The sequence below is a fragment of the Paraburkholderia sp. J11-2 genome, from assembly GCF_905220185.1.
Taxonomy (GTDB): Bacteria; Pseudomonadota; Gammaproteobacteria; order Burkholderiales; family Burkholderiaceae; genus Paraburkholderia.
In genome coordinates this window covers 112921-228263 of the sequence record NZ_CAJMYY010000011.1, presented here as the reverse complement: position 1 = coordinate 228263, position 115343 = coordinate 112921, and the positions used below count along the sequence as shown (strand labels likewise).

90 protein-coding genes and 1 pseudogene are annotated in these 115343 nt (G+C 60.4%); 64 read left to right on the top strand and 27 right to left on the bottom strand.

From position 1 onward, the window contains the following. Positions 1–23 precede the first annotated feature (23 nt). From U5A57_RS17775 to U5A57_RS17740, 8 genes are all read right to left on the bottom strand, one after another. Complete coding sequence (locus U5A57_RS17775) at positions 24–1685, bottom strand: hypothetical protein (protein ID WP_321912940.1); 1662 nt, start codon at positions 1683–1685, stop codon at positions 24–26. Positions 1686–1762: 77 nt separating this feature from the next. Then, positions 1763–2188: a GtrA family protein gene (locus U5A57_RS17770; protein ID WP_321912939.1), complete on the bottom strand. Its 426-nt coding sequence runs from the start codon at positions 2186–2188 to the stop codon at positions 1763–1765. Further along, positions 2185–3468 carry an NAD(P)/FAD-dependent oxidoreductase gene (locus U5A57_RS17765; RefSeq protein WP_321912938.1) on the bottom strand — a complete coding sequence of 428 codons (1284 nt, stop codon included), beginning with the start codon at positions 3466–3468 and terminating at the stop codon, positions 2185–2187. The genes U5A57_RS17770 and U5A57_RS17765 overlap by 4 nt, the downstream gene beginning before the upstream one ends. Before the next feature lie 6 nt (positions 3469–3474). After that, positions 3475–4413, bottom strand: coding sequence for an NAD-dependent epimerase/dehydratase family protein (locus tag U5A57_RS17760; RefSeq protein WP_321912937.1), 939 nt, complete (start codon positions 4411–4413; stop codon positions 3475–3477). Between the two features lie 52 nt (positions 4414–4465). Then, positions 4466–5206 (bottom strand): SDR family oxidoreductase, encoded by a 741-nt coding sequence (locus U5A57_RS17755; RefSeq protein ID WP_321912935.1) that lies wholly within the window; start codon positions 5204–5206, stop codon positions 4466–4468. Then, positions 5203–6519, bottom strand: coding sequence for an FAD-binding oxidoreductase (locus U5A57_RS17750; protein ID WP_321912933.1), 1317 nt, complete (start codon positions 6517–6519; stop codon positions 5203–5205). The genes U5A57_RS17755 and U5A57_RS17750 overlap by 4 nt, the downstream gene beginning before the upstream one ends. 3 nt (positions 6520–6522) lie before the next feature. After that, positions 6523–7947 (bottom strand): UbiA family prenyltransferase, encoded by a 1425-nt coding sequence (locus tag U5A57_RS17745; RefSeq protein WP_321913010.1) that lies wholly within the window; start codon positions 7945–7947, stop codon positions 6523–6525. Between the two features lie 220 nt (positions 7948–8167). Continuing rightward, entirely contained in the window at positions 8168–9886 is a 1719-nt protein-coding gene (locus tag U5A57_RS17740) for a hypothetical protein (RefSeq protein WP_321912931.1), read from the bottom strand. Positions 9887–10212: 326 nt separating this feature from the next. Between U5A57_RS17740 and U5A57_RS17735 the strand changes: the two genes are divergently transcribed. Genes U5A57_RS17735 through U5A57_RS17720 form a run of 4 tightly spaced genes read left to right on the top strand, consistent with a single transcriptional unit; the run spans position 10213 to position 14921 of the window. Further along, the gene (locus U5A57_RS17735) at positions 10213–11034 is read left to right on the top strand and encodes a glycosyltransferase family 2 protein (RefSeq protein WP_321912929.1); all 822 of its coding nucleotides are present in this window, start codon (positions 10213–10215) and stop codon (positions 11032–11034) included. Next, the gene (locus U5A57_RS17730) at positions 11031–12011 is read left to right on the top strand and encodes an NAD-dependent epimerase/dehydratase family protein (protein WP_321912927.1); all 981 of its coding nucleotides are present in this window, start codon (positions 11031–11033) and stop codon (positions 12009–12011) included. The genes U5A57_RS17735 and U5A57_RS17730 overlap by 4 nt, the downstream gene beginning before the upstream one ends. Before the next feature lie 2 nt (positions 12012–12013). Beyond that, positions 12014–13051 carry a glycosyltransferase family 4 protein gene (locus U5A57_RS17725; protein ID WP_321913009.1) on the top strand — a complete coding sequence of 346 codons (1038 nt, stop codon included), beginning with the start codon at positions 12014–12016 and terminating at the stop codon, positions 13049–13051. Next, positions 13038–14921, top strand: coding sequence for a nucleoside-diphosphate sugar epimerase/dehydratase (locus U5A57_RS17720; protein ID WP_321912925.1), 1884 nt, complete (start codon positions 13038–13040; stop codon positions 14919–14921). Before U5A57_RS17725 ends, U5A57_RS17720 begins: the two co-directional genes overlap by 14 nt. A 31-nt stretch (positions 14922–14952) precedes the next feature. Here U5A57_RS17720 and U5A57_RS17715 read toward each other — a convergent pair whose 3' ends face one another. Next, the gene (locus U5A57_RS17715; protein WP_321912923.1) at positions 14953–16245 is read right to left on the bottom strand and encodes a hypothetical protein; all 1293 of its coding nucleotides are present in this window, start codon (positions 16243–16245) and stop codon (positions 14953–14955) included. A gap of 5 nt (positions 16246–16250) precedes the next feature. Further along, on the bottom strand, positions 16251–16802 hold the full coding sequence (gene cysC / locus U5A57_RS17710; RefSeq protein WP_321912921.1) for an adenylyl-sulfate kinase: 552 nt from the start codon (positions 16800–16802) through the stop codon (positions 16251–16253). Between the two features lie 549 nt (positions 16803–17351). On the opposite strand from cysC, the gene U5A57_RS17705 reads away from it, so the two are divergent. Beyond that, positions 17352–18350, top strand: a complete 999-nt coding sequence (locus U5A57_RS17705; RefSeq protein WP_321912919.1) for a glycosyltransferase — start codon at positions 17352–17354, stop codon at positions 18348–18350. Positions 18351–18981: 631 nt separating this feature from the next. Here U5A57_RS17705 and galE read toward each other — a convergent pair. Continuing rightward, a complete protein-coding gene (galE, locus tag U5A57_RS17700; RefSeq protein WP_321912917.1) occupies positions 18982–20013 on the bottom strand; it encodes a UDP-glucose 4-epimerase GalE in 1032 nt (343 codons plus the stop codon). A 32-nt stretch (positions 20014–20045) separates the two neighbouring features. Next, the gene (locus tag U5A57_RS17695; protein ID WP_321913008.1) at positions 20046–21158 is read right to left on the bottom strand and encodes a glycosyltransferase family 4 protein; all 1113 of its coding nucleotides are present in this window, start codon (positions 21156–21158) and stop codon (positions 20046–20048) included. A 1023-nt stretch (positions 21159–22181) separates the two neighbouring features. On the opposite strand from U5A57_RS17695, the gene U5A57_RS17690 reads away from it, so the two are divergent. The 28 genes from U5A57_RS17690 (at position 22182) to U5A57_RS17555 (ending at position 62897) form a co-directional block, all read left to right on the top strand. Then, on the top strand, positions 22182–23738 hold the full coding sequence (locus tag U5A57_RS17690) for a glycosyl hydrolase family 79 C-terminal domain-containing protein (RefSeq protein ID WP_321912915.1): 1557 nt from the start codon (positions 22182–22184) through the stop codon (positions 23736–23738). Between the two features lie 242 nt (positions 23739–23980). Further along, positions 23981–24331: a hypothetical protein gene (locus tag U5A57_RS17685; RefSeq protein ID WP_321912913.1), complete on the top strand. Its 351-nt coding sequence runs from the start codon at positions 23981–23983 to the stop codon at positions 24329–24331. Between the two features lie 222 nt (positions 24332–24553). Beyond that, positions 24554–24685 (top strand): hypothetical protein, encoded by a 132-nt coding sequence (locus U5A57_RS17680; protein ID WP_321912911.1) that lies wholly within the window; start codon positions 24554–24556, stop codon positions 24683–24685. Between the two features lie 989 nt (positions 24686–25674). After that, positions 25675–26460, top strand: a complete 786-nt coding sequence (locus U5A57_RS17675) for an SDR family NAD(P)-dependent oxidoreductase (RefSeq protein WP_321912909.1) — start codon at positions 25675–25677, stop codon at positions 26458–26460. Between the two features lie 31 nt (positions 26461–26491). Next, positions 26492–27994 carry an LTA synthase family protein gene (locus tag U5A57_RS17670; RefSeq protein WP_321913007.1) on the top strand — a complete coding sequence of 501 codons (1503 nt, stop codon included), beginning with the start codon at positions 26492–26494 and terminating at the stop codon, positions 27992–27994. A gap of 2 nt (positions 27995–27996) precedes the next feature. Continuing rightward, positions 27997–35649: an SDR family NAD(P)-dependent oxidoreductase gene (locus tag U5A57_RS17665; protein ID WP_321913006.1), complete on the top strand. Its 7653-nt coding sequence runs from the start codon at positions 27997–27999 to the stop codon at positions 35647–35649. Beyond that, entirely contained in the window at positions 35646–36572 is a 927-nt protein-coding gene (locus U5A57_RS17660) for a UDP-3-O-acyl N-acetylglycosamine deacetylase (protein ID WP_321913005.1), read from the top strand. The genes U5A57_RS17665 and U5A57_RS17660 overlap by 4 nt, the downstream gene beginning before the upstream one ends. Before the next feature lie 37 nt (positions 36573–36609). Continuing rightward, positions 36610–37944: an aminotransferase class I/II-fold pyridoxal phosphate-dependent enzyme gene (locus U5A57_RS17655; RefSeq protein WP_321912907.1), complete on the top strand. Its 1335-nt coding sequence runs from the start codon at positions 36610–36612 to the stop codon at positions 37942–37944. Positions 37945–37960: 16 nt separating this feature from the next. Next, a complete protein-coding gene (locus U5A57_RS17650) occupies positions 37961–39139 on the top strand; it encodes a polysaccharide biosynthesis/export family protein (protein WP_321912905.1) in 1179 nt (392 codons plus the stop codon). A 6-nt stretch (positions 39140–39145) separates the two neighbouring features. Further along, positions 39146–39961, top strand: a complete 816-nt coding sequence (locus U5A57_RS17645) for an ABC transporter permease (RefSeq protein WP_321912904.1) — start codon at positions 39146–39148, stop codon at positions 39959–39961. Beyond that, complete coding sequence (locus tag U5A57_RS17640; RefSeq protein ID WP_321912902.1) at positions 39958–40620, top strand: ABC transporter ATP-binding protein; 663 nt, start codon at positions 39958–39960, stop codon at positions 40618–40620. Before U5A57_RS17645 ends, U5A57_RS17640 begins: the two co-directional genes overlap by 4 nt. Further along, the gene (locus tag U5A57_RS17635; RefSeq protein ID WP_321912900.1) at positions 40617–41792 is read left to right on the top strand and encodes a chain-length determining protein; all 1176 of its coding nucleotides are present in this window, start codon (positions 40617–40619) and stop codon (positions 41790–41792) included. The genes U5A57_RS17640 and U5A57_RS17635 overlap by 4 nt, the downstream gene beginning before the upstream one ends. 58 nt (positions 41793–41850) lie before the next feature. After that, positions 41851–42924, top strand: a complete 1074-nt coding sequence (wecB, locus tag U5A57_RS17630; RefSeq protein ID WP_415774639.1) for a non-hydrolyzing UDP-N-acetylglucosamine 2-epimerase — start codon at positions 41851–41853, stop codon at positions 42922–42924. Then, positions 42918–44186 (top strand): UDP-N-acetyl-D-mannosamine dehydrogenase, encoded by a 1269-nt coding sequence (gene wecC / locus U5A57_RS17625; protein ID WP_321912897.1) that lies wholly within the window; start codon positions 42918–42920, stop codon positions 44184–44186. Before wecB ends, wecC begins: the two co-directional genes overlap by 7 nt. Then, entirely contained in the window at positions 44183–46291 is a 2109-nt protein-coding gene (locus tag U5A57_RS17620) for a hypothetical protein (protein ID WP_321912895.1), read from the top strand. Before wecC ends, U5A57_RS17620 begins: the two co-directional genes overlap by 4 nt. Beyond that, entirely contained in the window at positions 46272–48125 is a 1854-nt protein-coding gene (locus U5A57_RS17615; protein ID WP_321912894.1) for a BNR repeat-containing protein, read from the top strand. Before U5A57_RS17620 ends, U5A57_RS17615 begins: the two co-directional genes overlap by 20 nt. An 86-nt stretch (positions 48126–48211) precedes the next feature. Beyond that, the gene (locus U5A57_RS17610) at positions 48212–51430 is read left to right on the top strand and encodes a glycosyltransferase (RefSeq protein ID WP_321912893.1); all 3219 of its coding nucleotides are present in this window, start codon (positions 48212–48214) and stop codon (positions 51428–51430) included. A gap of 131 nt (positions 51431–51561) precedes the next feature. Continuing rightward, positions 51562–52974, top strand: a complete 1413-nt coding sequence (locus tag U5A57_RS17605) for a BNR repeat-containing protein (RefSeq protein ID WP_321912892.1) — start codon at positions 51562–51564, stop codon at positions 52972–52974. A gap of 225 nt (positions 52975–53199) precedes the next feature. Beyond that, positions 53200–54369: a nucleotide sugar dehydrogenase gene (locus U5A57_RS17600; protein ID WP_321912891.1), complete on the top strand. Its 1170-nt coding sequence runs from the start codon at positions 53200–53202 to the stop codon at positions 54367–54369. Continuing rightward, positions 54366–55478: a glycosyltransferase gene (locus U5A57_RS17595; RefSeq protein WP_321912890.1), complete on the top strand. Its 1113-nt coding sequence runs from the start codon at positions 54366–54368 to the stop codon at positions 55476–55478. Before U5A57_RS17600 ends, U5A57_RS17595 begins: the two co-directional genes overlap by 4 nt. Next, on the top strand, positions 55475–56026 hold the full coding sequence (locus U5A57_RS17590) for a hypothetical protein (protein ID WP_321912888.1): 552 nt from the start codon (positions 55475–55477) through the stop codon (positions 56024–56026). The genes U5A57_RS17595 and U5A57_RS17590 overlap by 4 nt, the downstream gene beginning before the upstream one ends. Before the next feature lie 2 nt (positions 56027–56028). Beyond that, the gene (locus U5A57_RS17585; RefSeq protein ID WP_321912886.1) at positions 56029–57003 is read left to right on the top strand and encodes a polysaccharide deacetylase; all 975 of its coding nucleotides are present in this window, start codon (positions 56029–56031) and stop codon (positions 57001–57003) included. Next, positions 57000–58313 carry a glycosyltransferase family 4 protein gene (locus tag U5A57_RS17580; RefSeq protein WP_321912884.1) on the top strand — a complete coding sequence of 438 codons (1314 nt, stop codon included), beginning with the start codon at positions 57000–57002 and terminating at the stop codon, positions 58311–58313. Before U5A57_RS17585 ends, U5A57_RS17580 begins: the two co-directional genes overlap by 4 nt. Continuing rightward, the gene (locus tag U5A57_RS17575) at positions 58265–59404 is read left to right on the top strand and encodes a glycosyltransferase family protein (protein WP_321912883.1); all 1140 of its coding nucleotides are present in this window, start codon (positions 58265–58267) and stop codon (positions 59402–59404) included. The genes U5A57_RS17580 and U5A57_RS17575 overlap by 49 nt, the downstream gene beginning before the upstream one ends. Positions 59405–59417: 13 nt before the next feature. After that, positions 59418–60890, top strand: coding sequence for a glycosyltransferase (locus U5A57_RS17570; protein ID WP_321912882.1), 1473 nt, complete (start codon positions 59418–59420; stop codon positions 60888–60890). Positions 60891–60968: 78 nt separating this feature from the next. Further along, positions 60969–61676, top strand: coding sequence for a GNAT family N-acetyltransferase (locus U5A57_RS17565; RefSeq protein WP_415774638.1), 708 nt, complete (start codon positions 60969–60971; stop codon positions 61674–61676). 109 nt (positions 61677–61785) lie between these two features. Beyond that, positions 61786–62157, top strand: a complete 372-nt coding sequence (locus U5A57_RS17560; protein WP_321912878.1) for a CidA/LrgA family protein — start codon at positions 61786–61788, stop codon at positions 62155–62157. Continuing rightward, positions 62154–62897 (top strand): LrgB family protein, encoded by a 744-nt coding sequence (locus U5A57_RS17555; protein WP_321912877.1) that lies wholly within the window; start codon positions 62154–62156, stop codon positions 62895–62897. The genes U5A57_RS17560 and U5A57_RS17555 overlap by 4 nt, the downstream gene beginning before the upstream one ends. A gap of 77 nt (positions 62898–62974) precedes the next feature. Here the strand turns inward: U5A57_RS17555 and U5A57_RS17550 are convergent, their stop codons facing one another. Then, positions 62975–64255 (bottom strand): O-antigen ligase, encoded by a 1281-nt coding sequence (locus U5A57_RS17550; protein WP_321912875.1) that lies wholly within the window; start codon positions 64253–64255, stop codon positions 62975–62977. Positions 64256–64588: 333 nt separating this feature from the next. On the opposite strand from U5A57_RS17550, the gene U5A57_RS17545 reads away from it, so the two are divergent. The 9 genes from U5A57_RS17545 (at position 64589) to U5A57_RS17505 (ending at position 74613) form a co-directional block, all read left to right on the top strand. Next, positions 64589–64960, top strand: a complete 372-nt coding sequence (locus tag U5A57_RS17545) for a CidA/LrgA family protein (RefSeq protein ID WP_321912873.1) — start codon at positions 64589–64591, stop codon at positions 64958–64960. Beyond that, positions 64957–65700: an LrgB family protein gene (locus tag U5A57_RS17540; protein WP_321912871.1), complete on the top strand. Its 744-nt coding sequence runs from the start codon at positions 64957–64959 to the stop codon at positions 65698–65700. Before U5A57_RS17545 ends, U5A57_RS17540 begins: the two co-directional genes overlap by 4 nt. Positions 65701–66987: 1287 nt before the next feature. Next, a complete protein-coding gene (locus U5A57_RS17535; RefSeq protein ID WP_321912869.1) occupies positions 66988–67491 on the top strand; it encodes a hypothetical protein in 504 nt (167 codons plus the stop codon). Then, positions 67488–67820, top strand: coding sequence for a hypothetical protein (locus U5A57_RS17530; protein ID WP_321912868.1), 333 nt, complete (start codon positions 67488–67490; stop codon positions 67818–67820). Before U5A57_RS17535 ends, U5A57_RS17530 begins: the two co-directional genes overlap by 4 nt. Before the next feature lie 35 nt (positions 67821–67855). Then, positions 67856–68083 carry a hypothetical protein gene (locus U5A57_RS17525; RefSeq protein WP_321912866.1) on the top strand — a complete coding sequence of 76 codons (228 nt, stop codon included), beginning with the start codon at positions 67856–67858 and terminating at the stop codon, positions 68081–68083. A 3158-nt stretch (positions 68084–71241) separates the two neighbouring features. Next, complete coding sequence (locus U5A57_RS17520) at positions 71242–72501, top strand: hypothetical protein (protein WP_321912865.1); 1260 nt, start codon at positions 71242–71244, stop codon at positions 72499–72501. 202 nt (positions 72502–72703) lie between these two features. Next, complete coding sequence (locus tag U5A57_RS17515) at positions 72704–73201, top strand: hypothetical protein (RefSeq protein ID WP_321912864.1); 498 nt, start codon at positions 72704–72706, stop codon at positions 73199–73201. Positions 73202–73204: 3 nt separating this feature from the next. Then, on the top strand, positions 73205–73891 hold the full coding sequence (locus tag U5A57_RS17510) for a C39 family peptidase (RefSeq protein WP_321912863.1): 687 nt from the start codon (positions 73205–73207) through the stop codon (positions 73889–73891). A 62-nt stretch (positions 73892–73953) separates the two neighbouring features. After that, positions 73954–74613: a hypothetical protein gene (locus U5A57_RS17505; RefSeq protein ID WP_321912862.1), complete on the top strand. Its 660-nt coding sequence runs from the start codon at positions 73954–73956 to the stop codon at positions 74611–74613. 45 nt (positions 74614–74658) lie between these two features. On the opposite strand, the gene U5A57_RS17500 is transcribed toward U5A57_RS17505, so the two are convergent. Continuing rightward, positions 74659–76104 carry an acetate kinase gene (locus tag U5A57_RS17500; RefSeq protein ID WP_321912860.1) on the bottom strand — a complete coding sequence of 482 codons (1446 nt, stop codon included), beginning with the start codon at positions 76102–76104 and terminating at the stop codon, positions 74659–74661. Between the two features lie 810 nt (positions 76105–76914). On the opposite strand from U5A57_RS17500, the gene U5A57_RS17495 reads away from it, so the two are divergent. Then, positions 76915–77379, top strand: a complete 465-nt coding sequence (locus tag U5A57_RS17495; RefSeq protein ID WP_321912858.1) for a hypothetical protein — start codon at positions 76915–76917, stop codon at positions 77377–77379. 314 nt (positions 77380–77693) lie between these two features. Here the strand turns inward: U5A57_RS17495 and U5A57_RS17490 are convergent, their stop codons facing one another. The 8 genes from U5A57_RS17490 to U5A57_RS17455 all read right to left on the bottom strand — a co-directional run bounded on the left by U5A57_RS17490 (position 77694) and on the right by U5A57_RS17455 (position 86516). After that, positions 77694–78383 (bottom strand): hypothetical protein, encoded by a 690-nt coding sequence (locus U5A57_RS17490; protein WP_321912857.1) that lies wholly within the window; start codon positions 78381–78383, stop codon positions 77694–77696. A gap of 225 nt (positions 78384–78608) precedes the next feature. Next, on the bottom strand, positions 78609–79412 hold the full coding sequence (locus U5A57_RS17485; RefSeq protein WP_321912856.1) for a hypothetical protein: 804 nt from the start codon (positions 79410–79412) through the stop codon (positions 78609–78611). Positions 79413–79466: 54 nt separating this feature from the next. Beyond that, positions 79467–79922 carry a hypothetical protein gene (locus tag U5A57_RS17480; RefSeq protein ID WP_321912854.1) on the bottom strand — a complete coding sequence of 152 codons (456 nt, stop codon included), beginning with the start codon at positions 79920–79922 and terminating at the stop codon, positions 79467–79469. Between the two features lie 55 nt (positions 79923–79977). Continuing rightward, positions 79978–81024, bottom strand: coding sequence for an integrase domain-containing protein (locus U5A57_RS17475; RefSeq protein WP_321912852.1), 1047 nt, complete (start codon positions 81022–81024; stop codon positions 79978–79980). A gap of 1897 nt (positions 81025–82921) precedes the next feature. After that, positions 82922–83347 (bottom strand): hypothetical protein, encoded by a 426-nt coding sequence (locus tag U5A57_RS17470; protein WP_321912850.1) that lies wholly within the window; start codon positions 83345–83347, stop codon positions 82922–82924. A 151-nt stretch (positions 83348–83498) separates the two neighbouring features. Beyond that, positions 83499–83891: a hypothetical protein gene (locus U5A57_RS17465; protein ID WP_321912848.1), complete on the bottom strand. Its 393-nt coding sequence runs from the start codon at positions 83889–83891 to the stop codon at positions 83499–83501. A 526-nt stretch (positions 83892–84417) separates the two neighbouring features. Continuing rightward, complete coding sequence (locus U5A57_RS17460) at positions 84418–85254, bottom strand: glycosyltransferase (protein ID WP_321913004.1); 837 nt, start codon at positions 85252–85254, stop codon at positions 84418–84420. Continuing rightward, positions 85254–86516 (bottom strand): oligosaccharide flippase family protein, encoded by a 1263-nt coding sequence (locus U5A57_RS17455; protein WP_321912847.1) that lies wholly within the window; start codon positions 86514–86516, stop codon positions 85254–85256. The genes U5A57_RS17460 and U5A57_RS17455 overlap by 1 nt, the downstream gene beginning before the upstream one ends. A gap of 248 nt (positions 86517–86764) precedes the next feature. Between U5A57_RS17455 and U5A57_RS17450 the strand changes: the two genes are divergently transcribed. From U5A57_RS17450 to U5A57_RS17440, 3 genes are all read left to right on the top strand, one after another. Then, complete coding sequence (locus U5A57_RS17450) at positions 86765–88159, top strand: phosphomannomutase/phosphoglucomutase (protein ID WP_321912845.1); 1395 nt, start codon at positions 86765–86767, stop codon at positions 88157–88159. Positions 88160–88459: 300 nt separating this feature from the next. Beyond that, positions 88460–89722, top strand: coding sequence for a glycosyltransferase family 87 protein (locus tag U5A57_RS17445; protein WP_415774637.1), 1263 nt, complete (start codon positions 88460–88462; stop codon positions 89720–89722). 408 nt (positions 89723–90130) lie between these two features. Beyond that, complete coding sequence (locus U5A57_RS17440; protein ID WP_321912844.1) at positions 90131–91408, top strand: glycosyltransferase family 87 protein; 1278 nt, start codon at positions 90131–90133, stop codon at positions 91406–91408. Positions 91409–91821: 413 nt separating this feature from the next. On the opposite strand, the pseudogene U5A57_RS17435 reads toward U5A57_RS17440, so the two are convergent. The 5 genes and pseudogenes from U5A57_RS17435 to U5A57_RS17415 all read right to left on the bottom strand — a co-directional run. Further along, positions 91822–91947: pseudogene (locus U5A57_RS17435) on the bottom strand (N-acetyl-gamma-glutamyl-phosphate reductase); the annotation flags it as partial. A 469-nt stretch (positions 91948–92416) separates the two neighbouring features. Next, complete coding sequence (locus tag U5A57_RS17430) at positions 92417–92650, bottom strand: superinfection immunity protein (protein WP_321913003.1); 234 nt, start codon at positions 92648–92650, stop codon at positions 92417–92419. Positions 92651–92969: 319 nt separating this feature from the next. Further along, positions 92970–94055 (bottom strand): glycosyltransferase family 2 protein, encoded by a 1086-nt coding sequence (locus tag U5A57_RS17425; RefSeq protein ID WP_321913001.1) that lies wholly within the window; start codon positions 94053–94055, stop codon positions 92970–92972. Between the two features lie 21 nt (positions 94056–94076). Next, a complete protein-coding gene (locus tag U5A57_RS17420; RefSeq protein ID WP_321912842.1) occupies positions 94077–95348 on the bottom strand; it encodes a glycosyltransferase family 87 protein in 1272 nt (423 codons plus the stop codon). A gap of 15 nt (positions 95349–95363) precedes the next feature. Beyond that, entirely contained in the window at positions 95364–96599 is a 1236-nt protein-coding gene (locus tag U5A57_RS17415; RefSeq protein ID WP_321912841.1) for a glycosyltransferase family 87 protein, read from the bottom strand. Between the two features lie 753 nt (positions 96600–97352). Between U5A57_RS17415 and U5A57_RS17410 the strand changes: the two genes are divergently transcribed. The 18 genes from U5A57_RS17410 to U5A57_RS17325 all read left to right on the top strand — a co-directional run bounded on the left by U5A57_RS17410 (position 97353) and on the right by U5A57_RS17325 (position 114835). Further along, entirely contained in the window at positions 97353–97523 is a 171-nt protein-coding gene (locus tag U5A57_RS17410; RefSeq protein WP_321912840.1) for a Flp family type IVb pilin, read from the top strand. Positions 97524–97679: 156 nt separating this feature from the next. Continuing rightward, positions 97680–97850: a Flp family type IVb pilin gene (locus U5A57_RS17405; protein ID WP_321912838.1), complete on the top strand. Its 171-nt coding sequence runs from the start codon at positions 97680–97682 to the stop codon at positions 97848–97850. A gap of 74 nt (positions 97851–97924) precedes the next feature. Next, positions 97925–98095 carry a Flp family type IVb pilin gene (locus U5A57_RS17400; RefSeq protein WP_321912836.1) on the top strand — a complete coding sequence of 57 codons (171 nt, stop codon included), beginning with the start codon at positions 97925–97927 and terminating at the stop codon, positions 98093–98095. 72 nt (positions 98096–98167) lie between these two features. Further along, positions 98168–98710, top strand: coding sequence for a prepilin peptidase (locus U5A57_RS17395; RefSeq protein WP_321912999.1), 543 nt, complete (start codon positions 98168–98170; stop codon positions 98708–98710). A gap of 83 nt (positions 98711–98793) precedes the next feature. Then, on the top strand, positions 98794–99630 hold the full coding sequence (gene cpaB, locus U5A57_RS17390; protein ID WP_321912835.1) for a Flp pilus assembly protein CpaB: 837 nt from the start codon (positions 98794–98796) through the stop codon (positions 99628–99630). Positions 99631–99735: 105 nt separating this feature from the next. Continuing rightward, positions 99736–101595, top strand: coding sequence for a pilus assembly protein N-terminal domain-containing protein (locus U5A57_RS17385; protein ID WP_415774636.1), 1860 nt, complete (start codon positions 99736–99738; stop codon positions 101593–101595). Positions 101596–101616: 21 nt separating this feature from the next. Next, positions 101617–101916 carry a hypothetical protein gene (locus U5A57_RS17380; RefSeq protein ID WP_321912833.1) on the top strand — a complete coding sequence of 100 codons (300 nt, stop codon included), beginning with the start codon at positions 101617–101619 and terminating at the stop codon, positions 101914–101916. Positions 101917–101964: 48 nt separating this feature from the next. After that, positions 101965–103173 (top strand): AAA family ATPase, encoded by a 1209-nt coding sequence (locus U5A57_RS17375; RefSeq protein ID WP_321912831.1) that lies wholly within the window; start codon positions 101965–101967, stop codon positions 103171–103173. 12 nt (positions 103174–103185) lie between these two features. Continuing rightward, entirely contained in the window at positions 103186–104577 is a 1392-nt protein-coding gene (locus U5A57_RS17370; protein WP_321912829.1) for a CpaF family protein, read from the top strand. Between the two features lie 31 nt (positions 104578–104608). Then, positions 104609–105586, top strand: coding sequence for a type II secretion system F family protein (locus U5A57_RS17365; protein ID WP_321912827.1), 978 nt, complete (start codon positions 104609–104611; stop codon positions 105584–105586). A gap of 45 nt (positions 105587–105631) precedes the next feature. After that, the gene (locus U5A57_RS17360) at positions 105632–106600 is read left to right on the top strand and encodes a type II secretion system F family protein (RefSeq protein ID WP_321912825.1); all 969 of its coding nucleotides are present in this window, start codon (positions 105632–105634) and stop codon (positions 106598–106600) included. Positions 106601–106783: 183 nt separating this feature from the next. Continuing rightward, positions 106784–107161, top strand: a complete 378-nt coding sequence (locus tag U5A57_RS17355; RefSeq protein ID WP_321912823.1) for a TadE family protein — start codon at positions 106784–106786, stop codon at positions 107159–107161. A gap of 47 nt (positions 107162–107208) precedes the next feature. Further along, positions 107209–108291 (top strand): pilus assembly protein TadG-related protein, encoded by a 1083-nt coding sequence (locus U5A57_RS17350; protein ID WP_321912821.1) that lies wholly within the window; start codon positions 107209–107211, stop codon positions 108289–108291. A 197-nt stretch (positions 108292–108488) separates the two neighbouring features. Beyond that, a complete protein-coding gene (gene waaC / locus U5A57_RS17345) occupies positions 108489–109490 on the top strand; it encodes a lipopolysaccharide heptosyltransferase I (protein ID WP_321912817.1) in 1002 nt (333 codons plus the stop codon). A gap of 527 nt (positions 109491–110017) precedes the next feature. Next, a complete protein-coding gene (gene iscB, locus U5A57_RS17340; protein ID WP_321912816.1) occupies positions 110018–111424 on the top strand; it encodes an RNA-guided endonuclease IscB in 1407 nt (468 codons plus the stop codon). Next, positions 111424–112308 carry a Kdo hydroxylase family protein gene (locus U5A57_RS17335; protein ID WP_321912997.1) on the top strand — a complete coding sequence of 295 codons (885 nt, stop codon included), beginning with the start codon at positions 111424–111426 and terminating at the stop codon, positions 112306–112308. The genes iscB and U5A57_RS17335 overlap by 1 nt, the downstream gene beginning before the upstream one ends. A gap of 109 nt (positions 112309–112417) precedes the next feature. Then, on the top strand, positions 112418–113725 hold the full coding sequence (waaA, locus tag U5A57_RS17330) for a lipid IV(A) 3-deoxy-D-manno-octulosonic acid transferase (protein WP_321912815.1): 1308 nt from the start codon (positions 112418–112420) through the stop codon (positions 113723–113725). A gap of 66 nt (positions 113726–113791) precedes the next feature. After that, positions 113792–114835: a glycosyltransferase family protein gene (locus U5A57_RS17325; protein WP_321912814.1), complete on the top strand. Its 1044-nt coding sequence runs from the start codon at positions 113792–113794 to the stop codon at positions 114833–114835. Positions 114836–115343: the final 508 nt, after the last annotated feature.

Sequence of the window (115343 nt, the reverse complement as noted above, 5' to 3'; positions counted from 1 at the left end):
CAACGCTTACATACAGAGCTCCTTCAAGGTCGGCGCAGTTTGCAAAATCTTTCATTGGCGTACACGTACGCATCCGCAGGTGACGTTCCTGCTTTCGCAAAGGCGACCCAGCCCGGCAGTTTCGGTGAGCCAGGGACGGCCTGCCTGACGTCGTCCCGCCGCATGCCGGTCACCCCATATCCGATCGTTTCACCGTCGCTGGCGGTCAGGACAATCAGTGCGTCGGATCCGGCTCGCGAGGCGGCCCAGCCACCGGCGATGATTCCTTCGCCGTCATTCTTCGCATTCTCGAACATCCCGGTACACCAGCCAGACTCGACTTTGGCCGGATCAAACTTCACCTGCCCAGCATCACGCAGCCACTGCTGACTGTAGTAGCCGATATGGTGGGTTGATGCGTAAGCCGTTCGGCTCTCAAATCGCGGGGCGCGCTCCGGATCCTGGGGAAAAATCTGCGCCGTCAGATCCTTGCGTTCCATTCCGATGCGGTTGCTCAAGACGGCGAGTTTCCAACTGTAGAGATAGCCGAAGTCGTCAAGAATTAGACGTTGCCCAAAAGCGACTCCCGTTGCCAGTGCAACGGAAATCAGCATGACGGCGCTTCGAGCAGCCCTATTGCGCAGGTAGTCAAACAGGAGCAGTGCAAGTACCCACCAGGCGATGAGCGGGCCCGTCGTGTATCGCCCGGCCACCGCACCCATGAGGCCGCCCGCCGAGCGCCCCTTTGTCACTGCGAGAGCTGAAAGCAGCACGGAGACATAGATGCAGATCAGGAACGTCCGATATGGAGTTGCTTCCTTCTTCACATAGATTCTCAGCGAGACCGCTACCGCTGCAGAGAGCGTGACCGCGCCGATCACCACGCAAATCGGAACCGAAAGTCCAACCATCGCCAAAGGGTTCGCCATGAATAGGGAGACGAATGCGCCCTTGAACAGTAGTCCATGATCAGCGCTCGCAGCCGGCAACTCCGGCGGCACGTAGCCGATGAAGTACACAGCGATCATGACTACACCTACTATGGCCGTCGTAATCTTCTCGATCAATGGGCGCCGCGCTAGTAAGGTCGCACCGAACAGCAATGCATATACGCCAAGCCCGTTTGCCATCGAGAATTCGGCGAGCGCGGCGGCAGAATAGGCCGTGACGAAGCGGATTAGAGCGGATTTCTCGAACCTGCAAAAGAGAGCACATGCGAGAATAGAGAAGAAGTAAGCCGCTACGACTTGAGTCTCGAACCCCCAGACGAGCACTTCACGCTGCACCCATGCAAAAGCGAACGCAAGGCCCAGACTGACCGACCACGCGCGTGGCACTTCCCTTGATTGTCGCGAAATCGTGAAGACAATGGCCGCCAGCGTGGTCAGAATGGTGGCAAACAGGAGGATGTGATTGCCATGGAAGAATCGGAGGTCGAGCCAGAATAGCGCCCTTGACGTCACGATCCGATGCTCCATGTGATTGGCCCACCAGTTGTGAAACCCTCCGCTTTCGAGACTCGTGATGTAGAAACCGAGATATCCGTCCCACTCATCCCAATAGGGTATCGGTGTATAAAAACGGTGGATGCCGTAGAGTGTCGAAATCGTAACAAAAGCGCCCAGGATGACGGCAATAACGGTCGCTATGCCAGATACATTGACTACTCTCCCGGAAGTCGTATTGTTGCCGATTGTCTCGTTCACCGGTTGCAGTCTCATTCCTGTGCGTTGCCTCATAGATGAAGTCAGTGCTCGCGTAGGGGTCCTCCCGCTTTGCGGCCTCAATGCCCGAAGCTAAATCTCTTGTGCCCGATATAGCTCGTGAACACCGGAACGATGACACCGATGAGGTGCGCGATATCCCGCTCGTGCCAGTTCATACCTATTGCGGGAAAAACATAGTACGCAAGCGCCACGCTCACGGCCCACGTCTGTATCACCGCCACAAGATTGACAAGCGTGAAAAACAACGCGGAGCGGTACGTCGACTGTTTGCTTTCAGTGAATACGAACGCTTTCGCGAGCACGAACGCCGTGACCATCCCTGTGATGTAAGCAACGGCGATGGCGGCCGAATAGGGTATCCACAGGTTGTAAAGGATGCGGCTCGACCAGTTTACGGCGGCCGCGAAGCCGCCAGTAAGCAGGAACATCAGGAAATTCTTCGACATGAAGCCGTTCCTGACGAGCGTTTGGGCTCGAGTCATATCATCCTCGCCATTTTGCGTGAGAGCCCAATACTCTCGGAGATGCCGCGATCCTCTGGGTAGTAGTAGGAGGTGTCTGCAACGAGCAAACCTTCCACCGGCAACTGGATCGGCGGCAGGCGATCTAGATAGCCGGGTTCGCAAATGGGCTGCGCGAAGCGATAGCGGCTCGCGCGAACGTCAATGAAGTCGTTCGGTGTGAGCGCAGGATTGATCTTCATGAGGTAGCGCTTGACCTTGTCGATGAACGCGGAGTCCGGTTCCTGATACTTAGGATGCTCGCCAGGCACATAAAACGGCACGTACACAACATGGTCGTTAAGCGGCCGCAAATTTGTGTACTCGACGATGCCGGGAATATCCATTTCCGGATCGTTCGTGTTCAGCCAGAAGTTCTCGGTTACGCGCTTCTTGAGCTTCGCGATCACGCAAACCACCGCGACGTTCTTCTTGCTGCTGAACGCCTCGAGAATATCAGTCGGCAGATCGGGCATCACGCGCGGCACATAAGGCAGCGGAATCGTGCTGATCACCTTGTCGAATGTGTGGAACTCGCCGCCTGCTTCAATGCCTTTGACCTTGCCACCTTCCATCACCACTTTCTGCGCAGGCGTGCCGAGCCGGAACTCACCGCCATGCGCCTCAATGTAGCTGCGCATGCCGTTAAGAAGCGTGTCCGATCCACCTTCGAGATAGCCAAGCTTTTCGCGGAAGAGGTCGTAGCGCGAACGCCCGATACGGCGAATGCGGCTCCAGATCCACGCCGCCGAAAGGTTGTACGCGTAGTCGTAGAACTTGTAGTCAAACAAGCGCCGCCACAGCACTTCCCACGCCTCCTCGCCAATCCAGCGCCGAATCCAGCTCGTGGCTTCGACGTGATCGAGTGGCTTCCAGTCGTTACGCTTCGTCGAGAGGAACGCATGGAGACCGTAGCGAAACTTTGCGCTCAGGCTCAGACCTTTGAATTTGAGCAGCGCCATGGGATTCCCCCAAGGCTGCACGCGCCCCTGGTAGAAGTAGCCCATTTTCGTTTCGCACCACTTCATCTTGTCTTCGAGGCCGAGTTCACGCAGCACTTCGAAAAACGCGTGATCCGAGATCGCATGAAAGTGGTAATAGCGCTCGATCGACAGCCCGCCGAAGTCGAAGCAGGCAGCCATGCCGCCCACGCGGTCATCGGCCTCGAAGATGATCGGCTTGCGTCCGTCCTTGACGAGTTGGTAGGCGGCGCCGAGACCCATCGGTCCCGCGCCGAGCACGGCGATACGTTCTGTACTCATGTGTCCTTAGAACTCCAGGGCGATGTGGCTATACGTGGGATCGTTGAACGTTTCGTCCATGGCTTTGGCGAACGGCGTAGCGCGGATGCCAAAAATGCCTTCCCAATCGATCACCTCGAACTCGTCGCCAGCGGTTAGCGCCTTGAGCTGATCGGCCGTAAACGGCGGGTTCTTGTCGAACACAGCGTAGATCTTCAGTAGCACGTAAAAGAGGCCGTATGGAATGCGTACGATTGCGCAGCGTGCACGAGTCGCGCGCTTGATCTGCCGGATGATGTCGATGTAGTCGACGCGCTCGAGCCCGCTGATATTGAACGCCTGCCCCTTGATGCGCGAATCGATGCTGCTAATGATGACGTTGCAGAAGTCGCCAACGTAGAGCGGCTGACGCATGTACTTGCCGCTGCCCGGAATCGGAAACACGGGTACGCGGTGCATGAAACGCGAGAGCCAGCCAAGGTGCTTGCGGTCGAACCAGCCGAACATCAGCGTCGGGCGCAGCACGACGCAGTTGATGCCCGATGCCACGACGATCTCTTCCTGTTCACGCTTGGTTTGCGTGTACCAGTCGTCACCGACCGAATTCACCACAGACGAGCTGATGTGCACGGTGTGGGGAATGCTGTATTGCTTGATGACGTCGAGCACGTGGCGGGTTGCCACGATGTTGTTGCGCACGAAGGGTTCTTCGGTCGGCGCACCGATCTGTGCCTGCAGCATGACAACGACGTCAGCGCCTTCGAAATATTTTGCCCACTCGCCCGGTTCTGCAAGATCCGCATAGAGCGCCGTAACGTCCGGATGAACCTGGCGCAGGACTTCGAGGTTGGCCTTTTGCTTGTCAAGCACGACGAGATTGGTGTATCCGCGCGCCTTGAGCCGGGCGACCAGATTTTGTCCGACCAAACCGGCGCCGCCAGGAAGAATGATGCGAGTCTGATTCATGCGTTAGCGATTTATTAAATGATGCTCTACGTGAATTGCCGCTTGCGCGCTCTTAAAGCGACGCCCGTTTGAACGCGAATTTCGGTACGGACCGGATGATCAGCATGATCAACGACCAGAACCAGGGCGTATAGAGAACGTCCCGGTTCTTCTCGATTGCGCGTGTAATGTCGGCGGCCACCTTGTCCGGGGTCGCAACGAGCGGGCCGGGCAGTGGCAGACCCGCAGTCATTGGCGTGGCGACGAAACCCGGCTTGATCGTGACGACGTGCCCGCCCACCTTGAAAAGACGGGCGTTCAGACCCTCGCAGAATGCCGAGAGCGCGGCCTTCGCGCTGCCGTAGAGATAATTCGACGGCCGGCCGCGATCACCTGCTACAGACGAAATGACGGCGATCGTACCATGGCGCTGTGCCTCGACCAGATTCGCGATCGGCGTGAGCAGCCCGATGATTGATGTGACATTGGTATTGAATTCGCGCATTGCCACCGCTGGGTCGGCCTGGCACTGCGCCTGATCGGGCAGCGTACCCGGCGCGACGAGCACGATATCGAGCGTGCCCAGTTCGGCCTCGCAGCGCGCCAGCATGGCCGAGTGCTGGTCGACGTCGTTGACATCGAGTTCATGGCACGTCACCGCTTTGGCGCCGCGCGCGCGGAGGTCGTCGGCGACCTGCTGCATCCGCTCCGCGCTGCGAGCGACGAGAAAAAAGCTCGCGTCCTTCGCAGCCCAGCGACGGGCACATGCCGTCGCGATGGCCGAGGTTGCGCCGATGATCAGGATATTTTTCATGTTCGTGTCGTTCGTTCCCAAAACCGTGAAAGCATTGCCGGGTCTCGAAGGGACTCCAGTTGCTGCCATTGCGGGTAAGCGGCCCGGAAATCCGAGCCGGACATGTGGGCGTCTTTCGCCGGATAGAGCCGGCCACGCGCCTCGCGCACAATTGCGTCGAGACGCGTGAAAAGCCGCGCATTCTGCGCGTCGCGCTGCGGAAAGTCGAGCGCCAGCGAGGTGCCCTCGCGCGGAAACGACAGGAGTCCCGGCGATGCGATATCGCCACAGCGCTTGAGCACGGCTAGAAAGGAGCCTGTACCGCTCGTCGCGATCGCCTCAAGGATTTCGCGGATGGCGTCGCGAGCGGCCTCGGGCGGCACGACGCACTGGTACTGCTGAAAGCCCTTGCGGCCGTAAATCCGGTTCCACTCGAGGAGGCTGTCGAGCGGGTAAAAGTAAGCATCGTAGCTAACCTTCGAGCGCCGCTCGCCGCTGCGCTGGCGGTGGTAGTACGCGCCATTGAACGCGCGCAAGGTCAGCCCATTGAAGATCGGCACGGGCAGCGTCATTGGCACCGTTCGCTTCTTGCGGCGGTCGACTTCGAGCGGTCCGCCCCTCGCGTGGTCGCCGACCATGAAGATGCCGCGCCCAAGCGTCGAACCTCGGCTCTGGCAGTCGACCCATGCCACGCTGTACTCATGCAGTGGGTCGAGGCGTTCGGAAAGCGCGAAGAATTCGTCGAGGTTCGAAAAGCGGATATTCGTCACGTCGATCAGGCTGGAGCGGATCGGCATGAGCTGGATTTCCGCCCACATGATCAGTCCCGTGAGACCGAGTCCCCCGATCGTTGCCGCGTATAAATCCGCATGCGCGTCCGGTGCGCATTCGAGCAGCGTGCCATCGCTGCGCGCCAGTCCGAAGCGGCGTACATGGCGGCCGAAAGTCCCGCGCACGTGATGGTTCTTGCCGTGGACGTCGTTGGCGATCGCGCCGCCCAGTGTCGCGTATTTGGTGCCGGGCGTGACAGGCAGCATCCAGCCGCGCGGAATAGCGACCTCGAGGATTTGCTCGAGCGTGACGCCTGGCTCCGCGCGCAACACGCCAGCCGCCCAGTCGGCCGCGATCAGGCGGTCGAGTGGCAGGGTTTGCAGCACGTGGTCCGAGGCGGCGAGGCAACTGTCGCCGTAGCTGCGACCGTTACCGAATGCGAGCGTGCTGCCGTTTGCCTCTAACACGTCGCGCCAGGTCGCTGCCGCGCGATCACGCCACGCGATTGCATGTGCCTGTTGCGGGAGGGCGGGGTAGCGGCCCCAGGACAGCACCGTATCCATCGATCAGGTCGCCGCCCAGAACACGAGACAGCAGAGCGCGAGCACTGCAAGGCTCACACGGTCGCGCGCGGCGAAGACGATTGGGTCGTCGTGCATCAGTCCACGGTGCGCAATGATCCACGTGCGGCTTACCCAGTAGAGCAGTAGCGGACACGCGAGCCAAATAATCTGTGGGTCCCGGTAGAGTTGCGCCGTGTTGCCGTCCTGGATATACATGGCGAGCACGAGCACAGAGAGATAGCCGGACGCCGTGCCCAGCGATGAGATGAGCGATAGGTCGCTCGCCAGGTAGCCGCGGCCGCGCGTTTTCGCGAGCCCGCGCGCCTGCATCGAATGAAGCTCGGCATAGCGCTTCACGAGTGCGAGGCTCAGGAAGATGAACATTGAGAACGCTAGCAGCCAGAACGTGAGGTGCGCGCCAACGGCGGCCGTTCCGGCGATGATGCGAGTCGTGTAGAGCATCGCCAGCACGACGACATCCACCATCACCTGGCGCTTGAGGTACATCGAGTAGGCGAGTGTGAGGGCGTAATAACCGAGCAGAACGGCGCCAAACCGCCATGGCAGGAAGACTGCGGTCACCACGAAAGCGCTTGCGAGCAGGACAGGAAAGAGCGCTATCCCCGAGGTGAGCGGCAGCGCGCCGGACGCGAGCGGGCGCTTGCGTTTGGTCGGATGGTGCCGGTCGTCCTCGAGATCGAGCATGTCGTTGAGCAGGTACACGCTCGACGCACAGAGTCCGAAGGCAAAAAAAGCAAGCAGCGCTGCAACGATGAGATCTACATCGGCGAGCTTGTGCGCCGCAAGCAGGGGCACGAAGATCAGCAGATTCTTCAGCCATTGATGCAGGCGCAGTGACTTCGACCAGGTCTTCAGCGCCGGTGGTCGCGATTCGATAACGCGCTCGACATTGCCGATCTTGCGCGCGGCGCGCTCGACGCCGCTAGAGGGATTCACTACATACGCGCGCGCAGCGGATTGCCAGACCGCGATGTCGTCGTGCGAATTGCCTGCGTAGTCGAAGTTCTTTTCGCCGTATTCGGCTACGAGTTTGTCGCGTTTGCGCTCTGACGAGAGGTTGATACCGTCTGCGGTCGCGAAGGTCTGCTCGAAGAGGCCCAGATGGTCGGCGATGGCATGTGCGTAGCGCTCGTGACTGGCGGTCGCCAGCACGAGGGGGCGTCCGGCTTCGCGCTCTTCCTTGAGCCAGTCGAGCACCTGTGCATCGTAGGGCAGGACAGTCACATCGACATTGGTGTTTTCGGCGAGGCCAGCCTTAAGGGCGGGCTTGCCACCGCGCGCAAGCCAAACGAGCGGTCTGTAAAACCGCAGTGGCGCGGATTTGAGGTAAGCGAATCCCGATTCGATTAGCACATCCGATCGAATCAACGTGCCATCCAGGTCAACAACGAGTGGTCTGCTGCGCATACAGTCGGCCAGTTGGCAATGTGTTTGTAGAGTGTGGTTGATTGGGCGCTCGCCTCGATCCATCCAAATCCTGCGCCGTTTTCAAGCCAGGAATTTTACCCGGAACTTGTGGTCCCGTTACAGGCATGCCGTCGATCTCATGTGCGCATGCGCCTGTCGACGACTTGCGCGGCGGTTCCCCGTTCCCTGGAGCACGGGCAGTTAAGGTGCGCAGGCGCATTCATGCAGGCGGTTGGATCTTGCCGGCGTCCAGGGACTGCGCATCGGGCATTTCGCAGTATCGACCGGAATCTAGCCTGCCAAACACCCGAATTTGCGGGGCGGCTGGGCGTTTGAAAAAGCCAGTCCAGCCGCCGTAACGATCTTTGGAGCCAGTGATCGGCGCGAGATCCGGGCGTTCTGCACCGGTGATGCCCGTACCCAGCACCTTCCCGGTGGAGTCCGCGATTACGATCGACGAGACGTATCGCTTGTTGGCCGGGTCGTAAAGCCATCCCGTGGCTGCGAACCGTTCCGGGGTCGCGGTCGCCTTTATGCTGTCAATCTTACCGATGCAGCGGGCGCTTGCGGAGACCACCTCCGGCGGCACCGCAAAGTCGCGCTGGTCCGGGGCGAAAATGGAGAGTCCCGCCGCCTGCGCGCGCGTGGCAACCGCCTGTAGCGCCGCTGGGTTGGGGTAAATCATGGCTGTATAAGGGGCGTCGTAGATGTCTGCTCGCACCGCGAGGCCTGCCACGCGTTTCGCGTACAACTCGCGATGAGTCGAGTGAAAGACCATCCGCTGCGCCACCGCGATCATGACGAGCACAAAAATGAAACCGCCGACGATCACGCGTCGCCAGTCAGGACGAGTTTCATTGAGCCAAAGAAAGGCGAGGAGCGACGCGGTCATCAGCAGTGGCCCTGTGGTGTACCGCGACAACGTTGCGGTATCGAGGCCAAAGCCAATTCGCCCGACAGCGGTGACGAATGCACTTGCACTGATGAACACGGCCATGGCTAGCAGCGCTGAGCTGACTACGGCGCGACGTCGCAGGGCAATCCAAAGCGCATAAATCAGGCTCGCGAGTACGACTGCACCCCAAAGAGCGGTCGTCGGCATGCCCAGGCAGCCCCATGTGGCCGGCGAGCCGAGATAGAGCAGGACGTAGAGCAAGACGCCAAAAGGATGGTGCACCACTGCGTCGCGCAATCCCCCGCTCGGCGAATTCGAATGCCAACCCGTGAAGTAGGTCAGCCAGATTGTTACCGTCGCTACTGCAATCACAAGTAGACGCACACGCGTTGTACGCAGGTACATTGCCTGAACGGCGAGCACTGGGGCAACGAGGACGCCGCTGACCATCGAGAACGCCGCCATGATCGCGCTACCAATGGCAAGTGCGAACCATCCGGCCGAGGACGCGGACGCCCCGCGAAGGCGGGCGCTTTCACTGAGATCGAGGGCGTCGAATGCGTAGAGTCCGAACAGATATACGGCGAACCACTGGTTCTGGAAGCCCCACGTAAAGTTCTCCGACTGCATCCAGGCGAATGCGAAGGCAAGCACGCCACCGGCGGCGATCATCCGTGACGCACGCGAATGCGTCAAATTCCGGCAGGTGATCCGATAGAGCGCGATGGCGATCAATGCCGCCAGGACAACGTTGGCGGCGAGGTCGAGCACGTTGCGCCCGCCAAGGTAGCGCATGTCCGCGAAAAAAATCAGCCGTGAAAAGAACAGGCGATGCTCGTTGTGCAGGCCGAAGAACGCCGCCCAGGGGTGCTCAAGCGCATGCAGGTAGAAACCGAGTGTCCCGTCCCATTGATCTCCGTAGGGAATCGGGGAGAAATGAAGCACAACTCCGAATAGGGTCGTCGCGAAGATCGTGGCACCGAGCGAGAATACGACCGCCGGCCAGAAAATGCGGTTTCTTGTCAGATATTTCAAATAGGACACGGCAAAGGTTTCATTTTGGTTTCCAAATTCTGGTCAACAGGTAAATCTGTAAAGGGCTCCCGGCGATCGCGCTGCGTGCCCATCTGTGCCCCTTTATTTGCAGGCCGGCCGCTACTGTACTATTCGCCCGCAGTAGCGGACAACCGTAGGGCGAGGACACGAATTCGTTTCGTATTGCCTTATCTGCGTAACAAATAGAAAAGTGGGTTGCCGAGAGCGGACATTTTCAGCAAACTAAGGGTTTTCAATCGACCCCGTTTAATCGGACGGTGCCAAATGGTGCCGAATCGTCGCGTTTCCAGATGACAGTGAGTGCGGTACCCAGCATGGATCACGGCGTGGTGTCCGTATCGGTGGTCGTCTTTCATCCAGACCAGCAACTTCTTGCCCGAACATTCGCCAGTCTTGCGCAGGCCGGCGTCGCGTTGGCGCACTCTGCGCCCGGGATGTTGATTCACCTGTATCTCGTCGACAACGGCGGCATGCCCGAAATGCGCGCTAGCCTGGCCGCACTGTCGCAAGCAGGCATCGCCTGCACGGTGATCGCCGGACACGGTAACGTCGGCTATGGGCGAGGTCACAATCTGGCGATCGAGCGGGCGTCGAGCCGTTACCACCTCGTTCTTAATCCAGACGTGGATATCGATTCCAGCGCGTTAGTCGAGGCGGTTACCTTTCTGGAGGCACATCCCGAAGCCGGCCTGCTAACGCCTGCCATCGTCGACGATGCCGGACAGCTTCAATATCTTTGCCGTCAGTATCCGACCCTTATTGATCTGTTTGTACGCGGCTTCCTGCCTCGCGCCGCTCGCCGGCCTTTCGAAGCACGCCTTGCCCGCTACGAGATGCGGGCGCAGATCAACGAGCGTGACACGATCTGGGATCCACCGATCGTGAGCGGCTGCTTCATGCTTTTCCGCACGAACGTGCTTAAAAAACTTGCGGGCTTCGATGCGCGCTATTTCCTCTACTTCGAGGACTACGATCTCAGCCTGCGAGCGCACGATGTCGCGCGTGTCGTCTACGCGCCGTCGGTGCGGGTGCTGCACCATGGCGGCGGCGCATCGCGCAAAGGGCTGGCGCACATCCGGATGTTTCTCGCGTCGGCGTTCAAGTTCTATAACCGGTTCGGGTGGAAATGGCTTTGAGCCGCGTATTGGTAACCGGTGCGAATGGTTTCGTAGGGAGAGCGCTGTGCGCGACGCTCTCGCGGCATGGCCACAACGTGACTGCGCTGGTGCGGCGCGGTAGTGTCGGCCTGGATGCAGTGCGTGAATGGCATCACGAGGCGGCGGACTTCGTGGGGCTTCAGGAGGCGTGGCTGAGTGATTTGGCCCCCGATTGCGTGGTGCATCTGGCTGCGCGGGTCCACGTGATGCGTGATGACGCCCCCGATCCCGTGGCGGCTTTCCATGCCACGAACGTCGAGGGCACGCTGCGCGTTGCTCGTGCTGCACTGGCCCGCGGTGCCCGGCGGGTTGTCTTCGTGAGCAGCATCAAGGCGGTGGCGGAAGTGGATGGTGGCGTTCCGCTGACGGAATCCGTGCCGCCCATGCCGCTCGACCCATACGGGCTCTCGAAGCGGGCTGCGGAGGAGGCGCTCTGGCGTCTGGGTGAGGAAACGGGATTGGAGGTCGTGATTGTTCGTCCGCCGCTCGTTTATGGTCCCGGAGTCGGAGCCAATTTTTTGCAGATGATGGATGTGCTTTGGCGTGGTGTGCCGCTGCCGCTCGGTTCGGTGAATGCGCGGCGCAGTCTTGTGTACACCGAGAATCTGGCCGATGCGCTCATGCATTGCATCACCGACCCGCGAGCTGCCAACGCCTGCTTTCACGTAGCAGATGCGGACGACCTTTCCGTCGCCCAGTTGCTGCGCGGCCTCGGCCGCCACCTCTCGAAGCCCGCGCGCCTGATTCCCGTCCCGACGGCGCTGCTGCGCGTCGCCGGCGTGCTGACCGGCCGCGCCGCGCAACTGGAGCGTCTGACGTCCAGCCTGCGAGTCGACGGGACGCTGATTCATGAGTGGCTCGGTTGGCAGCCGCCGTTTACGGTGGAGGAAGGGCTGGAAGCGACTGCACGTTGGTATCGTGCGACGCACGGAATTCGGGGAGACCGTACACGTTGATCATGCATTTGCCGATTTCGTCACCGTTGAGCGCTGTGTGGATCGCTTTGGCTAGCGGTGCACTGTGCGCGGCCATACTCGCGTTTCTGCTGAAGAGCGGGCTCGCCTGGCGGCTTGCGACGGACATCCCAAATGAGCGCTCGCTTCATTTGCGGCCGACACCGCGCGTCGGAGGCTGGGGCCTTGTGCCGGTCGCGGTATTGGCTATCCTGCTTCTAGCGCCTTCTCTGTGGCTGATCGCACTTGGCGCGGCATTGCTTGCCGCTGTTTCCCAGATCGACGATCGACGCGGACTTCCTGCACGCGTGCGCTTTGCTGCGCATTTCCTGGCCGTTTTGGCACTAATCGTTGTCTATCCGGCTCCGGTTCCGTGGTGGTGCCTGGTAGGCTTGGCGTTTTTGATGCTGTGGCTGGTCAACTTGTACAATTTCATGGACGGTGCCGACGGGCTTGCCGGAGGTATGGCGCTGTTCGGTTTTGGAGCTTATGCCGTCGCAGCGCTCTTCGGCCCCGCGCCGGTGCCGGAACTCGGCTGGGCGTGCGCGGCGGTCGCCGGAGCGGCGGCGGGGTTTCTGCTCTTCAATTTCCATCCGGCAAAGCTATTTTTGGGCGATGGCGGCTCGATTCCGACAGGTTTTCTCGCCGGAGCGCTAGGTTATTGGGGCTGGCGTAGCGGTGGCTGGCCGGTCTGGTTTCCGGCATTGGTGTTTTCGCCGTTCATCGCCGACGCTTCTGTCACGCTGATCCGCCGGCTTTTGCGTGGCGAGAAATTTTGGCAGGCGCATCGTGAGCATTACTATCAGCGCATGGTGCGTCTTGGGGCAGGGCACGCAGTTACGGCTTTGGCGTGGTATCTGGTAATGTTAGCCGGCACGGTACTTGCGGTATGGTCCCTGGATCGCTCCACGACGCTGCAGTGGGGGATTGTCGTGGGTTGGGCCGTCGTGCTTGCTTTGATGGGTACGGCGATTGACGCTCGCTGGCGTGCTTTCCAGTCCCTTGGACGAAAAACAGAGGTTGACGCTGATGCTCCGCAATAAAGCCTCCTGGCTCTCGTTCAGCGCCTTTCTCTTTGATATTGGCGCAGTAGCCGCTGCATGGCTAACAGCTTATTTTTTGCGCTTTAACGCGTCCGTTCCGCCCGAGTTCTGGCACGGAGCAGTGAACACGCTGATCTGGGTGCTGCCTGTCTATGCGGTGATGTTCCGCATCTTCGGCCTGTATCGCGGCATGTGGGTTTTCGCGAGCCTGCCGGATCTCATGCGTATCTCGAAAGCGATCATTTCGGCGGCGTTGATCGTCATGATCGGTTCGGTCATGCTGCAGCCCACGCCGATCATTCCGCGCTCGGTGTTGATCGTTTCACCGCTCCTCGTGTTCTTTGTCATGGGTGGTACCCGAGCGCTCTATCGCGCGACCAAGGAGTTTTATCTCTATGGCGGTCTCGTCGCGCAGGGCAAGCCCGTGATTGTCATTGGCGCGGGCGGCGCGGGTGCGAGTCTCGCGCGCGAGCTATCTCGCTCCCCTGAGTGGCGCCTCGTTGGCCTGCTGGACGACGATGCCGCGAAGCAACGGCGTGAAATCTACGGCTACAAGGTTTTGGGTCCGATCGATGACATAGCGCATTGGGCGCAAGCTTTACGTTGCGAATTCGCCATCATCGCGATTCCGTCGGCTTCGGCCGAAGTGCAGCGGCGTGTCGCCACCCAATGTGTTCGTGCAGGCGTGAAGGCCCTGATGCTGCCGTCGTTGACTGACCTCTTGCCCGGTCAGGGTTTTCTTTCGCAGGTGCGCAACATCGACCTCGAAGATCTGCTCGGTCGCGATGCAGTCAACATCGACACTCCGCATGTCGAGGCGCTGCTGAGCGGCCGGGTGGTCATGGTCACGGGTGCGGGCGGCTCGATCGGCTCCGAATTATGCCGGCAGATTCTGCGTTTCGCGCCTGGGCAACTCGTTGCTCTCGACGTGTCCGAATACGCGATGTACCGGCTCACGGAGGAAATCCGCGAACGCTTTCCCGAACTCTCCGTGGTGCCGATTGTCGGCGACGCAAAGGATGCGCTGTTGCTTGACCAGGTCATGGCACGCTACACGCCTCACATTGTCTTCCACGCTGCAGCGTACAAGCACGTACCGTTGATGGAGGAGCTCAATGCATGGCAGGCGATACGCAACAACGTGCTGGGCACATACCGCGTGGCGCGTGCGGCAATCAAGCACCAGGTGAGACATTTTGTCCTCATTTCGACCGATAAGGCAGTCAACCCGACCAACGTCATGGGCGCGAGTAAGCGCCTCGCGGAAATGGCCTGCCAGGCGCTGCAGCAGGCCAGCGAGCGCACGCAGTTCGAAACCGTGCGTTTTGGCAACGTGCTCGGCAGCGCCGGGAGCGTGATTCCGAAGTTCCAGGAGCAGATCTCGAAGGGCGGCCCAGTGACGGTCACGCATCCGGAAATTACGCGCTTCTTTATGACGATTCCTGAGGCTTCACAACTCGTGCTGCAGGCGTCGAGCATGGGGCGTGGGGGCGAAATCTTTATTCTCGACATGGGTAAGCCGGTCAAGATCGTCGATCTTGCGCGCGACCTGATTCGCCTGTATGGCTTCACCGAAGACCAGATTCGCATCGCTTTCACAGGGTTGCGACCGGGTGAGAAGCTCTACGAAGAACTGCTCGCCGACGACGAGACGACGACGCGCACTCCACATCCGAAACTGCGCATCGCGCGGGCGAGAGAGGTGCCCGACAACCTGCTCGACGAACTACTGCCCTGGCTGATGCAGCATCGTGTGCCGGGCGACGACGAGGTGCGACGGGATCTGCGTCGATGGGTTCCAGAATATCAACCGGCCACCGCGCCGACGCTGCAGAGCATAGACGCACCTGCGATTCGCGCAGCGCGATAAAGTTTGGCAATGCAAGGCGGCGTCGGCCGCCTTACGTTGAATGCAAAAAGCGCCTGCGTACCGCGCGCAGCGGAGCGGTGACACGCCAGGACGTGGAAGCCAGCACGCTGTTTAGCGTGGACACGGTTTGATCAAAATCACGCTGCTGTGCGGCGATGGCAGCTTCCATCGCGTGACAGTTTTGCTCGAGTGCTTCGATGCGCGCGTGTGCGGTTTGCCTTTCTTGTTCGAGTTCGTTGATGCGTGCATGCGCCGCTTGGCGTTCGTGCTCGCTGGATTTGACGCGCATGTGTTCCGCGTGCAGCCCTTGTTCGAGCACCGAGATGCGTGAAGCAGCTTCCGCTATGCTCCGCTCAAGGTCGGCGCCTCGCATCTCTTGGGCCCCTAAGGCACCTTCGACGTTGTCAATGCGCTGTTGTGCCTCGCGCAGCCCCTTTTCTAACTCCCAATTTTGCGCGAGCAGCGGCGCGGTGTCAGTGAGGAACGCTTCTGCCTGACTCAACTCTTCGTGGAGGTGGTGCCCGAGCTCTGGCGACGGCTCGCCTTCGAAGCTCTCAAGCGCGCTGAACAACGACTTCAGCACTTTAGGCACGTTGGCAATGTGCTCGAGGTCCGCTGCGTTGAAGCGCGTGTGCCGCAAGCCATCTTCTAGAAAATCGCGTTCGAAGGTTTCGCCTTTGGCAGGGTCTAGTGGCAGGCCGAGTTCCACAGAGAGGCGCTTCAGCGCGCCGCGCGGCGTCTCCATCATTGTGTCGTAGTTGACGAGCACCCGCGGCCGCCCAGACGTGTAACGCAGCGCCGCTACAACATGTGCTAGCCAAAGCAAATAAGATTGTTCGGCCGGAAGCGAGTCGCGTGCCGCAAGCGAGCGCGCGACGCTGATCGGATGTCGGAACGCCACGACATAAAGCACACGGGCGTCCAACTGGTCGAACACAGGTTGCCAGAATGGTAGCAGGCGGCAGATGCGCGGGTCTTTTAGCGCGAAAATACCGGTCGAGCATTTTGCACGTAGCAGTGCCAGCGCGCGCGACTTGAATTCGTCGAGGCGCGCAGCCTCGAGGCGGCCGAAGTCAGCGGCGGGCAATGTGAACCAGTCGACGCCTGCCGCTTTCATCAATTCGATGTCGAGACTCGCGACATCCATATCTTCGAAGAAGCCCTTGGGGTTGTTGCCGGCCGCAGGCGGCATGAGATTGGCGCCAAAGCTCGCACCTAGTGTCTCCAAGGCTCGTGTCGCGACGCTGGTGCCGCTTCGGTGCATGCCAAGAACGACGATTAATGTTGGGCGTCGAGGCGAGTGTTGTGAGGAGATGTTATCCATTAAGGCTATTTGTGTTCAATACGGTGCGTGCGCACCAGATAGTCGACAATCTCATCGACGCATTGATTGATTCCCACGCCCTGAGTGCGAACGACCACGTCGGGGGTGAGCGGCGGCTCGTAGGGGGCACTAATGCCCGTGAAATGCTGAATATCGCCGCGGCGGGCGCGTTTATAGAGACCTTTGGGATCACGCATTTCGCAGACTTCCAATGGCGTGTCCACGAAAACCTCGACAAAGGATGAGTCACCTGTGATTTGTCGTGCTCGTTCGCGATGTTCGGCGGCCGGAGAGATGGTCGCTGTTACAGTGACGAAGCCCGCTTGGCAAAAAAGCGAGGCAACGTGCGCAACACGCCGCAGATTTTCCGTTCGATCGGCTTCGCTGAAGCCGAGGTCGGAGTTCAGTCCGGCTCGCAACACGTCACCATCGAGCAAGAGTGATTGCAAGCCAATTCTTTGTATGCGTGCGACCAGAGCGTGCGCGATCGTTGACTTGCCCGCACCGGACACGCCGGTGAGCCAAATGACGATGCCACCCGATTTTTTTTGTTCCACTGCCTATTGCCCCACGAGACGTAATTTCGATGCGTCCAAAGGGCTATTTTAGCCGTGATGCAGCTCCTGTTATATTAACGTAATAAAGTGCAACAATATTAACCTTTCATTTCGTTACACGATGCGTCGACGGCGTTGCGCAAAGGTCCCTCAACCCTTTACTCGAACCCTCGCACCGCGCTGATTCCTTTCTTGCCACCCAACACGTCCTTTGTTCGTTACCCTAGGATATGCGTAGTACTCAGCGATGCGCGGCGCTGGCGGGCCACGATCTCATACGGAGCGATAGCCACGAAGCCAGTTTGAACGCCACACCTTTCACGCGCGTTTGTCGCGCGCGGTGCCTGGATTCCGGACAACGACCGCGCTGTGGGCAGCGAGCGTCTTGAGGAGAATCTTTGCCGGATTGACCATGTGAATGTCATGCCGCAAACTACAGTATCGTGCTGTAGGGATAAATTTATTGTCAAGATCTTTGCATCTGGATTAATTGCTTTTTTTTTATGAATTCAGGCGCTCGTTGATGAGGTTTTATTTTCAGAATAGCTTATGAGCCAACTTCCATCTGATTTCTTTCCAGAAGAATATTTACGCCTTAATCCTGACGTACGTGCGGCTGGTGTCGATGCCGCTACGCACTATATTCAATATGGCATCAAGGAGGGCAGGCAGTATAGAGCTCCGCGATATGAAAGGCAGGAGCCTCTACCAGGTGAAGCAGGATTTAGACCCCTGCCACTCATCGTCATCTCATACAATAGAGGAGAGATGCTAAGGCGCGTCATCGCCTCATACAGGCAACAAACGGTCCCCTTGGAAATCGTTGTGCATGACAACGGCAGTGATGACGTGGGGACGCTTGAAATTCTCGATGAATTGGAGGGGAGTGGGATACAGGTCTTCCGGCGCGCACGTATTTCTAATGCAGATGAGCTGAATCTCGTTAACGAAACGGTTTCTTCTATTTTTGCGCGTCGAGAACCGAGCGCGTACATTGTGAGCGACGGCGATGTGGATCTCGACCGCGCAGAATCGGGTGCTATTGCAATTTATCTCGCAATGCTAAATATGTTCAAGGACATTGAATGTGTTGGGCCAATGCTGAGAATCGACGATATTCGGAAAAATTATCCCCTTTTTGGGCGCGTGATGAATTTGCACATACGCCAGTTTTGGCATAAATATCCGGAATTTGCGCAGGTTCTCGATCGCGATGTCGCATATATTCGTGCATCAATCGATACGACGTTCGCAGTACACCGTTCGACTCAGCCATTTCGCAGGCTTAAATCGGGAATCCGAGTCTATGCACCGTTCGACGCTAAGCACCTTGACTGGTATCCGGACGAGCAATCCTGCACTGGACGCGGCGTGGTCGGCGACTACGGACGTACATCGTCCGCGGAGATATCGCATTGGTCAAACGGACAGTATATTAAAGAATTTTCCCAAGAGCCACTTGCGTACGAAATCTTTAAGGTTGTAGAGAAAACGCCATTCGGCACTTTGGAAGTGAAGACTCGTCAGATTCGAGACAATCCAAAATGAATTAGATTAAGACCACCAGCGCTAGCAAGCCGACGAAGCGAAGGCAGATTTTGGCGGCGGCAAGCGTCGAGAGCACCGAGTGGACATCGAGCAGATATTGAGGCACATGCGTCACTTGGCGAAGCGACGCAAATCAGGCGTACGTGTGCGCCGGAACTCGTCAAAGATGCTTCCGACGCTCCACGCTGTCGACAAGTTTGCTCGCGATGTCGAATATTGCGCCCCGCCAAACCGTCTGCGCAGCCTCTCGTCCAGACACGACACTGCGGGAATTGTAATCAGTGGCCGTCTGAAGACGATCGAAACATACTCGCTTGCTCCGTGTTCATGGCTGCGCTAATTGGGGGCAAATCTTGGTCGTCGGATCGATCACAATCCGACGGGCCATCTGGCCGGCGATAGCATTAAATGGCTCTAGATCATTGGATTGCTAATTATCTGATCATTATCGAGAATTCCAGCCACGAGAAAATACGTGGCACGTCGGTATGCTATTTGCCGGGCAGGTTGCTGAGGAGGGTCTCGAACAGGCAGGCTGTGGCGGTCGACCGAAATCGGGTAGTGCGGTCAAGCACTGCGATCAATAGTGAAATCGCCCAACGCTGCCCGAACTCTGCCGCCTCGCTCAGCCTTACTCGAACCCGCACGGATTCTTTTCCTGCCAACGCCAATGATCGACGCACATGCGCTCAATCCCAAATTCCGCCTTCCAACTGATGAGCTTTTCTGCCATCCCCGGATTTGCGTAGCATTCTGCGATGTCACCAGGCCGGCGCGCCACGATCTCATATGGCACCGACCGCCCCGAGGCGCGCTCAAACGCCTTGATGACTTCGAGAACGCTATATCCGCGCCCGGTGCCAAGATTCACCACAAAGCCCTCGCTGCGTACCGCGAGCGCGTCGAGCGCCTTGAGGTGGCCCTTTGCCAGATCGACCACGTGAATGTAGTCGCGCACGCCCGTGCCGTCCGGCGTCGGATAGTCGCTGCCGAATACGCGTAACTTCTCAAGCTTGCCCACGGCAACTTGCGCGACATACGGCATGAGGTTGTTCGGAATGCCTGCCGGATCTTCGCCGATCAGCCCGCTTTCATGCGCGCCCACCGGATTGAAATAGCGCAGCACGGCAATTCGCCATGAAGGATCCGAGATCTCGACATCGCGCAGAATTTGCTCCGCGATGAGTTTCGACTGACCATACGGATTCGTCGCGGAAAGCGAAAACGATTCGTCGATAGGCGAGCGCTCGGGCACGCCGTACACCGTTGCCGATGAACTGAACACGAACTGCTTGACGCCGTGCTGGCGCATCACATCGAGCACCACGAGCAGCCCGTCAACGTTGTTGCGGTAATACTCGATGGGCTTCGCCACCGACTCGCCCACGGCCTTGAGCGCCGCGAAATGGATCACGCCGGAGATGCGGTGCGCTTCGAAAACCCGCGAAATGGCGGCCGCGTCACGCACGTCGGCCTCATAGAACGCGACCGGTTTGCCAGTGATCTGCTCGACGCGCTTGAGCGATTCGCTGCGGCTGTTCACGAGATTGTCGACGGCGACCACGTCATAGCCGTCATTGAGCAGTTCGACACAGGTGTGCGAGCCGATGTAGCCCGCACCGCCGGTGACGAGGATGGTGCCCTTTGAATTCGTCGCAGTCATGCCGTGTTCATTCCCGAGAAATCAAGTTTCGATCAAAACGTCGACCCGGCAATTTCCCGGATCAGTTCCCGGTAGCGTTGTACCACAACGCGCTCGTCGAATTCTTTCTCGATTTTTTTTCGGCCACGCGTGGCCATGGCGGCGCGCTCGGCGTCACCCAGGTCGAGCATGCGCCCAAGTGCCTGCTCGAGCGAGTCCGCGTCGCGCGCCTTGCACAGCAGACCGTTCACGCCATCGGCAACGACTTCGCGGCAGCCGGGCACGTCGGTAGCCACGATCGGCCGCCCCATTGCGCTCGCCTCCATCAGCGTGCGCGGCACGCCTTCGCGATACGACGGTAGAACGACGCAATCGGCATCGGCGATATAGGGGCGCACGTCCGCTGTCTCTCCCAGGTATTCGATTACGCCCTCGCGCTCCCATGTGGCCACTTCTTCACGAGAGATGGCGCTCGGGTTGTCCACGCCGACCGGGCCGAGCAGCTGAAAGCGCGCATGGGGATAGCGTGCGCGCAGTGTGCGGGCGGCCTCGACATATTCGCCTACGCCTTTGTCCCAAAGCAGCCGGCCAATCAAAACAAACGCAAATTCCGCGCGTGCCGGTAGCGGCGTGAAGGGGAAGTCCTCAAGGTCCACGCCTTCACCGTGGAGCAGTCGGGCACGCTCGGGATGCGCGAGGAGGTTGCCGTCCCTGAAGGCGGCCTCATCGTCGCGATTGAGAAACCAGACTTCGCGCGGAAATCGGAACGCAAAGCGGTAAAGCCGTTTGGCGACCTCAGCGGCGCGGCTCTTCTGAATGAAGACGTAACCAAGGCCAGTCGTGACCGCCACGGATGGCACGCGCGCAAGCCACGCGGCGACCGAGCCGTAGATGTTGGGCTTGATCGTGTAGTGGAACACGACGTCGGGCTTGAGCGCGCGGTAGTGCTTGAAGAGTGCGAGAAGCGTGCGGAGGTCGTCGAGCGGGTTCGTGCTTTTCGAGGCCACCGGCAGTTCGATGCAGTGACAGCCCATTTGTTCGAGCGGCTCAAAGGTGCGATCGCGCGGCGCGATCACGCTGACTCGCGCGCCGCTTTGCGTCATCGCGCGCAGGAAACCGCGACGGTAGGTGTAGATCGCCCAGGCGGTATTGCAGACGAGGGTGATGTGAAGGGGCTTCGTGCGCCGGGCGGAGTAAGCCGCCGCCGCGGCGGTTTCATTCGTTCTCACGTGGATAGCTGATAGTGCTGATCTGGTTGCGGTGGGCGAACCCCCAAAAGGCTGAAGTTTACCGGGGAAAGGCAGGACATGGCATGTTTCGCCCGCAGGTAGGCCCGGCTGGCGATGTGCGAGGGCGCAAATTGACAGCGCGGACCCACGCGAGCTTTTCTCCCACAGGGGAGCTAACGGATGGTTAGAGCACAGCAAGAATCCAGATGTTCGTCGCAGATCCGCGCGGCCCGATTGGCTGCGAGGAAGGCAGTCTTCGAAACGCGATAGCATTCGACACTGTCTAGCCGGGGGTGTCAGAATCGCGGCTAAGATGAAGCTGGAGTGCGGCGAGCCGGCATGCACTTGCATCGCACACGAGCCGACGACTGTTTGAGGACGGCGACGCGTCTGCAATCGAATTGCTGTGTGTCGATTCATGTTCCGATGTCCTTGGAGACACACGCATGGCTACACGGAATGTTAACCCAACCTAAAGTAATTCCGTTTTTGGCCGTGAACGAGAAGTAGAAGAGCAAACGTTTGCGTGATGGCCGCTTGGGCGTGTTGTGTGCCAATTCAATGTCGACCCCGGTTTGTCAGGCTGGCGACCGGCCTACTGCGATTCAATGTGCATCGGAGACTCACTCGGTGGTCTCCCCTGCATTGTTGGCGTGAATCCGGCTCTCAGGGAGATTCTCAAAGCTCAGTCAAGCCTTAAACGCACCAACCGCTTGTGAAGCGTCAGCCGGCGGCTCGAGGATCACCCGCGTCGCTCAACGACCGTCTGACATTGAAAGGCGGCCAGGCAGTGAAATTCATAAGCAATGCGTATAAATGTAGAGCATAGTGTCGCGAGTACCCGCAACGACTTGACTACGACCGAAGTATCCGCTTGGCGTTGTTGACTCTGAGGGGCAATGGATGAGAACAAAAAATAGCCGACTGACGTTCGCGGACCGCAACCAGGTGCCGTCAGCAATGGACCGGCGCGAGTTCATGCGTTTAGGCGCGTGCGCGGCCGTATCGATGCTGGCCGGGTGCGGCGGTGGCAATTCGGGATCGCAAGCCGCAACAACGCCCGATCAGTCGAGCACGTTACCAGCTGGTGCTCCGATGGCGCTGAGCGTGCAACAACCCATGCCCAACACGGCGACGCTCGATGCGAGCTTTGCGAGCTTGAGCTATGAGAAAAGCCACATCAATACGCCTCCGGGCGTGTACTTCGGTCCACGCAACGCGAATCTGATTGGATTGCTCAATGCACTTGGCGCAGGCATGCTGCGCATCGGTGGCAACGCCGTAGAGCGTAATACGTGGACACCAGAGGGACCAGGGCAGACCAAAGGCCAGGTCTCTCGCATCGATGTCGCGAACTTCGCGGACTTCATCAAACAGTGCCCCAAGTGGAAAGTGATATACGGCATTAATTTTGCCGGCGCTCGCGGCTCGACGAGTTCGCCGGCGCTCGCGGCCGATGAAGCCGCGTACGTTGCGCAGCAACTCGGCAGTCAACTGTTTGCCTTCGAGATAGGCAACGAGCCCGATCAATACGGCGACAGCAGGACGCCGAATCTCAGCGGGATAACCTACGACATCTTTCTTAACGGGGGCGCCGTCGCGCAGGGCACGATTTCGGGCTGGAACCAGTTTGCGCAGGCCATCGCGAACGCGGTCAATGGAGCCGTATTCAGCGGGCCTGCCGCTTCGAGCGACACGTCCGGCTGGGCCGAATCGTTCGCTGCGAGCGAGACCGGGAAGATCGCGCTGCTGACTGAGCATTACTACATCAGCAACTTCAGCAGCGCGGCGCCGACGATTGCCGGCATGCTCAATTACCCTGATACGAGTCTCGTAGCCGAGCTGCAGAAAATGCAATCTGCCGCGCAGCAGGCCGGCGTTCCGTTTCGCATCGACGAGGCTAATTCGTACTTCAGCAGTACCCAACTCGCGGGCGTGAGCAATGTGTTTGCAAGTGCGCTGTGGGCTATCGATTTCATTTTCACGCATGCACAGTACGGTGCAAGCGGCTTGAATTTTCACAACAACGGATCAATCGACAGCTATGCCGTGATAGGCGATGCGCAGGGCGCCGTCACGGCAGTGCAGCCTCTTTACTATGCGCTGATGTTCTTCTCGCAAATATTCGCGGACGGTGCGAGCGGACAGCTTTTGACGACGACGCTCAGTGCGAGTGATGTAGCGGTAAGCGCATTCGCGGTTGCGACGGGCAGCGGCGCCACCTATGTCGTCGTCAACAACAAGGATACGGACAATGGAGCGAACGTGACGATCTCGCTTGGCGTGTCCGCATCGCAGGCTACCATAATGACGCTGCTTTCGTCGGGGGCGAGCAGTGCCGATCAATTGGCCAATCCTGGTATCTATAACAGCGGAACAGGAATCACGTTCGGCGGCCAGGCCGTGGCGTTGGATGGCGCATGGCATGGAATACCGCAGCAAACACTCGATATGACGGATCAGCGTGTGACTGTGCACGTGGCGCCGGTCAGTGCGGCATTGATCCGCGTTCGGTAGCATGGTGCGCGACACGTCAAACGTGCCCTCCGCGGTTTCCGTCGTGTCGGCAAACCCAAAGCGCCCAGGCTGCAGTCGCGCCCTAATTCTGCGTGTGCGTGCGAGCGCATCGTGATTTGTCGGCCACTGACTCGTTCCTCGGATTTGGTGCGCCTTTCAACTGGAGCCGTGCGTCAAACGCGCGGACCAGCGGTGAACCATCGCAGCACCTGCGGGTTCATGACAGAAGGAGGATTGTCCCTATGAATATGCTGTTGGACTGGTTCGCGGCGGCAAGGTGGCGCATGTCGCTGTCTCACTGCCTTGAAGGATTGCTCATCCAGGTGCCGGTCGGCCTGCTGTTCAACTTTCGAATTGGAGTGCTTGCGGTGATCGTCTGGTATTGGTCGCGCAAGAAACTTGAGTGTGAGCTCGAAACCCTCGATGTTGAAGAGTCGCTCGCTTTCGAGTCGCACGCGTATACCTGGGCGATCGGTTGGTTCCCGTGGCGTTGGGATCCGTACAAAGTGCTGGATCTCGTGTTGCCGACGCTGTCCGCGATGTTGATCGCCATGGCCATGCATGGCTACATAGGGCCGCTATCGGCGTTCTAAACAGGGGTGCGGCTGCGAGTATCGAGCGGCATCTGTGGCAAGCGCTGTTTTCCGGGTGTTGTGAAGGGAACGCGCGCTCTTCGGCCATCACGCGCTTTTTTTTTGCTCACAAGGCCACGCGAGCCCCTGCACGCGCTGAGGTGGTGGTCCTAGCCATGAGTGGCGCGCAAACCAAAAACTACGGCGCCCAATCCTAAACGCGAAACTTAGGATTGTCGTATCGTGACCGACTTCGCGCTTAACGAGCGCAAGCAATGCGATTCTGCGGAAGAGTACTTGTTGCCGCAGCAAGCCGCGCGGCGACGCGTGTGGGGTGGCGATCGCTGCCGGGCCAACGAGGACATTCGTGAATGAACCGCCGAAGTTTCGGTGCCAGCGGCAAGCGGGCGTAGCAAACATCATTTGTCACCGCCGCATCGACCCCGCTTGTGAACAAAGCTGACGGGTACCACTTTGGTATGCGCCTGAGCTTTTCCCCCTGGCGCTGCTGTGCTGCCGGGGTGCGATCCTGGCCGATTTAAGGCGAGTGCCGCAGGCGCAACAGCCGACGCGCCTAAATGAGGTGAGATTTGTGCGCAGGTCGAAGGACTCGATGGCGCAGCTAATAGAGTGGACCGAGCCTTAATCGGAACGCAATCGCGTGTTAATGGTTGTCGCGAATTAGCGGCTGATTTGTGTCGTTTGCCGAAAGTAAAACGTTTGCGGCGATAATTTGATTAGACAAAATGCTTGCGCGATTTTAAGAGCGTTTTCGCAGCTTTGAGTTGAGCGCACCACTCGCAGCCTTCAAAAAGCCTTCATTCGCGAAGGCTGTAAGGTCACAGACGGCGTTCGATATCGACCCAATCCGCATAAATCTTCGCGTCGGCTGGCCTGGTCCGGAAGTGGATCCGACCCCATACACGATGCAGCCGTGAAATGGCGTGTAATACATGGTAACTGTCCGCTGTTGCGAAGCTGCCACTGTCTTACCGAAGTAATGAAGTTTGTAATGGCATGAAAGAAATGTCTTACGGTATGATTGCGCCCACTCGCAGCGAGCTTACCGTTTCCTCTCGCTGCAAGCTTCAGTTCCTACGGCCTAAGTTGTAGGCATTGCATGGATCGTTTCCAAATTTGATTGGCGACCTAACGCGCATTGGTTTTGCGCGCGTGGATTTCGTGTCTTCAATGCTTTAAGAAACGCGAAAAATGTTAGCGGTAGCAGTTGGCGCTCTTTTGTCTAGGGATTTTCAATAGCAGTCGGTGGATGTTATTCCGCTTGCGGCTGCTAAAAAAGAGAAGCAAAAAACTCCATTCATAGGCCTTGGCAAAGCGATATTGCCTGCAATCGGGGAGGTAGGGTGAGTGCAAGTGGGCAGCGCGTAATCGTTATCACTGGCGCCAGCGCCGGTCTTGGGCGAGCGTTGGCCTTGTGCTATGCCGTGCCTGGTATCACGCTGGGACTGGTCGGAAGAAACGTCGAGCGCCTTGAAGCCGTTGCATCGGAGTGCCGCACACGTGGCGCCGAAGTCGTGGCTGGCTGCATGGACGTCCGCGACGCAGCGGCGGTTCAGTCGTGGATTCAGGATTTCGACGCGCGACACCCGATCGACTTGCTGATCGCCAACGCTGGCGTCGCCAGCACCCTCCGCTCATCTGACGACTGGGAAGGCGTTGGACGCACTGCCGAAGTCGTGGATATCAATCTCTACGGTGCCTTGCATACGGTACTGCCCGCTATCGAACGCATGCGTACGCGTCGCCGTGGCCAGATCGCGATCGTCAGTTCGCTCGCCGGGTTGAGGGGGATGGCGATCTCGCCAGCTTATTGCGTGAGCAAGGCGGCGCTCGTGGCCTACTGTGACTCGGTGCGGCCGGTCCTTGCGCGCGACCATATCGGTATTTCGGTCGTGATGCCGGGTTTCGTGCGAACGGCGATGAGCGACGTCTTCCCTGGCAACAAGCCCTTCATGTGGAGCGCCGAGAAGGCCGCCCTGTTCATCAGGAAGCGCCTCGCGCGGCGTCAGGTTGAAATTGCGTTCCCCTTCAGTTTGACGCTTGGGCTCAAGTTATTGCGTCTGCTGCCAGCCGCTATCGCCGACACAATCCTCGGTTTCCTGTTTCAAGTCCCTCGCCGGAATATGTGAAGTGCTGCTCGGTTTCGCAACCGCGGCCGGCATGGTCGCATGCTCCTTCGTCGTTGAAGCGATCGCTGTCACCCGATCGTCGCTCCGTCGTCCGTCCGATGCGCTAGCGCTGCATCTGGCGTCGCTCGCTGTCGTGGCGGCGGCCTGCCTCGCGTTCACGGGACGGCCGTTGTTCTCAGCGGGCGTCACGCTCGTGCTGATGACCTTGCTCGCTGTCGTCGGCAACGCCAAGCATGCATCGCTGCGCGAGCCGCTAGTTTTTAGCGACTTGAGCCTTTTCAGTCAGGCGGTCTCGCATCCGCGTCTGTATTTGCCGTTTCTCGGTATTGGCAAACTCATCGTCGTGCTCCTCGGCGTTGCAACTGCAGCGGCGGCGTACATTGCCGAGAGCCCTGTGGCAATTGCGCAGCGAGGCGTCGGGGCGATCATTGCGTTGCTGGCTTTGCCCGTGTGTTGCGCGCTCTCTCACCGACTGCCGCTCACACTGCACCCGTTCTCGGATCAACGCCGATTCGGCTTTTTCGCCGCATTCATCGCTTATTTGATCATTGGGTTAAGCAGCGCGCAGCGGCTCGCATTCGCTCGCGCCATGCGCGCAAGTCCATTTGCCGCGGGCCGCCCAAACGTCCGTCCCGATGTCATCGTCATTCAGAGCGAGTCGTATTTCGACGCTCGTCGTCTGGGCGAATTCGTGTCTCGCGCGCCCTACGTGCATTTCGATCGCGCAAAGCGTGAGGCCTTCGAGCAAGGCGAATTGATGGTGCCGGCGTGGGGCGCGAATACGATGCGCAGCGAATTCGCGATGCTCACCGGCTTGACGCCGTCCGAACTCGGCTACGCGCGCTTTTATCCATATATGTTCGTGCGCCAGGCGTGCGCGTCGCTGGCGGGCTATTTCGGCCGCGGTGGGTATCGCACGGTGGCCGTGCATCCCTATCACGCGAGTTTTTTTGGCCGTCGCCGGGCATTCCAGCATATGCATTTCGACCGCTTCCTCGACATTGAGCATTTCGAAGATGCGCCTCGCGAGGGGCCGTACGTTGGGGATCTCGCGGTGGCGGACAAGATCATCGACGTCCTGCAGGAACGTGATGGAAGGCCGGCGTTCGTCTTTGCGATCACGATGGAAAACCACGGCCCGTTGCACCTGGAAACGGTTTCCCAAGGGGAGTCGCAATCACGGCACACGCTGGGAGACGACGCCCGCTGGCGCGACCTGACCGCTTACCTCCGGCATATGGAAAACGCGGACGCGATGATCGGCCGGCTGACCGGTTATCTGCGCGGGAGCAGCCGCCCGGCGGTCGTGTGTTTTTATGGCGACCACGTTCCGGCGATGGGTTCCGTATTCGATGCGCTCGCAACGGAACCGACCCACAGTGACTACTTTATTTGGCGTAACTTCGGGAACGATCTCGGCCAGCGGCGAGACGCGAGCGTCGAGACTCTCGGCTCCACGATACAACGCGCGATGATCCACGCGAATAGCGTCGACACCGATGCACAGAACGATTTGCAGCAGATGCCGGCATGAAGATGGAAAGGAAAATCGCAATTGTCGGGATGGCATGTCGCTTTCCCGGCGGAGTTCAAGGGCCCGACGACTTCTGGCAACTGCTTTGTGACGAGCGCGACGCTGTGACGGCCGTGCCGTCTGAGCGTTTCGGCACGGCGTTCTACCAGCATCCGTCCAAAAAGGAGCCAGGCAAAAGCTACACGTTCTCGGCGGGCGTTCTTGACGACGTGGCCGGTTTCGATGCGGCGTTCTTCGGCATCTCGCCGCGCGAGGCGACCCAGATGGATCCGCAGCAGCGCCTGCTGCTCGAACTCGCGTGGGAAGCGTTCGAGGACGCCGGCGTGCGTCCGGCCGCGATGCGCGGGCGCGATTGTGGGGTCTACGTTGGCGTCGCGAGCATGGACTACGGCAACCGCAGCATGGACGACCTGAACTGGATCGATCCGTACTCGGCCACCGGCAACACGCTCAGCATCGCTTCCAATCGCGTTTCCTATCTGTTCGACCTGCGCGGTCCGAGCATGTCGGTCGATACGGCGTGCTCCTCTTCGATCGTCGCGCTGCATCAGGCGGTACAGGCACTGCAGTCGGGCGAGACCGAGATGGCGCTTGCAGGCGGCGTCAACCTGCTGCTGCATCCGTTCACTTTCGTGAGTTTTGCTAAGGCGTCGATGTTGTCGCCGCGTGGCCGCTGCCGCGCGTTCGACGCGACCGGCGACGGCTACGTGCGCTCCGAAGGCGGCGCGTTCGTGCTGCTCAAGCCGCTCGATCGCGCGCTCGCGGACGGTGACACGATTCACGCCGTCATCGCCGGCTCGGGCGTGAACTCCGACGGTCATTCGCACGGCGGCATCAGCGTGCCGACGACGGCGATGCAAGCCGAGTTGCTGCGCACGGTATATCGCCGCGCGGGCGTCGATCCGCGTTCGCTTGCCTATCTGGAGGCGCACGGCACGGGAACCGCGGTTGGCGACCCGATCGAGGCGCGCGCGCTGATCGAAGCCGTCGCAGGCGGCCGCCCCGCCGACGATCCGCTGCTGATCGGCTCGGTCAAGACGAACATCGGTCACCTCGAAACCGCCTCGGGTATGGCCGGCCTCTTCAAGGCGATTCTTTGCCTGAAGCACGGCGCGGTGCCGCGCTCGCTTCATTTCGAAACACCGAACCCCGCCATCGATTTCGAAGGTGGCCGCCTGCGCGTCGTAGATCGCTTCACGCCGCTTGCACGCCGAGATGGCGCACCGCTGACGGTCGGCGTCAATTCATTCGGATTCGGTGGCACCAACGCGCACGTTGTGCTCGCGGAAGCGTCGCACGCGGTTGCTCCTTCGGCGCCCGCAGCGCCGTTCAAGGCCGACGCAGCATTGCCGCCGCTCGTACTCACGGCGCGCTCGCCGGCCGCGCTTACCGCGCTGGCCGCTCGCTATCTTGCGCGTCTCGACGAGGGCGTCGAATGGGGCACGCTTGCGGCTAGCGCCGCACGCCGTCGTCAATGGCTCGAAAAGCGCGTGGTGATCGCGCCGCCTGATTCGCACGCAGGCCGCGCCGCGCTCGAACTGCTCGCCCAATCGTCCGAAGAGGCGCTGCCCGCATACGTCGCGCGTGGCGAGGCCGTCGAGTCGGACGCCCAGGTGGCGTTCGTCTACGCGGGCAACGGCTGCCAATGGGCCGGCATGGGCAAGCAGCTTTACGCCGAAGACAAGGTATTCCGAGCCGCGCTTGACGAAGTCGATGCGCTCTGGTGCGCCGACGGCAATGACTCGCTCGTCGCCGTGCTGCGTGCGGGCGCGAGCGCCGAGTGGCTCGCCGCCACGGAGAACGCGCAACCGTTGCTGTTTGCGATCCAGGTCGGCATCACGCGCGCGCTCGAAGCGCGCGGTATCGGCTTCGACGCGGCGGTTGGACACAGCGTCGGCGAAATCGCGGCCGCGTGGGCATCGGGTGCGCTGACACTCGCCGAGGCCGTGCGCGTGATCCGCGTTCGCAGTGCGGCGCAAGGTCTCACGCGCGGCACCGGCAAGATGGCCGCAGCCGGCATTTGCGAATCGGAAGCGCGAGAGTTGATCGCGCGCCTGGGGCTCGTGGCGGCGGTCGAAGTGGCCGGCACCAACAGCCCCGAAGCGGTCACGCTTGCCGGTTCCCCCGAAGGGCTCGAGGCGATTGGCGCCTCGCTCGCGGCGAACGGTAGCTTCTTTCAGATCCTCGATCTCGATTACGCGTTCCACAGCAACTGTATGGACGCAATCGAGCCGGTCGTACGCGTCGGTCTCGCCGACCTTATGCCGCGCGGAGGCGCGAAGCGCTACGTTTCGACCGTCACCGGCAGCACGCTTTCCGGAACCGCACTCGATGCAGGCTACTGGTGGCGCAATATCCGCGAGCCGGTGCGTTTTCATGAAGCGGTCGCGGCACTCGTTGACGCTGGTGTGCGTGTGTTCATCGAAATCGCGCCGCACTCGATCCTGCGCCACTATGTCAAACAGACACTCGCGAGTCTGAAGCTCGCGGGCGCCGTCGTGCCCACGCTCAAGCGTCATCACGACAGCGCGGAGATGCTCGAACATTCGATGCTCTCGGCGGTCGCAAACGGCGCCACCGTCGATCTCGACCGATTCGTGCCGCTTGCGCCGCAGGTGTCAAGCACGGTTCTGCCGACCTATCCCTGGCAGCGCGAGCGCCACTGGCAGAAGGCGACCGTCGAGGGCTACAACCTCGTGAACCGTCGCGTCGATCACCCGCTGCTTGGCTACCGTCTGCATGAGCACGCATTCGCGTGGGAAAACCAGCTGGATCCGCAGCGTTTGCCGATGCTGGCCGATCACGTCGTCGATGGCGGCGTCGCGTTCCCAGGCGCGGGCTGCGTCGAGATGGCGCTGGCTGCGGCGCGCGTGTTTTTCCGCACATCGGGCGTCGCGCTGGAGAACGTCGAGATCCGCATGCCGGTCGTGTTCCAGGCGCAGCACGCGAAGCTGTTCCGCTTCGTGATCGACGCGCGCACCGCGTCGTTTACGATCGAAACGCGCGACCGCATGAGCGACGGTCCGTGGAACCTCAACGTGACGGGCCGCCTGCTCGAAAGTGGCAGCACGCTCGACGCGCTAACCGTGGCCGACGAGTCATTGCTGGCGCGCCTCGAAGCGAGTGCTGCGATGCGTGGCGATGCGCTCTACGCTAGTGCCGCCGCGATCGGCTTGAGCTACGGCCCGGCGTTCCGCTGGGTGCGCACGGTTCAGGTCCAAGGCGACGACGCGCTCGCCGACTTCGAAGCGCCCCAGGCGCTTGGAGGCTCGCAGGCGCTGGCCGGCTGGCTGCTACATCCCGCGCTGATGGATAGCGGCTTTCATCCTCTCTTCGCGATTCTCGGCCAGACGGGTGCCGCGCCCAGCGAGGCGCGCGCGGCTTTCGTGCCGGTGCAGATCGGCCGCGTCGATTTCCTGAGCGGCGACTCGGTGCGCCGCGTGCTCGCGCGCGTGCAGCGCCGCAGTCCGCATTCGCTCGTCGCATCGTTTGAATTCCTCGACGCCAACAATGCGATCGTCGCGCGTCTTTCAGCATGCCGCTTCCGCCGCGTTGACTTGACGAGCCGCCGCCACGCCGCGCCGGCGCGCTTCGCTTACGCGCTCGAGGCCCGGCCGTTGGCCGGCAAATTCACGGCCGTTGCACTGCCCGCGCCGGCTGCGCTCGTCGAGCGTGCGAGCACGCGCCTCGCGTCACAGGAAGACGGCGCGCAACGCACGCGCCATCTGACCGAAACGCTGCCGCTGCTCGACGTGCTGGCGGGCTTGCACGCGCTGAACGCACTCGATGCACTCAACGTGTTCGCGCAGCCAACGCTGCCGCCCCTGACGAATGTTGCAAACGCGGTGCTGCTCGAACGCCTCGCGCAGTTCGTTGTGGAGGACGGTCTTGCCCGTTTCGAGGGTGAACGTCTCGTGCGTGACGATGCGGCTTGCGCGGCGATGCCCGCGCACGATGCACTGTGGCAGGACATTTTGGCGGTGTCGCCAGGCCACGTCGCCGAATTGACACTGCTCGCGCACGTCGGTGCGGCGCTCCCGCGCGTACTGCGCGAAGCGGCAACCGGCGAGGCCGCTCCCGCGCTGCTCTCGCCGACGGGGCGCAGCCTCGTGGAGCAGTTCTTCGACGCCTCGCCCACGTGGGCGCATGCGCGCGCGATGCTCGCCGCCTGCGTGAAGGAAGCGCTTGCGGCGTGGCCGCGGGCGCGTCGCCTGCGAGTCCTGGAGATTGGCGCGACGAGCGGCGAAGTGCTGCAGCCGCTCGACATCGGCGTGTCAGCCTCGCAGTGCGAGCACGTGCTAGCGGGCACGCACCAGCAGCTCGCCGCGCTCGACGCGGAAGCGCACGCTCACGTGCAGACGCTTCTGCTCGGCGAAAACGAGCCGCTTTTCACGCATTGCCGTGACGCCGCGCCGTTCGACCTGATCGTCGTCAACCGCATGATCGGCGAGCAAGCCGATCCGCTCGCCGCACTGAAGGCAATCGCCGAACGGCTCGCGCCGGGTGGTCTCGTCGTGCTCGCCGATGGGCACCGCAGCCGGTTTGCCGACATTGTCTTCGGTGTGGTGGGTCACGAGGTTGCCGCACAGGCTTATGGTGCGCTCGCGCCGGCCGCACTCCAGTCGCTTTGCGAACGCGCTGGCCTGCAGGACGTCGTGCGCCACGCGGAGCAGGATCTTGATCTTGAAGGTGCGCCGACGCTGATCGTCGCGCGTAAGCCTTCCGCCGCCGCGCAGACGCAGACCAATGCGGCCCACGGGCAGCCCTGGCTGATCGTGCAGGACGGTAACGATCCATTCGGTGCGGCACTCGCGCAAGAACTTGCACGTCTGGGCTCTCAGGTCGAATCGGTGCCCGCGCGTGAGGCGGCCACATGGCTCGAACGCAAGAATACGCAAGCGCAGATCGTGTTCGTCGCGCCGCTTGCGCCACTCGCTGATGCCAGTGGCGCCGAAGTCATGCGCGCGCAACAGGATGGTGCGCTTGCGCTCGCGTCGCTCGTGCGCGAAATCGATGCCGCACACGCGGTCTCACAAGCGCGCCTGTGCGTGGTGACGCGCGGCGGTGCGCCGTTCGGTCTTGGAGCAGGCGCTGCGGCACAGCCCGAGCAGGCGACGCTCTGGGGCCTTGGCCGCGTGATGGCGAACGAGTATCCGGCGCTTGCACTGCGCCTGATCGACGTCGCATCGGCGAACGGCGAGGCCGTCACGCAACTGGCGTACGCGCTCACACACGACGACGGCGAGGAAGAAGTGCTGCTGGCGGCACAAAGTCGCTACGTGCCGCGTATGCTGCCGGCGCAGGCGGCCGAACGCCAGACGTGGCGCGACGAATCCGCGCTCGAATCACAGGCCGCAACCGCGCCGGCCGTGCTGGCGTTCGACATGCCTGGCTCGCTGCGCAACCTCGAATGGTTCGCGTTGCCGGCGCGCGAGCTGAATCCCGGCGAAGTCGAGATCGCGCCAATGGCGACCGGTCTGAACTTCCGCGACGTCATGTATTCGATGGGCCTCCTTTCCGACGAAGCGGTCGAGACCGGCTTCGCGGGCGCAACGATCGGCATGGAGTTGGCCGGTCGCATCGTGCGCGTTGGCGCGGGCGTTGAAGGTCTGGCGCCCGGCGATGCAGTGCTCGGCTTCGCACCGGCTTCGTTCGCGACGCGCGTGGTCACGCGTGCGAGCGCAATCGCACGCAAGCCCGAGGCACTCTCTTTCGAAGAAGCCGCCACGATTCCCACCACGTTCTTCACGGCGTACTACGCGCTGTGCGAACTCGCGCGGTTGCGCCGCGGCGAGCGTGTGCTCGTGCACGGCGGCGCCGGCGGCGTTGGCATCGCGGCGATCCAGATCGCTCGTCATCTCGGTGCGGAAGTGTTCGCCACGGCGGGCGGCGCGGAGAAGCGCGAGTTCGTGCGCCTGCTCGGCGCCGACCGCGTGTTCGACTCGCGCAGTCTCGCATTCGCCGACGACGTGCGCGCCTGTACGAACGGCGAGGGCGTCGATATCGTGCTGAACTCGCTCGCGGGCGAAGCGATGGTGCGCGGCATCGACACGCTGCGTCCATTCGGCCGCTTCCTCGAACTCGGCAAGCGCGACTTCTACGAGAACAGCCAGATCGGCCTGCGGCCGTTCCGCAACAACATCAGCTATTTCGGCATCGATGCCGACCAGCTCATGGGCGTGCTGCCCGAGCTGACCACGCGCCTCTTCGAGGAAGTGATGTCGCTCTTCGCGAGCGGCGTGCTGCATCCGTTACCGTATCGCGCGTTCCCGGCCGCGCGCGCGGAAGAGGCGTTCCGGTACATGCAGCAGGCGCGCCAGATCGGCAAGGTGCTCGTGACCTATCCGTCAGGCACGCCGGCGCCCACGCGCGGCGTCGTGCAGCCTGCGCTGAGTCTTGATCCGCATGCGGCGTATCTGATCGTCGGTGGCACGGGCGGTCTTGGGTACGCGAGTGCGCGCTGGATGATCGCGCGCGGCGCGCGTCACCTCACGCTCGCAAGCCGCGGCGGCAAGCTCGACGCGGCGAAGCAGCAGGAACTCGAACGCTGGCGCGCCGAACACGGCGTCACCGTGACGGTGGTGACGTGCGACGTGACTGACGCAGCGGCGCTCGACCGTCTCGTTGATACCATCGAGGCGCGCGGCACGCCGCTCAAAGGCGTGTTGCACTCGGCAATGCGCATCGACGACGGTCTGCTGCGCAACATCGACGACGCTCGCATGGCTGCCGTACTAGAACCGAAGGTTGCGGGCGCATGGAATCTGCACCGCGCGACACTGCGATGCACGCTCGACTTTTTCGTGCTGTATTCGTCAGCCACGACCTATCTCGGCAATCCGGGCCAGGGCGCGTACGTCGCGGCCAACGCATTTCTCGAAGCACTTGTTGCACATCGCCGCGCCGTTGGCCTGCCCGCCGCCTTCATGGCGTGGGGGCCAATCGAGGACGTTGGATTTCTCGCGCGCAATAGTGTGACGCGCGAGGCGCTGCAGGCGCGCATCGGCGGCGCGTCGATCACCTCCGACGAGGCGATGACGGCGCTCGAGCGCGCGCTCGTGAACGGCGCGGCCGGCGAGGCCGTCGTGCGTCTGGACTGGGCGGCGATCGCGCGCAGCATGCCCGCCGCACAGGCGCGCCGCTACATGGCGCTGCAAGACGGCGGCGCGACGGAGACCGCGAGCGAGGATGGCGCGCTGCTCGAACAACTGCGCGTGCTGCCGAAGGTCGAAGCGGTTGCGTTGGTCGAGACCGCGTTGCGGGCGCAGATCGCGCGCATTCTGCATATGTCGCCAGAAAGCATCGCGCTCGACCGTTCGGTGCTCGACCTCGGCATGGACTCTCTGATGGGCATGGAACTCGGCATGGCTGTCGAAGAGTCGTTCGGCGTGAAGCTGTCGATCATGGCGATCGCCGAAGGCGCGACCGTGCATACGCTCGCGCTGCGTATCGTCGACATGCTCGATGAAGACGGCGAGGGCGTAGACGGAACGCCACGCGCGGCAGACGGTGCGAACGAGGAAGTCGCGGCGCTGGCTGCGCGTCACGCGCTCGACGAGAACGAGGCACGCGCGTTTGTCGAGCGCAACAAAAACAACGAACAGGATCAACAGGGAGACGAGGCATGTCTGTCGACGCCGGCATTTGCGGAGTGAAGCTGCCCGCGGGCTGGCAGGCGAGCGAAGGCACGCTGGCTCGGCCGCTCGAACTGTCGGGCCACGGTCTGCATACCGGGCGGCGCGTGAACGTGCGCATTCTGCCTGCCGAGGCGGTTGCGCCTGTGGGCGAGCGGCACGGTATCGTGTTTCGCCGTATGCGCGAAGGGCGGGAACTCGGCACGGTGGCTGCGAATCCGGCGCTACGCCAGGGCCAGCCTCTCTGCACGATGCTGCGCGCGAACGATGGACTCGGCGTGCGCACAGTCGAGCATCTGCTCGCGTCGCTGCTCGCCTGCGAGATCGATCACGCGATCGTCGAACTCGACGCTGAAGAGGTGCCGATTCTCGATGGCAGCGCGCAGCCCTGGATTGACGCTATTAAGGCGTGCGGGCGCGCCGCGCTCCCGCAGCCGAAGCGCTTCTTGCGCGTGCTCAAGGCCGTGAGTGTTGTCGACGGCGAGGGCGCCGCACGTCGCGAGATGCGCGTCGAGCCGGCCGATGACTACGCGTTCAGCGTGCACAACAACGACCTCAAAGGTTTCGGCGACATGGAGTGGCACGGCCGCATGACGCCGCGCGCTTTTTCTGAGGAAATTGCTTCGTCGCGATCGTATGGACAGGTCAAGTGGGCCGTGCCCGCCATCGTCGTGGGTTATCTGCGCGGCTGGCCCATTCTGCGCGGCGCACGGATGTCATGCACGGCGGCGATCGTCGGCAAGCGCGTGGTGGGCGGATTGCGTCAGCCAGACGAGTTCGTGCGCCATCGCGTGCTCGATCTGGTCGGTGATCTCGCGCTCGCGGGGGCGCCGCTGCTTGGCCACGTCACCGCGCGGCGGCCGACGCACGAAATGAACTACCGGCTGCTCGCCGCGCTGCTGGGCACGCCCGGCGCGTATGAGTGGGTCGAAGCGCACGCGTAAGGCGCTCGCGCTGAACAGACAAGATAGATCGGATTACATGGGACTCGGGGAAACACTCCGCCAACAGCTGGCGGCAAAAGCGCTGAAGCGCCAACTGGAGCGCGCGACCGATGCGGTCACGACGCCCGGCGTGCCAGATGCGAAGGCGGTACGGGCCGCACAGACGCTGTCGTCGCGCAGCCGCTTCGAAGCAATGCCGCAATTCCAGCAGGTCAAGCTGATGCGCGAGATGGGCGAGACGCTGCGCGTCGAGTCGCCCTTCTTTCGCGTGCACGACGGCATTGCGGGCGCGACGACGCAGATCGGCGGCCGAGAGTATGTGAATTTTGCGAACTACAGCTACCTCGGGCTGGCGGGCGACCCCGCGATTGCCGCGCGCGCCAAGGCGGCTATCGACCGGTATGGCACGTCGGCTTCGGCGAGCCGCATCGTTGCGGGTGAGCGGCCTGTGCATCGCGAACTCGAAAGGGCGCTTGCATCGTTCTACGAAACGGATGATTGCGTCGCGTTCGTGAGCGGCCACGCAACCAACGTAACCGTGATTGGCGCGCTCTTTGGTCCGGGCGATCTGATCGTTCATGACGCGCTCGCGCACAACAGCATCGTGCAGGGCGCGCAGTTGAGCGGCGCGAAGCGACTTGGTTTCGCACACAACGACTGGCAGGCGCTCGATGAATTGCTTGCGCGCGTGCGTGGCGAGTATCGCAACGTGCTGATTGCGATTGAAGGTCTGTACAGCATGGACGGTGATCTTCCCGACCTGCAGCGCTTTTGCGAGGTCAAGGAGCGTCACGGCGCGTTCCTGCTGGTTGACGAAGCGCATTCGCTGGGGGTGCTCGGTGCGACTGGCAGGGGTATTCGCGAACACTGCGGTGTGGCGTCGGATCGTGTCGATCTGTGGATGGGCACGATGAGCAAGACGCTGGCGGGATGTGGTGGTTTCATTGCCGGTTGCCAGCCGCTGGCTGACATGCTGCGCCATCTGGCGCCGGGTTTTCTGTACAGCGTGGGGCTCGCGCCGGCGCTTGCCGAGGCTTCGCTCGCGGCGCTGGAATGTCTGATTGCGCAACCCGAGCGCGTTGCGCAATTGCAGGCGCGTGGGAGTCAGTTTTTGCGTGAGGCACGCGCCGCCGGGCTCGATACCGGTACGAGCGCGGGTTATGCGGTCGTGCCGGTTATTACGGGCAGTTCGCTTAAGGCTGCACAGTGGGCGAATGCGCTGTTCGAGGAAGGCATCAACGTGCAGCCGATTTTTTATCCGGCGGTTGAGGAAAAAGCGGCGCGCTTGCGGTTTTTCATTTGTTCGACGCATGAGCCAGAGCAGATCAGCCGCACGGTTGCGGCGGTGGCAAGGCTTGCGGCTAATTCGTGACCAGATTTGAGTATTCATGAAGAAGAATTTTTTGGCAGTGTGCGTTCCTGCAGTTTTGATGCTTTCGGCATGTGGGACGGTCCCGGACTGGATTCCGACATCCGGCGCAAGCCGTCAGCAGATTCTGGAGCAGCACGATTCGGGGCGCGTTGAGGGCATCCAGGTGGTGGATGTCAACGATGCCTTGGCACGCAAACTCGCGGACGCCAAGCAGTTGGGGCAGTTCTCGACCAAGTTCGCGAGCACGACGGGAAACAACTACGAGATCGGTCCGGGTGACGTGATCGAGGTGACGATCTGGGAAACGCCGCCCGCGATGCTGTTTGGGTCCGCGTCGCCGGTTTCACTGCCGTCGCTCGGGTCGGGCGCGTCGAACACGTCGAGCAGTGTGACGCTGCCCGCACAAATGGTGGACGCAGACGGCACCATCTCCATTCCCTTCGCGGGCCGTATCGCGGTGGCGGGTCGCACCACCGAGCAGATCGAGGCCAGCATCGTCAGCCATCTCAAGGGCAAGGCGAACCAGCCGCAGGTGCTCGTTAGCGTGAAGAACAACAACGCTTCGAATGTCACGGTCGTCGGTGAAGTCAATACGAGCAAGATGATGCCGCTCACGCCGAAGGGCGAGCGCTTGCTGGATGCGCTCGCATTCGCGGGCGGGTTGAAACAGCAGGTTGGCCATATTGCGATCCAACTGTCGCGCGGTGATACCACGGCGATCATGCCGCTCAATGCAGTGATTCGCGATCCCAAGCAGAACGTCGTGCTCAAGCCAGGCGACGTGGTGACGGCGCTGTATCAGCCGGAGACGTTTTCGGTGCTGGGCGCAACGGGCAAGAACGACGAGATTCCGTTTGAAGCGCAGGGTATTTCGCTGGCTCAGGCGCTCGCCCGCTCGGGTGGTTTGAACGACAACCGTGCGGATGCGCGCGGGGTGTTCGTGTTCCGTTTCGAGGACGCGAAGCTGGTCGACAACATGGATCCGTCGATCAAGGCTAGTAGCGGCATGGTGCCGGTAGTGTACGAGATCAATTTGCGGGATCCAGCAGCGTTCTTCGTTACACAGAATTTCCCGATTCAAAATCACGACGTGATTTATGTAACGAACTCGCCTGGAGCGGAATTCAGAAAATTCCTCACGTATGTCGTCATGATTGCGGATCCGACGGTAACCTTTACGCGCGACTTTCAGTAACGGGATATGACGGAAAAAATTCGTACGCCCTTAGAGGTTACGTTAGCCGTTTGGCGCGCGATGTTTCTGCGTGAGGCATTGGATCGCCTGTTCGAGGCACGGGCGGCATGGCTTTGGCTGCTGGTTGAGCCGGTGGTCTATATCGCGATTCACACGTTCGGATATCAAACGCTCCACATACACGAAGTAGGTGGAATGGAAATCAATATGTGGATTCTTGGAGGATTCGTTGGATTTCTCCTTTGGAGGCGCACATGGCTTCAAACGTTGCACGCGATTGATACAAACAAGGCTTTCTTTGTCTATCGACAGGTAAAGCCATTTGATGCTGCGTTCATAAGAGGGGCTTTGGAATTCTTTTTGATGATTCCAATCGCCACTATCATCATTCTGTTCACGGTTGCCATGGGCAAGACAATAACGCCAGATACGCTGAATCCGGTGTTATTTCCTGCGGACCCGTTGCTGGTCGTTGCTGCGCTTCTGGGGCTCTGGCTGTTCGGGTTCGGTCTCGGCCTGATTACCTCGGTGGGAATGAAATTTGTCCCGGAACTGGACCACATTTACAAGATGCTATATGTGCCCCTTTACTACATTTCCGGCACATTGCTCCCTATCGCGGTTGTTCCTGAGCCTTATCGTGACATTCTCCTGATTAATCCTGTCGTGCACGGAATCGAACTGGTGCGGCTCGGATTTTTGCCAACCTATCACACCGACCCGGGAGTCAACCTAGCGTATCTCTTTGGCTGGGGCTTGGGTTTCGTACTGATTGGTTTGGCACTCTACAGACGTTTCGCAAAGAAGCTGGTGATGAAATGATCGTTGTAGAGAATGTCCACAAGCGATATATATCCGAGCACGGCGCCGGTAAATGGATATTGCGAGGCGTCAACATGACGATTCCCTCGAACAAGAGCGTCGCGTTGATCGGCGTGAACGGTGCGGGGAAATCGACACTGCTCCGCATTATCGGCGGCGTCGACTTTCCGACCAAAGGCCGGGTTGAGCGTCGATGCCGCGTATCCTGGCCAATGGGAGGCGGAGGGCTGGAAGGCACACTAACCGGGCGACAGAATGCGAAGTTCGTTTGCCGAATCCACGGACACCAGAATGAACTCAAGGATCGTCTCGCGTTCATCCAGGACTTTGCCGAATTGGGCGACGCCTTTGACAAGCCGGTGCAGACATATTCATCAGGAATGAGGTCGCGGTTGCAGTTCGCGCTATCGCTGGCCTTTGACTTTGACGTTTACATCTCAGATGAGGTGACGGCGGCTGGCGATGCGAAATTCAGAAAGAAGGCAGCTGACGCGTTCAAGGACAAGACGGGTCAAAAAAGCGTGATCATGGTGTCCCATGACGAAGGCACGCTCAGGCAGTTTTGCCAATCGGCTATCTGGATTAACGAGGGAATGGCTCACTGGTTCGATGATCTCGGTGATGCGCTTAAGGAATACAAGGGAAAAATAGCCTCATGAACGACTCGTCATCGGTAATCATCCAGGATGGCATACTCAGAAAGATGGCTAATGGCTATCGTGAGAAGTTGCACAACCTGTCGACCGTAAGTGTATTCAAGTTAATCATTAGGTTGATTTTTATCGTCGCGATCCTTTCCGCGGTGTATTGGGTATTCGTAGCCTCTGACCGTTACGTTTCCGACGCGAGTGTGATCATCCAGAAGACAGACGAGATCAGCAATCCGAACGTCGATATTTCAACCATTGTGCCGGGGGCCGCGGGTCCTAGCCGTAGCGATCAACTCTTGCTGCGCGAGTATCTTCTGTCCGCGGACATGCTGAAGAAGCTCGATGCCGCTCTCGATCTGCGCGCTCATTACAGCGACCGACGCTGGGATCCTGTTTCGCGGATGTGGTTCAAGAACGCTCCGCCGGAGTGGTTCTATCGCTATTGGCTGTCGCGCATCGATGTGGAGTACGACGACTATAGCGGAGTACTCCGAATTAGTGCGCAGGCCTATGATCCGAAAACTGCACAAGCCATTGCGGCCTTCATGGTGCGGGAAGGCGAGGCCCATATGAACCAGATTGGACACGATCTGGCGCAATCGCAGGTTGACTATCTCACGAAGCAGGTAACACTTGCCCACGACCGCGTTATCGCGACTAGCAACGATCTGATCGATTTTCAGAATCGTAAAGGGTTGATGGCCCCGCAGGCAACCGCCGAAAGTCTCAATGCGCTCATTGACAAGCTTGAGGCGCAAAGGACCGAAGTTCAGGCCCAGTTGGACTCGTTGCCGCCCACGTTAAGCCCGAATCAGCCGACGGTTGTCATGCTTAGGAGCAGTCTCAAGGCGATTGACCAGCAGATTGCCCAGAAGCAGGCAGAACTGACGTCTCCGTCGAGGCGGACGTTGAACTATACGGTCGGTGAGTTCCAGCGACTGCAAATGCAGGCCGGGTTCGCGCAGGATTTGTACAAAACTGCGCTTGCCGCCCTCGAAAAGGGCAGGATGGATGCCGCGCGCACCCTCAAAATGGTGTCCCCGTTGCAAGCTCCGACCACGCCTAGCTATCCGATGGAGCCTCAGCGTATGTACAACACGATTCTGACTTTGTTGGCCGCGATTGCGCTGGCTGGAATCGTGAAGTTGCTGGAGGGCATCATTCTCGACCACGTTGATTGAGCGGGGGAAGACTATGAGGGTTCTGATAGTCATGGGTACGCGGCCAGAGGCGATAAAGTTGGCGCCGCTCGTCGAGGCGTTCAAGAATGAAACGACCGTCGAAACCAAAGTATGTGTGACCGCTCAGCATCGTCAGATGTTGGACTCCATGCTTGCCTTTTTTGACGTTCGTCCCGACTACGACCTCGACGTCATGGCGCCCGGGCAAACTCTGCTGGAAATGACGGGCAAAGCGCTGAGCGGACTGGATGCCGTGCTGACCGAGTCGAGGCCGGACCTGGTTCTGGTTCAAGGAGATACGTCGACGACGTTCGCAGCAGCTCTGTCGGCCCATTACAGGCAGATTGATGTGGGCCACGTCGAAGCGGGTCTTCGTACGGGAAATTTGTCTGCGCCATGGCCTGAGGAAGCCAACCGCCGCCTGACGAGCGTTTTGGCCAGGTATCACTTCGCCCCAACCCTTAATGCTCGCGAGAATCTGCGGCGGGAAGGCGTATCCGACGCCAATATCCACGTAACCGGTAATACGGTGGTTGACGCTCTGTTGAACACGGTTGCTCGCCTGCGGGAAGATGGGCAGACGCGCAACGAACTGGAAAGGCGTTTCGCGTTCCTGAACCCGTCCAAGCGCCTGATTCTTGTAACGGGGCACCGGCGCGAAAACCACGGCATGGGATTGGAATCCGTTTGCCAGGCGCTGCTGGAGATTGCGCAGCGAGGAGATGTCGAGGTTCTTTTTCCGGTCCATCTCAATCCGAAGGTCAAGCAGCCGGTCCATCGCCTCCTTGGTGGCGTTCCGGGGATCTTTCTGATTGATCCGCAGGACTATTTGCCCTTTGTCTACCTGATGAACAGGGCCACGCTGATCATTTCGGATTCGGGAGGCGTTCAAGAGGAGGCGCCAGCTCTGGGCAAGCCTGTTCTCGTGACGCGTGAGAGCACGGAGCGGCCGGAGGCGATTGAGGCCGGCACGGCCCGGATAGTCGGCACCAGCCAAAGCACAATCGTAAGAGAAGTAACCCGGCTTCTGGATGAGCCGGCGGATTATATGGTTATGTCGCGCGCCGCCAACCCCTATGGTGATGGCGACGCCTCCCGACGTATCTGCAATATAGTTGCGAGCGCATGCTAAATAGAATCTCAATAATCGGTCTTGGGTATATCGGCCTACCTACAGCTACGCTGTTCGCGTCCCGTAAGTTGCGCGTGATCGGCGTTGACGTGTCAGCAGATGTGGTTGAAACGATCAACCGGGGCGACATCCACTTCGTCGAACCGGAACTGGACATTCTGGTCCAGGCGGCAGTGGGCTCCGGCTATCTGCGAGCCACCACAACTGTCGAGCCCGCCGAGGCGTTCGTCATTGCAGTGCCGACGCCATTGACCGCGGACCACAAGCCCGACCTGAGCTACATCGAAGCCGCGGCGAGATCGATCGCTCCGGTGCTGGAAAAGGGCAACCTCGTCGTGCTTGAGTCCACGTCATCCGTCGGTAGTACAGAACTACTGGCAAGCTGGATGTCGGAAATTCGACCGGACCTCACTTTCCCACATCAAGCCGGCGAAGCGTCTGATATTCGAATTGCTCACTGCCCCGAGCGAGTGCTTCCTGGGCGCATCGTGCACGAACTGGTTGCCAATGACCGTGTCATCGGCGGCATGACGGCGACGTGCTCCGAAGCCGCAATTGCGCTTTATGGCTTGGTGGTCCAGGGACGCTGCATCGTCACTGACGTACGCACCGCTGAAATGTGCAAGTTGGCAGAAAACAGTTTTCGGGATGTCAACGTTGCGTTCGCTAACGAGCTTTCGATGATATGCGACAAGCTGGGCATCGACGTTTGGGAGCTGATCGCGCTTGCCAACCGGCATCCGCGCGTCAATATTCTGCAACCGGGTTGCGGGGTGGGCGGGCACTGTATAGCGGTCGATCCGTGGTTCATTGTCGAAAGCGCACCCGACGAGGCGCGGCTGATTCGGTCCGCGCGCAACGTGAACGATGCGAAACCCGACTGGGTGATCGCGAAGATCGACGAAGCTGTGACGCAGCTGGTGAATTCGGGGACGGCTGCCGAAGATCTCTGTATTGCCTGCCTGGGAATTTCGTACAAACCGGATATCGACGATCTCAGAGAGAGTCCGGCACTCGATATCGCCAGGACGTTGGCGAAACGCGGTGACAAAATGGTAGCGATCGTCGAGCCAAATCTCAAAGAACTTCCGGAAGACTTAAGGCTGGAGAAGGTCGGCCTCATGCGGCTTGAAAAGGCCATCGTTGAAGCGAACATCATTGTTCTCCTCGTTGATCACGCCGACTTCCGGAACATGAAACCCAAGCTCAAAAGCGGTCAGGTGCTTATCGACACGCGCGGCATTTGGAAAGATGCGAAATGATGATGGATAAGAATATTCAGGCAGATCTTGAAGCACGCTTGGGTGAAGTGGAAGAGGAGAACGAACAGTTGCTTCTTCAGCTCCATCACGTTCAGGAGGAGCTGGGAAACTACTATCTGCGGAACAAGGTTCTTGAAAAGAACGTGTCCGGACGTGCGCCGGGCAACGACCTGGTGGCTAAGGACTGGGTAGACGAAGAACTGCCGGATGCGCTTGCTGAGAACCGGCGCCTTCACGCCCTGGTTGAGGTTCAGAAGAAAGTCCACGGCCTCGAAACGCAAAATGCACTGAGCTCGCAACTGGGCAGCCTTTTGATTCAATGCGTCGATTCTCCGAAGGCCATGTTGGCGTTGCCTGGACGACTCTGTGCGATCTGGAGATTGCACAGCCGCCGCACGCCCCCGCAATCGGTGGGCGGCAAAGACTTTAGTGCTCTGCTCGCGGCGTACCGTGAGGGTGGTCTTGGTGCGGTAGAGAAGTTGATGACCGATGTGCGGATTTCGTCAGTGATGCAAGCCAACGGCTATACAGCGGTCGCGAGGCATTTGATGCCTGGCAATCGCCTTGGTGCCGCGGAGGCTGCACAGCGCGCGTATGCGTTGGACCCGAAGCCATATCGGTTGAAATGGCTTGCCTTTCGACTTCATGAGGCTGGTCAGGTCATCGAGGCGGCGGCCATGCTGGATATCCTGCCGGCAGATATGCAATTCAGCGAGTCCGAGGATCGACAGGCCAGCCAGCTCCGGTATGAAGCGCATCGCGCGCTTCAGCGCGAAGCTAAGCAGCGCACAAAATTTGACGAGCGCCGCGCGGATATCGAGAAGCAGCTGAATCGCCTGGCCGGTGAGCGAGACGATCAGGCGCGGCAATTGGGCGAGCGTTGCAGGGAGGTAGAACGTCTCAAGGAGTCCAACGCTAGGTTGGAGGAGGCGCAACGCAAGGTCACGGGTCAATACGACAAGGCCATGGGTCTGGTGGCCGAGCATGCGCGGGAACTCGAAGTACAAAAGCGGAACACGGCCCAACTTGAGCAAGAAGTGTTGCTCTTCGCGGGCCGCGAAGAGGTCGCGCTCAGGCTAGTGGGTGAAAGTGCCGGTGAAGTTGAACGCCTGAAGCAAGTCATTGCGCAGAAAGAACAGGAAAATCTGGCGCTTGCCGTGCAGTGCGAAGAGGTCACTCGAGAGTTGGTTCAACGCGCGGGAGACGTTGAGACTTGGCAAGAGACGGTCACGCGTCTGGAAAACGACAAGTTGAGCCTCGTGGCCCGCAATGAGGAAGATGCGCGAATGCTCGCCGAGAGCGTTCGGGCAATCGAGGCGTTGAGCCGATCCAAAGTCCAGCTGGAACAGGAGCGTTCCCTGTTGGCCAGTCAGCGTGACGAAGCCAGCAGCCTTGGGGAGGAGCGCAGTCAGGAAATCGAACACCTGCAGCAGGCGCGGCTGGATCTGTTGCAGGAAAAGGCAACGCTAGCTGGACGCTACGAAGAGCTCGTCAACGTTTTGGCAGAGCGCACTCGTGAAGTGGATGCGCTGAAGGGGGCCACGAGCCAGCTTGAACAGGACAGGTCGGTATTGGCGAATCGTTACGAAGAAGTCCTCAGGAAGAGCGGTGACGACGCTCGCCAACTCGAGGCCCTGCGTGACGCTAAGGCACGCCTGGAGCAGGAAAATCTGAAGTTGGCCAATCTGCACGAGGGCGCGTGCCTGCAGTTGACGCAGCGCACGCGAGAAGTCGAGCAACTGCAGCAGGCCAACTCGCATCTCGAAAGCGCGAAGTCTGAGCTGTCGGGGCTATACGATTCCGCTGCGAAGCTGGCCGACGAGCGTAAGCGGGAAAACGAGATTCTGGAGCAGGCTAGGAAAGGATTCGAGCACGAGAAGCTGGAGCTATCGGCGCATCGTGTTGAATCTACCCAGCGAGCCGCGGAATACCTTGCGGAAATCAAGGCGTTGCAGCAGCAGCTTCAGGATCGTCAGACGAATGACGAAATTTTGACCACGCGTCAGAGGCTCATGCAGGAAGAAATCGTTCGGGCCGAAGCCCAGCTTGACTTGATCAAGGATGTGTTGCTTCGAGAGCGAATCGATGAGCAAGCCGCTAACTAATCTCCATAGCAAAGTGTCGAGTAAAGAGCCCGTTCAATCCGTCGCCGCGTGTGAAGTTCCATCGGAGCACGCTCCTGTTGTCGCGTACGACGATAGCTTGCTGGAGCGCGCGCGTATCCAATGGCAATTCGGTGACTGGCCGAAGCTCGCCAGGCTCAACCGCAGTGTGCTGCAAGGTCATCCGCAGCGCGCGAAGCTCGCACTGTTCGCTGCGGCCGGCCGCCTGCAAACCGGTCAGATTGCTGAGGCTCAAGAGTTCATCGGGCTAGCGGAAGGATGGGGCGCTGGCAAGGCGCTGGTGTGCCAGATACTGGCTGCTGGGATCCACAACAGTTTGGGGCGAGCCGCTGCGCTCGCTGGGAATTTCTCGAAGGCATTCAAACACTTCGAGTCGTCGATTGCTAACGGTATGCCCGGGACTGACAAAGCGTTGGTCACCGGGGCGCGCATCGATCAGCAATACAGCCAACTCGGAATCTCGTCGGGTCGCTTGGGCGATGAACCGCACGTGGTGCGTTCAGGGCAGGGTGGTCCCCGCGCGAATCATGGATTTACGGTCAGGCAATTAACAGAAATAGACTTTGGTGACGCGTGGGCAGGAAATTCCATTAACACGGTCATTTTCCGCCATCACGGCATTCTCAGCTGCGAAGGAAAGCAATTTACTGCGTTCTACGTCGACGAACATACACTGCGTCTCGTTCAGCGGGATCTGAAAACGAATCATATTCGAACGCATGATCTGGGTGGTGAGTACAACCTGCTCGATGCGCATAACAGCATTAGCATGGGTGTCGATCGGGCGAACCATATCCACATATGTTACGACCACCACGCGACGCAGCTTCGCTATCGTCGCAGTGTTCGACCAGGCGATATTACCGAATGGTCGGAGGAGTTGCCGATGACCGGCAACGCCGAGACCAAGGTCACTTACCCCACGTTCCTCCACCCGCGTAATGGCTTTCCACTTGCACTGCTGTATCGCGACGGCATACACAACAAGGGCACCGCGCGCCTGAAGTCCTACGATGAGGCATCTGGCAGCTGGGCCGATAGTCCGGTACCTGTTCTGAGCGGCAGCGATTCGAAGCCGTGGACGAGTAACGCGTACTGGAATCACCCAGCTATTGACCATGACGGTAATCTGCACATTAGTTTTGTGTGGCGTACGCACATGCTCGGGGAGGAAAAACGCGTCAATAACATCAATATTGGCTACGCCTCGTCTACGGATAACGGGGTTACCTGGGTGACGTCGAAAGGGCGCGGATACCAGCTTCCGATTACGCAAACAAACGCGGAAACGGTTCACCCGGTCTCGCCCGGCAGCAACCTGATGAACCAATGCAGCATGGCGGTCGACAGTTTTAATCGACCGCATATCGTTTATTATGCTGATGATTCGAATGGTATTCCCCAGTATCAGTATTTGCGTTATGACGGCAACCTGTGGCATCACCAAATCATTTCGAAACGGGCGCGGCCTTTTGCGTTGACCGGTAGCGGGACGTTGCAGATCCCGATTAGTCGTCCGGAGATCGTTCTCGACCGAAACGACAACGCGTACATCATCACCAGAGGGGATCACAGCCGGGGGCGAATGGTCGCAACCCTGTTGAGATCCCCAGCCTATGTTTGGGCTCCCGACGACGTGCAGACGGTCTGGGACGAGGACTTGGGTTTTTCGGAACCCATTGTCGATAGGGTCCGTTGGGCACAGGAAAACGTGCTCAGTTTGCTCGTTCAATATAACGAGCAGCCCAATCACGATCTGGGACATAGGTCGCTATTTCGGCCGATCAAATTGATTGACATCCGCTTCACTGCGTAGAACGGACGCTTTATTCGATTGAAAGTGTTGATCGTCAACTTATTCCCCGTGACGGTTAGTCGATCACAAGACGTTGCAAAAAAGATATGCAAGATAATTCACAAATTTCATATTGGGCGTCGGGAAACGAAGCTCTGCGTAACCGGAAATATGAGAATGCGATTCAGCTCTATCAAAAGGCGAAAGCAACTACGCCAGAGTTGTCTCATCTGATCGAGGAAAGCATTCAGTTGGCGAAGCGTCGCATTCGCGACAAGCGGCGCTTTGCGCAGAATGATGCGGCTGAAAGCGTCGATATCGTCGTCCCCGTGTTCAACGCGCTCGACGACGTCAAGTTATGCCTGCAAGCTTTGGAACTCCATACAGACGAGTTCAATGTGCGTGTCATCGTCGTGAATGACGGATCGCAACCGGACACGACTGAATGGCTGCGCAGCTATTGTTCCGGAAATGCACTTTTCACGCTCATCGAGCACGCCACGAACCAGGGCTACACCAGGACGGTCAATACCGGGTTGAAGGCATCACGTGCGCCATACGTCATTACGCAGAACAGTGACACGATTGTCTCTTCCGGATGGTTGAGGGGCTTGGTGCGCTGCATGGAGTCAGATGCGAAGCTCGGGATTGTTGGCCCGCTTTCCAATGCAGCGAGCTGGCAAAACGTCCCCGCTTTGAGAGATGAAACGGGGTCGTTTGCTGTTAACCAGCTACCCCAGGGGCTAACGGTCGATGACATGGCCGCCCTAGTGGCGGACACGTCAGAACCGTCTTATCCGCGTTTGCCCTTCGTAAACGGCTTCTGTTTCATGATTCGACGCGCAGTGATTGATGCCATCGGATACATGGATGAGGTGAATTTTCCGGTTGGTTACGGCGAGGAGAATGACTTCTGCATTCGCGCGATCGATGCAGGATTCGAGCTTGCCGTCGCTGACGACGTCTACGTTTTCCATGCCAAGTCCAAGAGCTTCGGCCATTCTCGACGCAAGGAGCTGTCAGCTCAGGGTACGGAAAGTCTCAAGCGCAAGCATACGGCCGACAAATACTATGCACGTGTGGCCGATGTAAAGCGCACGGAGCTGCTCGATCAGGTTCGCTATCGCGTGCAGGCTGCTATCGAGGCGCGATCCACGGCGGAACGCATCGAGCTGATGTCGATGCGGATTTTATTTCTGCTACCGGTCAAGGGCGGCGGCGGCGGCTCGCACTCGGTGGTACAGGAAGTGAGCGAGATGCGCCGTATGGGCATCCAGGCGAACGTGGCCGTGAAGTACGAGCACGTGACGGCCTTTCGAGAGATGTATTCCGACGTTCCCGGTATTGAGGACGTGTTTGTCGGTTTCGACGAATGCACGATACTGCAAATTGCCGATGACTATGACGTTGTCGTCGGCACGATCTTCACCTCGATGAAGCTCGTCAAGCGAATCGTAAGCGTCTACCCGTACATATTGCCCGCTTACTACGTTCAGGATTATGAGCCTTACTTCTTCGAAGAGGACTCAGCAAAGTGGCACGAGGCGCGGGACTCGTACACGTTGGTGCCTGGTGCGCTGCTGTTTGCCAAGACACAATGGATTGCCGATGTGGTCAAGCTGCACCACGGCGTAACGGTGCACAGGGTACGGCCTAGTATCGACCATGAGGTATATAAGCCGGTTCGCCGAAGCAACGATGAGCGTATGCACGTCACGGCGATGATTCGTCCGCAGACTCCCTACCGTGGAGCAGAGCGTACGATGCGGTTGCTGCGTCGGCTCCATCAGACGCTCGGCGATCAACTCGTCGTCAATATCTTCGGTTGCGACGGGGGGAATGCGGAGTTCCTCGCACTGGAGCGGGATTATCCGTTTCAGAATCATGGACTGTTGAAGCGACCTCAAGTTGCGGCGCTCCTGGCTAACAGCGATCTCTTTATCGATCTCTCGGACTACCAGGCATTTGGGCGCACGTCACTGGAAGCGATGGCATGCGGTTGTGCCGTTGCTGTGCCCGCGAACGGGGGAGGGAACGAGTATGCCGAGCATCGACGCAATGCCCTTGTGCTTGATACCCTTAACGAGGAAGCCTGCTTCGAGGCGGTGGCGAGCTTGCTGTCGAGCCCGCAACGATTGCAAAGCATGCGGCGCGCGGGTTTGCAGACCGCCGCAGGATACTCCGTACATTCTGCCGCGGTTAGCGAGTGCTTGCCAATCGAGAAGAGCCTGAAGGTTTGGCGGATGAAGTATCCGCGCCACGACAAGCCGCTGCTTCTCCTGATGCCGGGGATGCGTGGAGATGGCTTGCCTGCCGGGTCAGGTTATGTTCGGGTTGTCCTTCCTTACCAGTCGCCGGCCGTTTTGCGCGACTGGCAGGTAAAACAGGCGGAAGTTCTCCCGGAACCGGGAACGGCCCACGCGGTGTTGATGCAGCGAGACGCCATCGGATTCAAGCTGGCCGAACTCGAGGATTGGTTGCCGCGTTGGAAGGATGCAGGCGGACGCCTCGTCTACGAGATTGACGACGATCTGCTTGATGCGCAGGGGCTCAAAGCCCGTCACTATAAAGGTGATGCGCATGCTGTAGCCGCGAAAGTCAGATTGCTGGCTGGGGCTGCCGATCTCGTGCATGTATCGACGCCGTCGTTGGCTGAACTCATGAGGCAGATTAATTCCAACGTGGTCGTCATTCCTAACGCGTTGGATGCGGACCTGTGGCGACTCGAGGGCCCGCGTCAACACAACCAGGGATCGCACCGCAGGCTGCCAAACGGCCCAATTCGCATCGGCTATATCGGAACCCCGACCCATGACGAGGATCTGGACCTGGTGACCGAGGCCATGAAGCAAATTGAAAAGAAGTACGGGTCGCTAGTTGAGATCGAAGTTATTGGCGGATTCCAGAATCGCACTCCGACCTTCGGGAAGCGAGTGGCACTTTCGAAGAAGAATGACTACCCCAATTTTGTTCGTTGGCTGCAAGAGCGGGTGCACTGGGATATCGGGATCATCGCGCTGGCAGAGAACCAATTCAATGAGTCGAAGAGCTATTTGAAGTTCCTCGAGTACGCGGCGCTTGATGTCGCTATCGTGGTGTCCGCTGGCAGTACTTATGAGCCTGTCGCGCGACATCGCCATAACGCGCTCGTTGCGCGCTCAACGGATGAGTGGGTCGAGTGCATTAGCTCGCTTATCGAATCGCCTTCCTTGCGAGACCAACTCGCTCTTCAAGCTCGCAGCGACGTTTCCGAGGGGCATACTCTCGCGGAGGTCGGGCCGATGATTAGCGCGGCATTCGTTTCGAAGATTGGAGCGGCGCGATAGGCGCCTCCACGGGTTCGATCGGGTTCGAAGCGGGCCCGATCTTTGGCCTGTGCGCCACTTCGCGAACTCGCTGGTGGATTGCAATCAATAACGGACGAGCATCAGGCTCGCGAAGCGGAAGGCATTGACCTATGCGTATTGTTACGTCAGCACCGGTATTTGTTGGTGGATTGCTTTTGTCGGGTATCTCTGGGTCTGTTTTCGCCCAGGAAGCCAATATGGCGAACGCTTCGAAGTGTACGGCTCCAGCGCCCGAGATCACAATCGACCGGGCGTGGGGCGCCGCGCGCGTCGCGTTTGATGCGCTCGAGAACAAGGACTATTTGTACGTCGCCTATTACGACGCCGAGCGTTGGTTGACCGTTGCACAAATCAACAAATGCAGCGGTAGCCTGGAAAAGGTCAGGGTCCCGTCACGTTTTGGCGGATGGGACGAACACAACTCGATCGCACTCGCGTTTGACCCTGAGAATAGACTGAATGTCTCAGGCAACATGCATGTGTCTCCGTTGGTCTACGCGCGCATGGACGCGCCGGATCAACTCGCAGGCCTCAGTCTGCTAAGAGGAATGGCGGGCACGGATGAGGCGCGAACGACCTATCCGTATTTTTTCCGCTTTCCCGACGGGGCACTGGGGTATTCGTACCGATCGGGCCAGAGCGGCGATGGAATCGAACTGATTAATCGACTGGTTGGTTCTGACTGGGTTCGCTGGACGAGTCGGCCTGTTTTTGCGCCAAATAGTGGTGGAAATACGGTCAATGCTTACCATACCGACTACGTTTTGGGACCGGATAAGTTCTTTCACGTAGCGTGGGTGTGGCGAAGGACATATAAGGTTGAGACGAACTTTCACGTCAATTATGCAAAGACCAAAGATTTGCGGGTTTGGGAGGACAGTCGCGGCAACGTTCTTCCCTTGCCGATCACGCCGACGTCTGCAGAGGTTGTCGATCCTGTTTCAGAGAATTCAGGTCTCTTCAATAACGTTCGTCTGGGGTTCGATGTAAAAGGGCGGCCGGTTATCTCTTATGTGAAATTCGATACCACCGGGGCGACTCAGTTGTATCACGCCCGTCCGGGAAGCAACGGTTGGGTATCTGTACCGGCAACGGCGTGGACGTATCGCTGGGATCCACGAGGTGGTGGTTCGCTGCCGAGTGAAGTCAGCTTTTCAGGCGTAAAAGTCAGCGACGGTCGATTGATAGAACAGGTCCACCAGCCGGAGATCGGAAGCAAGATCTTTGTATACGGCGATGATTCGCTCAAGGTACAGAATGCGCTGAATCCCGATGCTGCGGAGCCGACCGTGCAAATTAAGGATCGTCGCCCGCCCAAGGGGGCTATCCTCAATACCCGAGCGGTCAGGACGGAGAATTCGAAATCAAAATTTGTGAAGTATCTCTATGCAATTTCGTGGTTTAGCCTCCCTGTGGACAATCGGGATAAGCCTAGAGATTGCGCAAAGGCTGGGTTGCCGTGTGATTTCACTTCGGAGTTGGTGCTGCATTCTGCACCGATTGTGACCCCGCCGGAGCATTGAAGATATTCGAATCTCAGTCCGGCAATCAGAAAGAAGGCCGGCGCATGCCGCAGGTGGTGCATTCGTGATTTCCGAAGGACGAAGTTCAGGCGGATTTCGGCTTTCGGCCGCATTTCGCTGTGAGACAATTCTGCCCGGAATCGTGCAACTGAACCTTGGCGAGCGAGCCCAGGCTCGCAATGCGCTGCCCAGTCCGCATTCCGCTATCTGTTTTGAGGCATTTGTATGAAAATCGCAATCGCCGGCACTGGCTACGTTGGCCTTTCTCTCGCCGTACTGCTGGCCCAGCACAACGAAGTCATCGCTCTGGACATCATTCCGGAAAAAGTGGCGATGCTCAACCGCAAGGAATCCCCGATCGAAGACGCCGAGATCGAGGACTTCCTCGCCCACAGGCCGCTCAATTTCCGTGCGACGCTCGACAGGGCCGAAGCCTACGCCGGCGCCGACTATGTGATCATCGCGACGCCGACCGACTACGACCCCGAAACGAACTACTTCAACACGCGTTCGATCGAGAGCGTCGTTCGCGAGGTGAAGGAAATCAATCCGCGTGCGGTCATGGTGATCAAATCGACCATTCCGGTCGGTTACACCGAGCGCACGCGTGAGGTGCTTGGAACGGAAAACCTGATTTTCTCGCCGGAATTCCTGCGCGAAGGCAAGGCGCTGTACGACAACCTGTATCCTACGCGCATCGTTGTCGGCGAGCGTTCGGAACGTGCGGAAGTCTTCGCCAACCTGCTCAAGCAGGGCGCGGTCAAACAGGATATTCCCACGCTATTCACGGGCAGCACCGAAGCCGAGGCAATCAAGCTTTTCGCCAATACGTATCTCGCGATGCGCGTGGCGTATTTCAACGAACTCGACACATACGCCGCCCAGCACGGGCTGGACACGCACCAGATCATTCAGGGCGTGTGCCTCGATTCGCGCATCGGCGCGCACTACAACAATCCGAGTTTCGGTTACGGCGGTTACTGTCTACCGAAAGACACCAGGCAACTGCTCGCGAATTACCGCGACGTGCCGCAAAATCTGATTCACGCGATCGTGGAATCGAACAGCACGCGCAAGGACTTCGTTGCGGAGAGCGTGCTCAAGCGCAGCCCGAAGGTCGTGGGCATCTATCGTTTGGTCATGAAAGCCGGCTCGGATAATTTCCGCGCGTCGAGCATTCAGGGCGTCATGAAGCGCATCAAGGCGAAGGGCGTCGAGATCATCGTGTATGAACCGGCCATGCACGATACGGCGTTCTTCAACTCGTCCGTGGTGAACGACCTGGCCGAATTCAAGCGTTCGGCGGATGTGATCGTGGCAAACCGCATGACGTCCGATCTGGAGGACGTGGCCGACAAGGTGTACACACGCGATCTGTTCGGCGGCGACGCATGAACGATCCGAAATCGGCTCGCAGCGACTCGCCTGACCGGCAACTGCCTTGCATTCTGTTCTTCAACGTCAATGGCTCGGGAATGGGCCATCTGAATCGTTGTCTTTCGTATGCGCGGCGACTGCGCGGTCGTGCCCGGCCGGTTTTCTTTTCGTTGGCGTCAGCAATCGAACTGATCGAAGAGATGGGTTTCGAGGCCGACTACTTCGTTTCGCCGTACTGGTCGGAGAGTTCGACGTTCGCGTGGAATAGCGAGTTGGCTGTGCGTTTCGGCATGATGCTCGAGCGCGTGCGGCCGGATGTGATCGTGTTCGACGGCACCTGGCCGTTTCAAGGATTCCTCGCCGCATGCGAGGCGTATGGGTCGCCGGCGCTCGTGTGGTCGAACAGGGGTTTGCTGAAGGAGGGCGCCAAGACGGTGCCGGTGGACGAGGCATTGTTCGATCTCGTCGTGCAGCCGGGCGAGTTGGGCGCGCAGGAAAGCGAAACCGCACTCAAAGGCGGTGGCGTGCGCGCGCTGGTACCGCCCGTCTGCGTGCTCGAGGAGGATGAGTTGCTCGACCGCGCCGCGGCGCGTGAGGCGCTGGGCCTTCCCCCGGATGGCCGTTTCGTGTTGATTGCGCTCGGCCCGGGCAATCTCAAGGATGTCGCGGGTATCGGTCACGGGTTGATTCGAAATTTCGAAGCGGCTGGATTCAAGGTGGTCTGGGTGCGTGCGCCCATCTCGGTGCGCGACGTCGAGTTGCCGCCGCACGTCCTGCCGCTCACGGTTTATCCGCTGGCGCGCTATCTGCGCGCGTTCGACGCCTTCGTTGGCGCGGCAGGCTACAACACGTGCTGCGAACTGGTACAGGCGGGCGTGCCCGCATTGTTGGTGCCGAACGCACAACTCGCCGACGATCAGGTTCGCCGCGCGCATATGGTCGCCGACGCCATGCCGGCCGTCGTTTCGGCGTGCGAGACGGATGACGAGCGCGAGGCCGCTGTGCGCAAACTTCTCGGCATGTTGAACTCGGCTCAGCCTGCGCGCGCCGCGATCCCCATGAATGGGGCGGTGCTAGCGGCTCAAAGAATTCTCGCTTTGGCAACCAGCAGGGAGCGTGCGCCGTGAGTGTGATTGCAGAAGCAAAAACGTTGCGCAAGCAACTGAAGGCGCTTGCAGCCAAACCCGAATGGGATTTGCTCGCGCGCTACGACCTGCTTGCGAAAAAGCCGCCAACTGCGTTGAAGGATCGTGCATGGCGTTGCCTGCGGCATCTGCTTGCTTCGGCGGGCCTGATTTCGCCGCACGTCACGCCGTATCCGTGGCTTTCCACCCTCAAGCACCGGCCGGTTTCTGCCGATGTTAAGACAGTGATGATCTGGGCGCTGGGCGCCGATCGTCACCAATTGCGCGCCGCATGCGAAGGTTTTTCGAGCAAGCTGGAAGGCGACAATCATCTGGCGCCGGTTCTGGTCACGGATATTGCCGACTTCGCCTTTTATTCGCGTCTGGGCTGGCTCGTGGAATATGTACCGTCGCTGAGCGGCGGCGGCCCATCGCTGCATGAGAGAAAGCAGGCGTATCTCGCGTGGCGTTATCGCGATGCATGCATCGTGCCGTTGAGCGCTGGTCTGGCCAGCGCGCCGGAATGGAATGCATTGCTGAAACTGAGCTGAATATGATGGAAAAGAATCGCTATGCCATGTTGACGGTGGATACCGAGGCGCTGCCCAAACGCGCGCCGCACGACCACGTCAAGCGGCTGATGTGGGGCGTGCACGAGCGCGGAACGGCGGGAATCCGGGAAATGGCCGAAATCGGTGACGAGTTCGGTGCCAAGCATGTCTATTTCGTCGATCAATGTGGCGCCTGGTCGTATCTGGACGAAACGCGCGAGGTAGTGCGCTGGCTCGATTCCGTGGGCCAGGATGTCCAGTTGCACACGCATCCGGAATACCTGCCCGATTCGTTCTGGGCCGAACACGGACTTGCGCGCCGGCCGCAGTACATGAACCAGTACACCGACGACGCGCGGTCCGAATTTGTGATCAGGCATTTCGGCAACCTGATTTCCGCGGAAACAGGCAAGCCGGTACTTGCGCATCGCGCTGGTTCGTTCCGCTGGAATGCGTCGACGATCCGCGCACTTAAAGCCGCAGGTGTGCGTGCATCGTTCAACAATTCGATGTGCGCCGTTCACGCGAATCAGGCCGTTTTCAGCGAGCCGACGAACCTTCCGTACGCCTGGTCGAACGGCGTGCTCGAAGTGCCGATGACGGAAAAGAGGATCCTGCCGAAAGTCGGCAAGGAAGAATGGTGGGCGCGCCTCACGTATCCAGAATCGCCATATTTCCGCTTTCGCCCGTGGTGGGGCAAGTTGCTGCTCGACGCATTCAGCGGTAGCCCGACCTTTTCCATTTTCCTGCTGCATTCCTGGTCACTGCTGTACTGGGACGAAAACGGCTATGCGACCTATCGCGATGACCAGCGCGTAGAGGGCTATCGCAAGCTGCTGCGTCGCCTGACGAAGGACTACGACGTGATCACGACGGCGGAGTTTCTCGATCTGCACGCGCGGGGCAAGATCAAGATGGCGAAAACGGTGGATCTCGCGCGCGCTGAAGTTAAACCGCAGGCGAAGGCGGCAGCATGAGCAGTGCACTTGAGTTCCTCCAAACGGCCGTCACTGAGCCCTATCTGGGCTTGAGCCGGTGGCTCACCGTGCGCGCTCTGGAGCGCAAGGCCAAGCTGCGCCCCAGCGTCGATACGTACAACGCGAATGGTGGAGGCCTGCTCTATGTCGCCGCGAGCGCGTTGCCGTACCACACGAGCGGATATACGACACGCACGCACGAGGTTATCCGCGCGATGGCGTCGGCGGGTGGGCGCGTGCACGCATTGACGCGGCCGGGCTATCCCTTTGATCGCGTCGACCGCTTGCGCGACGCAGCAGGCGAAGAGACGCAGGTTGGAGAGGTGCGATATCTGCATGCCAACGGGCCGGCCAACAATCGCCCGGTGCTCCTTTACGCCGTGCAGGCGGCCCGCGTTGTTGCAAAGTGGGCGAAGCAACATCGCGTGTCGGTCATTCATGCGGCGTCGAACCATGTCAACGCGCTGCCGGCACTACTGGCCGCGCGGCAACTGGGTATTCCGTTTCAGTACGAAATGCGTGGCCTGTGGGAGCTGACTCGCATTTCGCGCATGCCCTACTTCGAGGGACGCCAAGGCTTCAGGCAAGGACTGGAACTGGAAGGCCTGGTTGCACGCCATGCGGACCGTGTGTTCGTGATCTCGGAGCAACTGGGCCACTTTGCCCGTGAGCGATGGGGCATTGCTGAAGAGCGTATGTTTCTGCTGCCCAATTGCGTCGAGCCCGAGCGGTTTTCATCGCAAGCCCTGGCGGAGGTCGAGCCGAACAGCATCGGTTACGCGGGGTCGCTGATCGCCTACGAAGGGCTCGACACGCTGATCGACGCCGTGGCACAACTGCATGCGCGCGGTGTGCCGCCGAAAGTCAGCATCATCGGAGATGGTGAGGCGCGTAGGGCGCTCGAAGCGCAAGTGGTGCGCCTCGGTTTGTCGGAGCACATCCGCTTTTTGGGCCGGATGTCACCGCAGAACGCTCAGGAAACGCTGAGCCGTTGCGCGCTCGTGTGCATTCCGCGCAAACCGTTCAAGGTCTGCGAGATTGTGCCGCCTATCAAGCTCGTCGAGGCAATGGCGATGGGCAAGCCGGTCATCGTGCCGGACCTGCCGGTCTTTCGCGACGAAATGGGCGCACAGCCTGCCGGTTGGTTTTTCAAGGCCGGCGATGCCGCCGATCTCGCGAGTGTTATCGAAACGGCATTGGCCGATCGCGCGGGGCTCACCGTGCTCGGCGAACGAGCAAAAGAATACGCGACCACACAGCGTTGCTGGCGCGATTTTGTCATCAAGGCACTACCAAAAAGTGTGGGGTAAGGGGAATGGTCGGTAGGGTCATTAGAAAACTGGGATCACTGGTCTACGACTATCCGAAGGTTTCGGAAGACGCAGAGCGAGCCGGGCGCTTCGGGCGCCTGAAAATCGGGCTCGTTACAGACTATTTCACGGCCGACTGTTTGTCTGCCGAATGCCGTGTGCGCGTATTGACGCCCTCGAATTACCGGGACGTCATCAAAAACTGGAAGCCCGATCTCGTACTCGCGGAGTCCGCTTTTCATGGCGTAGACGGTAGCTGGCGCTATGAATTAGCGAAGCAGCCGAAAACGCTGCGCCTCACGAAACCGAAGGCGATTTTCCGCCTGATCGATTTCGCGAGGCAAGCCGGCGTCCCCACCGTGTTCTGGAACAAGGACGACGGTCCTTTTTTTGAAGCATTCATCGACGTGGCGAAGGCGTTTGATTACGTCTTCACCACGGACGAAGAATGCCTTGAGCGCTATCGCCGGCAGGTACCCGCGCACGTGCCCGTGAATACGCTGATCATGCCGTTCCAGCCGGCATTTCATAGCTTCACGGGTTTCAATTTTACACGCAACGAGGTCTGCTTCACAGGCAGCTATTACCGTCGCATACTGAACGAGCGGCGCCGCTTTCTAGACATGGTGTTCGAGATTTGCGAGCACAGCGCGATGCCGCTCAATGTGTTCGATCGAAATCACGATCGATTGTCTCGCTATCTCGAGTTCCGCTTTCCGAAAACGAGCCAGATGCAAATGCACGGCAAGGTGCCTCACCGCGAAACGGCGAATGTCTACAAGTCGCATGCCGTGTCGATCAACGTGAATTCGGTCACGAGTTCGGAGACGATGTTTTCGCGTCGGCTGCTGGAAATCATCGCGTGTGGAGGCATTGCGGTGACGAACCCGAGTCGAGCCGTTGATCGCCATTTTCGCGATTTCTGCCACGTCGTGAATACCTACGAAGAAACTCGCGATCTCTTCGCGCGTTTGCGTAATGGACCTTCACGAGAAGATCTGGATCGCGCCGAGGCTGGGGCAAGGTACGTGCGCGAGCACCACACCTGGGCGCACCGGTTAGAGGAAGTCTGCGCTGTCGTGAAGCTGTGAGGAATTGATCACGATGCTTGCGTTGCTCTCCTGGTTTTGTCAGGCCGCTTTTTTCGTCGTCGTTGTCTATTTTGCGCTGTACGTTTTCCTTGAATTGCGGGTCTTTCTGATTTCGCGAAAAGTGGAGCGGCGCAAATTGACCGAACTTGCCCATTCGACGACGGATGCCGCGGCGGATCGTTGGCCAACGGTGAGCGTTCTGCTGCCTGTCTGCAACGAATCCGACGTGGTGGAGCGGCTGATCGATGCTGCCTGCCGCCTGCAATATGCGGCAGAACAGCTCGAGATTCTGGTGCTTGACGATTCGTCGGACGGCACCACCGAGCTCGCGCGTCTGAAAGTCGCGCAATACGCGGCACACGGTGTCGATATTCGCCTGCTCAAGCGGCGAGATCGCAAGGGCTATAAGGCCGGCAATCTAGTCAGCGGCATCCGGCAGTCGCGAGGCGAATTCTTTGCGATATTTGATGCCGATTTCGTACCACCGGTCGACTTTCTGCAGAAGACAATCCCGTGTTTCCAGGATCCCAAGCTGGGCTTCCTGCAAACGGGCATCGGCTACGAAAATCGCGATGTATCATTCCTCACTCGCTTTCAGGCGATGGAGATGGGGCACCAGCAATACGTGACCGTTGGCCTGAGCGAGGACGGCGACATGGCATCGCTGAGCGGCAGTTCGTGCGTATGGCGCAAGGTCTGCGTGGATGCGCTGGGGGGCTGGAACGATTCGACGGTCACGGAAGATGTCGATCTCGGCTACCGGGCGCAGTTCGGCGACTGGAAATACGCCTATCTGCGTGACGTGGTGTCGATGTCGGTGCTGCCCGAGACCATCAGCGCATATCGCATTCAGCGCGAGCGCTGGGGACGCGGCCTGATTCACAGCGGATTCAAGCATGCGAAGGAGATGCTGTCGCAGCGAATGCCGCTGATGAAGCGCATGCATGCGATTTCGGTGATGTTTTCCTCGGTGCTGCTCGCTTCGATTTATGTACTGATCTTATTGAGCCTACCGCTCACGTATCTTGTGCATTTTGACAGCGCCTCGATGCGTTGGGGCGCACTTGCATTCTTCGGTCTCGTTGCGCTCTGGGGTTTGGAAAATGCGTTTGCTGCACGCAAGGGTGCACGATTCGACAGTCAGCCAAACTACCTGAAGGCCCTGTGGGATACCTATCGGTACATCGCAATGTTCTTGCCGATGGCCTGGTACTACTTCGTCGGCGGCGTGCGCGCCCTGCTGGGTGTGCACGGGGATTTTCACCGCACGCCAAAGGGAAGGGACGGCTATCTCGCCATTGTGCCGCGCATCAACTCCGTGTTGCTGGCAGGTGAGATCTTCACGTTCCTCTATTCGGCGATGGCAGTTTGGGTGGCGTTTCAACGCGGAAAGTATTTCCTCATGCCACTGGACGTCACAGTGTGCGTCGGCTTCGGGATGGTGCTCTATTGGTCGTGGCTGGAGAGACAGGTGCATAAGCGCTAGTAGCTCGGTACGAGCATCACCTCACGGCGCGCCTGGGCGCGCCGTATCCGTAGTCGAATAACGATATCGAGCATTGCGATGAGTTACGTTCCCCGAAATTCGAAGTCAGACATGCCGCAGAAGCACGCTAACGCTTCTCTCGGTCTGTCGTTTCGCCCCGCGCGCGCCGATGACGCGGCCGCATGCGCGTCGCTCGTGTTCGCATCGGGCGAGCACGAATTTGAGTATTTCCTCGGTACCCCGCCCGAGCGATGCCGTGAGTTTCTGGAGTATGCATTTTCGCTTTCGCGCGGCCGCTTTTCGTGGCGGCGTCACGAGGTTGCCGTCGATGAAGCGGGTCGGATCGTTGCAGTCCTCGCGGCCCACGACGGCCGCCACATCCTGAGTGATGACCCGCATATCGTCTGGACGCTATTGCGCCATTTTGGCCCCTTGCGTACGGTGCCGATGCTGCTGCGCGGCCTTGTACTCGAAACAGAACTGCCCAAACCAAAGCGTGTGCAGACGCTCATTGCGCATTGCGCCACGCTTACGGAGGCGCGCGGCATCGGTGTCTTTTCCGCGCTGTTTTTGCATGCACTCAGCGATGCCGTTGCACGCCAGCGAGGCCTCGAAACAGAAACCCGGGAAATCGTACTTGACGTGCTTGTGAGCAACACGCGTGCCGCGGCCCTTTACCGTCGTTTGGGTTTCGTCGTGTTGCCGAGACGTAAGCCGCGTTCGCGGCTTCTGCCCGTGGCGCTCGAATCAGTGCGTATGCGCTACCAGCCACAGGCAGCAGACTGAAGCAGGTGTCGCTGAGGCGCGCGTAAGAATCCGGTAGACTCGCATGCCTGGCGCGCGCGAACGATGCGCGCGCCGGTCTCCGCACGGAGGCCTCGCGCCGACCTGAATCATGCTTCGTTCCCTAGCCGCCCTCCTGTTCTTCCAGTGTCTCGGCGAGAGCGTGTCCTACGTGTTCTCGCTGCCGGTGCCCGGTCCCGTGATCGGCATGCTCCTGCTATTCGCTTTCGCGCTGATGCGGCCCGCCGCCGCCGAGGCCATCGAGCCGACCGCCCTCGAATTGCTGCGCCATCTTTCGCTGCTCTTCATTCCTGCGGGCGTAGGCATCATGGTGTCGGCGCAGGCGGTGCGCGGCGAGGCGCTTGCCGTGATCGCGAGCCTCGTCGTCAGCACGACGCTTGGCATCGCGGTGACCGCACTTGTCACGCGCGCATTGTTGCGTCGCCAGCGGCGCAACACGACCGCCGGGGAGAGTGCATCGTGAACAGCCATCTGCCCATCACGAAGCTCGACGCAATCTGGGTTTATCTCGCCGCCACGCCGCTGCTCGGCTTGACGGTGACGCTCGTCGCCTATCTCGTCGCCATCAACATCTACGCGCGCGCGAAGCACAATCCGCTCGCGAACCCGGTGCTCATCGCCGTGGCGCTCGTCGTCGCGGCGCTCAAGATCACGGACACGCCATATCGCACGTATTTCGAAGGCGCCCAGTTCGTGCACTTCCTGCTCGGCCCCGCGACGGTCGCGCTCGCATTGCCGCTCTATCGACAGTGGGACAAGCTCAGGCGCGGCGCGTTGCCATTGCTCGGCGGGCTCGTCGCGGGTTCGCTCACGGCGATCGTGTCTGCGGTCGGTGTCGCGAAGCTATTCGGGGCTTCGCATCAGACGATTGCGTCGCTCGCGCCGAAGTCCGTCACCACACCGATCGCCATGGCCGTTGCCGACAAGATCGGCGGCATCCCGTCGCTCACGGCTGTCCTTGTGATATCGACTGGCGTGTTCGGCGCAGTGACCGCGCGCTGGATTCTCAATGTGATTCGCGTACGTGAAGTGCAGGTGCGCGGGTTTGCGATCGGCGTCGCGTCACATGGCATCGGCACCGCGCGCGCGTTTCAGGTGAGTGAGGAGATGGGCGCGTTTTCGGGCCTTGGCATGGGCCTCAATGGCGTGTTCACGGCGTTTATCGTGCCTGTGTTGCTGCCAGTCCTTCTGCAGTGGTTGTAAGAGCGTCGCCGTTACATCCCGCGTGAAACTTACCGGGCACGAATTGCCTCGCGCACCGCGGTGCCCGGCGTTTCACGCTACAAAGCGCCGGATTTGACATCCGTGCGTTCCGCGATCGCCGCGAGAACAGCCAGCATGGTCGCGTAGAAAGAAACCGTGCTCTTCAGGTCGAAAGTCTCGACCGTCAGTCCGAAGACGAAAAACATCAGGACGAAGGACACCCCCATGAGCGCCGTACGCCGCGCTATCCTTGATGCGGATTTAAGCTTTGCCGCGAAAAAGACGGCAGGCACGATATAGATCGCGAGCAGTGCGAGACCGCCGACAATCCCGTAGTTGGCCATGTAGGCGAGCAGCTGGTTATGCACTTCGCCCTCGCCGAACGCCGCCGCGGTGGGGGTAATTGCACCTTGCTTCGCCATTGAGGCCATTTTGTCCCGAAAACCGTCACCGCCGAGGCCCAGCACCGGATGTTCGGCGATCAGTGTGGAGGCTGCCTCATAGAGTTGCAGACGGATGCCGACCGACGTGTCGCGATGGCCTTGCGTGTACTGAGTCAGGTTCGATGACACATCGTTGACGCGGTCGCGCACTGTCCCCGAAAGCCCGTACACGAGACCGAGCAGGAGCGCGACGGCCACGGGCATCAGCAACTTCCAGTGGAGCGGTTTGTTGCGGCCGAGCTCCCACACGATCAGCAAGGCTACGAGCGGAATTGCCGCCCAGCCGCCGCGCGCGCCGGACAGCAGGGAGGCAGCGAGGCCTGCAAACAGTCCCGCGATCTTGAATGCGCGCCCGAGCGCCGAATCCTTACGCCACCAGTTGAGTGCAATCGCCGACAGCACGCCAAGCGCGAGCGCGAGATCGCCAAAATGGATCGGGTTCAGGAACGCACTGCCGATGCGGCCGTCGCCCCAATCGCGCGGCATGAAGAGGGCCAGCGCCAGCGCGGACAGGGCGCCCAGCGTAAAGGAGAGGTCCGCCCAGACGAAGATGCGCTGTGGCGCACGTCGCAGCGCCAGAAAAATTGGGATCGCGAGCAGGAACCGCGACGGCGAATCCCAGGTCCGGAGCAAAGGATGCCCATGCGAGATCGTACTGAGGGCCACGGCGGCAACAGGGCCACACAGTGCGATGCAAAACGCGAGTGAGTGACGCTCAAGCGGCGCATAACCATAGGGAGCGCCAGTTGGCCGCCGGATCAGCGCCGCCAGTGCAATGACGCCCGCGCCAATCGATACGGCACTCGAAGCGCCTTGCACGAGCATGGCGATAGAGGGAAAGGCGAGCAGGAAAGCTGCGGTCAGCCAGTCGCCGGGCACTGTGCGTCGGGAATCAATCGTAACTGCTGTGGGCATCGCTACACTGCTGTTGTATGTAAGGGCGGGTTGTTTGCACGTCGTCCCCGTATTGCGTCCTCACTCCGCAGCTTTGTGGGAGCTGAGCGTGAGGCGGAACCGGCTATTGTACGCATAGATGTTCCTCGCTCGATACTTCTCCGATGCTCCGGGAGCACTTAGGTGATCACCAACGGCCCGATAAAAATCGGGACCGAACGTAACGTGCGTAGTCTACAGCGCGCACGAGAAGGGGGCGAATCATCCACTGGTATGACGAATCGCTGCGCCTCGCTCGCCGTTGGCTACACTTCGCGCGCCGCGCATGTTTCCAGCCTCGCCCGACCCTCAGCCATGCTTCGTTCCCTTGCCGCCCTCCTGATATTCCAGTGTCTCGGCGAGAGCGTGTCCTACGTGTTCTCGCTTCCCGTGCCCGGTCCTGTGATCGGCATGCTGCTCCTCTTCGCTTTCGCGTTGATGCGGCCCGCTGCCGCCGAGGCCATCGAGCCGACGGCGCTCGAATTGCTGCGCCATCTCTCGTTGCTATTCATTCCGGCGGGCGTGGGCATCATGGTGTCCGCGCAGGCGGTGCGCGGCGAGGCGCTCGCCGTGATCGCGAGCCTCGTCGTGAGCACGACGCTCGGTATCGCGGTGACGGCGCTCGTCACGCGCGCACTGCTGCGTCGTCAGCGGCGGAACGCGACGGCGGGGGAGGGCACATCGTGAACGGCCACCTGCCGACAACGAAGCTCGACGCGATCTGGGTCTATCTCGCCGCCACGCCGCTGCTCGGCTTGACGGTGACACTCGTCGCCTATCTCATCGCCATCAATATCTACGCGCGTGCCAGGCACAATCCGCTCGCAAACCCGGTGCTCATCGCCGTGGCGCTCGTTGTCGCGGCGCTCAAGATCACGGATACGCCGTACCGCACGTATTTCGAGGGCGCCCAATTCGTGCACTTCCTGCTCGGCCCGGCAACGGTCGCGCTCGCCCTCCCTCTTTATCGTCAGTGGGATAAGCTCAAACGCGGCGCGCTCCCGTTGCTCGGGGGCCTCGTTGCCGGCTCGCTAACGGCGATCGTGTCGGCGGTTGGTGTCGCGAAGCTCTTCGGCGCCTCACACCAGACCATCGCCTCGCTCGCGCCGAAGTCTGTCACCACACCGATCGCCATGGCCGTTGCCGACAAGATTGGCGGCATCCCGTCGCTCACGGCTGTGCTCGTGATTTCGACGGGCGTGTTCGGCGCGGTGACGGCGCGCTGGATTCTCAACGTGATTCGCGTGCGTGAGACCGAGGTCCGTGGCTTTGCGATCGGCGTCGCTTCGCACGGTATTGGTACTGCGCGCGCATTTCAGGTGAGCGAGGAAATGGGCGCGTTCTCGGGCCTCGGCATGGGGCTCAACGGCGTGTTCACGGCGTTCGTCGTGCCAATATTGCTGCCAGTCCTTCTGCGGTGGCTGTAGAGAAGTTCTGGCCCTGTCGACGTGATTCGCCATTACGAACTTCAGCGGTCCGATGGTTTAGGCGCCTAAACGGTTAAAGCCGGAATGGCGCTGCTTCCGTGAAGCTTTTGACGGGGAATTTCGGCTCGTAGACGGCACCACCGTTGGTTCAAATGGTTCACACCTTGCATTTCTGGATAAGTTATTGTTTTTAAAAGAAAAAGCCAGCCTGACGGAGTGCTTTCGTTTAGGCGCCTAAACGTAATCGTTGCGATATTTGATTTAATCATCTAGAGACGAGGAAGTTTGGTCTTCATTATCTAATCTAGAGCAGGTAATTCGCCCCAAAAACTAACTTTCGAGATGAAACGCGCGATCTGATACGAACCAATTAAGTCTATGTCGGCTACCGAGCCACTACGCGGAGACGAAAGCGTCAATTTGCCAACCAGCAATCTACGAGTTTGCTCATCCGTGCGGGTATCGGCCGACTACCGCGCCTGCAGCGCGTACCGTGTCTCTCGGCAGCGCAAATAAACCATCGCCGAGCAGGCGGGGATCATTTCCTCGCTTACCGCCGTGCCCGGTTAGCCCGAAGAGCATATTGGATCTCAATATCTTGCGTGCGTGCGTGCGTGCGTGCGAGGCTTGGCGGTTGGCGTTGCGTTACAGGCTATTAGCATTTCGCGAGCGCTTTAGGTAAGCGAGGAGATGGGCGCGCTTTCGGCACGACGCGCGCCATTCTGCGGAGAACCTGTTTAGGCGCCTAAACGCCTAAACCCGGAATGATGCAGTTTTTGTGGAGCTTTCGGCTATTGCTCCGTCGATAGAAGATCAAAAACAATCGGCTATCTCGCCAGCTGTCCCGCTTTCAACCTTTCAACAGATCCGGAGACCGGCCGCGTGCCCGTCTCGTACCGGCGGGTTCCCGTGCCGCCTTGATTTTCTCTGACTGCGACCGGTCGTCTCGCGGATATCGGGTTGCCCATGATTTGATGCTGCTGCGGTATGGGTAGAGCCGCCCCATGAATCTTTGGGATTGATTCGATTGAAATGAACCTGCGCGAGTGTGAAGCGCGGTCACCGTGCTCCAGTGGCGCGGCAGGTAGTGCCAACTATCGCGCGAAAGGCCGGCGACAGCGAGCAAAAGCCCCCCTGTTCTTGTGACCATTCACCGACTTTCTCTCTCGTCGTGCTCGATAGACTGGATGCAGCAAAGTCGGAGTTCGATAGGAAATCGAAGCGAAGATAAAGCTCGTCTCCGACTTTCGCGCAACCCTGTCAACACCACGCTCAAGGACACTGAACTTGAAAACTCCCGTCTTCGCCGTTGACGTCGGCTACGGCAATACGAAGTACGCATACCGCGCTACGAGGGGCGCAGTTACCACCGGCATATTTCCTTCGCTCGCTCCGCTGGCCGCGAGCCGCGCACTTTCAGATTACGGTGTGAGCGTGCTTTTCACACGCAAGGTCGCAATGATCTCAATCGAGGGCATCGAATACGAAGTTGGTCCCGATGTGCCGATCACCGCAGCTTACGGCAGGACAGGCCGCGCGCTCGCGGACGACTATGTGTCGACCGACAACTATGCGGCGTTGCTTTTTGGCGCGCTTCATTTCGCCGGTGTCACCCACATCGAGCGTCTTGTGTTGGGCCTGTCGCTTCACAACATGGAAACCTATTCTGCACAGCTAAAGGAGTTCCCGCGTGCTGTCATCGAACTGATCGACTCAGCCTGCCTCGCAAACGCGCACGGATTCCTGCTCGTTGGCGAAGCTGGACTTGCGCGTGAACGGGGGGCGGCATGAACAACATCAAGATGGAGATCACGATCAACCCGCTTGTGTCGCCGCTGCTGTACGAACGACTGAATCGCTGTACTTCGGCGCGCGAGCGAGCAACGGTATTCAGGTCGCTCGCCGAGGCGCACCTTCGTGAAGAGTTGATGCAGCGTACGCGAGCATTACGCCTGGGATCCGGGTTGCCCACGTCGGTGCACCCCACGCCGTCGAGCTTGTCAGCGAACGACGCGATCGCGACCGAAGGTTTCCAGACTCTGAGCGTAGATGATACGGCGCACCTGCCGCCGGAGTTCAGCGAAGAACTGGTCAAGCAACTGGCGGCCTACTTCGACTAGATGCGCGAACTTGACTTTGCCACGAGCGTGAAAGGATGAGTTCAGACCCGGGTGACGCAGCGCGCCGTGCTGTGCACCCGGGCATCTACGTCAAGGAAATTATCGACATGGAATATGAACGCCTCTTTGCCATCCTGCACGGACAACGTCTCGGCGAACTTCTTTCCTGGGTCTACCTCGCGGCCCTGGCCGCGGTTGCGATCGCCGGCTGGAAACTCGGTGGCATTCTTTTCGACGCACGCCACCGCTCGGAGGACGAATGATGGAAAGATTCGAGAGGGCTGCGAGAGGTTTCATGAGCTTGCACTGGCTTGTGCGTCGTGCAGCGATCGCAGTGGCCTGCTATCTGCTCGCGTTCCTCGGAGTGTGGTTCTACGCGGAAGGAATGCAACAGAGCGGCAAGTTTCTATTTACCGTTGGCAGTGTTGGATTTAGCTGGGCGATCGGATTCCTGTATCTGATACGAGTCGCATTTTCCCTGCTTTTCCGGTGTCGGCGCATGTTTATGTAAGTCCGGACGATGCGGGCGGGCCACGAAGACGTGGCTCGAAGCAGAAGGAAACACCGTCGCCGGCTTTGATCTAGCGAGCTCCTCACATCGCGCCGGGAGCAACGCACCACACTCGCGGCAGCCGGCACCCCCGGATTTCGGTACGCGTCGCCAAACAGAATAGGGCCGAAGTTTTCGCCGAGGTAGGGCATCACCGTCGCCGTGATACTCTATATCTCGGCGTCATCTGCGAAAGGAGAATGACGATGGGTTGGAGTTTCTTCGCAGTGGCTGTCGCGCTGCGTTCAGCGCACTAGCCTTGGTCATGAACCACAACGGTCGGAAAGCCGACAGCGAACGTGCAAATACACGGCGCCCCGACGGCGGGGATTGAACGTGGGCTGCGGCCTTGCCGCGATCTACGTTGCATTGGGCTTGTGCGGTCTTGGCATGATCACGGATCGCGTTCGTCAGCAACGCTGAGTGCGACCGTGCAAACAGAAGGTGTCCACTCCACGGGGAATGACTATGGGCTTCGCCATTTTTTCTTTGATTGTTGGGTTGGCCATCTGCTGGTACGGTGGCTATATGACGAGGAAGGGACGGGAGGCGGATCGTGAACGACGTTCGCATTCGGACTGAACGGACGACGGCAGTGTGAGCCTCAACTGTCCGTTCTTGGCGGTTCGTTCGTGGGTTCGATGCTTGGCACCGGGGCACGCACGTGCGGCTTCAGTGACTGTCAAAGGTAAAAGCTGGCGAGCGCTTTACACTGGACGCATCGCGGCGGTTGCGACCGGATTCGCGCACTGATCGAAGAACAGGTTAGGGTGGCTAATAATGGCCGTGGATGCGCGCCGCTGCCGTGCTAACCTAAAACTGGTACTGCCTACGGCTGGAGAGCAACGATGGGCTGGAGCTTTGGTGCACTGGGAGTCGCTATCTTACTTGCCGCGTTGGGCTTAATGATGAACCGAAACGGTCGCAGGGCCGATCGTGAACGTCGAACCCGCCGATACAACGGAGACTGAATATGGGTTTCGGCATTGTTGCGATGATCGTTGCGTTGGGTCTGTGCGGTATTGGCATGATCATCGACCGAAATGGTCGCAAGGCTGACAGCAAACGTGCCAAAAGAGGACATCTAGTCCGCGGAGAATAATCATGTATTTTGGACTCTTTGCTCTGGCTATTGCGTTGACCTTCTCATTTTACGGTAGCCGTATGGTGAAGAAGGGCCGTGAGGTGGAACGTGCGAGCCGCTTGCGGCCGCGGTAAGTGGACAGTGCTACTCTATACCGTGTTATCGTCTACTGACGGAAAACGATGATGGGCCGGAGTATTGCTGCCTAGACCGTCGCCTTCATACGTAGCTGCGTTTGCCTCGGTTTTGGACCGGAGCGGTCGCAAGGCAGACCATGAACGTGCGAACGGAGTGCCTCCACTCCACGGAGAATGAGCATGGGTATTGGACTTTTTACGCTGTGTGTCGCGTTGGTCGTCTACTTCTACGGTGGCTATATGGTGAAAAAGGGCCGTGAGGCAGATCGTGAGCGCCGCTCGCGTTGGGACTAAACGAACGACTGCTGTGCCAGCTTAGGCTATCGAATTCAATCAAGGCCGCGTCTTCGAGCGCGGCCTTGTGCATTTTCGGTACCTTTCGTGCGTTGGATCTTTGGTTGACTGGACGCGCCCGCAGATCGGGGGCCAAGCTCGACATCACCCGCAAGACCGTAGGCAGGCGGTCGGTTGGCCGGTGCATGGTCGACTCGAGTACGTTGGAACTGTCCTGAGTGGAGCAACGGCCAGACGTTGTCGATACTGTCGGCCCATGGCGTAGCCGTTTAAGTCGATTGTTCCGGGCGCGATGCCTCCTTCGAGAGGGCGAATTGCGCAATCTACTCTCGCTATCATCTGGCAACCGATGTCACGTAAATGTCACGATGGCTACCTCCACGACTCGTGACGAAGAGAGAGTGTCGTTGTATTGGAGAACAAAACGATGTGGCGGCGAGACGTTTGCAGGCAACCTCCGCGTTTTATCGCTGTTGCGAATCTCCAACCCGGCGTTTGCGCTCTTCCGTTATAGGGTCGTCGACCAAGTTTTCCCTCCGCCACCGCGCACGACTTTCGGTGCTGCGCTGCACGATGCCAACCGATGGCATTGTCCAGCGCTGTGCGAAAACACGTGGTATGCCGCCGTCAATGTAGATAAAGAAAGGATCCCGAAGCAATCAACAGTGTGTCCAGTGGCACTTGTTTTCAGCCACCCGCGCAGCGGCACAACTCAACCTCAATCCATTCTTTCGTGCAGTGCAGAAACTCGAGGCCAAGATGTTCTGAAATGTGTGGAACCCAACAGAATGCATGCGCGCTCTTGTTAAAATTCGCATGTGCAAAACGTATACTTCATCGACAAGAAAACTTCATATAATTGGACATTGGTTGAGATGGTATTTGGTATTTGCGATGTGGGGACGCGTAAAAGATACGTTTTCGCAGATGTTCAGGCAGTCCATTTTTACCTCTAGCGCAGTGGCGGAAAAGAGCTAGAGATAGCACGGACAAGGCCTTTAGGCCGACAAGCCGAGTCCGCTGCCGAAGCAATAGACCCCGAAGCGATTTTTGGATGCATCAAAATAGATACGTTTTTCAGGTCCTCTAATCGACTTTAGAAAAGCCACATATCGAACTGAATCTAAAGAACTTTCCTGACCTGCTGGTCCGCTGAAATCGGTGCAATGCGCGTTTCTATGTTGCATTTGAGAAACATACGGCGCGAGTGGAAGCACTTACACAAAGTGCCGCATCCCAATATCTGAAATTTCCCCTTTTAATTCAAAGTCTTACGCGCGTGGCACCGCCTATGCAACTGGGGCGGCGGATTGGTGCACTTTGCCAACCCACCCCCCGGCTCAACAGGAGGTTCTTATGCGCAAGACAATACTAGCGTCCGCTGCGATCCTCGCCTTTGGCTTCAGCGGCTACGCGATGGCAAACCCATGCCAGGACGGCAGTACGTCCTGTAACCAGAAAACCGAAATCGGATCGAATTCGTCGAGCATTAGCGCGTCGTCAGCGCAGCAGAGCACCACAGGCAGTAACGCGAACGAAGGTAGTTACGCGGACGCATACAACACCAGCAAGGCTGTTGCGCTCAGCAAGCTTGACGGTGCAGTGTCCGGCGTCACGGTCTCCAACATCGGCAACGTCGCCCAGAATTGGGGCAACGCCAGCGGTGGCAAAGGCGGCCGTGGCGGTAGCGGCTACGGCTTAGGCGGCACGGGCGGCGCCGGCGGCTCCGGCTCCGGTGGTGATGGCGGCAGCGGTGGCAACGCGAGGAACGGCAGCGCGACCGCAGGTGCTGCGTCCAACGGGGGCTCCACGGCTGGCGACGGCTACGCCGCGACGGGCGCCAATGGCGGCGATGCCTACGCTCATACCAAGGCTGGCTCGGCCGACTCTTCTGGTGGCAACGCAAGAGGCTCAGGCGGCGGCGCACTGGCTGCATCGGTCGGTGTAGGTGGCAGCGCCAGCGGTCGCGGTTGGGGTGGCGGTTCGGGGTCGGGTTCGGGTACGGGTACTGGCGGTTCGGGTAGCTCGTCAGCGAGTTCTGGCTCGGCTACCCTTGGCGCGAGCACGGCTTCGAACACCGGGGCAGGCTCCGGCGGCGCCGGCTCCGGCTCCGGCACCGCAGTCGGAAGCGGCACCGGCAGCGGCAGCGGCACTGGCGGCGCTGGCTCGGGCGGCGCGGCGACGGCTTCGGGCGGAGCAGGCTCGGGGACCGGCGGAGCAAGCTCGTCCACCGGCGGTGCGGGCGGCACAGCAACCGCCACCGCTGGCAACGGCGGCGCGGGTGGCTCGGCAGTTGGCGGCAGCGCTTCGAATGGCGGTTCGTCGACGATGGCCAGCAACGGCAGCGCAACCGCAGGCAGTGGCGCGGTCGGTGCAATGGGCACGGGCGGCGCGGGTGGCACTGGCAACGGTGGCACTGGCAACGGCGCAGTTGGCGGTGCAGGCGGCGCAGGCGGAACCGTTACAGTCGATGCGGGCTCGTTCGACATGTCGAACACCATGGGCAGTGCGGCATCAGGCGCAGCAGGCATCACGGTCATGAGCCAGAACACCGGTATGGCCTCGCTGATCCAGCAGGCAGTGACCGTCCAAGCCAACCTGAACGTCGGCCACTAGGCGCAACGGCGCTTGTTGAAGTAGGTCGTGCGATTTGCCGTGGGGTGCGCAGTTGCGCCTCACGGCAGTCGTCCCGTCGTCATGCGGACGAGGTCAGCGCGCTTTCGTTGCAACCCGCCCTGCAAGCTGCATGACGAAACAAGCAGCTATCGAGCCTTCTGCGCCGGTTGCTTTGCGTCGCACAGAGGGTAAGGAGACAACCATGCAAGCGCAAAAACGGTTTGCGCAGCTGGTCATGCCTTTTGCGGTTGTGCTGTCTGGCCTGATCGCTCAGGCGGCCGCCGCCGAGTCGCTCGAATCTCGATCACTACCTGTAGCCGTCAATGCCGGTGAGACGAGTGCCACACCTGTCGGCTCGATCGCCGCAACGCAAGTCGTTGCGGATAGTTCATCATCGGTTGCGCAAACGGCGCCGGCAACGTCCACGACGGACACGCAGCCTGCTCACGATGCGAGCTTTGGGGTTGCGTTGAATTCCGATCAGTTGGACGGCCTGCGAGGCGGCGATGCACTGGTCGGCCAGAATTTTTTGAACGGCACGGTTGCGGATAACGTTGCGAACCGTGTGGTGACGGGCTCGAATGCGATCAGCGACGGATCGTTCTCGAATTCGAGCGGATTGCCGACCGTCATCCAGAACACTGGTTCGAATGTGCTGATTCAGAACGCGACGGTGTTGAACGTGCGCTTCGGGAACTAGGCGATGAAACACGTTGCAGCGTATCTCGCGTTCGCGTTCAGCTGTTGCTTGCCGGCCGCTCACGCCGACCCCATCGACGTCACTGACCCGTCGGGCGGGTATTACTCGCTGCATGTGACGAGCTTGAAGGAAGCCCGCTTCAAGCGGACCATCAAGCAGCAATACGACTTCAGTTGCGGTTCGGCGGCAGTGGCAACACTGCTGACGTATCAATACGATTTTCCGGTGACCGAGCAGCAGGCGTTCGTCGAAATGTTCCAGAACGGCAATCAGGACAAGATTCGCCGGGAAGGTTTCTCGCTGCTCGATATCCGAAACTTCCTGATGTCGCGTGGCTTTGAAGCCGACGGCTATGAAGTGCCGCTTGAAAAGCTTAGCGAAACGAACACGCCCGCGATCGTTCTGATCGTCGAACACGGCTACCACCACTTCGTCGTGATCAAGGGGGTGCGCAACGGCCGTGTGCTGGTCGGCGATCCGGCCACCGGCACGCGCGCGATGTCGCGGGAGAGTTTTGACGAAAAGTGGCAGGACCACATCGTGTTCGTCATTCACAACAGGCGTCAAATGGCGAGCTTCAACGATGCACGAGACTGGCATGTCGCACCGGACGCGCCGCTTTATACCGGCATTCCGCATGACAGCCTGTTCAACGTGGTCGTACCGAAACTCGGTCCAGGTCAATTCTGAGGCTAGCGATGAAATCCGGACACCTGAAACTGGCCGGCGTTGTCACAGTGCTATGTAGCAGCATGTCTTCGTTCGATACAGGCGCGGCCATGGGCGATTCGCCGGCAATCGCGACCGGTCTGGTCATGACGACGCAGAGCGCGCCGCAAGACGCGGCGGATGCAATGGATGACGAGGTCGTGCCCCCGCAACAAGTCGCGGCAACGCAGCGACAAGACGCACCCGACACGGTGCAGGCGGACGCCGCGTACGTCGCGATGCCCGCGGCTGAAGCCGGTGCGAACGATGCCGACCCGGCGTGGGCGTCCGCCGATCTCGTGGCGGTGAGCGAGAGCCGGCTGGACGACATGCGCGGCGGGTTCGACTTGCCATCCGGTCTGGTGGTGTCGTTCGGCATATCGCGTGCTGCGTTCGTGAACGGCAATCTTGTTGCGCAGACGAGCTTCAACATTCCGGATATCGCCAACATGACGGCACAGCAGGCGCAGATGCTCGCGAGCGCGAACACCGCAGCGCTGGTACAGGTCGGACCACACAACTCCGTGCAGCAAGGGGCGCTGCCCGGACTGACCGGTGCGGTGATCCAGAACTCGTTGAACAATCAGCAGATACAGGCGCTTACGACGATCAACGCGGGTGTGAACTCGCTTGGCGCGTTCAAGGCGACGAACTTCCTGTCCACGATAAATAGCGCACTCGCCGGCGTGGTACGTCCTCGCTAGTCGCGGTAGTACATCGTCGTCGCGGCCGCGCAAGTCTCGGCGTGGTCAGAAGGACATCGGCACACGCAACGTGAGCGTCAAGTCCGGGGTGTCGCGCGTGAGGCCGGCGCCGATCGAGAAGTTGAGCGTGGTCGTCGGCGACAGGCGGTACGAGTAGCCGATCAGCAGCGTGGCGAGGACGACGCGCACTGAGCCGGGCACCGTTTGGCCATTCTGCGAGGTCGGCAATACGATGCTCTGGTCGTAGCCGATACTGACCGACGCCTTCTCGTTCAACGAGAGGCCCATGCCGATATTGAATCCCCAGATATCGCCCGGCTGAATCTTGCCAAGCGCTTCCGTCACGCCGTTGAGCAGCGTGAGACTCTCGTCCTTCCCGAAGCTGTGCAGGTAGCTGAAGTTGCCGAAGAACACGACCGGGTCCGTCGGGAACAGCCACGTGAGGCCTGGCTGGATCGCGAGGAAACCTGAGCCGGTCGGTTGCTGCAGCGGCAGGCCCGTGTTGGCTGTCGTGCTTGCCACGCACGACACCACGCAATCGGTCACGACGTCGAACGGGCTCTTGCCCGTCGCTGTCTTGAAGCGCAGCCAGCCAACATAGTAGAACTTGTCCGGACCGCCTTGATTAAACTGATAGCGCAGCGTCATTTCGACGTCGCCGATGTCGTGGCCGCTACTGCTGATTGTGGTGTTTGCGGCCGTGCCAGCGAAGGGCTCGCGTGCGACAACATCGTTCCACTGGTACACGTACGGGACGCGGACTTCGAACTCCATCCGGTTTGTAATCCCGTAGCGGAATGCGACGCCGCCGGTCAGCGTTGTCGTCTTCACCTCGTTCACGTTAATGAGCCCGATCAGAAGCGCCGGAATGATCGTGTAGCCAACGAGAGAGATCTGGTTTTCCGACGCGTAGCCGAACTGGAAGTACGGCTCGACGACGAACGTATGGCGTGGCGTGAGCACACCGGGCTGGTCGAAGATCGGCGCGACGGCGGGTGGGCGGGTGTCCGCGACGGGGGCCTGGCCGACCGGCGTGGATGGCGTACCTTGCTGGGCCGAGTTGCCGGCATTGGCGCCTGCGTTCTGGTCTGCTTGAGTGGTGCCGCCGGATTGCGCGTTCGCGGGTGCGCCGGCTTGCGCAGCCTGATCGGCCTGAACTGCCTGCACTGCGGCAGTCGCGCCACCGGTTGCAGCGGCTCCCACTGGCATGCCGTTGACGTCGGTGCCGCCTGTGGCGCGCCTCGTGTCAAGCTGGCTAGCATTCAGTCTACGGCTGAGTTGCTGAAAGTTTGCCTCTTCGTCCGCGAGTTTGCGCTTGAGCGCCTCGAGTTCCTTGAGGCGCTGATCGACTTCGGTGCGTAGTGCTTTTATGTTCGCCTGGTCGGCCTCTGCGGCCTGTGTTTCAAGCGACTGCCCGTGCGTTTCGACGCTGAATGCCAGCAGCGCCGCGTAACTGATAGCGCGTATGTGTCGAAATCGCATGCACTTCATGGGTTTCTCCATGTCAGGCTTGCAGTTCTACTTCTATGAACTTCGACAAAAGACCGACGCCGACGACCCGTCACCCTATGCCGCAATGCAGCGCCTTCGATGAGCGCTTGACATTGCGCGCGGATGCATCGGCAAATACCCTGAGATTCACCATCAGCACCAGGTTGCGGTCGTGCCATTCATTGCTATGACAGATCCATACAGACTAGTGCAGGAGCGATTCAATTTCCAGCATCAGCGTTACTGCGAAGTGTCTGCGATTCTCACGATTGCGAAGCCACCTTCACTCGTCGCCATGGTGTCCAGGTACCGCTTCGGCCAGTTGCTCTTGTATGCGCGCACGAGTTCTCGTATGGCGCGAACTTCATGCGCATGATGTTCTCGAACCCATGCGAAGAATACAACTTCAAAGATGTACGCGTCCGTGCGCTTGACCGCATCCAAATCCTGCTCGCCGACTACGGGTAGAGCGCGTCGAACTCGACGATGCGCTTGACCTGTCGGTCGGGTGCGGATCCGCTCCTGCTTGTCGCGGCTAACATGTCTCTGCGTGGCTTCGCGCGTTGCGATGCGAACGAGGGGCACTGAACGTTGCGACTCCATGAGATCGCCGGGGCCGCTATCTATGCTCATGCATTGGGCATTGTGATTGGCGCCACGCTCGCGCGTGGTCTTCCGGATTGAATCTTCCAGGCATCCTGAGGATGTTCTACTGCGCAGACTTGACTTTGCGATATTCGGGAAATACTGGCTTGGCGAATGTCCTCAGTAAAGAGGCGATCGCTAACCTCGTTAATCTGGAGAGTTGAGATGAAGTTTGACGAAGCGCTTCGAGGCGAGCATGGCCAGGATCTCGTTTGTACCGATTGCGGATGCAGTCAAGAGAGACCCATGCACGCACGACACGGAGATCAATGGCCCCCCAAACACACGAATGTCGAATCCCCAGATGCGGAAGAGATCAAGGAGGTAGCGGTTGGTGTCGATTGCCGCCGTTGGGCGATCGGATGCATTGATCAACGGGACAACTGGATCGCTTCATATGTCCGTACAAGACTCAGAACGATGGCGGTCTACGCCGCCTTCCCAATCTCCCGCCATACGACCGAAGTCGCAGCGCGCGTGTTGCAGGATCGTTTTCTCTCGGATACCGATGCCGTCCTGAAACGAATCCTTGATCTCGCTGCTCTGCGGTATCTGCGTGACGGTTCAAGTACCGTTACGTTGGAGGACGTCACTGTTGCCTTGCGCTCTGTTGAGTTTCCGCAGCGATGACCCACTCGCCGTCCGGCGAGCGGTGCAGGCGAGAAACGTTGGCCGGTCTCCCATGGGGGGGGGCGTTGCGGTCGGATCCCGGATCGGCGCACAGCGCAACACGCGTGAACTCGCTGTGGAACTGATCTTCCCCCTATGAAGTCCGCACTGCAAAGCTGGTGTAGTGGCAAGGCGGCAGACGAACCTTGTCATGAATCCAGAGCGGGGAACTCCGCCGAAACACAGCGGGTCGCGTTTACCGGAAGCGCGTTCTTCAACGCCGTCCTACCTACTTTCTGGTACCAGGCCCGACAGCGGAGTCCCCGTTGAAATGCTCAATGCGGTCGCGTTATTTCATGAGTGCGCCGGGCCTCCTGTACCAGCGATACGATTTCCGCATCAAGCTCCGCGCTCATGACCCGGGAGAGCGCAGTCGCAACGCCTGCGCGCACTGCTGCGTTGCCTGCGTCGCAAAATATATAGAGAACGCAACCCTGCACGAAGTGGTGACCCTCAAACGGATGCACCATGCCAGGACCGAAGTATTCGTGAAAATATTCATTGATTCGTTGGGTCAGCAGAATGTCGACTGGCAGGTGCTGGAATGTTCCATCGCGGCGACTACTTAGCATCAGGGGATCTTCAGCAAGGGCATTGAGCAAGAACTCGAGCTGCAGTGCGTCGCAGTTCCCATCATCAATTTCGTCTGGGGCGAGGGGCCGCAGCAACTTCAAAGCCAAGCTTCCCCATGAGGCCGACCGGTGCCAGACCACGGCACTCTTCAGCTTCGCGTGTTGACGCAAGTATACGGACGACATGCGCAGGGATTTGGCCTTTGTCGCCCATTCGTACATATGCGTTTCGAAGTTAATGCGCCTGGCCACGCGCGCGAGTGTGCTGTTCAGAGCGATGGCATCGGTGAGGAGCGGTGGTAGCGGCTCGCAGCGAAGACCGAGAGCGCGAGCGATAGCTTCTACAAGGGCCTTGCGGTCAATCTCAGACGTCATTTGTCGGAACTTGTTCATTGCGATATCCCTATATTTCAACGAAACGATGTGGGAACCAGCTTATCCAATTGCACCGGCGCCGTTTCGGCGCTGCAGTGTCAATACGGGATGCGCAGCCAGTGCTCTCATGCACGCTCGAGTGGCGTAGTTACGGAGCTCTCGTGGGCCTCAAAACAACTGGCTGCGCGGCTCAACGGGCCTTGAGTGCGAAGTGCACCGTTGATCCGTCTTCATGGATGACCTTTAGTCGAGTGCCGGCCTCCTCGCGCGCTTGCGGTTTGTCGTTGGAGCGAACTCCGCACGCCATTCCTCTTGCGAAATGCACGGTAGTCCGAGCGCCTCAGCGGCGCGTTTGAACGCACCCGCCGTGTCGAGAAGATCGCGCTGCGCGATCACTTTGTGAGCGAGACCGTGCATGATTTTCTCGGGCGCACCATTGAGTCGCGCCGCGGTCAGTTCGGTTTCGAAATCGACCGCGCGGTTCAAGACAGCGGCGATCGGCATCTTGAATTGCTGAGCCTTCGCAAAAGATGTCGATACCGGAAGCGTCGCCTCGGGCACTAGCGTGATCTCAGTCTCACGCGCATATTCGGCGACGATGGGGTAGACGTCCTCGAAGGCGGCGTTCGCTGGCACGTCGGTAAAGAGGATCCGGATGCAGGACGGAGCCACACCCGCCGCACCTATTTCCGCGAGCGTTTCTACGGCAGCCTGCTGTGATGCGGTGTCCGCAGACGTTGAGACAATGATCGTTTTCAGTTCGGTAAGAACAGCGCGCCTTGCCTGGATGAATGCGATCATCGCTTTCCGGTCTTCAGGTGACACGTCGATAATTCCCCCGCGCCGGGAAGTCATCAAGGTGCAGTAATGGTCCTGAAGCGCATCCTCTCTGTCCGTCAGTTGAGCGCTGCCTGCATGCTCGCTGGACCCACCGAGCAGACTCGGGTTCATGAGCAATCCTCCCGTCTGTGCGTGAAGAATTTGTGCTGCCAAGGTTTGCGCGGCACCGTTCGAGCTTTGAAAGTGAGCCACAATCAGATGAGTCATTTTTGTTCCTTCGATGGTTGTAGGTGGAGTTGTGAAAAGCGTTAAGAACGGTCTTTACATGGGTGCGTTGTCGGGGCGAGCCGCATCCTGCGCGCATACTTCGCGCTTAGCCCGGCGTCTGCGACTGCGGGCGAGTTGTGAGGATTCGAGCGGCTGGTAGGTTCGCAAGCGAAACGCGTCCCACTGGCGGTTCTCGACGGGACGACGAATGCGTGGGATCACGATGGTGCGCAGCACCTTGCCGCTATAGCCTGCGTTTAGGCACACGAGGAGCACAGCGCTCAGAGCGACTAGCGCGTCATCGACATGGCAGTCCCGGTAGTCGAGATAGCTCGCGTACGCACGTAGCGTGTCCTCTGGAATTTCGAGGATGGAAGCGGGCATCCTGCTGTGCGATTGCAGGAAGTCTTCAAACTGCCGCCACAGTGGTAGCAGCGTTCTGATGGGGTTGTCGCTGCTGTATCGGTTAAGCGCGAGGCGCGCTTGCGCGGTGAGTGGTGTTTCCAGCATTTGTCTTTCTCCTTCGTAGCGTCTAGATGTGGTGATGGTTTATTTGTACTGCGAATCAATGTGGTTCGCGTCTGGGTTTGCCTCCATGGTTTGTTTGAAATCGGCGTCCGCGTGCCGACCTTCGCCGCCGGAGGGCTGCGCTGTTACCCGCGAATCGATTGTCGGGGCCGGTCCTTTCGGACACTGAGGGGCTCTTCGTTTGTTTGCGGGGAACGAAGTCGCTCGGCAACTGGATTTTTTCGGGGAACCGATGGCGGATCTGCCAGCAGTAGACCTCGAGGATCATCTTCACCCGCGATGGTCCGTGGCCAAGCCGGTCCGAGAGTTGGGTCAGTACATCGACAGGCGGTACCCCGCGATCGAGCGCGGCGTTGGCGAAGTCGACTGCATAAGTGAATCTCAGGCTGTGGCTCGCGAGCTGCCCGCGCATTGGCAGTTGCTCAAAGCGCGACTTCAAGCGAGACTTGGCACTCTTTAGATCGTCATTGCAGCCGGTCACCAGTTCAAAGTCGCGATCGCGGCAGAACGCCAGCGCCGCGTTGATTGCGTCGAGCGTTTCGCCGACGTGATCCGCAAGTACTTCGGTTCGACGCGGGCGACCGTTCTTGGCGCCGCGCTCAATGGGCAAGCGCCGGTCTCCCTGCAAGATCAGATCTCGCCACGTTTCCAGTGACTTGCCGCACATGAGCGCCTCGCGCATGCGTAGTCCAAGCCAGCGCATCAGGCGAATCACGTGTACAACGCCGTTATCGAACGCCTGGGCCGCGGCGAGCAGGTCGCTAAATTCCTGCGGCGTACGCGCGCGATGCCTGCCATGCCGGTCTCGACGCTCGAGCTGGAGTTCTCGGCTGCGGGTTGAACGGGACACATCCTGTCCGGCCGTACCTTGAATCACTGAGAGCGACGCTCGATAGTTCGCGAGCGTGCCAGGCTTCATCGCCCCGGCGACGAGGAACCAGACAAAGAATTCGAACATCCAGTCTTCCGCCTGGTCTACCGCTTCCAGTGTGTGGCCGATGCGCGCCGCGAAACGCGAGAACTCGCTCCAGTGCAAGCGACGATGCTTCTGTGAGTCCTTGCTTCCACCTGCTTCGCGGCTCATCTGTGCGGCGTGGTTGACGCCTCTTGATCTTCGTCCCATAGGGCTCCTTTCCCGTGTTGGCTTTTCCGCCTGTATCTGAGCCTCATGCGCGGGCGGGACGCGCATGAGGGCACCCTGTTGCCACCGGTTACGGTGGCGACGTGTCCGCAAAGGACACGTGATTGAGCTGAGCCAACGAGGGTGCGTCGTTGACCTGCTGTGATTCGGAAGTGCAAAAAGATGGGCAGAGGCGGTTTAGCTGAGGGTCCCCGGATGGCACCGGTGGAAAGGTCTGCGCGCTTGGAAGTGAGAGCCCGGGGCGGGATGAAGATCGCGCGCCGCGTCGCGGCGCAATCGATGTTCAACCGCATTCGTGTGCATGCAGCACGTGGGCGATGACGGCTCGCGTGAGAGCGAGCACGATGTGGGCGGAATTCGGACGAGAAACGTCGCACCGAAATCGCGCTTGAGGGCGTGTGAAAGGATTGATGTGCGCCAGAGCGGCGCGTCGCAGACCGAAACGATCGACGGGCTCGTGTGGCTCGAGCAATTCAAAGACGCAAAGGAAGCCTACGGTTATCCGAAATCGGACGATCGAGGCGTGCTGATGACTCCGGTCATACCGGGACCCAGCTCATTCCTTTAGATATGCCGTGCAAAACCGGGCTGTGCCACGGCTAGGTGGCGAGTCACTCGGGACGGCCGCTGCATCAGAGGATGCATATGATCGCGCGCATATTGGCATTTCGCCTCCGCCCTGAGTCGTCCAGACGGACAGGGGAGGGGCGGTGCGCCGAATGCACTTCATGGATACGCGCTCATTGCGAACGCAAGCAGGGAGACCACGCGCAGATGAAGCCGCGTGCGTTTTCATGGTGGCGTGCAGCGAACTGCAGCCAAGAAGACGTCTCCGCCGGACGGACTACTAGCGCCGTGCCGGAGGCGTTCTCAAAAAGGCTCATCCAGCGCTACAAGGGAACTCGACCGAAGTCGTCGCTGTTGCAGTGTGGTTAAGCAATGGGCATGGATACCACGCCGGAATCGATGCGTCAGAGACGCCGTGAAGCGATTATCGCTACGCAGACTACGAGAGTCGGCCAAGGCGGTTTAAAAAATCTTCCAGCAGTGCAAGGCAATTCGACCGAAGTCGTTACTGTTGCAACGTGCGAGTCAAGCAATGGGCATGAATACCACGCCGAATCAATGCGTCACAGACGCGGTGAAGCAATTATCGCTACGCAGACTACGAGAGTCGGCCTGGGCGGTTTAAAAAATCTTCCAGCAGTGCAAGGCAGTTCGACCGAAGTCGTTACTGTTGCAACGTACGAGTCAAGCAATGGGCATGGATACCATGCCGGATCGATGCGTCAGAGACGCGCTGAAGCAATTATCGCTAGACAGGCTACGAGAGCCGGCCTGGGCGGTCTAAAAAAATCTTCCAGCAGTGCAAGGGAGTTCGACCGAAGTCGTTACTGTTGCAACGTGCGAGTCAAGCAATGGGCATGGAGACCATGCCGAACCGATGCGTCAGAGACGCGGTGAAGCAATTATCGCTACGCAGACTACGAGAGTCGGCCTGGGCGTTTTAAAAAACTCTTCAGGCAGTGCAAGGGAGCTCGACGGAAGTCGTTACTGTTGCAACGTCTGAGTCAAACAATCGGCACGGCTATCATGCCGATTCGATGCGTCAGAGACGCGGAAAGTGGAGCAACATTACCACAGCATTTTGCGATTGCAAATGACGATCGCCCGATTTCTTTAGAGTTGTGAAAATGCGTCTGATTTCTTCACGCGAGACATCGAAAGATGCCTAAAAACATGCGTCTTTCGTTTGATCACCCCAATCAGCAGCGGCGAGTAGACATTGCACTGTCTTTGGCGATCGCGGTTGAACTCGGGGTGGCGCCGTATCCGTTCTCTACCACTGTAGGGTGGAAGCCGGCATGGCCACATAGAGAAGGGCTTCCACGAGAAGCGTCAGCGTGAACCAAAAAAGCGCAACCGACCAATGCCGTTGAAAGATGCGCCACTTGACTGCGATCCCGTAGCATGTCGCGCCAATGCCGCACAGCAAGCCAACAAGAAGGACTGGCTGCGATTGCGTGGTCATTGAGACGTCGAAAGCCGACAACACCAAGGCAGCGCCTCCAAAACCTGTCGGGATTCCGAGCAGACGCAGAATATGTCCGCATCTGGTCTTGCTGGAATTGTCCTGATGCGCGTCCATGTATTGAGGAACGACTCTCTCGAGTTCTCGCTGGGATTGCTCGGGAGCCTGCGGTGACCACTCAGCTTTGTGCCGCTCACCGCCTGAGGTCATGGTCTCACGTCGCTGGATGCTCACGATGTGCTCTCCCCGTTTGTTTTGATCGAGCTAGTGACCATTCCTCGAAACGAGGATCAGACCGTTAGCCCTGCGTATTGTTTATATGTTCGTGCGTCCCGGCTGAGTCTGGCTTGCACGTTGCCGTTGCTGTCTGGCTCGGTAGCGCTGCTCACACAAGCTCGTGACGCTCAGCGGTCGTTAATGTGATTGGATCAGGCCCGAGCGCAGGCGATGAGCGCACCTGCAGGTCCATGGCGACTTGCGGGTCATAAAGTGCGGATCGGCTCGAACGAGTGACAACGGGTGCTTGTTTACGCACGAACGGGTCTACGCCTTTCATTGTCAGGACCTCATGAATCTCAGCAAGGTTCTCACCTGGCACCAATACCCATCCAGCGTCGAGGATGTTGGCCGCGCCATCCGGCGTCCAACTTCGCACATCGTGCCGCTCCGACTGCGGTGCGCCCTGGTTCTGACGCGCTATGCCGAGTCGTTCGGCCATGAGCGTCAAGCGCAGCCCCCTTTCCCGCATCAGTGTCTTGATCAGAACCAGAAGTGGCATGTCATTCATTCCGGGGCGTCCGGGATGTGTGTAAGGTGTTGTTTAAAACAAGTTGGTTGATATAGCAACGTGTGTGCTTCATTGACAACCATCCTGGATCCAACTTATGACGTGATATACCGCACCGCACCGCACACGCGCTTGCTTATTGGCGTTTCCCCTGCTTGATTGGACATCTACGTACGACACATCATTCGTGGACGTCGAAAAAGACATGTCGTCCAATTTTGTTCTCGTAGTCGAATGATATACATATCAACTAAGAGGGCGAAGGCGAATAGGTTGACTGGAGCAGGTTGGTTGTTTGCCCGAAGTGCCGACACGCGGGCCCTTCATTGCGCATCTCGCGACGAAGCGGGATCAGCCGCGAATGAGTTCACGTCTCTGTTGGCTTAACTTGCCATGGTTGGCGTGGTTCTCGCACGTACTTATTCGGTCCGGCGGCGGGGAGCACGCCGGAACGAAAAAGCCCAATAGACCGTGCCGGGAACACGACGGGCAGCGGAGGAAAGAACGGTTTGCGTTGCTAAGCACCGCGCGTGAAGAGCGCCCGCTTCATTTTGTGCAGAGTTCGATACGGCGTCACGAAGTGCAGCAGGCTCTTCGCAACGCCCGCCCAGTCGCGCCAGTTCAGTACGTTCAGATAGCGCAACTGCAGGCGCAGCGTGGAGACGATCTGCCGGCGCCGCTTGGTCGCGCTAATGCCGCCTTCGTTCAGTTCGTAGTAGAGCCCGAGTTCCGGCAGATTCGCGCACTCATAGCGCTCCATCAGTCGCAGAAACAGGTCGAGGTCCTCAGCGGCCGGATATTGCACACGATAGTTGCCAACAGCAAGCACAGCATCAACGCGAAGCATCACCGAAGGGTGCACGAGCGGCGAGCGCAACAGGCGCGTACGGCGCAGGGCGCGCGCGTCGGCGCTCGGGCGCAGCATGAAAAGCGGCTCGCCCGCGCGATTGACCACTTGGGTCCACGTGCCGAGCGCCGCGAGCGTCGGTTCGGCTTGCATGCGCGCGCGCTGCTTTGCCAGGCGCTGGGGCGCGGCGAGATCGCCCGCGTCGATACGCGCCGCGTAGCGAAAACCGCGCGCCGCAAGTGCCTCGACGCCCGCCTGCAACGCGCGCTCGATGCCGCCGTTCTTCGCCATGCGCAAGATTTCCACGCGCATGCCAGGTACACCAGGCGCGACGATCGGCGGCGTGCTGCCATCGTCGACAACGAGCGCGTAGATCGTTGCGTCTTCCTTGAACGACGCAAGCGTGCGCGCAACGTCGTCCTGGCCGTTGTAAGCGGGCATAAGTACGGCGACGTCGGCGAGCGCACCTTCGCGTGCGTCGCTCGCTGGGAGCGCGGCGGAATTCATCATGAAACAAGCTTGAAGCGGATGTAATAGAGGTTCACGCAGGCAGCCGCGAGATAGCCGGCCGCCAGGCCGCACAGCGCGCCATACGAGCCAAGCCGCGGGATCGCCATGAGATTCACTGCGAACGCGACGGCGAGCGCGAGCAGCCATTTGGCGAGCAGCACAAACTTCGCCTGATACTTGAGCACGACGAGGTTGCCGATGGCTTCGAGTCCCGCCGGCACAGACAGCCACACGGCCCAGCGGAAGATGCCGATCGCGTCTTCGTAGTCCGGCCCGAACACGCGGCCGATGATGAAGCCCGCGAGCGCATCGAGCACGAGCGCGCCCGCGACCATCAGCACGGCCGTCATCGCGAAGAGGCGTACGAGGTTACGGCGCAGTTGCGTAGCCTGCTGCACGCGGTAGACGAAGGCCGGCGCGATGGTTTGCGAAAGCATGAGCGCGAGCGTGATCCAGTTTTCGTTGAGCTGCTGCGCGGCCGAATAGCGGCCGAGGTCAGCAAACGAGATCGTGCGCTCGAGCATCAGCCGGTCGAGCTTCAGGAACAGATACATGCAAATGAGCCCGAGCCAGAAGACGGTGCCCGCGCTCGCGAAATGCTTGAAGAGCGCGCGGTCCACGTGCCAGCCGAGCTTGCCGCCGTGGCGGCGCCGGAAGTAAAGCACGAGCGCCGCGCCGATCGCCGCCGATTCGAGCGCCCAGAGCCAGCCGAAGGAAGCAGGCGCGAACGCGGCGCGCGCGAGCAGGTAGACGAGCAGCGCCTTGATCACAGCCGTCGTCATGCTCGCGAGCAATTGCGGCTTGCTGTACGTCATGCTCTGCAGCCAGGCGTTGATCACGCCTACGAACGGCTCGCGAAACAGCATCGTCACGGCGAGCCCGGCGAGCATGGCGCCGACGAGCGGATCGGTCACGCCCAGCGCAATTCCGGCCCACGTGATGAGGAGCGCCGCCGCCGACACGCCGATGCGCAGCGCGAACGCGCTCCCGAGTACGGTACCAAGCTGCTCCGGCGGCCGGTTGACGATGGTGGGCACGAGGATCTCGGCGCCGCAGACCCAGGTAATTGGCGCGAGCACGAGCAAAAGCGTGTTGGCGTACTGCCACTTGCCGAATACGTCAGGGCCGAAGTAGCGCGCGAGCACGCCGCTGATGACGATGGCCACCGCGATCTGCGTGACGCGCTCGAGGCCGAGCCACGCGATGTTTGCAAACGCGCGGGCGACGTCGGGGTTGCCAAAGCGCTTGAGGCTCAACATTGGGCCTCGCCACGGCGGGAGGCGCTAAAAAGGGGGCAGGCACGCGGCATGCGCGATTTCTCCGCCATTTTTGACGAATATTTTGGCGATAAAAGGTGACGGCGAAGCATTAAAATGGGTGCATACCACTGCCGAAAAACGGCAATTATAGTTTGTAACGGATCCCACTTTTCGTAACGCCGGAGGCTTACAACTGCCTATCCATGTTACGAATAGACCCGAATCCCCATCTGGACGTGAGCCCTAACATGATTTCGAAATCGATTTTCAAGGCATATGACATTCGCGGCGTGATCGGCAAGACGCTCGACACCGACACCGCGCGCGCCATCGGCCGTGCCTTCGGCAGCGAAGTGCGTGCGCAGGGCGGCGACGCCGTGGTGATCGCACGCGACGGCCGGCTCTCGGGTCCGGATCTCTCGCGAGCGCTGGCCGACGGGCTGTGTGATGCCGGCGTGGACGTGGTCGACGTCGGCATGGTGCCCACGCCCGTGGGCTACTTCGCGGCGAGCGTGCCGCTCAAGCTGGTGGGCGGCGAGCGCAACGTGGACTCCTGCATCGTCGTGACGGGCAGCCACAATCCGCCCGACTACAACGGCTTCAAGATGGTCCTGCGCGGCAAGGCGATTTACGGCGACCAGATCCTCGCGCTTTACGACCGCATCGTTGCAGAGCGTTTCGACGCGGGCGAGGGCAGCTACACGAAGTACGACATCGCCGATGAATATGTGGCGCGCATCGTGAGCGACGTGAAGCTCGGGCGTCCGCTGAAGATCGTCGTCGACACCGGCAATGGCGTGGCAGGGGAGCTTGCGCCGCGTCTGTTCAAGGCGATGGGCTGTGAGCTGGTCGAGCTGTTCACGCAAATCGACGGCAACTTCCCGAACCACCATCCGGACCCGGCGCACCCCGAGAATCTGCAGGACGTGATCCGCGCGCTCAAGGAAACGGATGCGGAAATCGGCTTCGCGTTCGACGGCGACGGCGACCGCCTGGGCGTCGTGACCAAGGACGGCCAGATCATCTACCCCGATCGCCAGCTCATGCTGTTCGCCGAGGAGGTGCTCTCGCGCAATCCGGGCAAGCAGATCATCTACGACGTGAAGTGCACGCGCAATCTCGCGAAGTGGGTGAAGGCCAAGGGCGGCGAGCCGCTCATGTGGAAAACGGGCCACTCGCTCGTAAAGGCGAAGCTGCGCGAAACCGGCGCGCCGCTCGCGGGTGAAATGAGCGGCCACGTGTTCTTCAAGGACCGCTGGTACGGTTTCGACGATGGCCTGTACACGGGCGCGCGTCTGCTCGAAATCCTCTCGCGCGTGGCCGATCCGAGCAAGCTGCTCAACGATCTGCCGAACTCGCACGCCACGCCCGAGCTGCAACTGAAGCTCGAGGAAGGCGAGAACTTCGAGCTGATCGCGAAGCTGCAAAAGAACGCGAAGTTCACGGGCGCCGACGAGGTCATCACCATCGACGGTCTGCGTGTGGAATATCCGGACGGCTTCGGTCTTGCCCGCTCGTCGAATACCACGCCCGTGGTCGTGATGCGCTTCGAAGCCGACAACGATGCCGCGCTTGCGCGCATCCAGGCTGACTTCAAGCGCGTGATTCTCGCCGAGAAGCCGGACGCGAAGCTGCCGTTCTGAGGCTTCTATATACCTTGACGCCGCCTTGATGCGGACGTCGAAGTCACTGCAAACGCGGCGCCGCGCGGATCCACCGCCCGGCGCCGCGCCGTTTTTTGTGGTGGCGGGTGTTCGCGCCGTTCTTCCGCGATGAGCGCGAGCGACAGCTAGTCTTGCTCCCGAAAATGAAGAAACTGCCCAATGAGCGACCGGTCGTTCAGCCTCAATTCGGGCGTGGGCTGTCACACAATTTATTCGGTAGACCGAGGCGACAATGCTTGCTCTGGCCAAACCCACATCTCCATGTGACTGGGGGCTTTCATGGCAACAACTGTCGAGCAGCCGGGCGCACTACAAAGCATCACAGGCTTTCTGAGCCGTGAAAGACTTGTGATTTACAGCGGCGCCATTCTTGCCATGCAGTTGATCCAGCTAGGCGCATGGGCGTTCGCAAGCTGGGTTCTTCATATTCGGTCTGTGCCTCCGCTGGGGCTGGATTTCAGGGTCTTCTGGAGCGCCTCCTTCGTCTCTCTGCATAGCGGCATGATCTCGGCTTTCAACCCGGACTTGATGGCAGCAGTTGAGGCACATCTGTACGACGGGACGAACTTTGCCGATACCGGTCATTTCGCACCTTGGGTCTACCCGCCGCCCTTCCACGCGTTTATTCTCCCACTCGCGCTGCTGCCGTACGCAATTTCCTACACTGTCTATTGCTTTGCGTGTATCGCTATTTTGCTGTTCGCATGCCGGCCGGCAATGGCGTCCAAGGCTTTGCCGTGGGTTACCGTCATCGCCTTTCCTGGAGTTTGGGTGGCCACAATTCACGGCCAGAATTCATTGATTACCCTTTCCCTCGCGGCTACATCGCTCGCGCGAATCAAGACCCGCCCGTTACTGGCAGGGATATGCGCCGGCGCGCTGCTCGCGGTCAAGCCGCAGCTCGGACTGCTCCTGCCACTTTTCTTCTTGTGCGGTCGCCAGTACCGGGCATTCTCAGCCGCCGCAGCGACAGTCGCCATTATTTGCAGCGCCAGCGCGCTCGCGTTCGGTCTCCCACTCTGGGAACAATTTCTTGGGACGCTGTCGTGGTTCAACAGCGCGATCCTTACGCATAACCGCGCAGATCTCTGGCGTGCAATGCCGACTGTGTATGCCATCGCCCGCTCTCTTGGAGCGAATCTGTATAGCGCCTATGCGATGCATTTCATTGTTGCGGTTCCGCTCGTGGTAGCCACAGCGCTCTCGTGGAACAAACAGCCTGGTTCACGCCTGAGTTGCGCAGCCGCCATTGTCGCGACACTCACGGCAACCCCGTACTTGATCCAATACGACCTCGTCTGGCTGCTATTACCGGTCCTGTATCTTTGCGAAGATTTTCAGAGGACCGGGCATCAGAGCTTTTGGGAGTCGACGATCGTCGCACTCGCATGGTTTCTTCCCATCCCCGCCTTTCTTGGGATCCTGGTGGGTCGCACGGAGTGGGGAGGTGTGCTGTTACCCGTGTTGCTTCTGACCATCCTGATTCGCGCGCTCATCGAACACCACGCCCATAGCCGTGGTGTGATTCGAGCCGGACAATGACGCCGCGCACGCGGGCGCCAAGGCGGACTTCAAGCGCGTGATGCATGCCGAGAAACCGGCCGCGAAGCTGTCGTTCTCACAAAGCTGGCTCGGCATCACGGGACAGCGCGCAGGGTGACGCTCTCGGTCGATTTGGCTGCCATGTGTGACCTCGCGGACAATTCGGCGTCCATTCTCGCTGTCTGTTCCTTCATACTTTGCGATACAAGCTATCGCGGCAAGACCGGCACGACGCTGGCCGCGTGACTAATGAGCGGGGCGCCGCGACCTCCCGGCCCGAGCGTCGCGCACTTCAAGGAGTGACGGGGGATGCCGCAGATCATCAGGGTTTGGAATTGCTGGCGTCATTTGCATTCCGGCGCTGTCTTACGATTTATGCGCCGAATGGAACTACTAGGTGGGCTGGCCATGGACGACGATACCGTGTCCGCTTCCCGGACGTTGTGCGGACCGCCCCGCTGGCTCGACGCACAACGTATCCGTGCGTACGCCTCCTTTGTTCTGTTGGTGAACATCGGTTTCTTCTCGCTAAGGGTATGGTACGGGTGGGTCAAGCCTTTACCCAACGTCAGTCCGCCAGGGTGGGATTTCGCCGTGTTCTGGAGCGCCTCCTGGCTCGCGTTGCACGGGCCGGCAGGCAATGCTTTCGACACCGCCCTCATCGAGCCGATCGTATTGCCGCTGCAAAACATGCTGCCGACGCCGTTCGTCACGCCGTGGACGTATCCGCCCACGTTCCTGCTCGTCATGCTGCCAGCAGCGTTGTTGCCGTTCGGGCTCTCGTGCCTAGCGTATGTTTTGGCTTGGATTGCGTTTGCGCTCCACGCGTGCCGGCGCATCTTGCCGCAGTTGCGGGCCCGGTCTTGGTGGCTACCGGTCGTCGCATTTCCCGCTGTCTGGGCGGCTGGATCGGCCGGGCAGAACTCATTTCTGACGTTTGGCCTGGTTGGGCTCGGCCTCGCCTGTGTCGACAGAAGGCCGTGGCTTGCGGGAATTCTATTCGGCCTACTTGCCATCAAACCGCAACTGGGACTCGTGATTCCTGTTGCGCTGCTGTGCGGCAGGCACTGGCGCGCGTTTGTGTCGTCGGCGCTGACCGTTGGCGCGTTTTGCGCGCTTGCGGGACTATTGCTTGGATTTGCGACATTCGCGCGATTCGTCGAGGCATTGCCTGCCTTCAATCACTTCGTCATTCAATATTCGGACCGCTGGCCGCGTGGGATTTCGACAGTGTTTGGTGCTGCACGACATTTTGGGGTGGCCATTCCGAGCGCATACGTGCTTCACGCGGTTGTGGCAGCACTGGCTGCGAGCGCCGTTGTCTGGCTTTGGTCCGTGCGCGCGTCTTTCGAGTTGCGGGCATCGGCGCTTGTTCTGGCGACGTTGCTGGTGCCGACTTATCTGATGCCCTACGACCTGCTTTTGCTTGGCTTGCCGATTCTGTGGCTCGTGCGGGACGGTGGCCGCAATGGCTGGATTCGAGGTGACGGCGTCGCGATGGTGAGTGCCTGGATTTCGCCGATTGTCATTTACACACCGGGGGAATGGGCGGCGGCCGCGTATGCGCCGGTCATCGTCCTGGCGTTGCTGCTGGTCGTCGTGCGGCGCTATTTGGCCCAACGGACGGTGCGCGCGGGCGAGTGGGCGGTTATCGTTGAAGGCGCCGGGCATAGCAACTCGCACTGAGCTGACCTATTAAGACTGTGCAGGATCCTGTGCGAGCATCCAATACCCGGTGCTCCGATCCTTTACTTTGCGCGTCAGGCCGTTGCGCGAGGCATGCATGAGAATCGAGTGCATTGTAAGGAACGCGCCCATGCATTGGCGTACGACTGCTCTTCGGTAGTCGGGCGAAACGAGACGAGAAGCGTGAACCACGCCAGGTTCACGACGGCATAGTCAGTCCTTGCCGACGAGATCGCTCCGTGCCGGGCGACTGCATCTCTCCGGACACAAGGATGACGGGAAGATAGAGTCGCTAGCACCGTAGTAAGGACGACTGGGAGGCGTACCGCCTAAGAACATTCGCTGGCCACGACCCGATCGGCAACAGTTGTTAGCGAATGAAGTGGCCGAACGTTAGCTCAAGCCATCGGCCACTATTGCCGCGTGAGCATGAGGTTCAGGTTCTGAACCGCAGTGCCGGATGCGCCTTTGCCGAGATTATCGAAAACCGCGGACAGCAGGACATCCCCGTGCTCCACGTCATGAAACACGCTTAAGCGTCCCGCGCTCCTACACCGACCGTGCGCAAGAACGCGAAGTCCCTCGGCGCCAGCGATTCTTGTGTGTGAAGTGACCTTCCTTCCGGCGTACCTTCCTCTTGCGCAGCGTTTGACGCAAGCGCTTCGACTTCGTACTTCCTGCACCAGCGATGACTGGCCTCAATCCAGAATCCGTTTGTAAGCGGGATCTGGCCTTCCCGCATTGGACGCCGGGCAGACACTGTCGCAGGTGGAAATGTCAGCGCGAACGCTTACCATAATCGTGGAGATCTGCCGCGCCCGTCGCGTTCTTCTGTCCTGTTACTACCTTTGACTGCTCTAGTAGCCTTTGCTCGCGAAGACCATCTACGACTACGACGCTTTTCTTCCTTGGAAGGGCTTGCTTGCCTCAATTGATCATCGACGCCGACACACTTTACCTGTCCCTCGGAATTGACTTTGACGGATAGCTAAATTGATCGCCTACTGACTAAACCAGCGAAAAGTCGTCCCCACTTTTTTGTCGATTCTCAGAGTTGCAGGTGTGAGCTGGTTCATTACAAGGGCCCTCTTTCTGACCTGCAGTCAGTGCCCACACTAAAGCGACGATCCAGCCGAGCACGGACCATCCGAGCAGCATATTAAGCCCTGTGATTGCGCGTCGCATAGGGTGCATGCGACGGAAAGCGACGATCGAAGGAACGAAGTACAGCAACACAAACATGACGAGAAGTCCACCCGGATCACCGGGTGCGTCCTCGGCGCCGAATCTCGATTGATTGTCAGACATGTTGTCCCCCGTAAGTCAGCGGAAGCGTCAAATCACGTGACGCGTATCATTGTGCATCTTGGCTGGTCACCAGCTCTGAATGCAATTTGATTTCGAGGCCGGCCAGACACACAATTCGGTGTTTGCCGTCGTTGCTTTCGACAAGGTGCTCCAAAGGAATCGAGTCGCGATCATTGGTTCCGTTTTACTGGCTTGAGCCACGACGCGCATCGCGAGCACTGCGCATCGAACGCGACCCTTGATCGACGCATCTTCAACGGCCCGCTGCTCGCACCTGCGACGCGCCACGCCAGCGAACCAGTTCCAGCGGCGCGCTATGGGTACGGGTGTCCGCGCGTTCGACCGGCAGGACGCTGATCGTGCCACGCGATTCGTAGCGCCGCCGCACGAGGTAAACAGGCCGTTTTTTTGACTCGTCGTAGATACGCCCGATGTATTCGCCAACGACACCGATGCCAACCAACTGGACGCCGCTCAAGAACAACACCACGGAGAACAGGGAAGCGTAGCCCGGAACGGGATTACCGAACATCAGCGTGCGGCCAACCATGAAAATGCCGTAGCAAAGCGCGAACGCAGCCAGCGCCCCACCGATATACGTCCAGCTACGCAACGGCACTGTGCTAAAGCTTGTAATGCCTTCAAGGGCGAAATTCCACAGGCGCCAGCCCGAGAATTTGGTTTTGCCGGCGCAGCGCGGTGTGCGCTCGTAGTCGATCATGACGGTGTTGAACCCGACCCACGCGAACAGCCCCTTCATGAACCGATGCCGCTCCGGCAGATCTCGCAGCGCGTTGACCACCTGGCGATCCATAAGTCTGAAGTCGCCAACGTTTTCCGGGATTTTCAGCTCCGATAGCGCGTTGTGGATGCGATAGAACAACGCCGCGGTCGTGCGCTTGAGAAAGGAGTCGCACGCGCGGCTCGCACGCCGAGCGAGCACAACTTCGGCACCGTCACGCCAACCCTGAATCATCTCGGGAATCAGCGAGGGCGGATCCTGCAGGTCCGCATCGATGACGATGACCGCATCGCCAGCCGCCTCATCGAGGCCCGCAGTGAGCGCCGCCTCCTTGCCGAAATTGCGCGAAAGGTCGATGACCTTGATGCGCTGTTCGCGCTGGCTCGCGAAGATCAGCCTTTCAAGCGTGGCGTCGCTGCTGCCGTCGTTGACGCAGACGATCTCGAAGCGGATCGACTCGATCGACTCCATGGTCGCGACGATCTGCGCGAAGAACGCGCCGACACTGTCTTGTTCGTTGTAGAACGGCGCAACGATAGAGATAAGGGGAGGCTCGAGCGCAGCTGCAACGTGGCGCGCTTCCACACCGACAGGCATATTCATGACGTCTACTCCCTGTTACAACGAGGCTGCGGTGTTGGGAATTGCCCGCGCTTTCCGCTCGCGCGCGATCTGCGCAATGAGCATCCAGAGCGTGGCAATCGAGATGAGCGGCGTAAACGGAATGTGCAGATGCGAAACGAGCGTGAGCCCGGCGACGGGAGCGAGCCAGAGTACGGCCAGCCATTCGCGCTGTCCGCGCTGAAAGCCGTGCTCTCTCGCGTGATAGACCACCCATGCGATCAGGATTCCATACCATGTCAGATCGTAGTCGTAGAGATACGGACTCACGAGCATGCTGGCGCATACGAGCACGGCGGCGCGCAGCCCGAAAGCGCTGGGGCGCCTCCATGCGTAGCACACGGCCGCCGCGGCGCAAAGAGCCGATAGCGCTTGCACCGCGCCGGCGACGACGGTTGGCGCGTGAAGCAGCTTGAGGGCCGCGAACAGGGTGGGCACACGAAACAGCAGCGCTCGTCCGCTCTCGACAAAGCTGTTGGCGAGGCCCATGTTATGAACGAACGCGACGAGCGTTGCGCCACCGAATGCCAGTACAGCGAGTACCAGCGAGATCGCCATGCCCGCGATCATCGCGCCCAGTGCACGCCACGAGCGCGAAGCCAGCAGCGCGAGGGGAATCAGCACGCACAACTGTGGCTTCATGGCGACGAGCGAAAAACATAGCCCTGCGAGTATCGGACGGCGGCGCAACAGGACCAGTCCGAGCCCCACCAGCGAAGCCGTGAGCAATCCGTTCTGGCCGGCGGTCAGCACGAGCGCTGAACCCGGGAAGGCGATGGCGAGGAGCGCCGTGCGCGGGTGGGGAGCGATCGTCTTGACCACCGCGACGAACAAGGCGAGGGTACCGAACAGGAAGATGGGTGCGGAAAGCGTGAACGGCAGCAATGCCAGCGGATAGAGGAGCAGCAGGAACGTTGGCGGGTAGAGCCACGGAAGGGTACCGACGGGCCGGCCGGCGGCATATTCCTCGATGGGCTTCAGGATGCCAAAGTTATAGGCGTCCACCGCATGTCCTTGCAGGGCAAGATGCGAGGCGCTCCAGAACGGCAGGCAGTCTACGGCAAGCACGCTCAGCTGGGGATCCTTGAGCCAGACCAGGTGATACACGTAAGCGAGCGCCACGCCGAGATAGTAAGCAAGCGCGGCGAGCGGATAGATCCACAGGCGTTGGCCGCTCAACCAGTGAGAGACGTGCTGTCGAGTGCCGAGGGGCTGGGCTGGCTCGAGCTTGGCGGTATCCATGTAATCGCGGTACGTTCTCTGGCTCATGGCGTGGTGCCTTGCTTAAAGGATGGGCTCGATGCGAGCGCGGCGCAGCAGCGCGAGCAACATGAGCAACAGGATCACGGGTCCGGTTTGCGGCAGTCTCAGGATCTGATTGATGAATTCGAAGATCGGCAGGAGCCAGACGAGGAGTAGCACGGGCTGCTCACCGGCCAGCCATCCGCGACGCAATCCGCTCGCGAGCAGGCCCGCACAAGAGAGTCCGACCCACGTTAGTTCGTAGTGCCAGACATAGGGCGTGACAATCAGCGTGGCGGTCGCGAGCGCGGCGGCGCGCAGGGCGCAATCGCGCGTCGTGCGCCAGATTTTCCACGCACCGCACGCGGCGATGATTCCAATCGCTGCATGCATCAGGCCTGCTGCGATCAGCGACGCGCCAAGCAGCCGCAGCGAAGCGAACACGGATGGCGAAGCGAGCCAGAAGCGGACGTCGTGCTCGAGGATCAGCTCACGCGCCATCGCGATGTTCCCGGCGAACTGCCGAAGCGAAGCGGTCCCGCAGAGCGCCACGCTGGCCAGGGAAAAGAGTGCGGCTGTCACGGCAGCACATCCGAACACTTTCCATGCCCGTGCCGCGATCAGAACAACGGGGAACAGGATGCCCAGTTGCGGTTTGATCACCAGCAGTCCGATGCAAATTCCGGCGATAACGGGGCGCCGTTCGATCGACGCGACGGCAAACGCGGCGAGTGCCGCGGTAATCAGCGCGTTCTGCCCGAAGATGGCGCACACCATCACACACGGCATGGCGAGCACGACGTAGCGTGCCGCCGCAATGCCAAGCGGGCCGTGCGCGAGTCCGGAAACGCGAACCGTCGCGCAGACGAAAGCGGACACACTCGCGACCAGGAAGAAGCCGTAGGCAATCGGAAGCGGCAACAACGCGAGCGGTGCGACGAACAACAGGAAGGTGGGGGGATAAAGCCAGGGAATAAACGCGCTTTTGGGCAAGCCGCCGGTTGCCGCGGCCACGATCCGGGAAAACGCCGAGTAATCGAAGACCATGGAGGCTTGCCCGTGCAGGACTGCGTGACTGGCCGACCAGAACACGATCAGATCTGACCCCGGGCGCCAACCGCGAGTCTCCGAAAAGCCGTGAGTCACGATTGCCCAGAGTGCCACGAAGCCGACACCGATGACGAGCATGGCGGTGCTGTAGGCAATGAGCCTCTCGCGCGAGAGCCAGGCGAACGCCGCCGAATGCAAACGCGAGCGATTGCGCTCAAGTGGTCCCATTTTTGTAGTCCCCGTTGAATATTTTCTGTTGGCGGCGCTGCCGCCTATTTCTCGTTCCCCGTACGCACAGGAGCTGCGATGCGTGGCAGTCCCTGTGTGTTGCTCCGATTATTGTGAGGCGAGCGTGTCGGGAGCAATGGCGAGTGAGTCCGCGGCGTTCGCAAACGAACACTCTTGTGCTCGAGTCCAGCCTCGGTGAAACACTTCTGAAGTAAATGCGCGTAGAAGAGCGCTGAATACGTTGTTCGTATTGAGTAACTACTAAATTTTCGCAGCGGTGTGCGTCGCCGGTTTTGGTATAAGCACATCCTTAACGATCGTCATCAAGGCGAAAAATGTAGTTGACATATCAACTGTAAATGAGAATTCATCTCATGCGATAAAGGTGGAAGCGTTTCCATATGTCAGGAAAAGAGTCGTAAATAAAGCCATAAAGTGAAAAGCGAGTACGACATCGAGAAAGTGATGACGTTCGAAGATGATCGGAAAGTAGTGGATAAAGCATGTTTACAGCCGATGCTTCATCGTCGAATTACGCGGGATGGGCCACATGTGGCGTGTCAATTTTGCCGATTTCGTGTAGTCCGCTGTAGGAAATTATTGCGGATGTGACCAACCGTACGTAGTTATCGATTCGTGGCGCGTAGAACTGCGTCCTGTGACTGCTGCACTGACCCAGTGACGTAGTCCACGCACCCTCAAAACCACATGGAACGGGGGTTAACCATGTACACATCCATCTGGAGATCAAAAATGCAAAAGATCATCGCTCAGGCAAAGGGCTTCGCTCGTGACGAAAACGGCATCACGGCGCTCGAGTACGGAATGCTCGCTGGTTTGATCACGGTGCTGATCATCGCAAGCGTGGCATCGATCGGGTCGACGCTGAAAAACGTGTTTTCCGACGTTGCTAACGCGATCTGACCGTTGCGTGGGCGAGTGGGTCTGCAACACGAGCCACACTCGCCCGCTGATAGTCAGTCTTGCCAAATTTATGGGTTGGAAGAGGTGGGGCTGAAACCAGACTCAGACTTCACCCGGATCGGGGCCAACCAGAATCCTTTGTAACTGGAGACCAAAATGCAAAAGTTCATCGCTCAAGCAAAGACCTTCGCACGTGACGAAAACGGCATCACGGCACTCGAATACGGGATGCTCGCCGGTCTGATCACGGTGCTGATCATCGCAAGCGTGGCATCGATCGGCTCGACGCTGAAGAACGTCTTCTCCGACGTCGCTAACGCGATCTGACCGCTATGCGGGCGAGTGCATAGGCAACGCAAACCGCATTCGCCCCATACCTCACTTCTCACTGGAGACCAGACATGCAAAAGATCATCGCTCAGGCCAGGCACTTCGTTCGTGACGAAAACGGCATAACAGCGCTCGAGTACGGGATGCTCGCGGCCCTGATCACGGTGCTGATCATGGCCAGCATCGCTTCAATCGGATCGACGCTTCAAAACGTCTTTTCCGACATCGTCAATACGCTCTAACCCGAGCGCTGGCGAGCGAGGTTGGTCATGGCAAAGCAGGTCTAACCCGGGAGCGCACAAATGGAATTCACGATGCTTTCTGTCTCCTTGCCGCCGCAGCCGGTTCCGCTGTGTGTGATCGCGTTGGCGATTCTTGCGGCCAGCACGGACATCGTTAGCCGCCGGATTCCGAACCTGCTGATCGTGGTCGGTCTTGTCTCGGCGCTCGCGGTGCAGATCGCGCTGCGCGGAGTCGTTCCGGGCTGCGCGATCTGGCTGGGTGGCGCGGCGACCGGATTCGCGCTTCTGCTGCCGTTCTATGTGCTTCGCGGCATGGCGGCCGGCGACGTCAAGTTGCTGATGATGCTGGGTGCGTGGCTCGGAGCGGCGGCGACCGTCGATATCGCAGTGAACACTTTCATCATCGGCGGGGTGTGGTCGTTAGGGATTGCCCTGATGCGGGGACAACTGGGCCGCCTGACGGGAAATGTTGCAGCGTTGCTTGCGGGAGCGGGACGCGCCGCGCGCATGGCGGGCGTATCGCCAGGTACGGTACGCGAATCGGTCGGATCGATTCCGTATGGTGTCGCGATCGCCGGGGGAACCGTTGCAGCGCTATTCACGATGGTGAGCTAAAGCGCTGGCCGGTGCCCGCGGGACAAGGGCCGAATTGTCGGTTCGTTGGTTACTAATGTTATGGAATGCTTACGGGGGATGTCATGAAAAACAGCCGCGCGTTTGTCATGCTCGCGATTGCTCTGCTGGCCGGACTGGCCGCAGTGGTGTTCGCTTCCAAATGGTTGCTTCAAACGTCGTCGGGGGCCACGGTGCCGGTTGCCGTCGCATCGGACGACATCAATCTCGGTCAGCCGATCAATGAAACGATGATCCGAACGGTCAGCTGGCCAAAGGACAGTCTCCCGCCTGGAACCTTCGCACTACCGAAGGATCTCGACGGGCGGGTGGTGCGCGCAAGCCTCACGCGCGGTGAGCCGGTGCTCGAGTCGAAGCTCGCGCCCGTGGGCACGAAAGGCGGACTATCGGCGGTGATTGGCGACGGACATCGCGCGATCACGGTCCGCGTGAACGACGTCGTTGGCGTCGCGGGCTTCGCGTTGCCGGGCAACTACGTCGACGTAATCGTCAACACGCAGGAGCCGGAGAAAAAAGCCGATACGCAGCAGCAGAGCATCTCGAAGATCGTGCTCGAAAAAATTCTGGTGCTGGCGGTTGCGCAGCAGGTCAATCGCGACGATACCGCACCCAAGGTTGTGAACGCGGTGACCCTGGAGGTGACGCCCGAGCAGGCGGAGAAGCTCGATCTGGCGCGCAGCGTGGGCACGCTCTCGCTCGTCCTGCGCAACCAGGTGGACGACAACAAGCTCATGACCGACGGCGCGACCAAACAGACTTTGCTGGGTGGCCCGCTGCCGCCGCCCGTGCCGCTGCCGGAACCGGCACACCCGGTGCGTGTGAAGTACGCCGAGCGTGCGCCAGTCAAGCGTAACTGTATCGGCGTGCTTTCGGGCGTGACCGGCAGTCAGGAGTGTTTCTGAAAGCAAGCAGGACGGCTGCCTGAATCCGGCGATGACCATCCGGGTAGAGGGCGAGTGAGCGGTAAAGCCGCCATTAAAACGCAGGTAAGTACGGGGTATAACGATATGGATACCAAAGTAAACGTGGGGTCCACGGGGGCCCGCAACGGCGTTCGTCCGTGGCGTGTCGCAACGCTTGCCTGGGTTTGCGCCGGGTTGATGACTTCGACTCCGGGCTGGGCACAGCAGTCGAACGGCAACGCAGGGCAGGAGAAGCCGGCCGCAAGCGCTGCGGTTCCCATGGGCAAGGGTCCCATGCAGATGACCATCAGCATGGGGCCGCAGCAAGGCAGCAGCGCGCCGCCCAAAGCCGTGGCCGGACCGCTGCGCGGACCGAACTGCGTCGGGGCCATTCGCAACGAAAGCAACGTAGTCGTGCCACTTGGCAAGTCGACGCTCGTACCGATCGACGAACCCGTGCGCAACCGCACGCTCGGCAATCCGGAGGTCGCCCAGGCGACCATGGTGTCGCCGCAAACCCTCTACATCGTAGGCCAGGCGGTCGGGACGACCAACATGATCGTCCAGGGCAAGAGCGGCGCATGTCAGGTGATCGATGTGATCGTGAGCGCCGACTCCGGCGGCCTTCAGGCGGCACTTGCGCAACTGATGCCGCAAGAGCGTGACATCCGCGTTTCGACGGCGGCCGACAACATCGTGCTCGCCGGCCATGTATCGAGCGCGCAGGCCGCCCAGCAGGCCGCGGAAATCGCCCAGGTGTTCGGCGTGAGCGGTCAGAGCAACAACGGCGCGCACACGGGCGGCGTGATCAACATGTTGAGCGTCGACTCGCCGCAGCAGGTCATGCTCGAAGTGAAGGTCGCCGAAGTCGACAAGACGCTGATCGACCAGCTCGGCTCAGCCGTCAATATCCAGGGCGGCTTCGGCTCCTGGACGGGGGCGCTGGTGAGCAATCTGCTCGCGGGCGTGTCGAGCGCATTCGGCTTCTCGAAGGCGAACAACAATCCGCTCAAGTTCGCCATCGACGCGCAGAAAACCGACAACCTCGTGAAGATCCTGGCCGAGCCTAACCTCGTCACCATCAGCGGTCAGGAAGCCACCTTCCTCGCCGGCGGCAAAATCTTCATCCCTGTGCCGCAAAGCGGTGGCGGCACGTCCGCCACGGCGATCACGCTGCAGGAAGAGGAGTTCGGCGTGGGGCTCAAGTTCACGCCTACGGTGCTCAACGGCGGGCGCATCAACCTGAAGGTGGCGCCGGAGGTCTCGGAACTGTCGCCCACGGGCGTCACGCTCAGCGCGTCGAACGTCAGCGGCGTGAGCATCCTGCCGCTCATCACGACGCGGCGCGCTTCCACCACGGTCCAGATGCACGATGGCGAGTCGTTCGCGATCGGTGGGCTCATCAGCAACAACATTACCGGCTCACTGAAGGCCGTGCCGGGCCTCGGTGAGGTGCCGGTACTGGGCGCGTTGCTCAGGAGCACGTCGTTCCAGCAGGACCGCTCGGAGCTGATCTTCATCGTCACGCCGCACCTCGTGAAGCCGGTGGCGGATATCGCGCAACTCCAGATGCCCACGGACAGCTTCTCGCCAGTCCACGAAGCCGACGTGTACGCAACGGGCAACATGGAAGGCCGCGCCCAGCGCAACCAGGGTCGTTTTGCGCCGCCCGCGCCCGCTGGCACGCAGGCCGCACCGGGTGAGCCCGCACCTGGCTCGACGCCGCCGGTCCCGGCCGCACCGCAAACGCCGGCTGCGCTGCCCGCGCCGCAGGTCTCTTCCAGACGCGAGGAATCGCCGCTGCCGGCAGCGCCGCCTGCTGAAGCGCTGGCGCAATCCGTACCCACGCAGCAGGTCGCTGCACAGGCCCTCGTGCCTTCGCCAGGCGACGACAGCGCGGCACGTGCGCAGCGAATCGAGCGCGAGGCGGCACGCATCGCCTCGAACGAAACTACCGCTCATTGACCAGGCGATCAGGAGGCCAAAATGAAACTCGAAAACTTTGCATTTGTTCGCCGGTTCCTGCTGATCGCGCCGCTCGGCGCAGCGCTCGGCGGCTGCATGACCAGCACGCCGATCTGGGACGCGCACTTCGGGCAAGCCGTGCGCCACTCGATGCAGGCGCAAATCATCGACCCGGACGCGGGCCAGCACGCATCGCAGCCGGGTGTGGACGGCAAGTCGGCGGCATCGGCGATGGACAACTACGACAAGTCGTTCCAGCATCCGACGGCATCTGCGAACCCCTACACGATAGGCGTGAGCGGTGGCGGCGGTAGCCAGTAAGCGGTGTGCATCGGCCAGAGAACGGAACAACAGCGGGGACATACGATCATGATCGACATACTCATTACCTCGACGGACGCGGAGCGGCTTGCGCAGATCATGCGCACGATCGCGGGATGCGGCCCGTACCGCACGACGCGTAGCGTAGGCACACCGTTCGATCTCGTCGAGCGCGGCGACACGCTCGACGCCTTCGATGTCCTGATTGTCGACGCGCGAGGGCTGCAGGAGGCACAGTTGCCTTCCGTGAGCGAGCTGTGCCGTCGTTGCGAACGGCTCACGTGCATTCTGCTGACGCCCGATGCGTCGCCAGACGAACTCATCGCGGCAATGCGCGCGGGCTTTCGCGACGTCGTCACTGGGCAGCCTGACGGCCGCACGATAGGCGAGGCGCTGCAGCGCGCAATCGGCCAGCGTGCGCACGGGAGCGCGCGTACGTCGCGCATCGTCTCGTTCATGTCGTGCAAGGGCGGCGTGGGAACGAGCTTCATCGCGGCGAACGTCGCGCATATCGTCTCCCAGTCGCACGACCGCCGCGTGCTGCTGATCGACCTGAACCAGCTCTACGCGGACGCGGCGTTTCTCGTGACCGCGGAGACGCCGCCCTCGACGCTGCCGCAGTTGTGCGCCGAAGTCGACCGCATGGACGTGGCGCTTTTTGAAGCGAGTGTGATGCACGCCGCCGGGAACTTCGACATCCTGGCGGGCGCGGGCGATCCGATCAAGGCGGGCGAGATGCGCCAGGACAGGCTCGAATGGGTGCTCGGCGTTGCCGCGCCCCGTTACGACTGCGTGATCCTCGATCTCGGTCAGACGATCAATCCGCTTTCCATGCTCGCGCTCGATCGCAGTGACGAGATCCACATCGTCTTGCAGGCGAGCATGCCGCATCTTCAGGCGGGACGCCGGCTACAGGAGATATTGCAGTCGCTCGGTTACGGGCCGGAGCGCATGCGACTGCTTCTGAACCGGCAGACGCGTCACGGCGAGCGCGTGCGCGAGGCCGCCGACGCCGTGCTCGCCATGAAGCCGTTCCTCGTCATTCCCGACGATACGCGCGCCGTTGCCGAAGCGGTCAATCAGGGGGTGCCGATTGCCGTGGCAGCGCCCGGCAGCGCCGTGACGCGCAGCCTGCGTACGCTGGCGTCCAGCGTTGCGCTCCCGAACGCGACAGGCGCGAGCACGCGAGGCAAGGGCGAATCCCTGTTCGCGCGCATGCTCGGCCGCCAGGCGCCAGCCAAACTCGGTTTGATGTAAAGGAGAAAGGTCATGTCCCTTCGCGAGCAGATCTTTGCACAGCGCCTCGAGCCGACGATCGTCGAGCGCACCGATACGGGCGGCGCGGCCGCCCTGGCCTCCGCGCCGCCGTCCCGGGCGAAGACCGAGGCGTACCAGAAGCTGAAGTACGACACGCATCATGCGGTGCTCGAACGCGTGGAACTCGAGCGTCTCTCACGCATGCCCCAGGAGCAGATCCGTAGCGAAATCAACGCGCTCGTGGGCCGCATCCTCGAAGAGCAGAAGGCGCTTGCGAACGACCTCGAGCGCAAGCAGCTGGCCGTCGACGTGTACGACGAGATGTTCGGCTTCGGTCCGCTCGAGCCGTTGCTGCGCGACCCCACTGTCTCGGACATTCTCGTGAACACGTGGTGCCAGACTTACGTGGAGCGCCGCGGCAAGCTCGAACTCACCGATGTCAACTTCTACGACGACGCCCATCTCATGAAGGTGATCGAGAAGATCGTCTCGCGGGTGGGGCGGCGTATCGATGAATCGAGCCCGATGGTGGACGCGCGCCTGCCCGATGGCTCGCGCGTGAACGCCATCATCCCGCCTTCGGCTGTCGACGGGCCGCTCGTGTCGATCCGGCGCTTTGCGGTCAAGCCGCTGCTGGTCTCGGATCTGATCGAGCTGCAAACGCTCACGCCGCCCATGGCCCAGGTGCTCGAGGGCCTCGCGCGCGCCAAGGTCAACATTCTCGTTTCGGGCGGCACCGGCAGCGGCAAGACGACCATGCTCAACGTGCTCTCGGGCTTCATTCCGAACGACGAACGCATCGTGACGATCGAGGACGCGGCCGAACTTCAACTGCGCCAGGATCACGTGCTGCGCCTGGAGACGCGTCCGCCGAACATCGAAGGCAAAGGCGAGATCACTCAGCGCGCGCTCGTTCGCAACGCGCTGCGTATGCGCCCGGACCGCATCATTCTCGGCGAAGTGCGCGGCGCGGAAGCGCTCGACATGCTCAACGCGATGAACACCGGCCACGAAGGCTCGCTCGCGACGATCCACGCCAACACGCCGCGCGATGCGCTCACACGCCTCGAAAACATGATCAGCCTCGGCGGCCTCGCGTTGCCGCCGCGCACGATGCGCCATCAGATCTCGTCTGCGATCTCGGTGGTCGTGCAGGCCGCACGCCTGACCGATGGCCGCCGCAAGATCGTGAGCATTTCGGAGCTGACCGGCATGGAAGGCGACATCATCAACATGCAGGAAATCTTTACGTTCAAGCGCACCGGCATGGATTCGAACGGCAACGTGCGTGGCCATTTTTGTGCGACCGGTGTGCGGCCGAAATTCTGCGAGCGGTTCGCGGCGTTTGGCGTGAACCTGCCGGAGCAGATTTTCGATCCGGGCCGGCGCTACGACACGGTCTGATATTCACGACGTTCATCCGGGGGAGCATGGCATGAGTACAACCTTCATTCTGGCAATCCTGCTGCTCTTCGTAGCCGTGGTGCTTGCCAGCCAGGGCGCGTGGGAATGGTGGAACAGCCGGCACGGCGCCGTTGCGCGCCGCCTCGAGTCGCGCATCGAGGCCGTGGCGACGGGCGGACTGGGGCGCAAGGAGGCGATGTCGATCCTCAAGGCGCGCAAGCTCGACGGGTCGAAGTTGGTCGATCGCATGCTGCTGCTCACGCCGGGCATTCGCTCGTTCGAGGCGTGGGTGCAGCAGTCGGGCATCAGCTGGACGGCTTCGCGCGTTATCGCAATGTGCGCGCTCATGCCGGTTCTCGCGACCGTAGCGGCGATGTTCATCCATGTACCGCTCGTCATGCTGGCGTCGGGTGCGGCGGTCTCTACGCTGCTGCCGTTGATGTACGTGCGTTATCGGCGCACGAAGCGGATGCAGCGCTTCCAGAAGCAGTTGCCGGATGCCTGCGACATGCTGGCGCGCGCATTGCGCTCTGGGCATGCGCTCACGGGTGCGATCGACCTCGTCGGCACCGAGTTCGCCGACCCGATGGGCGCCGAGTTTCGCACCACGTTCGACGAGATCAACTATGGCGTGTCGCTCAACGAGGCATTGACGGCGCTCGCGCAGCGCATGCCGGTGGGGGATCTGCGTTACCTCGTCATCGCCGTGCTGATCCAGCGCGAGACGGGCGGCAACCTGGCCGAGCTGCTGGACGGCATTGCGAGCCTCGTGCGGGAGCGCTTCAAACTGTTCGACAAGGTGCGCGTGCTTTCCGCGGAAGGGGTCCTCTCGGCGCGGGTGCTGGGTTTGCTGCCGGTGGTCACGGGCGGCGCCATTTCCTTCGTGAATCCTGACTTTCTAGAAGTGCTATGGCAGGACCCGGCGGGCGTGATGATGCTCGAAGCCGGCACCGCGCTGCTGCTGGCCGGCATGTTCTGGGGGCGGCGCATCGTACGCATACGCGTCTGAAGACGCCGCGTTTCGCGCCATCCACAAAATTCGAAGGGGGGAGTCATGTTAGCGATCGATTCGACGCGGTTGTTGTTGCTGATCTGTCTGTTTGCCTGCGTATTCGGCCTGTCTCTGGCCGGCATGTATGTCCTTGCACCGAGGACCATGCGGCGGCGCATTGAACAAGTGGGCGGCGCTCGCGGCTCACCTGTTCCTGGTATGCAGCCGGATGCCACCAACGAGGCCTGGTACGAAAAGCTCGTGCAGATTTCCGAGCCGCTTTCCCGGCTCTCGACGCCCAAGGAGGGCTGGGAAGTTTCGGCGCTGCGCGTACGCCTGATGAACGCGGGCTGGCGCTCGCCGGGTGCCGTGGCGATCTTTTTCGGCACTCGCACCGTGTTGGCACTGTTGTTGCCCACGCTTGCGGCCATGTGGATGATTAGCGGCGGCGGGGCGGCGAGTTCGGTTACGCGCTTTGCAGTCGTTCTCGTGTCGCTTGTGGTGTTCGGCTACTACTTGCCGGGGCTTGCGCTCGCGCGCTTCGTCGCGCAACGCAAGCGCGCGATCTTCGAGGACTTCCCCGACGCCATCGATCTGCTGACGGTCTGCGTCGAAGCGGGCCTCGGTCTCGATGCCGCATTGATGCGCGTAGCGGAGGAGATCAGGTTGCGCAGCGCAGTGGTCGCCGACGAACTGGACCTCACGCTTCTGGAGATGCGCTCGGGCTATTCGAAGGAAAAGGCGTTGCGCAACCTCGCCATGCGCACGGGTGTGGAAGACGTCGACTCGTTCAGCACGATGCTCATCCAGGCCGAGCGTTTCGGCACGAGCATCGGGGATTCGTTGCGCGTGCTCTCGGATACGCTGCGCACGCGCCGGCGCATGCTTGCAGAGGAAAAGGCCGCAAAAATCGCGCTCAAGCTGCTGTTTCCGTTGATGTTCTGCATCTTTCCGGCGCTGATGGTGGTGCTGATGGGGCCGGCGATGCTGCATATCTATCGGACGATGCTGCCGACCATGAACGGCGGCTAGTAGTGGGCTGGAACGCGCGACATGAATAGAGCAAGCCCTGCAGGGGCGATTCAATCGGGGGATGTTATGAAAACTGCAAAGACCGGCGCGCCGTCACTTCCGTTAGGCCCGGGACGGGGAAATAGGGGCCCAGCGAGCCCGCGGCGCAGGCGCGGCAGGCGCGGCCAGCGCGGCGTGGCTGCAGTGGAATTTGCTCTCGTGCTGCCGGTGCTGCTGATCTTGCTGTTCGGCATCATCGAAATGGGCTTGTTCCTTTACGACAAGGCGGTGATTACCAATGCCAGCCGGGAAGGCGCCCGCGCCGGAGTCGTGCTGAAGAGCCCGAAGCCAACGGCCAGCGACGTCCAGACGGTCGTGACGAATTACACGTCGAGCTACCTGCTGACGTTCGGAACGCAGAATACGCCTACGGTCGTGACGACTGGCGCCGGCGGCAATTTCGGTCAACCGCTTTCGGTGACCGTCTCCTATACGTACAACGGATTGGCGCTCGGACGAATGGTGGCCCCCATCACGGGTGCACTTACGCTGTCCGCCACGACCGTCATGAACAACGAATAAAGGGGACAATCATGCGCACGGGGAGCAGACGGAAGCAGAAAGGGGCGGTGGCCATCACGGTTGCGGTGTTCATGGTCTTTCTGTTGGGAACCGCGGCGCTGGCCATCGACATCGGCAATCTGATGGTCGCTCGAAGCGAACTCCAGAATGCGGCTGATGCGGCCGCGCTGGCCGGTGCGGGTTGTCTGAAACCGCGCACCGAGTGCGGCAACAGCTCCGCTACCCAGCCCGATTTCACGACGGCGTCAGCGACAGCGTCGACGTTCTCGACGTCAAACGCGACCAACCGGGTCCAGGGCGCCTATGTGCAGGCGAGTACGGTGGCGACCGGATACTGGAACGCTACGGGAACGCCGTATGGCCTCGAGGCACTGCCGTTCACACCGGGAGCGAACGACCTGGCTGCCGTACAGGTGACCATCCGCAAAGACGGCTCGAACGCGAACGGCTCGGTCACGGGCTTTCTGAGCAGCGTGTTCGGCGTCAGTGTCCTCAAAGCCAGTGCGGTGGCGACGGCCGTGCTGTCCTCGCCCGGCAACGTGGGACCTGGCGGGCTCTTTCCCATGGCGATGTCGCAGTGCCTGTACAACAACTACTGGAATTCGTCGACCAATTCGCCGATGCTCTCGCCCACCAGCGGCACCGTGTCCGGCTTCTCGACGCCTCAGGTTGCGGGACAGCCGTACATTTTTCAGATCGGATCCAGCTATCAATACGGAACCTGTCAATCCGGCCAGTGGACGACGTTTAACGTCAACGACAACAGTGCCAGCTATGCCAGTAGCCTGTTGACAAATGGCAACAGCACGACGTTCTCTGTGGGTGGGTCGCCGGGAACGTGGATTCAGACCGGCGAGAAAAACTCGATCTTCAAGGACACGGCCGCTTGTAGCGCTGCGGGCAATGGGCAATGCGCGTGGGCGACGGTGGTTGTCGTGAACGATCCGCAGACGAGCGGTTTTCAGCCGGTTCTGGCATTTGCCTGTCTGCACATTCTCGATGCGAGCAACGGCTCTACGCCCTACGTGCTGGCACAGATGTCCAACGACATGAGCCATTGCGAGACAGCGAATTCGGGAGGGGTTGGGCCAAGTTACGGGGCGTACACGCCACCAAGACTGGTCCAGTAAGAAAGGTTTGCCGCCGCAGAGCGCAAGCGGCGCGCCGCTTGCGCCTCGATACCGGTTTCCGCGGCGGCGACTTTTATGGGCCCCGAGGCCTTTGGGGGGAGTGGCGCACATGCCCGCGCTTTCTCCCCCCTTTTTCGCTTATCTTCGCCCGGCGCGCTAAAATTGCGGACCTTTTTCATTCGTCCGCACAAATTGCCTTGAGCGTGCAAAAGATCCTCATCGTGCGCGTGTCGTCGCTTGGCGACGTCGTCCACAACATGCCCGTCATCGCCGATATCCGGCGGCGGTATCCCGACGCGCAGATCGACTGGCTCGTCGAAGAGAGCTTCCAGTCGCTCGTCGAGCTCGTGGAGGGCGTGCGCCGCGCGATTCCGTTCTCGCTGCGCCGCTGGCGCAAGAGGCTCTTCTCGAGCGCCAACTGGCGCGAGATCGGCGCTTTCCGGCGCGCACTCGCGGCCGAGAAGTACGACCTCGTGATCGACTGCCAGGGGCTCATCAAGACGGCCTGGGTCGCGAGCTGGGCGCGCGGGCCGCTAGTCGGCCTCGGCAACCGCACCGACGGCGCGGGCTACGAATGGCCCGTGCGTTTCTTCTACGACCGCTCGATCCGCATCGAGCCGCGCACCCACGTGGTCGAGCGCACGCGCCAACTGGTTGCGGGCGCGCTCGATCTCGCGCCGCCCTCGAGCACCGACGACATCGACTTCGGCCTCGACACCTACCGCGCCGCCCAGGCGCTCGCGGAAGTGGGGCTGAATCTGCCGGTGCCCTATGTGGTGTTCGTGCACGCCACGTCGCGTGCCGACAAGCAGTGGCCTGACCAGCACTGGATCGAGCTGGGACAGGCGCTCGTGCGGCGTGGTGCGTCGCTCGTGCTGCCCTGGGGCAGCGAGGCCGAGCGCGCCACCAGCGAGCGCCTCGCGCGCGAATTCGGCGAAGCGGCGATCGTGCCGCCCAAGCTCTCGCTGCCGGCCGTGGTCGGCCTGATCGACGGCGCGGCGGCCACGGTGGGCGTGGACACGGGTCTCGTGCATATCGCGGCCGCGCTGAAGCGCCCGACTGTCGAGTTGTACAATTTCGCGACCGCCTGGCGCACGGGCGGCTACTGGTCGCCGAACGTCGTCAATCTGGGTACGGCAGGCCAGCCGCCAACGCTCGCGCAGGTGAAGGGCGCGCTGGCGGGCTTCGGGTTGCTGTAGCAAGCCCGGCAGGCAAGTGCCGCGGGATCGCCGTGCGCGATAGCGTACCTGGGCAGGTATGTAAGGCCTGCAGGGCATGAGGGCGACGCGCGGGCTTGCCCGAGACGCTGCCAGGGCCGTGGCGAGACGTGAGCGACGCACTTACAAACGAGCCATGCCGCGTCGTGCAAAGGCAAGCCGGTTTATCGCTTCCAGGGGCGACCGTCAATCACCCCGGCCTCAAGGCCGAGGCTTGCGGACTAACACCTCGCATGTCTGAGATTGACCAGACCAAGCGCCGCAAGGCGCTACGTTGTGCAGGAGACAGCAGACCCACCGCCGGATGCTTCCTCAGTTCGGCGCTCTGGAAGTTGCAGCTGCAGACATGCCCCGGGTAGGCAGGAAACGGGCTGCGACGGGTGAGGCGACTCATCACCTGCTGTACAACATGGTCGAGGGGAGCGGGGCCGCAAGGCTCCCGTCACAAGGCCCGTAAGGGCACCCGTACCGGAGGGATTCCGGGGCAATTTCACCCGCCAGGAGCCGAGATGTCGGTTTTCGTGCTGGACAGGCGAGGCAGGTCATTGATGCCGTGTAGCGAGAAACGCGCGAGGCTTTTACTCGCACGCGGTCGCGCACGCGTGCATCGTGTTATGCCTTTCGTCATTCGGCTCGTTGATCGTCATGTCGAAACCAGTGCAAGCCAGCCCCTGCGTGTGAAGCTCGACCCAGGAAGCAGGACCACTGGAATGGCGCTGGTACGCGATATTCAAATCGTTGAGCTTGGTACACGTGAAAGTAAGCGCGGCGCTGTAGTGCTCAGTCTATTCGAGCTGGTGCATCGTGGGCGACAAATTAGCGAGGCGCTGACCGCGCGGCGGGCCATGCGTCGACGCCGGCGTGGCACCCTGCGTTACCGACCCTCGCGATTTTTGAACCGAACACGCCCGGCGGGCTGGCTGCCCCCCTCATTGCAGCATCGCGTTGACACGACAAGCGCGTGGGTTCGACGCATGCAACGCTGGGCTCCGGTGAGGACGATATCCAGCGAGCTCGCGCGCTTCGACATGCAGGCGCTCGATAACCCAGACATCGAAGGCATTGAATACCAGCAGGGGACACTCGCGGGCTACGAGGTGCGCGAATATTTGCTTGAGAAATGGCGCCGTCAGTGCGCTTACTGCGATGCCGTTGGCACGTCTCTGCAGATCGAGCACATCCACCCAAAGGCGCGGGGCGGCTCAAACCGCGTCAGTAATCTGACGCTTGCCTGCAAAGCATGTAACCGGGCCAAGGGCGCGTCGCCCATCGAGGTCTTTCTGGCGAAGGAGCCGAAGCGGCTTTCTCGCATCCTCGCACAGGCGAAGCGACCACTGAAAGATGCCGCAATCATGAATGCGACGCGCTGCGTGCTGACGGAAGCGCTAAAGGCGACCGGCTTGCCTGTCGAACTCGCTTCGGGCGGTCGAACGAAGTTCAACCGGACCATGCTCGGCGTGCCGAAGACGCACGCACTCGACGCAGCATGTGTCGGAAACGTCTCACTCGTTATCGCCTGGCAGAAGGCGACCGTACAGGTAAAGTGCACCGGGCGCGGCAGTTACCAGCGAACGCGCTTGGACCGATATGGTTTGCCGCGCGGCTACCTGACCCGCAAGAAGCAGCACTACGGTTTTCAGACGGGCGACATGGTGCGTGCCACCGTGCCTGGCGGAAAGAGAGCCGGCAGGTACTGTGGCCGCGTAGCGGTGCGGGCGTCGGGAAACTTCAATATTCAAGGGGCGGGCAGTGTAGTGCAAGGTATTTCGCACCGCTATTGCCGGCTTGTTCAGCGTAGCGACGGCTACGCATATTCAAGGATAGCCACTCCAGAAGGAGTCGCGGAAACAGGGGCTGCGTCGCGGTCCGCGCTATCCCTCCTCGCCGTGAATGGCGGGGTATCTCGCGCAATATGATGAACGAATCCCAGATCATCGAAATCACTTCCGCCGATTGGCACGGCCAGCAGCTCTCGCAACCGCGCGAGACGCTGCTCGACGCCGTCGAGCAGGGCAAGGTGCTGTATTTTCCGAACCTGGCCTTTGCGATCGAAGGCGGCGAGCGCGCGCTGCTCGACCCCGCGATCGCCGACCCCAAGCGCAAGAACATCAGCCTCGACCCCAACGGCGGCGCGCTGCATGGCGTGCTCGGCGACGCCGTCACGCAGTCGGCTGTGCGCGCGTTGATCGCGCGTTACCAGACGTGCGCCCGCACGCTGGTGGACGGCCTCTTTCCCGAATACACCGGCAAGCTGCGCGTGGCGCCCACGAGCCTGCGTCTGCATCAGGTCGAAACGCGTGAGACCTCGTGGCGCAAGGACGATTCGCGCCTGCACGTGGATGCGTTTCCTTCGCGCCCGAACTACGGCGAGCGCATCCTGCGCGTGTTCACCAACGTCAATCCGGACGGCGTGCCGCGCGTGTGGCGCGTGGGCGAGCCGTTCGAGGACATGGCCAAGCGCTTCCTGCCGAACATCAAGCCGCAGTTTCCGGGTTCGGCGTGGCTGCAGAACCTGCTGCACATCACGAAGTCGCCGCGCAGCGAATACGACCATCTGATGCTCAACCTCCACGACGGCATGAAGGCCGATCTCGGCTATCAGAAGGCGTGCCCGCAGGAGACCATCGGCTTTCCACCTGGCAGCGTGTGGGTGTGCTTCTCCGATCACACCTCGCATGCCGTGATGTCCGGTCAGTTCATGATGGAGCAGACCTTCTTCCTGCCGGTGAAGGACATGGTGCATCCCGAATGGGCGCCGCTCGGCATCCTCGAACGCCTCAAGGGCAAGGAACTGGTTTGAATCCACACGCGATGAACCTGCAGGTCGACGTGCCGACCAACGTGCCAACCGACGCCTCCAGCCGCGCGGCCGCGGCGTTTCGCATGACCCGGGCCGTCGCGGAGGCCCGATGCTAAGAGCGATTTATCGCGCGGCCTGGTGGCTCATTGCACCGCTCGCGGTGCTGCGGCTATTGATTCGCTCGCGCCGCGAGCGCGGCTATCGCGAGCATATCGGCGAGCGTTTCGGCTATTCGGCGGGGCGCTTGCCCGAAGACGACGCGCCGCTCATCTGGGTGCATGCCGTTTCCGTGGGCGAGACCCGCGCGGCGCAGCCGCTCGTCGACGCGCTGCTGGCGGCGCGCCCCGACGCGCGTGTCCTGCTTACGCACATGACGCCGGGCGGACGCGCCACCGGCGAGCAGCTTTTCGGTGATCGCGTGCTGCGCTGCTATCTGCCGTACGACATGCCGCACGCGGTGCGGCGCTTCCTGCGCGCATGGCGGCCGTCGCTTGGTCTCGTGATGGAAACCGAGGTCTGGCCCACGCTCATCGACGAATGCAAGCGCGCCGACGTGCCGCTCGTGCTCACCAATGCGCGCATGTCGGCACGCTCGTTCAAACGCGCGGCGAAGTTCGGCGCGGGCGCGCGCGAGGTGTTCGGCGGCTTTACGCGCGTGCTCGCGCAAAGCCCCGCGGACGCCGAGCGCCTCACCGCGCTCGGCGCACGCAATGTGGCGGTGCTCGGCAACCTCAAGTTCGACATGGCGAGCCCGCCGGCGCTGATCGCGCGCGGCCGCGAATGGCGGCGCGCGATAGGCGAGCGGCCGGTGTGGGTCGCGGCGAGCACGCGTGAAGGCGAAGAGGAACTCGTGCTGCAGGCTTTTGCTGCACTGAACGTACCGGACGCGCTGCTGATCCTCGTGCCGCGCCATCCGCAGCGTTTCGATGAAGTGGCGGCGCTCGTGGAGCGCAAGAACTTCAAGCTCGAGCGGCGCTCGCGCTGGGCGCCGGCCGCAGCGGCCGCGGCCTCGGCGCATGAGGGCGTGCGTGTGTTGCCGCAGGACGTGAGCGTGCTGCTCGGCGACTCGATGGGGGAGATGGGCGCGTACTACGCGGCCGCCGACTTCGCGTTTATCGGTGGCAGTCTCTTGCCGCTCGGCGGGCAGAACCTGATCGAAGCGTGCGCGGTGGGCGTGCCGGTGCTGATTGGACCACACGTGTTCAACTTCACGCAGGCCACCGCCGACGCCACCGCCGCGGGCGCGGCCCTGCAGGTTCAGGACCCGGCCGATCTCGCGCGCGCCTTGCGTGAACTCTTCAGCGACAAACCGCGCCGGGTCGCCATGGGCGCGGCTGCGGCCGCGTTCGCCTCGCGCCACCGTGGCGCAACGGCGCGCACGGTGGACGTTATCCAGGCGCTCGTCTCGGATGTTTGACTTCGTGCGCGGTAGCACATGGGCAAGCCGCTCAACGACAACATGGACGCTGCTGGACAAGGGCTTATGACGAAGACGATCTCGCGAATCCTCATCGCGCATCCCCGCTTTCCGCCGTTGGCTGACGACTACGTCGACGCTTTCGAGAGGGCAGGGGTGGAGGCAAAGGCCTTCATCATCGAGGATCAGGTCCACTGGGTATCACGCTACGTCTTTCGCAGAATCAACAAGCTCGCCCGTACGCTCCGCCTTGTCCCGAGGGGGACGGATCTGTTCCGCAAGCACCGACTGGGCGAGGCAAACCATCTGGCGACCCGGCTCGGCGAAGAAGTGGCCGACTATCAGCCCGATGCCGTGCTTTGCATTCATGGCAAACGCGCCGAAATTTTCCAGCTGCGGGAATCGAAAGCCGTGAAGGCAGGCTGGTGGGTCGAGCAGAACAACAATTGGTCTGACCTGGAAGCGGCCACGCGCGATTTCGACCTCTACTTTGCGTTCGCACCTGCTGTCGTCGACGCGATCCAGTCGCACGGGCGAGAAGCCCGCTACTTGCCGCACGGCGCAAACGTTCGTCAGCATTATCCGATTGCTGGCAGTGCCAGGGAAATCGACCTCGTATTTGTCGGAGCATGGAGTCCGTGGCGCGATCAGGTCATTGCGAGCGCGTTCGAGGTGACCCAGGACATCGCGCTATATGGGCATTCGTGGCTCAAGAAAAGCCGGCTGCCACGCGATATGCTGCGCCGCATCCACAAGGGCGACCTGATTCTCGGTGCGCCTCTGAACGCGCTTCACAACAAGGCGCGCGTGGTCCTCAACGCCGACCGGACGGTGCGGCTCGGCCTGAACATGCGGTATTTCGAAGTGCTTGCCAGCCGATCGTGCCTGCTGACGGATAACGCACTCGATCTTCATACGTACTTCACCGACAACGAGCATTTGTGCGTCTATCAGGATCTCGAGGACATGCAGCGCAAGCTGCGATGGCTTCTCGACAACGAGGACGAGCGCCTGCGAATCAGCGCGAACGGTTTCCGGGAAGTCACTCAGCACCACACCTGCGACCACCGGGTGCAGACGTTGCTCGCAGCGTTCAGCGCGTTGCGTTGACTGGTTGGGCGTTTGTTAAGACGCTCGCTGCCGTTTATTGCACGAAGCAGGGTACTCATTACCTGAGACGTCGTTCTTGAGGCGTCGTCAGGAATCGTAGGTGCCCCGCTCAATACGACTTCTTTCCTCCAGACTCGCTCGCGCGAACTTCGCGAGTGTGAGACGCGGCTGCGACCAAACCGACAACGATCGCAGTCGCGACGATTCACGTGCACCGTATCTGGTAGGAAAGCTAACTATTTCACCGTGATCGTTGAATGAGAGAGAGCATCGCAGTGCCAATGGCAAAGAGCGGGCGCCTGGGACGACTCCACAGAGGCCCCACCGATGCGAACTTCGGGCAGTAGCGCTAAATACGGGGCTTGACCGCGTAGACGATCGCTCCTGCCACCGGAAAAATCACCTTCATTTTCATCGCAGGGCGTTTGTCTGTTATCTGAAAGTTCGCTTTTTGAAAGAGTCAAACGTTCCTGCGTGAAGGGCAATTTACAGACGCGTGAAGGGTGAC

Coding starts and splice junctions, on each gene's coding strand:
- U5A57_RS17465 (WP_321912848.1), bottom strand. CDS start 83,891: ATGCCACTTCTGGTTCTGATCAAGACACTGATGCGGGAAAGGGGGCTG.
- U5A57_RS17620 (WP_321912895.1), top strand. CDS start 44,183: ATGATGATGGATAAGAATATTCAGGCAGATCTTGAAGCACGCTTGGGT.
- U5A57_RS17600 (WP_321912891.1), top strand. CDS start 53,200: ATGAAAATCGCAATCGCCGGCACTGGCTACGTTGGCCTTTCTCTCGCC.
- U5A57_RS17560 (WP_321912878.1), top strand. CDS start 61,786: ATGCTTCGTTCCCTAGCCGCCCTCCTGTTCTTCCAGTGTCTCGGCGAG.
- U5A57_RS17425 (WP_321913001.1), bottom strand. CDS start 94,055: ATGCCTGTCGGTGTGGAAGCGCGCCACGTTGCAGCTGCGCTCGAGCCT.
- U5A57_RS17570 (WP_321912882.1), top strand. CDS start 59,418: ATGCTTGCGTTGCTCTCCTGGTTTTGTCAGGCCGCTTTTTTCGTCGTC.
- U5A57_RS17545 (WP_321912873.1), top strand. CDS start 64,589: ATGCTTCGTTCCCTTGCCGCCCTCCTGATATTCCAGTGTCTCGGCGAG.
- U5A57_RS17415 (WP_321912841.1), bottom strand. CDS start 96,599: ATGGGACCACTTGAGCGCAATCGCTCGCGTTTGCATTCGGCGGCGTTC.
- U5A57_RS17495 (WP_321912858.1), top strand. CDS start 76,915: ATGAAGTTTGACGAAGCGCTTCGAGGCGAGCATGGCCAGGATCTCGTT.
- U5A57_RS17550 (WP_321912875.1), bottom strand. CDS start 64,255: ATGCCCACAGCAGTTACGATTGATTCCCGACGCACAGTGCCCGGCGAC.
- U5A57_RS17690 (WP_321912915.1), top strand. CDS start 22,182: ATGGACCGGCGCGAGTTCATGCGTTTAGGCGCGTGCGCGGCCGTATCG.
- waaA (WP_321912815.1), top strand. CDS start 112,418: ATGCTAAGAGCGATTTATCGCGCGGCCTGGTGGCTCATTGCACCGCTC.
- U5A57_RS17500 (WP_321912860.1), bottom strand. CDS start 76,104: ATGAAGTGCATGCGATTTCGACACATACGCGCTATCAGTTACGCGGCG.
- galE (WP_321912917.1), bottom strand. CDS start 20,013: ATGACTGCGACGAATTCAAAGGGCACCATCCTCGTCACCGGCGGTGCG.
- U5A57_RS17485 (WP_321912856.1), bottom strand. CDS start 79,412: ATGACTCATCTGATTGTGGCTCACTTTCAAAGCTCGAACGGTGCCGCG.
- U5A57_RS17650 (WP_321912905.1), top strand. CDS start 37,961: ATGAAGAAGAATTTTTTGGCAGTGTGCGTTCCTGCAGTTTTGATGCTT.
- U5A57_RS17640 (WP_321912902.1), top strand. CDS start 39,958: ATGATCGTTGTAGAGAATGTCCACAAGCGATATATATCCGAGCACGGC.
- U5A57_RS17715 (WP_321912923.1), bottom strand. CDS start 16,245: ATGGATAACATCTCCTCACAACACTCGCCTCGACGCCCAACATTAATC.
- U5A57_RS17725 (WP_321913009.1), top strand. CDS start 12,014: ATGCATTTGCCGATTTCGTCACCGTTGAGCGCTGTGTGGATCGCTTTG.
- U5A57_RS17475 (WP_321912852.1), bottom strand. CDS start 81,024: ATGAGCCGCGAAGCAGGTGGAAGCAAGGACTCACAGAAGCATCGTCGC.
- U5A57_RS17595 (WP_321912890.1), top strand. CDS start 54,366: ATGAACGATCCGAAATCGGCTCGCAGCGACTCGCCTGACCGGCAACTG.
- U5A57_RS17770 (WP_321912939.1), bottom strand. CDS start 2,188: ATGACTCGAGCCCAAACGCTCGTCAGGAACGGCTTCATGTCGAAGAAT.
- U5A57_RS17445 (WP_415774637.1), top strand. CDS start 88,460: ATGGCAACAACTGTCGAGCAGCCGGGCGCACTACAAAGCATCACAGGC.
- U5A57_RS17375 (WP_321912831.1), top strand. CDS start 101,965: ATGATCGACATACTCATTACCTCGACGGACGCGGAGCGGCTTGCGCAG.
- U5A57_RS17750 (WP_321912933.1), bottom strand. CDS start 6,519: ATGGATACGGTGCTGTCCTGGGGCCGCTACCCCGCCCTCCCGCAACAG.
- U5A57_RS17365 (WP_321912827.1), top strand. CDS start 104,609: ATGAGTACAACCTTCATTCTGGCAATCCTGCTGCTCTTCGTAGCCGTG.
- U5A57_RS17420 (WP_321912842.1), bottom strand. CDS start 95,348: ATGAGCCAGAGAACGTACCGCGATTACATGGATACCGCCAAGCTCGAG.
- U5A57_RS17450 (WP_321912845.1), top strand. CDS start 86,765: ATGATTTCGAAATCGATTTTCAAGGCATATGACATTCGCGGCGTGATC.
- U5A57_RS17760 (WP_321912937.1), bottom strand. CDS start 4,413: ATGAATCAGACTCGCATCATTCTTCCTGGCGGCGCCGGTTTGGTCGGA.
- U5A57_RS17565 (WP_415774638.1), top strand. CDS start 60,969: ATGAGTTACGTTCCCCGAAATTCGAAGTCAGACATGCCGCAGAAGCAC.
- U5A57_RS17410 (WP_321912840.1), top strand. CDS start 97,353: ATGCAAAAGATCATCGCTCAGGCAAAGGGCTTCGCTCGTGACGAAAAC.
- U5A57_RS17370 (WP_321912829.1), top strand. CDS start 103,186: ATGTCCCTTCGCGAGCAGATCTTTGCACAGCGCCTCGAGCCGACGATC.
- U5A57_RS17615 (WP_321912894.1), top strand. CDS start 46,272: ATGAGCAAGCCGCTAACTAATCTCCATAGCAAAGTGTCGAGTAAAGAG.
- U5A57_RS17665 (WP_321913006.1), top strand. CDS start 27,997: ATGGAAAGGAAAATCGCAATTGTCGGGATGGCATGTCGCTTTCCCGGC.
- U5A57_RS17510 (WP_321912863.1), top strand. CDS start 73,205: ATGAAACACGTTGCAGCGTATCTCGCGTTCGCGTTCAGCTGTTGCTTG.
- cpaB (WP_321912835.1), top strand. CDS start 98,794: ATGAAAAACAGCCGCGCGTTTGTCATGCTCGCGATTGCTCTGCTGGCC.
- U5A57_RS17380 (WP_321912833.1), top strand. CDS start 101,617: ATGAAACTCGAAAACTTTGCATTTGTTCGCCGGTTCCTGCTGATCGCG.
- U5A57_RS17605 (WP_321912892.1), top strand. CDS start 51,562: ATGCGTATTGTTACGTCAGCACCGGTATTTGTTGGTGGATTGCTTTTG.
- U5A57_RS17455 (WP_321912847.1), bottom strand. CDS start 86,516: ATGTTGAGCCTCAAGCGCTTTGGCAACCCCGACGTCGCCCGCGCGTTT.
- U5A57_RS17385 (WP_415774636.1), top strand. CDS start 99,736: ATGGATACCAAAGTAAACGTGGGGTCCACGGGGGCCCGCAACGGCGTT.
- U5A57_RS17400 (WP_321912836.1), top strand. CDS start 97,925: ATGCAAAAGATCATCGCTCAGGCCAGGCACTTCGTTCGTGACGAAAAC.
- U5A57_RS17430 (WP_321913003.1), bottom strand. CDS start 92,650: ATGTTTGTGTTGCTGTACTTCGTTCCTTCGATCGTCGCTTTCCGTCGC.
- U5A57_RS17635 (WP_321912900.1), top strand. CDS start 40,617: ATGAACGACTCGTCATCGGTAATCATCCAGGATGGCATACTCAGAAAG.
- U5A57_RS17670 (WP_321913007.1), top strand. CDS start 26,492: ATGGTCGCATGCTCCTTCGTCGTTGAAGCGATCGCTGTCACCCGATCG.
- iscB (WP_321912816.1), top strand. CDS start 110,018: ATGTCGGTTTTCGTGCTGGACAGGCGAGGCAGGTCATTGATGCCGTGT.
- U5A57_RS17610 (WP_321912893.1), top strand. CDS start 48,212: ATGCAAGATAATTCACAAATTTCATATTGGGCGTCGGGAAACGAAGCT.
- U5A57_RS17520 (WP_321912865.1), top strand. CDS start 71,242: ATGCGCAAGACAATACTAGCGTCCGCTGCGATCCTCGCCTTTGGCTTC.
- U5A57_RS17325 (WP_321912814.1), top strand. CDS start 113,792: ATGACGAAGACGATCTCGCGAATCCTCATCGCGCATCCCCGCTTTCCG.
- U5A57_RS17720 (WP_321912925.1), top strand. CDS start 13,038: ATGCTCCGCAATAAAGCCTCCTGGCTCTCGTTCAGCGCCTTTCTCTTT.
- U5A57_RS17480 (WP_321912854.1), bottom strand. CDS start 79,922: ATGCTGGAAACACCACTCACCGCGCAAGCGCGCCTCGCGCTTAACCGA.
- U5A57_RS17460 (WP_321913004.1), bottom strand. CDS start 85,254: ATGAATTCCGCCGCGCTCCCAGCGAGCGACGCACGCGAAGGTGCGCTC.
- U5A57_RS17405 (WP_321912838.1), top strand. CDS start 97,680: ATGCAAAAGTTCATCGCTCAAGCAAAGACCTTCGCACGTGACGAAAAC.
- U5A57_RS17335 (WP_321912997.1), top strand. CDS start 111,424: ATGAACGAATCCCAGATCATCGAAATCACTTCCGCCGATTGGCACGGC.
- U5A57_RS17745 (WP_321913010.1), bottom strand. CDS start 7,947: ATGCGCAGCAGACCACTCGTTGTTGACCTGGATGGCACGTTGATTCGA.
- U5A57_RS17655 (WP_321912907.1), top strand. CDS start 36,610: ATGGGACTCGGGGAAACACTCCGCCAACAGCTGGCGGCAAAAGCGCTG.
- U5A57_RS17735 (WP_321912929.1), top strand. CDS start 10,213: ATGGATCACGGCGTGGTGTCCGTATCGGTGGTCGTCTTTCATCCAGAC.
- U5A57_RS17765 (WP_321912938.1), bottom strand. CDS start 3,468: ATGAGTACAGAACGTATCGCCGTGCTCGGCGCGGGACCGATGGGTCTC.
- U5A57_RS17755 (WP_321912935.1), bottom strand. CDS start 5,206: ATGAAAAATATCCTGATCATCGGCGCAACCTCGGCCATCGCGACGGCA.
- U5A57_RS17580 (WP_321912884.1), top strand. CDS start 57,000: ATGAGCAGTGCACTTGAGTTCCTCCAAACGGCCGTCACTGAGCCCTAT.
- U5A57_RS17490 (WP_321912857.1), bottom strand. CDS start 78,383: ATGAACAAGTTCCGACAAATGACGTCTGAGATTGACCGCAAGGCCCTT.
- U5A57_RS17395 (WP_321912999.1), top strand. CDS start 98,168: ATGCTTTCTGTCTCCTTGCCGCCGCAGCCGGTTCCGCTGTGTGTGATC.
- U5A57_RS17515 (WP_321912864.1), top strand. CDS start 72,704: ATGCAAGCGCAAAAACGGTTTGCGCAGCTGGTCATGCCTTTTGCGGTT.
- U5A57_RS17530 (WP_321912868.1), top strand. CDS start 67,488: ATGAACAACATCAAGATGGAGATCACGATCAACCCGCTTGTGTCGCCG.
- U5A57_RS17585 (WP_321912886.1), top strand. CDS start 56,029: ATGATGGAAAAGAATCGCTATGCCATGTTGACGGTGGATACCGAGGCG.
- U5A57_RS17685 (WP_321912913.1), top strand. CDS start 23,981: ATGAATATGCTGTTGGACTGGTTCGCGGCGGCAAGGTGGCGCATGTCG.
- U5A57_RS17705 (WP_321912919.1), top strand. CDS start 17,352: ATGAGCCAACTTCCATCTGATTTCTTTCCAGAAGAATATTTACGCCTT.
- U5A57_RS17360 (WP_321912825.1), top strand. CDS start 105,632: ATGTTAGCGATCGATTCGACGCGGTTGTTGTTGCTGATCTGTCTGTTT.
- U5A57_RS17505 (WP_321912862.1), top strand. CDS start 73,954: ATGTCTTCGTTCGATACAGGCGCGGCCATGGGCGATTCGCCGGCAATC.
- wecC (WP_321912897.1), top strand. CDS start 42,918: ATGCTAAATAGAATCTCAATAATCGGTCTTGGGTATATCGGCCTACCT.
- U5A57_RS17645 (WP_321912904.1), top strand. CDS start 39,146: ATGACGGAAAAAATTCGTACGCCCTTAGAGGTTACGTTAGCCGTTTGG.
- U5A57_RS17440 (WP_321912844.1), top strand. CDS start 90,131: ATGGACGACGATACCGTGTCCGCTTCCCGGACGTTGTGCGGACCGCCC.
- U5A57_RS17525 (WP_321912866.1), top strand. CDS start 67,856: ATGAGTTCAGACCCGGGTGACGCAGCGCGCCGTGCTGTGCACCCGGGC.